Annotated in this window: 111 protein-coding genes and 2 pseudogenes (2 of these 113 running past the window's edge); 51 read left to right on the forward strand and 62 right to left on the reverse strand. The window is 69.6% G+C overall.

Going from position 1 to position 112,830, the window contains the following annotated elements:
- Both hrpA and BLW81_RS04910 read right to left on the reverse strand, forming a co-directional pair.
- Window positions 1–2,970 carry the 5' portion of an ATP-dependent RNA helicase HrpA gene (gene hrpA / locus BLW81_RS04905; RefSeq protein WP_083406238.1) on the reverse strand. It extends 939 nt beyond the left edge of the window, so 2,970 of the gene's 3,909 nt are visible here — the first part of the coding sequence; the start codon lies at window positions 2,968–2,970; the stop codon falls past the left edge of the window.
- A 22-nt stretch (window positions 2,971–2,992) separates the two neighbouring features.
- A complete protein-coding gene (locus tag BLW81_RS04910) occupies window positions 2,993–3,895 on the reverse strand; it encodes a helix-turn-helix domain-containing protein (RefSeq protein ID WP_083406239.1) in 903 nt (300 codons plus the stop codon).
- A 178-nt stretch (window positions 3,896–4,073) separates the two neighbouring features.
- Between BLW81_RS04910 and BLW81_RS04915 the strand changes: the two genes are divergently transcribed.
- Window positions 4,074–4,853, forward strand: coding sequence for an SDR family oxidoreductase (locus BLW81_RS04915; protein WP_083406240.1), 780 nt, complete (start codon window positions 4,074–4,076; stop codon window positions 4,851–4,853).
- Here the strand turns inward: BLW81_RS04915 and BLW81_RS04920 are convergent.
- Both BLW81_RS04920 and BLW81_RS04925 read right to left on the reverse strand, forming a co-directional pair.
- Entirely contained in the window at window positions 4,828–5,982 is a 1,155-nt protein-coding gene (locus BLW81_RS04920; protein ID WP_083406241.1) for an FUSC family protein, read from the reverse strand. The genes BLW81_RS04915 and BLW81_RS04920 overlap by 26 nt on opposite strands.
- Before the next feature lie 36 nt (window positions 5,983–6,018).
- Window positions 6,019–6,912, reverse strand: a complete 894-nt coding sequence (locus BLW81_RS04925) for a mycobacterial-type methylenetetrahydrofolate reductase (RefSeq protein ID WP_083406242.1) — start codon at window positions 6,910–6,912, stop codon at window positions 6,019–6,021.
- 183 nt (window positions 6,913–7,095) lie between these two features.
- Here BLW81_RS04925 and BLW81_RS04930 point away from each other — a divergent pair, with 183 nt between their 5' ends.
- Genes BLW81_RS04930 through BLW81_RS04940 form a run of 3 tightly spaced genes read left to right on the forward strand, consistent with a single transcriptional unit; the run spans window position 7,096 to window position 9,031 of the window.
- Window positions 7,096–7,359: an ANTAR domain-containing protein gene (locus BLW81_RS04930; RefSeq protein ID WP_083406243.1), complete on the forward strand. Its 264-nt coding sequence runs from the start codon at window positions 7,096–7,098 to the stop codon at window positions 7,357–7,359.
- Window positions 7,360–7,389: 30 nt separating this feature from the next.
- Entirely contained in the window at window positions 7,390–8,850 is a 1,461-nt protein-coding gene (locus BLW81_RS04935) for a protein adenylyltransferase SelO (protein ID WP_083406244.1), read from the forward strand.
- A 22-nt stretch (window positions 8,851–8,872) separates the two neighbouring features.
- A complete protein-coding gene (locus BLW81_RS04940; RefSeq protein WP_235632178.1) occupies window positions 8,873–9,031 on the forward strand; it encodes a hypothetical protein in 159 nt (52 codons plus the stop codon).
- A 66-nt stretch (window positions 9,032–9,097) separates the two neighbouring features.
- Here the strand turns inward: BLW81_RS04940 and BLW81_RS04945 are convergent, their stop codons facing one another.
- Window positions 9,098–9,892 (reverse strand): hypothetical protein, encoded by a 795-nt coding sequence (locus BLW81_RS04945; RefSeq protein WP_083406245.1) that lies wholly within the window; start codon window positions 9,890–9,892, stop codon window positions 9,098–9,100.
- 216 nt (window positions 9,893–10,108) lie between these two features.
- Here BLW81_RS04945 and BLW81_RS04950 point away from each other — a divergent pair, with 216 nt between their 5' ends.
- Together BLW81_RS04950 and BLW81_RS04955 are read left to right on the forward strand one after the other, a co-directional pair.
- Window positions 10,109–10,675 (forward strand): forkhead-associated protein, encoded by a 567-nt coding sequence (locus BLW81_RS04950; protein ID WP_083406246.1) that lies wholly within the window; start codon window positions 10,109–10,111, stop codon window positions 10,673–10,675.
- A 29-nt stretch (window positions 10,676–10,704) separates the two neighbouring features.
- Window positions 10,705–11,775, forward strand: coding sequence for a M42 family metallopeptidase (locus BLW81_RS04955; RefSeq protein WP_083406247.1), 1,071 nt, complete (start codon window positions 10,705–10,707; stop codon window positions 11,773–11,775).
- Between the two features lies 1 nt (window position 11,776).
- Here BLW81_RS04955 and BLW81_RS04960 read toward each other — a convergent pair whose 3' ends face one another.
- From BLW81_RS04960 to BLW81_RS29590, 3 genes are all read right to left on the reverse strand, one after another.
- Entirely contained in the window at window positions 11,777–12,430 is a 654-nt protein-coding gene (locus tag BLW81_RS04960; RefSeq protein WP_083406248.1) for a hypothetical protein, read from the reverse strand.
- A gap of 46 nt (window positions 12,431–12,476) precedes the next feature.
- Window positions 12,477–13,175, reverse strand: a complete 699-nt coding sequence (locus BLW81_RS04965) for a DUF899 domain-containing protein (RefSeq protein ID WP_083406249.1) — start codon at window positions 13,173–13,175, stop codon at window positions 12,477–12,479.
- Between the two features lie 65 nt (window positions 13,176–13,240).
- On the reverse strand, window positions 13,241–13,414 hold the full coding sequence (locus BLW81_RS29590) for a DUF7218 family protein (RefSeq protein ID WP_173839576.1): 174 nt from the start codon (window positions 13,412–13,414) through the stop codon (window positions 13,241–13,243).
- 65 nt (window positions 13,415–13,479) lie between these two features.
- On the opposite strand from BLW81_RS29590, the pseudogene BLW81_RS04970 reads away from it, so the two are divergent.
- A pseudogene (locus BLW81_RS04970) lies at window positions 13,480–14,144 on the forward strand (nitroreductase family protein).
- Window positions 14,145–14,147: 3 nt separating this feature from the next.
- On the opposite strand, the gene BLW81_RS04975 reads toward BLW81_RS04970, so the two are convergent.
- From BLW81_RS04975 to BLW81_RS05000, 6 genes are all read right to left on the reverse strand, one after another.
- The gene (locus BLW81_RS04975; RefSeq protein WP_083406250.1) at window positions 14,148–15,011 is read right to left on the reverse strand and encodes a hypothetical protein; all 864 of its coding nucleotides are present in this window, start codon (window positions 15,009–15,011) and stop codon (window positions 14,148–14,150) included.
- A 4-nt stretch (window positions 15,012–15,015) separates the two neighbouring features.
- The gene (locus tag BLW81_RS04980; protein WP_083406251.1) at window positions 15,016–15,435 is read right to left on the reverse strand and encodes a cupin domain-containing protein; all 420 of its coding nucleotides are present in this window, start codon (window positions 15,433–15,435) and stop codon (window positions 15,016–15,018) included.
- Between the two features lie 24 nt (window positions 15,436–15,459).
- Window positions 15,460–16,182: an SDR family NAD(P)-dependent oxidoreductase gene (locus BLW81_RS04985; protein ID WP_083406252.1), complete on the reverse strand. Its 723-nt coding sequence runs from the start codon at window positions 16,180–16,182 to the stop codon at window positions 15,460–15,462.
- Window positions 16,183–16,196: 14 nt separating this feature from the next.
- A complete protein-coding gene (locus BLW81_RS04990) occupies window positions 16,197–16,799 on the reverse strand; it encodes a sigma-70 family RNA polymerase sigma factor (protein WP_083406253.1) in 603 nt (200 codons plus the stop codon).
- Window positions 16,800–16,827: 28 nt separating this feature from the next.
- Window positions 16,828–17,589, reverse strand: coding sequence for an SDR family oxidoreductase (locus tag BLW81_RS04995; protein ID WP_083406254.1), 762 nt, complete (start codon window positions 17,587–17,589; stop codon window positions 16,828–16,830).
- Window positions 17,590–17,739: 150 nt separating this feature from the next.
- Entirely contained in the window at window positions 17,740–18,405 is a 666-nt protein-coding gene (locus BLW81_RS05000; protein ID WP_083406255.1) for a nitroreductase, read from the reverse strand.
- A 148-nt stretch (window positions 18,406–18,553) separates the two neighbouring features.
- Between BLW81_RS05000 and BLW81_RS05005 the strand changes: the two genes are divergently transcribed.
- Entirely contained in the window at window positions 18,554–20,284 is a 1,731-nt protein-coding gene (locus BLW81_RS05005; RefSeq protein ID WP_083406256.1) for an L-aspartate oxidase, read from the forward strand.
- Window positions 20,285–20,290: 6 nt separating this feature from the next.
- Here BLW81_RS05005 and BLW81_RS05010 read toward each other — a convergent pair whose 3' ends face one another.
- The 6 genes from BLW81_RS05010 to BLW81_RS05035 all read right to left on the reverse strand — a co-directional run bounded on the left by BLW81_RS05010 (window position 20,291) and on the right by BLW81_RS05035 (window position 28,684).
- The gene (locus BLW81_RS05010; RefSeq protein ID WP_083406257.1) at window positions 20,291–23,089 is read right to left on the reverse strand and encodes a helix-turn-helix transcriptional regulator; all 2,799 of its coding nucleotides are present in this window, start codon (window positions 23,087–23,089) and stop codon (window positions 20,291–20,293) included.
- 104 nt (window positions 23,090–23,193) lie between these two features.
- Entirely contained in the window at window positions 23,194–23,949 is a 756-nt protein-coding gene (locus BLW81_RS05015) for an SDR family oxidoreductase (RefSeq protein ID WP_083406258.1), read from the reverse strand.
- A gap of 86 nt (window positions 23,950–24,035) precedes the next feature.
- Window positions 24,036–25,139, reverse strand: coding sequence for a spore photoproduct lyase family protein (locus BLW81_RS05020; RefSeq protein WP_083406259.1), 1,104 nt, complete (start codon window positions 25,137–25,139; stop codon window positions 24,036–24,038).
- Window positions 25,140–25,270: 131 nt separating this feature from the next.
- Window positions 25,271–26,320 (reverse strand): flavin-containing monooxygenase, encoded by a 1,050-nt coding sequence (locus tag BLW81_RS05025; protein ID WP_235632179.1) that lies wholly within the window; start codon window positions 26,318–26,320, stop codon window positions 25,271–25,273.
- Window positions 26,321–27,391, reverse strand: coding sequence for an NAD-dependent epimerase/dehydratase family protein (locus BLW81_RS05030; protein WP_083406260.1), 1,071 nt, complete (start codon window positions 27,389–27,391; stop codon window positions 26,321–26,323). It abuts the gene before it with no gap.
- A gap of 177 nt (window positions 27,392–27,568) precedes the next feature.
- Window positions 27,569–28,684, reverse strand: coding sequence for an alpha/beta hydrolase (locus tag BLW81_RS05035; RefSeq protein WP_083406261.1), 1,116 nt, complete (start codon window positions 28,682–28,684; stop codon window positions 27,569–27,571).
- 219 nt (window positions 28,685–28,903) lie between these two features.
- Between BLW81_RS05035 and BLW81_RS05040 the strand changes: the two genes are divergently transcribed.
- Window positions 28,904–29,875: an aldo/keto reductase gene (locus BLW81_RS05040; RefSeq protein WP_083406262.1), complete on the forward strand. Its 972-nt coding sequence runs from the start codon at window positions 28,904–28,906 to the stop codon at window positions 29,873–29,875.
- A gap of 1 nt (window position 29,876) precedes the next feature.
- On the opposite strand, the gene BLW81_RS05045 is transcribed toward BLW81_RS05040, so the two are convergent.
- From BLW81_RS05045 to BLW81_RS05060, 4 genes are all read right to left on the reverse strand, one after another.
- Window positions 29,877–31,700 carry a fatty acyl-AMP ligase gene (locus BLW81_RS05045; RefSeq protein WP_083406263.1) on the reverse strand — a complete coding sequence of 608 codons (1,824 nt, stop codon included), beginning with the start codon at window positions 31,698–31,700 and terminating at the stop codon, window positions 29,877–29,879.
- 29 nt (window positions 31,701–31,729) lie between these two features.
- A complete protein-coding gene (locus BLW81_RS05050) occupies window positions 31,730–32,884 on the reverse strand; it encodes a metallophosphoesterase (protein WP_083406264.1) in 1,155 nt (384 codons plus the stop codon).
- 100 nt (window positions 32,885–32,984) lie between these two features.
- A complete protein-coding gene (locus tag BLW81_RS05055; protein ID WP_083406265.1) occupies window positions 32,985–34,079 on the reverse strand; it encodes an acyl-CoA dehydrogenase family protein in 1,095 nt (364 codons plus the stop codon).
- 7 nt (window positions 34,080–34,086) lie between these two features.
- The gene (locus BLW81_RS05060) at window positions 34,087–35,268 is read right to left on the reverse strand and encodes an acyl-CoA dehydrogenase family protein (protein WP_083406266.1); all 1,182 of its coding nucleotides are present in this window, start codon (window positions 35,266–35,268) and stop codon (window positions 34,087–34,089) included.
- 163 nt (window positions 35,269–35,431) lie between these two features.
- Here BLW81_RS05060 and mdcA point away from each other — a divergent pair, with 163 nt between their 5' ends.
- The 6 genes from mdcA to BLW81_RS05090 are packed head-to-tail and all read left to right on the forward strand — an operon-like array spanning window position 35,432 to window position 41,381.
- Window positions 35,432–37,063, forward strand: a complete 1,632-nt coding sequence (mdcA, locus tag BLW81_RS05065; RefSeq protein WP_083406267.1) for a malonate decarboxylase subunit alpha — start codon at window positions 35,432–35,434, stop codon at window positions 37,061–37,063.
- Between the two features lie 2 nt (window positions 37,064–37,065).
- A complete protein-coding gene (locus BLW81_RS05070; RefSeq protein WP_235632180.1) occupies window positions 37,066–37,911 on the forward strand; it encodes a triphosphoribosyl-dephospho-CoA synthase in 846 nt (281 codons plus the stop codon).
- A complete protein-coding gene (gene mdcC, locus BLW81_RS05075) occupies window positions 37,899–38,192 on the forward strand; it encodes a malonate decarboxylase acyl carrier protein (protein ID WP_083406268.1) in 294 nt (97 codons plus the stop codon). The genes BLW81_RS05070 and mdcC overlap by 13 nt, the downstream gene beginning before the upstream one ends.
- Window positions 38,189–39,838, forward strand: a complete 1,650-nt coding sequence (locus tag BLW81_RS05080) for a biotin-independent malonate decarboxylase subunit beta (RefSeq protein ID WP_083406269.1) — start codon at window positions 38,189–38,191, stop codon at window positions 39,836–39,838. The genes mdcC and BLW81_RS05080 overlap by 4 nt, the downstream gene beginning before the upstream one ends.
- Window positions 39,835–40,449, forward strand: coding sequence for a malonate decarboxylase holo-ACP synthase (locus BLW81_RS05085; protein ID WP_157897592.1), 615 nt, complete (start codon window positions 39,835–39,837; stop codon window positions 40,447–40,449). The genes BLW81_RS05080 and BLW81_RS05085 overlap by 4 nt, the downstream gene beginning before the upstream one ends.
- Window positions 40,446–41,381, forward strand: a complete 936-nt coding sequence (locus BLW81_RS05090) for an ACP S-malonyltransferase (RefSeq protein ID WP_235632182.1) — start codon at window positions 40,446–40,448, stop codon at window positions 41,379–41,381. Before BLW81_RS05085 ends, BLW81_RS05090 begins: the two co-directional genes overlap by 4 nt.
- A 5-nt stretch (window positions 41,382–41,386) precedes the next feature.
- Here the strand turns inward: BLW81_RS05090 and BLW81_RS05095 are convergent, their stop codons facing one another.
- The gene (locus tag BLW81_RS05095) at window positions 41,387–42,106 is read right to left on the reverse strand and encodes an NUDIX hydrolase (protein WP_083406271.1); all 720 of its coding nucleotides are present in this window, start codon (window positions 42,104–42,106) and stop codon (window positions 41,387–41,389) included.
- An 89-nt stretch (window positions 42,107–42,195) separates the two neighbouring features.
- Between BLW81_RS05095 and BLW81_RS05100 the strand changes: the two genes are divergently transcribed.
- Genes BLW81_RS05100 through BLW81_RS05110 form a run of 3 tightly spaced genes read left to right on the forward strand, consistent with a single transcriptional unit; the run spans window position 42,196 to window position 44,556 of the window.
- Window positions 42,196–42,444 carry a BatC protein gene (locus tag BLW81_RS05100; RefSeq protein ID WP_083406272.1) on the forward strand — a complete coding sequence of 83 codons (249 nt, stop codon included), beginning with the start codon at window positions 42,196–42,198 and terminating at the stop codon, window positions 42,442–42,444.
- A gap of 10 nt (window positions 42,445–42,454) precedes the next feature.
- Window positions 42,455–43,672 carry a cupin domain-containing protein gene (locus BLW81_RS05105; RefSeq protein ID WP_083410338.1) on the forward strand — a complete coding sequence of 406 codons (1,218 nt, stop codon included), beginning with the start codon at window positions 42,455–42,457 and terminating at the stop codon, window positions 43,670–43,672.
- Window positions 43,669–44,556, forward strand: coding sequence for a ferredoxin family protein (locus BLW81_RS05110; protein WP_083406273.1), 888 nt, complete (start codon window positions 43,669–43,671; stop codon window positions 44,554–44,556). Before BLW81_RS05105 ends, BLW81_RS05110 begins: the two co-directional genes overlap by 4 nt.
- On the opposite strand, the gene BLW81_RS05115 is transcribed toward BLW81_RS05110, so the two are convergent.
- Genes BLW81_RS05115 through BLW81_RS05125 form a run of 3 tightly spaced genes read right to left on the reverse strand, consistent with a single transcriptional unit; the run spans window position 44,528 to window position 48,447 of the window.
- The gene (locus tag BLW81_RS05115; protein ID WP_083406274.1) at window positions 44,528–45,157 is read right to left on the reverse strand and encodes a TetR/AcrR family transcriptional regulator; all 630 of its coding nucleotides are present in this window, start codon (window positions 45,155–45,157) and stop codon (window positions 44,528–44,530) included. The two genes, BLW81_RS05110 and BLW81_RS05115, sit on opposite strands and share 29 nt — an antisense overlap.
- A gap of 18 nt (window positions 45,158–45,175) precedes the next feature.
- The gene (locus BLW81_RS05120) at window positions 45,176–48,043 is read right to left on the reverse strand and encodes an MMPL/RND family transporter (RefSeq protein WP_083406275.1); all 2,868 of its coding nucleotides are present in this window, start codon (window positions 48,041–48,043) and stop codon (window positions 45,176–45,178) included.
- Window positions 48,040–48,447, reverse strand: a complete 408-nt coding sequence (locus tag BLW81_RS05125) for an MmpS family transport accessory protein (protein ID WP_083410339.1) — start codon at window positions 48,445–48,447, stop codon at window positions 48,040–48,042. The genes BLW81_RS05120 and BLW81_RS05125 overlap by 4 nt, the downstream gene beginning before the upstream one ends.
- A 304-nt stretch (window positions 48,448–48,751) precedes the next feature.
- Between BLW81_RS05125 and BLW81_RS05130 the strand changes: the two genes are divergently transcribed.
- Window positions 48,752–49,441 carry a cutinase family protein gene (locus tag BLW81_RS05130; protein ID WP_235632183.1) on the forward strand — a complete coding sequence of 230 codons (690 nt, stop codon included), beginning with the start codon at window positions 48,752–48,754 and terminating at the stop codon, window positions 49,439–49,441.
- Between the two features lie 5 nt (window positions 49,442–49,446).
- Here BLW81_RS05130 and BLW81_RS05135 read toward each other — a convergent pair whose 3' ends face one another.
- Window positions 49,447–50,091 carry a dihydrofolate reductase family protein gene (locus tag BLW81_RS05135; RefSeq protein ID WP_083406277.1) on the reverse strand — a complete coding sequence of 215 codons (645 nt, stop codon included), beginning with the start codon at window positions 50,089–50,091 and terminating at the stop codon, window positions 49,447–49,449.
- Window positions 50,092–50,147: 56 nt separating this feature from the next.
- Window positions 50,148–50,600 carry a winged helix-turn-helix transcriptional regulator gene (locus BLW81_RS05140; RefSeq protein ID WP_083406278.1) on the reverse strand — a complete coding sequence of 151 codons (453 nt, stop codon included), beginning with the start codon at window positions 50,598–50,600 and terminating at the stop codon, window positions 50,148–50,150.
- 75 nt (window positions 50,601–50,675) lie between these two features.
- Between BLW81_RS05140 and BLW81_RS05145 the strand changes: the two genes are divergently transcribed.
- Both BLW81_RS05145 and BLW81_RS05150 read left to right on the forward strand, forming a co-directional pair.
- Window positions 50,676–51,347, forward strand: a complete 672-nt coding sequence (locus tag BLW81_RS05145) for an SDR family oxidoreductase (protein WP_083406279.1) — start codon at window positions 50,676–50,678, stop codon at window positions 51,345–51,347.
- A gap of 13 nt (window positions 51,348–51,360) precedes the next feature.
- Window positions 51,361–51,885, forward strand: coding sequence for a DUF302 domain-containing protein (locus tag BLW81_RS05150; protein ID WP_157897593.1), 525 nt, complete (start codon window positions 51,361–51,363; stop codon window positions 51,883–51,885).
- Here BLW81_RS05150 and BLW81_RS05155 read toward each other — a convergent pair.
- Genes BLW81_RS05155 through BLW81_RS05165 form a run of 3 tightly spaced genes read right to left on the reverse strand, consistent with a single transcriptional unit; the run spans window position 51,861 to window position 54,669 of the window.
- Window positions 51,861–52,718: an acyl-CoA thioesterase gene (locus BLW81_RS05155; protein ID WP_083406281.1), complete on the reverse strand. Its 858-nt coding sequence runs from the start codon at window positions 52,716–52,718 to the stop codon at window positions 51,861–51,863. The two genes, BLW81_RS05150 and BLW81_RS05155, sit on opposite strands and share 25 nt — an antisense overlap.
- A 22-nt stretch (window positions 52,719–52,740) precedes the next feature.
- Window positions 52,741–53,814 carry a threonine aldolase family protein gene (locus tag BLW81_RS05160; protein ID WP_083406282.1) on the reverse strand — a complete coding sequence of 358 codons (1,074 nt, stop codon included), beginning with the start codon at window positions 53,812–53,814 and terminating at the stop codon, window positions 52,741–52,743.
- A gap of 45 nt (window positions 53,815–53,859) precedes the next feature.
- A complete protein-coding gene (locus tag BLW81_RS05165; protein ID WP_083406283.1) occupies window positions 53,860–54,669 on the reverse strand; it encodes an alpha/beta fold hydrolase in 810 nt (269 codons plus the stop codon).
- A 102-nt stretch (window positions 54,670–54,771) separates the two neighbouring features.
- Between BLW81_RS05165 and BLW81_RS05170 the strand changes: the two genes are divergently transcribed.
- Window positions 54,772–55,245: a MarR family winged helix-turn-helix transcriptional regulator gene (locus BLW81_RS05170; protein WP_083406284.1), complete on the forward strand. Its 474-nt coding sequence runs from the start codon at window positions 54,772–54,774 to the stop codon at window positions 55,243–55,245.
- Window positions 55,242–56,489: an MFS transporter gene (locus BLW81_RS05175; protein ID WP_083406285.1), complete on the forward strand. Its 1,248-nt coding sequence runs from the start codon at window positions 55,242–55,244 to the stop codon at window positions 56,487–56,489. The genes BLW81_RS05170 and BLW81_RS05175 overlap by 4 nt, the downstream gene beginning before the upstream one ends.
- A 9-nt stretch (window positions 56,490–56,498) precedes the next feature.
- Here BLW81_RS05175 and BLW81_RS05180 read toward each other — a convergent pair whose 3' ends face one another.
- From BLW81_RS05180 to BLW81_RS05190, 3 genes are read right to left on the reverse strand one after another with little or no spacing between them, the layout of a single operon-like run.
- Window positions 56,499–57,332: an SDR family oxidoreductase gene (locus BLW81_RS05180; RefSeq protein WP_083406286.1), complete on the reverse strand. Its 834-nt coding sequence runs from the start codon at window positions 57,330–57,332 to the stop codon at window positions 56,499–56,501.
- 50 nt (window positions 57,333–57,382) lie between these two features.
- Entirely contained in the window at window positions 57,383–58,138 is a 756-nt protein-coding gene (locus tag BLW81_RS05185; RefSeq protein WP_157897594.1) for a class I SAM-dependent methyltransferase, read from the reverse strand.
- Window positions 58,135–59,082: a methylenetetrahydrofolate reductase gene (locus BLW81_RS05190; protein ID WP_083406287.1), complete on the reverse strand. Its 948-nt coding sequence runs from the start codon at window positions 59,080–59,082 to the stop codon at window positions 58,135–58,137. The genes BLW81_RS05185 and BLW81_RS05190 overlap by 4 nt, the downstream gene beginning before the upstream one ends.
- A gap of 144 nt (window positions 59,083–59,226) precedes the next feature.
- Here BLW81_RS05190 and BLW81_RS05195 point away from each other — a divergent pair, with 144 nt between their 5' ends.
- Window positions 59,227–62,424, forward strand: coding sequence for a BTAD domain-containing putative transcriptional regulator (locus BLW81_RS05195; protein WP_235632184.1), 3,198 nt, complete (start codon window positions 59,227–59,229; stop codon window positions 62,422–62,424).
- A 26-nt stretch (window positions 62,425–62,450) separates the two neighbouring features.
- Here the strand turns inward: BLW81_RS05195 and BLW81_RS05200 are convergent, their stop codons facing one another.
- On the reverse strand, window positions 62,451–63,812 hold the full coding sequence (locus BLW81_RS05200) for a WS/DGAT/MGAT family O-acyltransferase (RefSeq protein WP_083406288.1): 1,362 nt from the start codon (window positions 63,810–63,812) through the stop codon (window positions 62,451–62,453).
- A 75-nt stretch (window positions 63,813–63,887) separates the two neighbouring features.
- Complete coding sequence (locus BLW81_RS05205; RefSeq protein WP_083406289.1) at window positions 63,888–64,490, reverse strand: TetR family transcriptional regulator; 603 nt, start codon at window positions 64,488–64,490, stop codon at window positions 63,888–63,890.
- A gap of 203 nt (window positions 64,491–64,693) precedes the next feature.
- On the opposite strand from BLW81_RS05205, the gene BLW81_RS05210 reads away from it, so the two are divergent.
- The 5 genes from BLW81_RS05210 (at window position 64,694) to BLW81_RS05230 (ending at window position 67,914) form a co-directional block, all read left to right on the forward strand.
- A complete protein-coding gene (locus BLW81_RS05210) occupies window positions 64,694–65,437 on the forward strand; it encodes a hypothetical protein (RefSeq protein WP_083406290.1) in 744 nt (247 codons plus the stop codon).
- Entirely contained in the window at window positions 65,434–66,183 is a 750-nt protein-coding gene (locus BLW81_RS05215) for a hypothetical protein (RefSeq protein WP_083406291.1), read from the forward strand. Before BLW81_RS05210 ends, BLW81_RS05215 begins: the two co-directional genes overlap by 4 nt.
- A gap of 71 nt (window positions 66,184–66,254) precedes the next feature.
- Window positions 66,255–66,773 carry a cytochrome c oxidase subunit 3 family protein gene (locus BLW81_RS05220; RefSeq protein WP_157897889.1) on the forward strand — a complete coding sequence of 173 codons (519 nt, stop codon included), beginning with the start codon at window positions 66,255–66,257 and terminating at the stop codon, window positions 66,771–66,773.
- Between the two features lie 2 nt (window positions 66,774–66,775).
- Window positions 66,776–67,069, forward strand: a complete 294-nt coding sequence (locus tag BLW81_RS05225; protein WP_083410342.1) for a cytochrome C oxidase subunit IV family protein — start codon at window positions 66,776–66,778, stop codon at window positions 67,067–67,069.
- On the forward strand, window positions 67,066–67,914 hold the full coding sequence (locus tag BLW81_RS05230; RefSeq protein WP_407662314.1) for a class I SAM-dependent methyltransferase: 849 nt from the start codon (window positions 67,066–67,068) through the stop codon (window positions 67,912–67,914). Before BLW81_RS05225 ends, BLW81_RS05230 begins: the two co-directional genes overlap by 4 nt.
- A 5-nt stretch (window positions 67,915–67,919) precedes the next feature.
- Here BLW81_RS05230 and BLW81_RS05235 read toward each other — a convergent pair.
- From BLW81_RS05235 to BLW81_RS05245, 3 genes and pseudogenes are all read right to left on the reverse strand, one after another.
- A pseudogene (locus BLW81_RS05235) lies at window positions 67,920–68,963 on the reverse strand (phosphotransferase); the annotation flags it as partial.
- Entirely contained in the window at window positions 68,950–70,539 is a 1,590-nt protein-coding gene (locus tag BLW81_RS05240; RefSeq protein WP_083406295.1) for a GMC family oxidoreductase, read from the reverse strand. The gene BLW81_RS05240 and the pseudogene BLW81_RS05235, both read right to left, overlap by 14 nt.
- Before the next feature lie 61 nt (window positions 70,540–70,600).
- Window positions 70,601–71,791, reverse strand: a complete 1,191-nt coding sequence (locus tag BLW81_RS05245; RefSeq protein WP_083406296.1) for a metallophosphoesterase — start codon at window positions 71,789–71,791, stop codon at window positions 70,601–70,603.
- A gap of 177 nt (window positions 71,792–71,968) precedes the next feature.
- On the opposite strand from BLW81_RS05245, the gene BLW81_RS05250 reads away from it, so the two are divergent.
- The 3 genes from BLW81_RS05250 (at window position 71,969) to BLW81_RS05260 (ending at window position 74,469) form a co-directional block, all read left to right on the forward strand.
- Window positions 71,969–72,376, forward strand: a complete 408-nt coding sequence (locus BLW81_RS05250; RefSeq protein WP_235632185.1) for a hypothetical protein — start codon at window positions 71,969–71,971, stop codon at window positions 72,374–72,376.
- Window positions 72,377–72,521: 145 nt separating this feature from the next.
- The gene (locus tag BLW81_RS05255) at window positions 72,522–72,983 is read left to right on the forward strand and encodes a hypothetical protein (RefSeq protein ID WP_083406297.1); all 462 of its coding nucleotides are present in this window, start codon (window positions 72,522–72,524) and stop codon (window positions 72,981–72,983) included.
- A gap of 16 nt (window positions 72,984–72,999) precedes the next feature.
- Complete coding sequence (locus tag BLW81_RS05260) at window positions 73,000–74,469, forward strand: amidase (protein ID WP_083406298.1); 1,470 nt, start codon at window positions 73,000–73,002, stop codon at window positions 74,467–74,469.
- On the opposite strand, the gene BLW81_RS05265 is transcribed toward BLW81_RS05260, so the two are convergent.
- Window positions 74,470–75,609: an RNA polymerase sigma factor gene (locus BLW81_RS05265; RefSeq protein WP_083406299.1), complete on the reverse strand. Its 1,140-nt coding sequence runs from the start codon at window positions 75,607–75,609 to the stop codon at window positions 74,470–74,472.
- A 13-nt stretch (window positions 75,610–75,622) separates the two neighbouring features.
- Window positions 75,623–76,030 carry a YciI family protein gene (locus BLW81_RS05270; RefSeq protein WP_083406300.1) on the reverse strand — a complete coding sequence of 136 codons (408 nt, stop codon included), beginning with the start codon at window positions 76,028–76,030 and terminating at the stop codon, window positions 75,623–75,625.
- A 107-nt stretch (window positions 76,031–76,137) separates the two neighbouring features.
- On the opposite strand from BLW81_RS05270, the gene BLW81_RS05275 reads away from it, so the two are divergent.
- Together BLW81_RS05275 and BLW81_RS05280 are read left to right on the forward strand one after the other, a co-directional pair.
- Complete coding sequence (locus BLW81_RS05275; protein ID WP_083406301.1) at window positions 76,138–76,911, forward strand: enoyl-CoA hydratase/isomerase family protein; 774 nt, start codon at window positions 76,138–76,140, stop codon at window positions 76,909–76,911.
- 131 nt (window positions 76,912–77,042) lie between these two features.
- The gene (locus tag BLW81_RS05280) at window positions 77,043–78,896 is read left to right on the forward strand and encodes an FAD-linked oxidase C-terminal domain-containing protein (protein ID WP_083406302.1); all 1,854 of its coding nucleotides are present in this window, start codon (window positions 77,043–77,045) and stop codon (window positions 78,894–78,896) included.
- A 65-nt stretch (window positions 78,897–78,961) separates the two neighbouring features.
- Here the strand turns inward: BLW81_RS05280 and BLW81_RS05285 are convergent, their stop codons facing one another.
- A complete protein-coding gene (locus BLW81_RS05285; protein WP_083406303.1) occupies window positions 78,962–79,357 on the reverse strand; it encodes a Zn-ribbon domain-containing OB-fold protein in 396 nt (131 codons plus the stop codon).
- Window positions 79,358–79,372: 15 nt separating this feature from the next.
- A complete protein-coding gene (locus BLW81_RS05290; RefSeq protein WP_083406304.1) occupies window positions 79,373–80,539 on the reverse strand; it encodes a thiolase family protein in 1,167 nt (388 codons plus the stop codon).
- A gap of 149 nt (window positions 80,540–80,688) precedes the next feature.
- Between BLW81_RS05290 and BLW81_RS05295 the strand changes: the two genes are divergently transcribed.
- From BLW81_RS05295 to BLW81_RS05315, 5 genes are read left to right on the forward strand one after another with little or no spacing between them, the layout of a single operon-like run.
- A complete protein-coding gene (locus tag BLW81_RS05295) occupies window positions 80,689–81,783 on the forward strand; it encodes an acyl-CoA dehydrogenase family protein (RefSeq protein ID WP_083406305.1) in 1,095 nt (364 codons plus the stop codon).
- A gap of 1 nt (window position 81,784) precedes the next feature.
- Window positions 81,785–82,978: an acyl-CoA dehydrogenase family protein gene (locus BLW81_RS05300; protein WP_083406306.1), complete on the forward strand. Its 1,194-nt coding sequence runs from the start codon at window positions 81,785–81,787 to the stop codon at window positions 82,976–82,978.
- 5 nt (window positions 82,979–82,983) lie between these two features.
- Window positions 82,984–85,320, forward strand: a complete 2,337-nt coding sequence (locus BLW81_RS05305) for a CaiB/BaiF CoA-transferase family protein (protein WP_083406307.1) — start codon at window positions 82,984–82,986, stop codon at window positions 85,318–85,320.
- Between the two features lie 47 nt (window positions 85,321–85,367).
- Window positions 85,368–86,300, forward strand: a complete 933-nt coding sequence (locus BLW81_RS05310) for a LysR family transcriptional regulator (RefSeq protein WP_083406308.1) — start codon at window positions 85,368–85,370, stop codon at window positions 86,298–86,300.
- Between the two features lie 49 nt (window positions 86,301–86,349).
- A complete protein-coding gene (locus BLW81_RS05315) occupies window positions 86,350–88,806 on the forward strand; it encodes a DEAD/DEAH box helicase (RefSeq protein ID WP_235632287.1) in 2,457 nt (818 codons plus the stop codon).
- Here the strand turns inward: BLW81_RS05315 and BLW81_RS05320 are convergent.
- From BLW81_RS05320 to BLW81_RS05330, 3 genes are read right to left on the reverse strand one after another with little or no spacing between them, the layout of a single operon-like run.
- The gene (locus tag BLW81_RS05320) at window positions 88,781–89,251 is read right to left on the reverse strand and encodes a YkgB family protein (RefSeq protein ID WP_083406310.1); all 471 of its coding nucleotides are present in this window, start codon (window positions 89,249–89,251) and stop codon (window positions 88,781–88,783) included. The two genes, BLW81_RS05315 and BLW81_RS05320, sit on opposite strands and share 26 nt — an antisense overlap.
- Window positions 89,252–89,265: 14 nt before the next feature.
- The gene (locus BLW81_RS05325) at window positions 89,266–89,499 is read right to left on the reverse strand and encodes a hypothetical protein (protein WP_083406311.1); all 234 of its coding nucleotides are present in this window, start codon (window positions 89,497–89,499) and stop codon (window positions 89,266–89,268) included.
- Complete coding sequence (locus tag BLW81_RS05330) at window positions 89,496–90,113, reverse strand: sigma-70 family RNA polymerase sigma factor (protein WP_083406312.1); 618 nt, start codon at window positions 90,111–90,113, stop codon at window positions 89,496–89,498. Before BLW81_RS05330 ends, BLW81_RS05325 begins: the two co-directional genes overlap by 4 nt.
- A 151-nt stretch (window positions 90,114–90,264) precedes the next feature.
- Here BLW81_RS05330 and BLW81_RS05335 point away from each other — a divergent pair, with 151 nt between their 5' ends.
- From BLW81_RS05335 to BLW81_RS05350, 4 genes are all read left to right on the forward strand, one after another.
- Window positions 90,265–90,738 carry a peroxiredoxin family protein gene (locus tag BLW81_RS05335; RefSeq protein ID WP_083406313.1) on the forward strand — a complete coding sequence of 158 codons (474 nt, stop codon included), beginning with the start codon at window positions 90,265–90,267 and terminating at the stop codon, window positions 90,736–90,738.
- The gene (locus BLW81_RS05340) at window positions 90,739–91,818 is read left to right on the forward strand and encodes a glycoside hydrolase 5 family protein (RefSeq protein ID WP_083406314.1); all 1,080 of its coding nucleotides are present in this window, start codon (window positions 90,739–90,741) and stop codon (window positions 91,816–91,818) included.
- A 71-nt stretch (window positions 91,819–91,889) separates the two neighbouring features.
- Window positions 91,890–92,558 carry an HD domain-containing protein gene (locus BLW81_RS05345; protein ID WP_083406315.1) on the forward strand — a complete coding sequence of 223 codons (669 nt, stop codon included), beginning with the start codon at window positions 91,890–91,892 and terminating at the stop codon, window positions 92,556–92,558.
- 62 nt (window positions 92,559–92,620) lie between these two features.
- Window positions 92,621–92,863, forward strand: coding sequence for a hypothetical protein (locus tag BLW81_RS05350; RefSeq protein WP_083406316.1), 243 nt, complete (start codon window positions 92,621–92,623; stop codon window positions 92,861–92,863).
- Window positions 92,864–92,909: 46 nt separating this feature from the next.
- Here the strand turns inward: BLW81_RS05350 and BLW81_RS05355 are convergent, their stop codons facing one another.
- The 7 genes from BLW81_RS05355 to BLW81_RS05385 all read right to left on the reverse strand — a co-directional run bounded on the left by BLW81_RS05355 (window position 92,910) and on the right by BLW81_RS05385 (window position 99,627).
- Window positions 92,910–93,959, reverse strand: a complete 1,050-nt coding sequence (locus BLW81_RS05355) for an OmpA family protein (protein ID WP_157897595.1) — start codon at window positions 93,957–93,959, stop codon at window positions 92,910–92,912.
- 181 nt (window positions 93,960–94,140) lie between these two features.
- A complete protein-coding gene (locus tag BLW81_RS05360) occupies window positions 94,141–94,749 on the reverse strand; it encodes a Pr6Pr family membrane protein (RefSeq protein WP_157897596.1) in 609 nt (202 codons plus the stop codon).
- A gap of 5 nt (window positions 94,750–94,754) precedes the next feature.
- Window positions 94,755–95,609, reverse strand: a complete 855-nt coding sequence (locus tag BLW81_RS05365) for an alpha/beta fold hydrolase (protein WP_083406319.1) — start codon at window positions 95,607–95,609, stop codon at window positions 94,755–94,757.
- On the reverse strand, window positions 95,606–96,583 hold the full coding sequence (locus tag BLW81_RS05370; protein ID WP_083406320.1) for a hypothetical protein: 978 nt from the start codon (window positions 96,581–96,583) through the stop codon (window positions 95,606–95,608). Before BLW81_RS05370 ends, BLW81_RS05365 begins: the two co-directional genes overlap by 4 nt.
- Complete coding sequence (locus BLW81_RS05375) at window positions 96,580–98,061, reverse strand: hypothetical protein (protein ID WP_083406321.1); 1,482 nt, start codon at window positions 98,059–98,061, stop codon at window positions 96,580–96,582. Before BLW81_RS05375 ends, BLW81_RS05370 begins: the two co-directional genes overlap by 4 nt.
- A gap of 13 nt (window positions 98,062–98,074) precedes the next feature.
- The gene (locus BLW81_RS05380) at window positions 98,075–98,896 is read right to left on the reverse strand and encodes a hypothetical protein (RefSeq protein ID WP_083406322.1); all 822 of its coding nucleotides are present in this window, start codon (window positions 98,894–98,896) and stop codon (window positions 98,075–98,077) included.
- Complete coding sequence (locus tag BLW81_RS05385) at window positions 98,893–99,627, reverse strand: hypothetical protein (RefSeq protein WP_157897597.1); 735 nt, start codon at window positions 99,625–99,627, stop codon at window positions 98,893–98,895. Before BLW81_RS05385 ends, BLW81_RS05380 begins: the two co-directional genes overlap by 4 nt.
- Between BLW81_RS05385 and BLW81_RS05390 the strand changes: the two genes are divergently transcribed.
- Window positions 99,596–100,282, forward strand: coding sequence for a hypothetical protein (locus tag BLW81_RS05390; RefSeq protein ID WP_083406324.1), 687 nt, complete (start codon window positions 99,596–99,598; stop codon window positions 100,280–100,282). The genes BLW81_RS05385 and BLW81_RS05390 overlap by 32 nt on opposite strands.
- Window positions 100,279–100,566 carry a LuxR C-terminal-related transcriptional regulator gene (locus BLW81_RS05395; RefSeq protein ID WP_083406325.1) on the forward strand — a complete coding sequence of 96 codons (288 nt, stop codon included), beginning with the start codon at window positions 100,279–100,281 and terminating at the stop codon, window positions 100,564–100,566. The genes BLW81_RS05390 and BLW81_RS05395 overlap by 4 nt, the downstream gene beginning before the upstream one ends.
- 23 nt (window positions 100,567–100,589) lie before the next feature.
- On the opposite strand, the gene BLW81_RS05400 is transcribed toward BLW81_RS05395, so the two are convergent.
- The 6 genes from BLW81_RS05400 to BLW81_RS05425 form a co-directional block, all read right to left on the reverse strand.
- Window positions 100,590–101,600, reverse strand: coding sequence for a zinc-binding dehydrogenase (locus BLW81_RS05400; protein WP_083406326.1), 1,011 nt, complete (start codon window positions 101,598–101,600; stop codon window positions 100,590–100,592).
- A complete protein-coding gene (gene phnE, locus BLW81_RS05405; protein ID WP_083406327.1) occupies window positions 101,576–103,153 on the reverse strand; it encodes a phosphonate ABC transporter, permease protein PhnE in 1,578 nt (525 codons plus the stop codon). The genes BLW81_RS05400 and phnE overlap by 25 nt, the downstream gene beginning before the upstream one ends.
- Entirely contained in the window at window positions 103,150–103,974 is an 825-nt protein-coding gene (gene phnC, locus BLW81_RS05410; protein WP_407662334.1) for a phosphonate ABC transporter ATP-binding protein, read from the reverse strand. The genes phnE and phnC overlap by 4 nt, the downstream gene beginning before the upstream one ends.
- On the reverse strand, window positions 103,971–104,945 hold the full coding sequence (locus BLW81_RS05415) for a phosphate/phosphite/phosphonate ABC transporter substrate-binding protein (protein WP_083406328.1): 975 nt from the start codon (window positions 104,943–104,945) through the stop codon (window positions 103,971–103,973). Before BLW81_RS05415 ends, phnC begins: the two co-directional genes overlap by 4 nt.
- 25 nt (window positions 104,946–104,970) lie before the next feature.
- The gene (locus tag BLW81_RS05420) at window positions 104,971–105,636 is read right to left on the reverse strand and encodes a phosphonatase-like hydrolase (protein WP_083406329.1); all 666 of its coding nucleotides are present in this window, start codon (window positions 105,634–105,636) and stop codon (window positions 104,971–104,973) included.
- 92 nt (window positions 105,637–105,728) lie between these two features.
- Window positions 105,729–106,844 (reverse strand): TIGR03364 family FAD-dependent oxidoreductase, encoded by a 1,116-nt coding sequence (locus BLW81_RS05425; RefSeq protein WP_083406330.1) that lies wholly within the window; start codon window positions 106,842–106,844, stop codon window positions 105,729–105,731.
- A 122-nt stretch (window positions 106,845–106,966) separates the two neighbouring features.
- Here BLW81_RS05425 and BLW81_RS05430 point away from each other — a divergent pair, with 122 nt between their 5' ends.
- The 4 genes from BLW81_RS05430 to BLW81_RS05445 all read left to right on the forward strand — a co-directional run bounded on the left by BLW81_RS05430 (window position 106,967) and on the right by BLW81_RS05445 (window position 110,308).
- Complete coding sequence (locus tag BLW81_RS05430; protein ID WP_083406331.1) at window positions 106,967–107,470, forward strand: HD domain-containing protein; 504 nt, start codon at window positions 106,967–106,969, stop codon at window positions 107,468–107,470.
- The gene (locus BLW81_RS05435; RefSeq protein WP_083406332.1) at window positions 107,467–108,177 is read left to right on the forward strand and encodes a GntR family transcriptional regulator; all 711 of its coding nucleotides are present in this window, start codon (window positions 107,467–107,469) and stop codon (window positions 108,175–108,177) included. Before BLW81_RS05430 ends, BLW81_RS05435 begins: the two co-directional genes overlap by 4 nt.
- A gap of 133 nt (window positions 108,178–108,310) precedes the next feature.
- Window positions 108,311–109,402 carry an NADH:flavin oxidoreductase gene (locus tag BLW81_RS05440; protein WP_083406333.1) on the forward strand — a complete coding sequence of 364 codons (1,092 nt, stop codon included), beginning with the start codon at window positions 108,311–108,313 and terminating at the stop codon, window positions 109,400–109,402.
- 72 nt (window positions 109,403–109,474) lie between these two features.
- Entirely contained in the window at window positions 109,475–110,308 is an 834-nt protein-coding gene (locus BLW81_RS05445) for a TspO-related membrane protein (protein WP_083406334.1), read from the forward strand.
- On the opposite strand, the gene BLW81_RS05450 is transcribed toward BLW81_RS05445, so the two are convergent.
- Window positions 110,223–110,429, reverse strand: a complete 207-nt coding sequence (locus tag BLW81_RS05450) for a zinc-ribbon domain-containing protein (protein ID WP_157897890.1) — start codon at window positions 110,427–110,429, stop codon at window positions 110,223–110,225. The genes BLW81_RS05445 and BLW81_RS05450 overlap by 86 nt on opposite strands.
- A 43-nt stretch (window positions 110,430–110,472) precedes the next feature.
- Here BLW81_RS05450 and BLW81_RS05455 point away from each other — a divergent pair, with 43 nt between their 5' ends.
- Together BLW81_RS05455 and BLW81_RS05460 are read left to right on the forward strand one after the other, a co-directional pair.
- Window positions 110,473–111,708 (forward strand): oxygenase MpaB family protein, encoded by a 1,236-nt coding sequence (locus BLW81_RS05455; RefSeq protein ID WP_083406335.1) that lies wholly within the window; start codon window positions 110,473–110,475, stop codon window positions 111,706–111,708.
- A 25-nt stretch (window positions 111,709–111,733) separates the two neighbouring features.
- Window positions 111,734–112,830: the beginning of a Tex family protein gene (locus BLW81_RS05460; protein WP_083406336.1), read on the forward strand. The gene runs 1,228 nt beyond the window's last position; only the first 1,097 of its 2,325 coding nucleotides appear in the window; the start codon lies at window positions 111,734–111,736; the stop codon falls past the right edge of the window.

Below are 112,830 nucleotides of genomic sequence, written 5' to 3' on the forward strand. Positions count from 1 at the left end.
CTTGCCGCGCGCGATCTCGGTGCCGTCGGTGTTCTCGACGGCGAACGTGACCCGCAGGTGTGCCGGCAGCTTGTCCAGGTCGAACGCGTCGATCGGTACCAATATCCCGTTGCGCCGGTGTAATTCGCGCTGCACCGCCTCCAGCAACGGCGCGTCGCCGGGGGTGATCGCGGCGAGTACCGCCCGCGCGGTGTCCGGCGCGGGCACGAAGTTGCGCCGCAGCTCCTTGGGCAGCGACTTGATCAGCGCGGTGACCAGTTCCTCACGCAGTGCCGGGACCTGCCAGGCGAACTCGTCGCCGCCGAGCCGGGCCAGCACCTCGACCGGCACGTGCACGGTGACACCGTCGTCCTCGGCGCCGGGCTCGAACCGGTAGCTCAGCGGAAGCGACAAATCCCCCGCCTGCCAGGCGTCGGGTTGCCCGTCGGCGCCGTCGTCGGCGCGCAGCAGGTCGTCGCGGGTGAACGTCAGCAGCTCCGGCGTGCGGTGCCGCTGCTTCTTCCACCACGCGTCGAAGTGCCGCGCGGACACCACCTCGGCGGGCACCCGCGCGTCGTAGAAGGCGAAGATCTCGTCGTCGCCGACCAGCAGGTCGCGTCGGCGCGCCTTCTCCTCGAGCTCCTCCAGTTCTGTTCGTAGCCGGGCGTTGTCGCGGAAGAAGTGGTGCCGGGTCTGCCAGTCGCCCTCGACCAGCGCGTGTCGGATGAACAGCTCCCGCGACACCTCGGGGTCGACCTGCGCGTATCCGACGCGGCGGCGCGGCACCAGCGGCAGCCCGTAGAGCGTGACCCGCTCGTAGGCCATCACCGCCCCGCGTTGCGCATCCCAGTGCGGCTCGCTGTACGTGCGCTGCACGACTTCGCCCGCGATGCGCTCGACGATCTCGGGCCGGATCCGCGCCGCGGTCCGCCCGTACAGCCGGCTGGTCTCGACGAGGTCGGCCACCACGATCCAGCGCGGCGGGCGCTTGGTCAGCACCGAACCGGGCGCCAGCACGAATTTCGAGTTGCGGGCGCCCTGGAATTCGCGGGACTCGCCCTCGCGCAGCCCGATGTGCGACAGCAGCCCGGCCAGCAGCGCGGCGTGCACACTGTCCGGGTCGGCGTGCTCGTGCGGATCGCCGGACTCCCGGATCCCGAGGTCCCTGGCGATACTGCGCAGCTGCCCGGTGAGGTCCTGCCATTCGCGGATCCGCAGATAGTGCAGGAACTCGTCGCGGCACATCCGTCGAAAAGCGTTGCCGGACAACTCCGCTCGCTGCTCGCGCAGATAGCGCCACAGGTTGAGGTAGGAGATGAAGTCGGAGTGCTCGTCGGCGAACCGGGCGTGCTTCTGCCGGGCTGCCTCTTCGCGGTCGACGGGCCGCTCGCGCGGGTCGGGGATCGACAGCGCGGCAGCCAGCACGAGGATCTCGCGCACGCACCCTTCGGCGTCGGCCTGCAGGATCATGCGGCCCAGTCGCGGGTCGACCGGCAGCTGGGCCAGCCGGCGCCCCACCGCGGTGATGGCGCCCTGGGCGTCGAACGCCCCGAGCTCCTGCAGCAGCTGCACACCGTCGCGGATGCTGCGGCGCTCCGGCGGGTCGAGGAACGGAAAGGTCTCGATCTCACCGAGATTGAGCGCCGCCATCTGCAGGATCACCGCGGCGAGGTTGGTGCGCAGGATCTCCGGGTCGGTGTAGCGCGGCCGCGCCGCGAAGTCCTCTTCGGAGTACAGCCGGATGCACACGCCGGGCGCCGTGCGGCCGGACCGGCCGGCCCGCTGCGCGGCCGACGCCTGCGAGATCGGCTCGATCGGCAGCCGCTGCACCTTGGTCCGGCGGCTGTAGCGCGAGATGCGGGCGGTGCCGGGATCGACGACGTAGCGGATCCCGGGCACCGTCAGCGACGTCTCGGCGACGTTGGTGGCCAACACGATTCGGCGACGCGCCCGGCTGGGCGTGAACACCCGCTGCTGTTCGGCGGTCGGCAGCCGGGCGTACAGCGGCAGCACCTCGGTGCCGGCGTCGACCAGCCCGCTCAACGCCTGTGCGGTGTCGCGGATCTCGCGCTCGCCCGACAGGAACACCAGCACGTCGCCGGGCGGTTCGGCTTCGAGTTCGCCGATCGCGTCGATGATCGCCTCGGTCTGGTCGCGCATCTCGGTGCGTACCACGTCATGGTCGGGGTCGTCGGGGTCGTCGGCCTCGGCGCTACGCACCTCGACTTCCAGCGGCCGATAACGGATCTCGACGGGGTAGGTGCGGCCCGACACTTCGACGATCGGGGCACCACCGAAATGCTCAGCGAACCGCCCCGGCTCGATCGTCGCGGACGTCACGATCACCTTGAGATCCGGCCGTCGGGGCAGCAACTCGCGCAGGTACCCGAGCAGGAAGTCGACGTTGAGGCTGCGCTCGTGGGCCTCGTCGATGATCAGCGTGTCGTAGCGCAGCAGTCGGCGGTCCCGCTGGATCTCGGCGAGCAGGATGCCGTCGGTCATCAGCTTGACCAGCGTGCGGTCGCTGACCTGATCAGTGAATCGCACTGTGTAGCCGATGGTTTCGCCCAGCGGGCTGCCCAGCTCGTCGGCGATGCGCTGCGCGACAGTGCGCGCGGCCAGCCGGCGCGGCTGGGTGTGGCCGATCGTGCCGCGCACCCCGCGGCCGAGTTCGAGGCAGATCTTGGGCAGCTGGGTGGTCTTGCCGGAGCCGGTCTCGCCCGCGACGATGACGACCTGGTGCGCCCGGATCGCCGCGGCGATCTCGTCACGACGCTCGCTGACCGGCAGGTCGGGGTAGGTGATCTGCGGGACGGCGGCTGCCCTGGTCGCCACCAGCCCCTGCGCGGCGGCGATCTGCTCGCCGAGCGCGGCCACCTTGTCGGGACTCGCGCCGCGCAGTTGGCGCAGGCGCCGACCGAACCGGGCCGCGTCGCGGAGCGTCAGGTCGTCGAGGCGGCTGCGGAGCTCGGCGACGGACGGGTCGGACACCGGTGCCAGGATAGGCGGCCGGTCACGGGGCCTGCAGGTCAGCGTCGGCCGACGAGACTTCGGGCGGCGAGGCGTCGGCTGCGGTGCCGGTCCAATTCGCCAGCAGCCGCAGCGCGGTCTCCGACGGTGAGCCCGCCTCGGCGGTGTAGATGCACAACGTCTGGTCGGCGTCGCCGAGGACCGCGACGCTCTCGTAGTTGACCGTCACCTCCCCGACCAGCGGGTGGCGATAGCGCTTGACGCCGTGAGTGCGTTCCCGCACGTTGTGGTCGGCCCACCACCGCCGGAACTCGTCACTCTTGACGGCCAGTTCGCCGACGAGCTCGGTCAGCAGCGGATCGTCGGGATGCCTGCCTGCGTCGAGGCGCAGGATCGCGACGTTGTCGCGGGCCACGTCCTCCCAGTCGGCGTAGAGCTCGCGGGCCGACTCGTCGAGGAAGGTGAAGCGCAACAGGTTCCGCTCGCGCGGCGGCAACACCTCGAAGTCCCCGATGAGCGCACGCGCCAACCGGTTCGCGGCCAGCATGTCCATCCGCCTGCCGAACACGAACGCCGGTGCCACGTCATCGAGCGTCTCCAGCACCCGGCGCACCCCCGGACGCACCCGCTGCACCGGCGCGGGCGCGCGGCGCTTGGTGCGCCGGTTGTTGGCGCGGGCGATCTCGAACAGATACGACCGCTCGACGTCGTCGAGCCGCAACGCCCGCGCGACCGCGTCGAGCACCTCGTCGGAGACGTTGAGGTGCCTGCCCTGCTCGAGCCGGCTGTAGTAGTCGACGCTCACGCCGGCGAGCTGGGCGACCTCTTCCCTGCGCAGCCCGGGCACCCGCCGGACCCAACCGGTGCCGCCGATCTCGACGTCCTCGACGCGCAGCCGCGCCCGCCGTGTCCGCAGGAACTCCTTGAGCTCGGCGTTGTGGTCCATGCGTTTCAGTGTGCGGCCATCCGGACGCGCGCACCGCCCCAAACGTGGGTCTGCCAGACCTAGGTGGGGCAGACCAAGGCCGAGCGGGGCGCGCTATGACCGCCGCAACGGGCCCCGCGCGCTGTTGTCTCGGATACGCGGCACCACCGCCGCGGCGCAACAACGAAGGAGAATCCTCATGACAAGCTCGATCAGAAACGCAGCCCCGCTGGCCGGACGTGTCGCCGTGGTGACCGGCGCCTCCAGCGGCATCGGCGCCGCCACCGCCAAGCGGCTCGCCGCCTCTGGCGCCAAGGTCGCGGTGCTCGCCCGCCGCGCCGACCGCCTCGATGACCTGGTCGACGAGATCCGGCGAGATGGCGGCACCGCGCTGGCGCTGGCCGTCGACGTGACCGACGCCGCCGCCGTGCACGCCGCCGCGGAGCGGGTGGCCGAGGAGTTGGGCACCGTGGACGTGCTGTTCAACAACGCCGGCGTGATGTTGCCCGGGCCCGTCGACGACGTGCCCGCCGACCAGTGGCAGCAGCAGATCGACCTGAACATCACCGGTCTGATGACCACGATCGGGGCGTTCGTGCCGCAACTGGTCAAGTCGGCCGCCGACAAGGGCGTCGCCGATCTGGTCAACACGTCGTCGATCGCCGCGCAGAACATCTTCCCGAACTTCGCGGTGTACTCCGGGACCAAGGCGTTCGTCACCCACATGTCGCGCACGCTGCGCGCCGAACTCGGCGCCAAGGACGTGCGGGTCTCGGCCATCGAGCCGGGGATCGTCGAGACCGAGCTGCAGGGCCACGTCACCGACGCCGGCGTGCAGGAATGGCTCGACGGCACCCGCGCCCAGATGGACTGGCTGGCCCCTGCCGATGTCGCCGAGGCGGTCAACTTCCTGGTGTCTCAGCCGGCGCGGGTGAACCTGCAGCAGCTGACGATCATGCCGACCCGTCAGGCGTCGTGATCGAGGCGCCCGAATGAGCGAAGGCGTCGCGGGCGGACTCGACCTCCTCGCAGAGGCGTTCGGCGTCGGTGTACAGCGCGCCGTAGATGCCCCACTGGGTCGGTCGGTCCAGCCTGCGGCCCTCGACATGTGCGGTCAGGTCGTCGAGGGCGGCCCGGCAGCGCCGGCCCTCCTCGGCGAGCGGCGCGTCGGCGTGCTCGGCGTCGGGCAGGGCGCCCAGCTCCATGACCGCGTCGCGCACCGCCGACAGCAGCACGCCGTACCGGCGCAGAAACTCGTCCTGTCCCGGCCGCGGACCGCCGGTGAACTCGACCGCCCTGGCCAGCCCGACGGCCACCCACTGCAGCTGTCCGGCGATCCGCTCGAGCGCCTGGATCGTCCAGCGTTCGCCCGCGACGCCCGGCTGGCGCCGCACCAGCAACCGGCGCGGATTGAACCGCGTACTGCGCTCGGCGTCGTCGACGGTGTGCCGGGCCTGGGCGCCCTTCTTCGGCAGCAGGTCGGCGCGCCACCGCCAATCACGGCCGGCGTCGGCGCTGGGGGTGTCCTCGCCGCAGAGCCCGTCGGCGATTTCCGACAGCAGATCGACCAGCGACCCGGACAACGAGTCGACGGCGTAGCGCGCGCTGCGGTACCGCAGCGGCGGTGCGATCAGCAGCGTCACCGCCAACGCCACCGCGGCGCCCAGCAGCACCATGCCGGCGATCTCGGGCAGCGGACCGCCCGGGGGGCCACCGCCGCTCGGCAACGCGAACGCGCCGTAGGCGAAGATCGCCGCGACGGCCACGTTGACACCCTGGCTGCCGAGCCGGTGCCAGCGGCCGATCAGCAGCGCGAGGGCGAGCGTCAGCGGGAGCAGCCACAGCTGCACACCCCACATCCACACCGCCGCACCGGCCAGGCCGATGCCCGCCAACATCGCCGCCGTGTAGCGCACCGCCTTGGCGACCGAGTCGGCGACGGTCATCTCGACGAGCATCAGCGCGGAGAACGCCGCGAACGTGGCGTGCCGGGCGTCGAACACCCGGGTGGCCAGGATCCAGGCGGTCGTGCACGCGACGGCCGCCTTACCCAGGGTCAGCGCGGCCTCGCGGTCCATCCGCAAGCGGGTGAGAAGACTGCCGGCCATCTGATCCGGCCTTCCCGATTCGGCGGGAACTAACCGTCAGCGCGTGTCGGGTGCCCAGTAGTCGAGCATCTGGGCGAACGTCTCGAACGCCGGCGTGGACACCCCGTAGGTGGCCTCGAGGTGGATGCTCAGCGGGAAGCCCAGGTCGCCGACGCCGTCGACGACGCGCTTGTACAAGTCGAGCATCAACTTGCGTTTCTCGGCCGGATCGGTGCCCGCCAGCCGCTTGACGAACTCCTGCTCCTCGGCGACCGCCGCGTTGCCGGGGTCCTGGATCAGCCAGTTGATCAAACCGACGTTGGCTTCCATCTTCGGCACGAAGCCGAACGACAGCAGGATCTCCGGGCGGTGGTCGCAGGACCGGGCGAAGTCGCGCAGGAACCCGACGATCGCATCGGAGTACAGCAGCTGCGTCATGCCGTAGGTGGCGCCCTGGTCGCACTTGAACCGGAACCGGCCCTGCTCGCCGTCGCGGGTCGGGATCAGGATCGCGCCGCGGTTGGGCACCAGATCGGAGTAGATCGACAGCGCATCGGTCGGCGCCACGCCGGAACCCTCGCCGTCGCTCATGGTGCGCGGCACGCCGACGAACGCGATCCCGTCGAAACCTGCCCCGGACAGCTCCGTCAGCCGCTGCCGCAGCGCGTTCTCGTCGAGGAACGCCGTGACCTGGGTGCACAACCCGTTCGTGCCGTCCAGCTCGGGCCGGATGATGTTCCAGAACTCGAGAACATCCATCTTCGGCTTCATCTCGATGGGCCGGTCGTCGTCCTCTTCGATCATGCCGGGGATCATCACGTGCCTGATGCGCCCGGTCAGGCCGGTCTCGGCCGAGCAGCGCACCACCTTGTGCGCATCCTCCAGCGCCTGCTCGTGGCCGCGTTCGACGTTGGGCGGCACGAGTTCGAGCGCGATGGTGTTCAGCGTCACCGTGCGGCTCCTCAATAAGCGATCAATTCCCGCGCGCGCGGCAGGTCCGTTCCTGCGGTCCGCGCTGCTCCCCCTCGGGAGCCTCACGATACAGACCGGCACTGTGCCCGTCGCGGTCGCGCTCAGCGATCTCCCAGCGTCTGGGCACCGGTCTCCCGACTGCCGTTGGTACCAACGAGTCTCATGACATGCCGACAATCACCCGGACGACAGAACCTCGACACCGCCGAAGGTGTCCTCATCGCGCTGCGCCACTACACGGTCGACGAGGCGTTCCGCGAGATGGTCCGGGCCGCACAACAGCATCGGGTGCCGCTGTTCGCACTGGCCGACGCCTTGGTCAGCGCCGCGGGCGGGCGGCCGGCAGCGAGGGACGGCGCCGCCCGCACGGCCGTCATCGCCGAGTGGGGTGCGCTGTTGGCGGGACCGGCCGTGAGCCGGGGCTGACCGCCTGGACGCGCTCGTACTGTGGATGGAGTGAGCGCTGCACCCACCACCGTCGCCTTCGGCGACCTGTTCGCGTCCGAGCTGCCCGAGCTGGCGGTTCGCTGGCAGGCCGAAGCCGCGCCCGGCCCGACCCTGCTCGTCCTCAACGAGGCACTGGCAGGTGACCTCGGACTGGACCCGGACTGGTTGCGCGGGCCCTACGGCGTGCAACTGCTGCTCGGCGCGCGCGTCCCCGCGGATGCGACGCCGGTCGCGCAGGCCTACGCCGGACATCAGTTCGGCGGCTACGTGCCGCGTCTCGGTGACGGCCGCGCGCTGCTGCTGGGCGAGCTGACCGCGGCCGACGGCACACTGCGCGATCTGCACCTGAAGGGTTCGGGCGCGACCCCGTTCGCCCGCGGCGGCGACGGGCTGGCCGCGGTCGGCCCGATGCTGCGCGAGTACATCGTCAGCGAGGCGATGCACGCGCTCGGCGTGCCGACCACCCGGTCACTCGCGGTGGTCGCGACCGGTCGCCAGGTGCAGCGCGAGACACCGCTGCCGGGCGCCGTGCTGGCGCGGGTGGCCAGCAGTCACCTGCGGGTCGGGACGTTCCAGTACGCCGCCAACACCGGTGACGTGCACCTGCTCAAGCGGCTGGCCGACCATGCGATCGCGCGGCACCACCCCGGCGCCGCGTCGTCGGGCAACCCGTACGTCGCGCTGTTTGAGGCCGTCGTCGGCGTGCAGGCGGAGCTGATCGCGAAGTGGATGCTGGTCGGGTTCGTGCACGGCGTGATGAACACCGACAACATGACGATCTCCGGCGAGACCATCGACTACGGCCCGTGCGCGTTCATGGAGGCCTACGACCCGGAGACGGTGTTCAGCTCCATCGACTCGTGGGGCCGCTACGCCTACGGCAACCAGCCGTCGATCGCGGTCTGGAACCTGGCCCGGCTGGCCGAGGCGCTGCTGCCGCTGTTCGCCGACGACCAGCAGCAGGCGATCGCGATCGCCGAGGGCAGCCTGGGCGGATTCGCGCCGAAGTTTCAGGACGCGCTGGCCGCCGGGATGCGCGCCAAACTCGGGTTGGCCGCCGACACCCCGGACGAGATCGCGGTGCCGTTGATGAACGACCTGATCGCGCAGCTGCACCAGAGCCACGTGGACTTCACGTCGTTCTTCCGGACGCTGGCCCACGCCGCTCGGGGCGACGACGAGCCCGCGCGCGGGTTGTTCGTCGACCTCGCCGCGTTCGACGGCTGGCTGGCCCGCTGGCACGGGCTGAACCCGGATGCCGCGGTGATGGACCGGTCCAATCCGGTCTACATCCCGCGCAACCACCTGGTCGAGGAGGCGCTGACCGCCGCGACCGACGGCGATCTGCAACCGCTGCACCGGCTGCTCGACGCGGTGACCGCCCCGTATGACGAGCGGCCGGGTCTCGAACGCTACGCCGAACCGGCACCCGAGGACTTCGGGAAGTACCGAACCTTCTGTGGCACCTGAGGCGCCCCCATACACTGCGGTCATGAGTTTGCGACGGTCACTGATCGCCGGGCTGTTCGCGGCTGCGCTGACGGCCGCACCGCTGCCGGCCGTCATCGCCTCGGCCCAGCCCGGCAACTGCTGCTGCCCGCCGGGGCAGACCGGCGCCATCTACGGCTGCGCGTCGTTCTGTCGACGGTAAGGCCCTCGACACCAGCACCGGGTTGTGCGTCGCGGCGCCACCGCCGTATCCGCACCCGTCGGTGTCCTAGTCGAGGCTGGCGCGCAGCAACTCCCAGGCCAGGCGACGGGCCTCGGCGGCGCGTTCGTAGAGCAGCCGCTGCGCGGCGGGCACCGGATTCGGGTCGGGAGCCTGCCCGTCGAGCACCGCGACGTGGACGTCCTCGGCCACCTGCAGCGCCGCCAGCACCGCCTCGTTGACCCTGATCAGCGCGCGGTGCAGCCGGTCGTCGGCGATCAGCACCTGCGCGTTGGCCAGTTCGACCGCGAAGTCCTTCACCACCTGAGCGATCTGCTCGAAGATCGGTGACATGGCGGCCTCGCGGTCGTCGCGGTCGGGCATCCGCAGTATCCGCGCGCCCTCGTTCCACAGCGCCGCGAGTAGCTGGGTGTGGGTCCCGACCGCCCGCGACACCTCGGTGATCGCCAGCTTCTGCTGCTGGGCCAGCAGCTGTTCGCGCTCGGCGCGGAACACGTTGCGGTGCGCCTCGAGTTCGGCGCGGGCCAACTCCCGTTGGGCTTCCCGCTCGGTCTCGTGCAGCGACCGCATCAGCGCGAGCTGGCGCGCGGCGCGCAGGTCCGCGGCCGCCAGTTCGGCACGCAGCCGCTCGTCGGCGTCGGCGGCGGTGCGCGCGGCCTGACGTGTGATGACCTGGGTCTGCCACAGGGTCATCAGCACCATCGCGAAGACGGCGGCGCCGAAGAACCACTGTGCGCGCGAGCCGCTTTCGCCCGGGCTGAACAGGATCAGCCAACCCAGCAGCAGCGCCGCGACCGCCGCGCCGGCCAGCCACGCGTAGGTTTGCTGACGGTTCCGCGGCACGCGATCCGGCGCAGAGCTCGTCCTCTGTGCGAATTCTGCCGTGGCGCTTACCGTTTCGTCACTTTGCGCGGGCGAATCGGACTCGGTCATCTCGGCCTCCCCGTTTTCTGCCACCACACCCCGCTCCGATGTACCCGGCCCCTTGTGACGCTAACCTCGAAGCAGTACCGCGTCGAGCCGTGCCCACGAAAAGCCTTGCGACAGAATCGAGAGCCGATGGAAAGCGCGCCAGAAGGTGAGTCCTCTGTCATCGTCAGCCTGTCGGAGGCGGCGATGCACATGTACACCGCGGCCATCGACGCCCTGCCCGCACCCGAGGACGACGCGTTCCACCAGCGCGCCGATGTCGTGCTGTCCGGGCTGCGCAAACTGCGGTCCGGGTTGACCGAGGCCGCCGGGCGCAGCCGCTCGACGGCGAACGTGATCGTCGCGCTGAGCGACGTGCGCCGGCGCTACGACACGCTGATGGCACGCGCCGCAGCTGCGCCGGGCGCCGGCCTCGGCCAGCAGCTGTACGCGGCGCGGATCGACGCCCGGCTGTCGGCGCAGGAGGTCGCCAACGGGGCGGGGCTGCGCCCGGATCTGATCGACGATCTCGAGGCCGGCGAGATCCCCACCGAGGACGAGGCCGCGAAGGTCAGGGAGCTGATCGTCGCGCTCGGCGGGGTGCCCGCCCCGGAGCTGCCCGTCCGTGACGACCCGGTCCCCGACGACCCGGTCCCCGACGACCAGCCCTCCGAGGAGGCCGAGGCGGAGATCCCCGCGGAGATCCACCAGGGTTGAGCGGGCGCGCAGGGGGCAACTCAAGATCAGTGACCGCCGAGAACGCTTTCCCTGACGACCTGCTGCAGGAGCTGCTGCACGCGTACGGACCCTGCGGGCAGGAGGACGCCGTGCGCGAGGTCTGCCGCCGCGAACTGGCACCGCACACCGATGAGCTGTGGACCGACGAGGCCGGCAACCTGGTCGGGTTGATCCGCGGCGACGACGGCGATGCGCCGCCGACCCGGGTGCTCGCCCACATGGACGAGCTGTCGATGCTGGTCAAGCGCGTCGAACCGGACGGCACCCTGCACATGACGCCGCTGGGCACGATGTATCCGGGCAACTTCGGCCTCGGGCCGGTCGCGATCCTCGGCGATCAGCGCACGGTGTGCGGGGTGCTGACGCTGGGTTCCGAGCACACCACCAAGGAGACCCGGCAGATCTGGGAGACCAAACCAGATCAGGGCGACATGGCGCTGGACTGGCTGCACGTCTACGTGTTCACCGGCCACACCCCCGAGGAGTTGGCCGACGCGGGCGTCGGGCCCGGCACCCGCGCGTGTGTGCACCGCAGCAAGCGCACGCTGGTCGACGTCGGCGCCGACTATCTGGGCTGCTACTTCATGGACGACCGCGCGGCGCTCGTCGCGCTGCTGGAGACGGCGCGCGTGCTCAGCGAGGGCGCCCGCCCGGCGCGCGACACCTACGTGGTGTGCACGACGAGCGAGGAGGTCGGCGGTGTCGGCGGGTCCTACGCCAGCCGCATGCTGCCCGGCGACCTGACCCTGGCGTTGGAAGTGGGGCCCGCCGAGCAGGAGTACGGCACCAGCTGCAGCGGCGGCCCGATCGTCGCGTACAGCGACGCCGAGAGCGTCTACGACAAGGCGGTGGCCGACCGGCTGATCGGCGTCGGCACCGAACTGGGACTGTCGCCGCAGCGGGCCGTGCTCGGCGCGTTCGAGTCCGACGCCTCACACGCCAAGGCCAGCGGGCTGACCCCGCGGGCCGGACTGCTGTGCCTGCCGACGCTGAGCACACACGGCTACGAAGTCATTGCGCGACACGCGATTCCGGATATGACGAGGGTGTTGGTCGAGTTCTTGCGCCGCGCGGCGTAGGTCAGCCGTCGAGCTCGCCGGCGATGCCCCGCTCGACTGCGGCGCGGACCCGTTCGGGCAGCACGATCAGCCCGTCGAGTTCGCGCTGCGCCAGCGCGTAGCCGCGTTCACGTTCCTGCGGGGTGGCGGCGGCGTCGGTGGCGACCCGCAGCATGCTCTGTGCGCGGGCGATCCGCTGTTGGTCCTGCGCCGTGAAGTCGTTGCGGCGCCGCCGGACCGCCTCGCTTTCGGCGGCGTCGAACGCGGTGACGTACTCTGTGACGGCGTCGATGTACTCGCGCGCGGCCTCGGGGTCGTCGACGAGCGCTTCGGCCTTCACGGGCCGCAGCAGGTCGGCGCGCACCCTGCTGCGGTGGAACCGCTCGGTGAGCGGGTCGCGCATGTCGGTCATCAGCGGGAAGTCGAGCAGCTTGGCGACGTCGAGTTCGTACTCCAGCCACCGGGTGTCGGTGTGGTCGTGGGCCTTGACCGCCCGCGCGATCGCCTGCCACTGCACGCCGGGGCTCGGCCGCGGCTGTTGTTCGACGGCGGGCTGATCGGGGGTGGTGTCGTGGCGCGCGCGGGCCGCCGACACCGCGCGCCACCCGCCGTACAGCACACCGGCGAGCGGGACGAGCAGGATCAGCAGCTCGACCAGCCGGATGATCAGCCCCATACAGCCAGCATGCCACCGGCTCGGACCGACGACCGGGAGGGCCGAATCAGGCTGGCGGCCCGTAGGCCCGCGCGATGTCGGGTGAGTCCAGCCAGCCCGCGTACGTCGGCCCCTGCGGCCAGCCGTCGGGCGAGTCCTGCCATTCCTCCTGACGACCGAAGGGCAGCAGGTCGATCAGCGCGAACGAGTGGCTGAGTTGTTCGGTGCCACGGCCGTTGGTGTGCCAGGTCCGGTAGACGACGTCACCGTCCCGCAGGAACACGTTGACCGCGAATCCCTCACCGGGCGCGGCGTCGACGTCGGCGCCGAACGAACTCTGCGACGACGAGTACCAGTCCATCTTGTTGCCGACCTTGGTGCGATAGGCCAGGGCCTCCTCGATCGGACCGTTGGTCACGATCACGAACCGCGCGTCGTAGTTGTCCAGGAACTCCAGCCGGGTGAACTGCGAGGTGAAGCCGGTGCAACCGCCGCACTGCCAGTCGGCGCCGTCGGTCCACATGTGGTGGTAGGTGATGAGCTGCTTGCGGCCGTCGAACACGTCGGCCAGCCGCACCGGGCCCTGCTCGCCGATCAGCGTGTAGTCGGGTAGCCGGACCATGGGCAGGCGCCGGCGCTGGGCGGCGATCGCGTCCAGTTCACGCGTGGCGGCCTTCTCCCGCACGCGCAGTTCGTCGAGCGCCGCGCGCCAGGCCTGCTGGTCGACGATCGGCGGCAGTGCGGTGGGTTCGGTGGTGACGGACATCGGGGTTCCTCCTGCGGTGGGATGCGCTCCCAGGAGTAGACCCGCTCAGCCCGCCGAACTCATCGCTAACTGCTCTTTTTGCCGCCGGATTTCTTGCCGCCGCCGGAGTTCTTGCCGCCCCGGCTCGACGAGCCCGGCGAGTTCGCGATGGCCGCCGCGCGCGACTTGCTCATGCCCTTGTCGCGCAAGCCCTCGTATTGCTTGTCGTTCTTGACGCTCGATCCATGATCCTTGGTCATGCCTGATCGGATACCCGCGAACGTGCGGGTCTGCACACGACAAACCGCATGACATCCTGGTCCGCATGCGGCAGCCGACCGACGACGTGTGGGAGACGCTGGCCACGGCGCGGGCCATCCGCCGGTTCACCGACGAACCGGTCGATGCGGCCACGCTGGACCGTTGCCTGGAGGCCGCCACGTGGGCGCCGAACGGGGCCAACGCGCAGCTGTGGCGCTTCGTCGTGCTGGACTCACCGGAGCTGCGGGCGGTGGTGGCACAGGCGGCGCAGCTGGCGCTGCGAACCATCGAGTCCATCTACGGCATGCGCCCCCCGCTGCCGCCGACGACAGCCGGGCCGCACGCAACAACCGCGCCACCTACGAATTGCACGACCGCGCCGGTGACCTCACCTCGGTGCTGTTCGCCGCGTTCCGCAACGAGTTCTCCTCGGAGTTCCTGCAGGGCGGGTCGATCTTTCCGGCCATGCAGAACTTCTATCTGGCCGCCCGCGCGCAGGGCCTCGGTGCGTGCTTCACCAGCTGGGCGTCCTACGACGGGGAGAAGTTGATCCGCGACGCCGTCGGTGTGCCCGACGAGTGGGCGCTGGCCGGGCACGTCGTCGTCGGCTGGCCCCGCGGCAGGCACGGCCCGGTGCGCCGACGCCCGATCGCCGATGTGGTGTTCCGCAACCACTGGGACGCCGGGCGCAGCGACATCATCTACGGTGCAGGCGCCCGCAAGCGCTGACGCTCAGACCGCGATCGGCAACCGGGCAGCCGGGTGCAGCCACGCGGCGACGTTGCGGACGTAGCCCTTGAACACCTCGAGCCGAGCCGGGTCGTCCTTGATCTGCGAGCCCGGCGGCTCCGTCACGAATGACGGTGCGCCGCAATCGATGTCCCAGTTGTAGTCGGCGAAGTGGTGGAAGGTGGACTCGGCCACCGCGCGGCCCATCGGCTGTCCGGCCGGTCCGCGTTCACCGTCGAGCAGCACCGCGAGGTTGAACACCCTGCCGGTGGTGGCACTGCGCCCCTGGGCCAGCACGCCGGCGTCGGGCACGTCGTCCGCCGACACCAGGCCTTCGTGCGGATGGGCGGGGAACCACTCGATCCGTCCACTGGCGGTGCGGTCGGTGCGCAACAGGTCGTGCACCCGGTCCGGGGCCAGCACCGGCTGGTAGTCGCCGTTGGCGCCGGAGTGGTAGTTCGGCCACGAGATGGTCGGGGTGTCGAGGTCGTCGCACATGGTGGCGGGATCGACTGTGACATCGTGGAACTCGTTGACCGCACCGAGTGAGCCGAGCAGGTTCAGGCAGCACCCGAGGTCTTGGTGGTCCCGTGCGGTGAGCACACCGCCGCCCGCGCAGCGGAATCGCGCGATCGCGGCGGCGTCCGCGGCCGTCAGCCCGTCTCCGACGTCGACGGCCATCAGCCACAGCTGGTCGAAACCCAGCTCGTCGACGCGGCTGAGCACCGGGTCGTGACCGGCGACCCGGTTGCGGGCGACGACATCGTGCCCGGCGGCGCGCAGCTCGTCGGCCAGCATCGAGAACCGGGACACGTCCCAGTCGTCGGGGTTGGCCTCAATGGTGGTTTGCAGCAATATCTTTGACATCAGATCACTCCTGTTCGGTAGCCGGAATCCGGAGGTGCTTGCGCGCCTCGAGTTCGTCGTCGTCGACCAGGACCAGCATCGGCCGGCCTGGCTCGCAGAGCATCGTCACCGTGAACCGGCACCACATGTCGTCGCGGTTGTTGCCGTCCGAGTAGTGGATGACGTCACCGCCCGGTTCCCAGAACGCCTCGCCGGCGCGCACGACGCGCGGCGGCTGGCCCTCGAGCTCGAACAGCATCTCGCCTTCCAGCACATAACCGAACGCGGGACCACCCGGATGGCGGTGCGGCGGTGCGCCTGCGCTGCCGGGCGGATAGTCGATGACGACGGTCATCGCGTGCGCGCCTGCGGGAATGAACGGCGGCTGCACCTCCTGCAGGACGCTGAACGCGTTCTCCCATGACGGGTCATAGCTTTTCGTCATTGTCGATCTCCTTTCCCGAACGACTCAGACCGCGGCGCCGCCGCCGTCGGCGTGCAGCACGGATCCGGTGATGAAGCTGGCCCGCGGCGACGCCAGGAACAGCACCGCCTCGGCGATCTCCTGGGGCCGTGCGGTGCGCCCGAGGGGCAGCGAGCGGCCGAGCTCTTCGTTGGTCTCGCCCCACTCCGCCTCCACGCCTTCGGTTTTGGTGGGTCCGGGCGCCACACTGTTGACGCGGATGCCGGCTGCGCCGAACTCGGCGGCCCAGGTGCGGGTGAGCGATTCGACCGCGGCCTTGGACGCGCTGTACACGCCCGCGCCCGGCACACCCTTGCCGGCAACCATCGTCGTGACGTTGATGATCGAGCCGTGGCCGCGCGCCAGCATTGCCGGCACCAGACCCGCAGTCAGGAAGTACAGCCCGCGCACGTTGGTGTCGAAGGTGCGCTCGAACGCGCCGACGCCCTGCTCGACGGTCAGCGCGGCCGGGAAGCTGGCGGCGTTGTTGACCAGGATGTCGACCTCACCGGCCGCGTCGAGCAGCGCCCGCACCGAGTCCATATCCGACAGGTCCGCCTGAACGAAGCGGACACTGCCGTCGATGCTCGCGGCGGCCTGCTTGCCGCGCTCGGCGTCGCGGCCGGTGATGACGACCGCGGCGCCCTCCCGCGCGAACAACCGGGCGCAGGCCAACCCGATGCCGGCCGTACCGCCGGTGATCAGTGCGTTCTTGTATGCCAATTCCATTCCTGTGTCCTTCGTTATGCGATTGCTGGTTGGGAGTCGGTGCACGAATGTGCGAGGTGGGCCAGGGCGATGCGTAACCGCTTGCGGCCGCGCGACACCCGGGACATCACGGTGCCGATCGGGATGTCGAGGATGACCGCGGTCTCGGCGTAGGTGTAGCCCTCGATGTCGGCGTAGAACAGCACCTCGCGGAAGCCGTCGGGCATCGCGGCCAGTGCGGCCTTGACGTCGTCGTCGGGCAGGATGTCGAGCACCTCGGCCTCGGCCGAGCGCATCCCGCCCGGCGTCCGGGCGGCGTCACCGACCAGATCGCGCTCGGTCAGCGCGTCGGCCGAAACCTCGGTGACCCGACGCTGTTTGGCGCGGTGCCCGCTGACCCAGCGGTTGTAGAGGATGCGGAACAGCCACGCCTTGAGGTTGCTGCCCTCCTGGAACGAGTGGAAACCGGCGTAGGCGTGCAGCAGGGCGTCCTGGAGTAGGTCCTCGGCGTCGGCGTCGTTGCGGGTCAGCCGGCGCGCTCCCCGGGCCAGCACGTCGAACAGCGGTTCTGCCTCGCGGGTGAACCGGGCGGCCAGTTCACGGTCCGGACTTCTGGTCGGAAGGGTTGTGATGGTCATGATCAAATCTCCTCAATGTCGTTGCGACTCAGCGGGTAGGCGCCGGCGCGTGGTCGATGAGCCAGTCGGTGAACGAGGTGTCGTAGGTGTCGGCGGTGGTGGCGGGGATCAGGGTGTGCTCGTCGAGCAAGACACCGAAATAGGCGGCGTCGCGGTCGGTGACGACCTGCCGGGGGTCGGCCTGCGCGCGCAGCCGGGTGCGAACCAGGTCGTCGAGCGGGTAGCGGTCCGGCCCGGCCACCTCGCGGATCGCGTTGGCCGGCCTGCCGACCGCGGCGCGCGCGACGGCGGCGGCGACGTCATCGGCGGCCATCGGTTGCGCCAGCGCCGAGGTCACCCGCACGGTGTCGCCGTCGGTGGCCGAATCGGCGATGCGGCCGACGAATTCGTAGAACTGCGTGGCGCGCACGATCGAGAACGGGACCGCCGCCTCCCTGATCAGCCGTTCCTGGGCGGCCTTGGCGCGGAAGTATCCGCTGGCGACGAGCCGGTCGGTGCCGACGACCGACAGCGCGACGAGGTGCGCCACCCCGGCCTCTTCGGCGGCGGTGAGCAGGTTGCCGGTTCCGGTGGTGAAGAAATCCCACGCGGGGCCGTCCTCGAACGACGGTGAGTTCGAGACGTCGACGACGACCTGTGCGCCGGTGAGCACCTCGGCCAGACCCGCACCGGAGAGGGTGTTGACGCCCGTTTCCGGGGAGGCGGCGATCGCCTCGTGTCCGTGCTCGCTGAGCGTGGTGACGACCTTGCTGCCGATGAGCCCGGTTCCACCGATGACGACTACCTTCATGACGTTCCTCCGTTGCCGCTGGTGAGAGCCCGTCCGGGCTGCCACCACCTACATTTGTGGGCGGGCAGGAAAAGCGGACCCTTGAAAACCCCTAGTCCGTGGTCCCTGGTGCGTAGTCCGTAGTGCGGTCCCCGCCCCGTGGTCCCCGGGTCATGCGTCGATGAACGTCACCGTCTCCTCGACCGGCGCGCGGCCGGTACGCACATAGCTGACGTCGGGGTCCTCGTAGCCGATCGACAGACCGCAGAACAGCATCAGATCGTCGGGCGGTTGCACGGTCTCGTCGACCGTCTTGCGGACCTGCGACCAGGCCATCTGCGGGCAGCTGTGCAGGCCCTCGGCGCGCAGCAGCAGCATCACGGTCTGCAGGTACATGCCGACGTCGGACCACTGCGGCCTGCCGAGCGCCCGGTCGATATAGCAGAACAGGACGGCGGGCGCGCCGAAGCACTCCCAGTTCGCGATGGCCGCGCGCTGCCGGGCCTCCCAGTCCTCGCGCTCGATGCCCAGCGCGCTGTAGCGCTCCTTGCCGAACGCGGAGCGGCGTTCGGCGTAGGGCGATTTCAGCTCACGCGGGTACATCTCGTACTCGCGTTCGTCCCACGGGTCGCCGGCGGCGACGCGTTCGGTCGCCAGCTTCTTGAGCCGCTCCAGCGGCGCACCGGTGACCACATAGATCCGCCACGGCTGCAGGTTGGAGCCCGACGGCGCCCAGGCCGCCCCGGCCAGCACCCGCTCGAGCGCGTCCATCGGGACGGGTTCGTCGGTGAAGCCGCGCACCGCGCGCCTGCTTGTCACCGCGTCGTAAACGTCCATCGTCGCCTGCCTTTCGTGTTCGCAGCCGTATCGGCTGTTGCTTCCAGCCTCGCGACCGGCGCCGTGGTGCGAACCCTTGAAAGTTCGTGGTGTCGGGAGATCACGAATTCCGGGATGATCGCGTCGGCGCCCATCCGTTCTGGTCAGCATGAGCAGCCCCGAACAGCAGATCGCGACGTCCGTCCTCGTCATCGGCACCGGTGGATCGGGCCTGCGCGCCGCGATCGAACTCGCCGAGCGCGGCGTCGCTGTGCTGCTCGTCGGCAAGCGGCCTCGCAGCGACGCCCACACCACGCTGGCGGCCGGCGGCATCAACGCGGCGCTGGGCACCATGGACGCCGAGGACTCCTGGCAGCAGCACGCCGCCGACACCCTCACCGAGAGCTACCTGCTCGCCGACCCGGTGACGGTTCAGATCGTCACCGAGGGCGCCGCGGAGTCGATCCGCGACCTCGAGCGCTACGGCATGGCCTTCGCCCGCGAGCAGGACGGGCGGATCTCGCAGCGGTTCTTCGGCGCCCACACGTTCCGCCGCACCGCGTTCGCCGGTGACTACACGGGGCTGGAGCTGCAGCGCACCCTGGTCAAACAGGTTGCCCGACTGTACATCCCGATCCTCGACTCGGTGTACGTGACGAAGCTGCTGGTGCGCGACAACGTCATCTTCGGCGCCTACGGCTTCGATTTGACCGACGGCACCCGCTGCACCATCCACGCCGACGCGGTGATCCTGGCGACCGGCGGGCACACCCGGATCTGGCGCCGGACCTCCTCGCGCCGCGACGAGAACACCGGCGACTCGTTCCGGTTGGCGGTGGAGGCGGGCGGGCGCATCCGCGACCCGGAACTCGTGCAGTTCCATCCGTCCGGCCTGATCGAGCCCGAGGACTCGGCGGGCACGCTGGTCTCGGAGGCCGCCCGCGGCGAAGGCGGCATCCTGCGCAACGATCTCGGCGAGCGCTTCATGAAGCGCTACGACCCCGAGCGGATGGAGCTGTCCACCCGCGACCGGGTCGCGCTCGCCGCCTACACCGAGATCAAGGAGGGTCGCGGCACCGCGCGCGGCGGGGTGTGGCTCGACGTCTCACACCTGCCGCGCGAACAGATCATGAGCCGGCTGCCGCGCGTCTATCAGACCCTGATGGATCTGCAGCTCAAGGACATCACCGCCGATCCGATCGAAATCGCGCCGACCGCACACTATTCGATGGGCGGGGTGTGGGTGCGGCCCGAGGACCACCGCACCGACGTCGAAGGCCTCTACGCGATCGGCGAGGCCTCCAGCGGGTTGCACGGCGCCAACCGGCTCGGCGGCAACTCGCTGATCGAACTGCTGGTGTACGGTCGCATCACCGGCCGGGCGGCCGCCGCGTACTCGATCGGACTGGGTGCGCAGATGCGCTGTCGGGCAGCCGTTTCCGCCGCGCGCGACGAGATCGACGAGGTGCTGTCGATCAACGGCCCGGAGAACGTCCGCTATCTGCAACGCTCCCTGCGCAACGCGATGACCGAGCACGCGGGCGTCGTGCGCGACGAGGCCGGCCTGCTCGCGGGGCTGCGCGAGGTCACCGAGATCGAGCAGCGGGTCGCCGGTCTGGGCGTGCACCCGGACATCGCCGGATTCCACGACCTGGCGCACGCATTCGATCTCAAGTCCAGTCTGGTCGCGGCGCGCGCGACGCTGGAAGCCGCGCTGGAACGTCGCGAAACACGCGGCTGCCACAACCGTTCCGACCACCCGCGCACCGACGACCGGCTCGCGGTGAACCTGGTGTGGTCGGGCCCGGGCCGCATCGAGCGCGAACCGATCGCAAACATTCCCCCCGACATCGCCGGGTTGATGCGTGAGGTGTCCAGCCACGGCAAGCTGGTCGAGTGAACCGCCTCAACTGGCCCAGGAGACGGTGCGCAGCTGTCTGCGCGAGGTGATCCCGAGTTTGACGAACACCTTGCGCAGGTGCCACTCGACGGTGTGGGTGCTGATGAACAGCTGGGCGCCGATCTCCTGATTCGTCAAGCCGTCCGCGGCCAGCCGGGCGATCTGCGCCTCCTGCGCGGTCAGGTCACTGTTGGTGCCGGCCTGCTGCTTGCGCACCTTCTCGCCGGTGGCGACCAGTTCGCGCCGTGCGCGTTCGGCGAACGCCTGCGCCCCGATCCGGGTGAACATCTCGTTGGCTTCGGTGAGCTGGCTGCGCGCGTCGGTGCGCCGGTTGACCCGCCGCAGCCATTCGCCGTACAGCAGCCGCGTCCGCGCCAGATGCACGACGATGCGGGTGCGGCCGAGCCGCTCGATCGCCTCGGTGAACAGCGCCTCGGCCGCGTCGTCGTCGGCCATCATCGCGCGCGCGTTGGCCAATGCGCCCAGCCCCCAATCGGTTCCGCTGGCCCCGGCGCGTTCGGCGAGCATGTCGAGGGCGTGCGCGGCCGTCTCGCCGTCGCCCGTGCGCGTGGCGGCCTCGACGAGTTCGAATGCGCACCAGCCGTAGATTCCGAAGTCCTCGTACTCGCATGCGGTGCTGGCGGCGGTGAACGCCTCCTGGTAGCGCCCGAGCCCGTTGTAGAGGATGGCGGCGGCGTAACCGGTCAGCCCCAGCAGCCGCCCCTCCCCTCTGGCGACACCGTCGGCCGCCGCCCCGTCGAGCAGGCGGCCGGCTTCGGCCGCGTCACCCCGCCACGCGGCCAGCAGTAGCGCGTGGTACCGCACCGGCGACAGGTGTCCGGTGGCGGCCGTGATCGAATCGGCCTCCTCGAGAAGCTGTGCAGCACTGGCGAACTCACCGGAAACCAGATGCACACCCGCCCGGTAGACGAGCGCGCGGGGCAGGCCGGCCAGGGCGCCGGCGGCGCGGGCGTGGCGCACCGCGGCGCTCGACAGCTTGAAAAGGCTCACCTCGTCCCACAGTTCGTGGGCGCACGTCTCCTGCATGATCGGGAATCCGGGCACCTTGAGCCAGCGCCCGACCGCACTCTCGTCGGTCTCGGCCTGATCGCACATCGCCTGCAGCGCGGTCCGCATGCCGGCGGCGCCCTCGTGCACCCCGCCCGCGATGCGTTCGGCGATGCCCCGCAGCAGGTAGTCGACGGGGCGGGGCAGTTCGGTCACGTCGCGCAGCGCGGCGCGCGCGGCGTCGGCGGCCAGGGTGAGCGCATCGGGTTCGGCGAGCCGCCCGGCGTACATCAGCGCGGCGATGGCCTCGAGAAAGCTCTCTCGCGACGAGTAGTCGTCGACCCCGTCGAGTTGGCGCGCCGCATCGAGCAACGGCGTTGCGGTGTCGGCCAGTTGCGGGGCGCCCGGTTCCCCGGCGCGGCTGCGCACGAAGCTCATCTGGGCGCGCAGCCGGGTGATCACGGCCCGCTGGAAGTCCGACGGTCGGCCGAGTTCGGCGACGGCCAGCAGCTCGTGTGCGGCGTCGGAAGCGGCGACGTCGCGTTTGGCCTGCGCGGCGGCCAGCGCCCGGGACACCCGCCGCGCCGGGTCGGCCGTCAGCGCCGTCGCGCGCTCCAGAAACGTTGCGGCCGCCGCGATCCCGCCGCGTGTCTGGGCGCGCGCGGCCGAGCGCTCGAGTTCGTCGGCGACCGAATCGTCGGGACCGACCGCGGCGTTGGCGGCGTGCCAGGCCCGCCGGTCGGGATCGGCCTGCGGGTCGGTGGCGTCGGCCAGCGCCCGGTGCGCCGCCCGGCGGTCGCCGAGTTCGGCGGCGCGGTACGCCGCCGACCGGATCAGCGGGTGGTGGAAGCGCATCCGGGGGCCGAACTCGATGAGCCCGTCGTCCTCTGCGGGCGTGAGCTCGTCGACGGGCACACCCAGATGTGCTGCGGCGCGCATGAACAACGCGGCGTCGCCGATCGGTTCGGCGGCGGCCAGGAGCAGCAGCTGCCGGGTGGGCGCGGGCAGGGCCTGGATGCGGCGGACGAAGCCGTGCTCGACGGCGGCCGACGACGACCGCTTCCCGGAGATCCAGAACCCGCCGGCGAGTTCGGTGGCCGACACGCTGCGCGGCACCTCGAGGATCGCCAGCGGGATGCCGCGGGTCTCGGCGACGATCCGGTCGCGGACCCGGGGGTCGATGGCGCCGACCATGACCGAATCCAGCAACTCGCGGGCGTCGGTGTCCGACAGGCCCTCGACCGCCAGCTCGGGCAGACCCGCGAGTACCTCGGGATGCTCGCGGACCGCGAACACCAGCGCGACGGGTTCGGCCAGCAGCCGGCGCGCGATGAACCCGAGCGTCTGCTGGGTGACCTGATCGAGCCACTGTGCGTCGTCGACGATGCACAGCAGCGGCTGCTCGTCGGCCGCGGCGGCCAGCAGGCTCAGCCCGGCCAGGCCGACCAGGAACCGGTCTGGGGTGTCCCCGATGCCGCGGCCGAAGGCGACGTTGAGCGCTTCCCGCTGGGGCTCGGGAAGTTCCTCGAGGTGGTTCATCAGCGGCGCGCACAGCTGCTGCAGCCCGGCGAAGGCGAGTTCCATGTCGGACTCCACCCCCGACACGGCCACCACTCGGAAGCCGGTGGCCTGCGCGTGCACCTCGTCGAGCAGCGCGGTCTTGCCGACCCCGGCCTCGCCACGCAGCACCAGCACCCGGCTGCCGTCACCGGAACGGACGTCGGCGATCAGGCTGTGCAGGACCTGGCATTCGGGGGCTCGGCCCCGAAGGCGTTGTTCTGCACCCTGGCCTGACATACCCACCACCGCGTGTTCGCATTGAACCCCGCGTGCTCCGGAGCCGATCTTGACTGTAGCGACCGCCGCGGCGGTGGGTCTACGCCGTTATGGGGTGTGGCCCGTCACGCCTTGGCGGCGCTCTCCAGGATCCAGTCCTCGAACCGCGTGTCGAACAATGTGGCGCCCTCGCCGGGCACCAAGGTGCGCTCGTCGAGGTCGATGCCCCAGTACTGGGCGCTCGGATCCGACACCACGGTGCGCTCGTCGCCGCGCGCGGCCAGAGCGGTGCGGATCATGTCGGGCAGCAGTACCGCGGTCAACCCGCCGATCTCGGTGATCCCGTTCACCGGCGGGTTGACCGCGGCGATCGCCAGCCCCTCGGCGACGTCGGCCGCGGCCATGGGCTGGAAGTACGCCGGTGGCATCCGCACGGTGTCGCCGTCGGTGGCCGAGTCGGCGAGCGTCTTGAGGAACTCGAAGAACTGCGTCGCATGCACGATCGTGTACGGGACCGGACCCTGGCCGATGAGCTGTTCCTGGGCCAGCTTGGCCTGGAAGTAACCGCTCTGCGGCGCCAGTTGCGCGGTGCCGACGACCGACAGCGCGACGTGGTGGCCGACCCCGGCGGCCTGCTCGGCGGCCAGCAGATTCGTTGTGGCCGTTCGGAAGAACTCCTTGGCCGAGTCGTCGAGGTTCGGCGAGTTCGACACGTCCACCACGACGTCGGCGCCGGCGAGCACCTCGGACAGGCCCTCGCCGGTGATCGTGTCGACCCCGGTCGACGGTGCCGCGGCGATCGCGTCGTGGCCGCGTTCGCTCAGTTTGTGGACGAGCTTCGAACCGATCAGGCCGGTCCCGCCGATGACGACGATCTTCATGATGAGCCTTCCGTGTGGTGTGACAGCTTTCTGCCCGCCAGAACGGATGGCGTCACCCGGACTCATCCCGGCTCTGCGCCGACGCGCTAGAACGCGTAACGGACCCGGCAGGTCGGCAGCTTGGCGGCGATGAGGTCGGTGAGCTCGCCGACCCAGCGGCCCTTCCACGGGCTCTTGTAACGCACGTTCCACTGCCCGCTCTGGCTGCGCTTGAGTTGCTGCAGGTCCGGGCGCCACAGCAGCTCCTCGCCTTTGGGGTGCCAGCCGAGGTTGACGTCGTGCAGCCCCTCGTTGTGGGTCAGGAAAATGATCTCGGCGGCCAGCTGTGCTTTGGTGCGCTCGTTGGTGCCGTCGGCGATCTGCTCGAGCAGTTCGGCCCAGTCGGCCAGCCAGTTCTCGTGCACGACGACGGGGCTGAAGTTCAGGTGCACCTCGTAACCCGCCTCGACGAAATCGTCGATGGCGGCGATCCGCTCGGCGATCTTCGAGGTGCGGACGTCGACGACCCGCGATGTCTGCGCGGGCATCAGGCTGAACCGCACCCGGGTACCGGCGCGGGGGTCGTAGTCGAGCAGCCGGCGGTTGACCAGTTTGGTCGCAAAGCTGGCCTTGGCGTTGGGCAGGCGGGCGAACAGCTCGACGAGGTCGCGCACGTTGTCGGAGACCATCGCATCGACCGAACAGTCGCTGTTCTCGCCGATGTCGTACACCCAGTCGACGGGGTCGCACTGGTTCGGCTCGGGTTTGACGCCTTGGCGCGCCGCGTGCCGCTCCAGGTAGCCGGTGATCTTCTCGATGTTGGTGAACACCGTGATCGGGTTGGCGTAGCCCTTGCGTCGCGGGACGTAACAGTACGAGCAGGCCATCGCGCACCCGTTGGCCGTCGACGGCGCGATCCAGTCGCTGGAGCGCTCGTTGCGCCGCGCGGACAGGCTCTTCTTCTCGCCGAGCACCAGCACCTCGCGCTTGTTGCGCACCCAGTCCTCGACGTTGCCTTCGTTGCCGTACAGCCCCGGGATGGCTTGATGGGACAGCACCTCGATGCGCTCGGCGGACGGGAACCGCTCGAACACCTGCTGCGCCCGCGGGAACCGGTCGATGTCGCGTTCGTGGTAGATCCGTTTGACGTCGAGCAGCCGGTCGGCGAGTTCGGCGGGCACCCGGCGGGCGTCCTCAGCCATCGTGGTCATACCTGCTCAACGTTCGACGGTTCCTGATCTTGATCCTGTTGGCGGGCAATGAGATTCGTCACACGTCAGGAAGCGCGCGATCGCTGCGGCCATCGGCGCGGCCTGCAACCGAAACGCTTGCAACGGCCCGATCAGCGGCTCCTCGTAGCCGGCGAACCACAGGCCGGGCGCCGCGCCGGACGGCCCGTTGATCCGCGGCCGACCGTCGTCGAGGACCCGAGGTGGCCCACCAGCGGTTCGAGGCCACGCCGGTAGCCCGTCGCCGCGATCACCACATCGGGGGTCAGCACGGTGCCGTCGGCCAGCGTCACCCGGTCCCCCTCGAAGGACGCGACCGGCGCCACGATCTCGATGGCACCGGCCTTCACACGCGGCACCAACTGGTCGCCCAGTGTGGGGATCTGCTCGTCGGACAGCAGGGCCGTGTAGATCCCGCTCCGTGGTGCGGGCAGGCCGAGCCGGGTCAGGTTCCCGAACCACACACGCTGGAACGCCGCCGCCGCGTGGTCGAGCACCGGCACCGGCAGGCGGTCGAAGGCCGCGCCGAACGCGTCGATCGGGACCCCCGCGGCGGCCCGGGGCACCAGGTGCGGCGGGGTCCGCACCGCCATCCGGACCGGGCCCGCCGCGGTGTCGCTGAGCTGCACCGCGATGTCGGTCGCCGAGTTGCCCGCGCCGACGACCAGCACGTCGCGGCCGGCGAACGGTGCCGGGTTGCGGTAGTCCTGCGAGTGCAGCACGGTGCCGGTGAACGCGTCGCGTCCGGGCCAGGCGGGCAGGGTCGGGGTGTGATAGTTGCCGGTGGCGACGACGACGGCGTGCGCGGAGAGCGCTGCGGCGCCGGTGTCCACCAACCACCCGTCATCACCGCGGTACAGCCGAGAGACGTTGGCGCCGAATCGGATCCGCAACCGTTGCCGTCGCGCGTAGTCGTCGAAGTAGGCCACCATGTCGTCGCGTCCTGGCCAGCGGCCGTACCGCAGCGGGATGCGCTGGCCGGGCAGATGCGACCACAGCCCGCAGGTGTTGAGCCGGAATCCGTCATAGCGGTTGCGCCACGACGACGCCGGCGCATCGGCCCGGTCGAGCACCAACGCATCGATGCCCCGCTGGTGCCGCAGCTGCCGGGCGATCGCCAGCCCGCACGGCCCGGCGCCGATGATGACGACGCGCTCGGTCATCTAGGGCAGGTGCCTGGTCGTCAGCAGCCCCTTGGTGAGGTCGCGCTGGAGCTGTTCGAGCAGCGAACGCCTGCGCAGCGGCGGGCTCTCGGTGTGCGCCTGCTCGGCGACCCCGGCGATGACGTCGCGCAGCGCGTCGACCGACGACCACCGCGGCCGCCAGTCCAGTTCCGCGGCGGCCCGTCCGCAGTCCAAAAGCGGCACGCTGAACGCCATGTCGAGCCAACCCCGGTCGATGGGCTGCAGCCGGGCCCGCCAGCTCAGGTCGACCAGCGGGCCGAGCACACCCGAGGGCAGGTGAACGGCCTTGGCGCCCAGCACGTCGGCGACGTCGTCGCGGCCCAGGGGCGGCTCACCGGCGAGGTTGAACGGGCCCTGCGCGCGTCGCTCGACCACCCTGACCATGGCGTCGGCCACATCGGAGGCGTGGATCAGCGGGATGCACAGCTGCCGGTCCAGCGGCAGCACCGGCAGCAGCGGCACCACGAGCATCGGGACGTATCCGGGCAACGCGTAGCGCATCAGCCCGCTGGCCGCGGCGCGCTGGACGATGAAGCCGGGCCGCATCCGCGCGATCGTCACCCCGTCGGACCCGTGCCGCTGCTCGTACTCGTCGAGCAGTTCCTCGGCGGCCGACTTGTCGCGGCTGTACGGCGAGGTGCGCACCCCGGTGGTGGGCCACGACTCGTCGACCCGCTCCCCGTACCGGCCGGGAGCATACGTGCCCACCGAGGACATGTGCACGAGGTGCCCGACACTGGCGGCGTGCGCGGCGGTCAGTACCGCCGAGGTGCCGCCCACGCCGACGCGGGTCAGGTACTCGGTGTTGCGGGTCGGCTGGAACCCCCAGGCGAGGTGGATGACGGCATCGGCACCGTCGAACACCTGGCGCAGCGCCGCACCGGCGTTCGGTGCGGCCAAATCCTGTTCGTGCCAGCGCACCCGGGCGTACACCCCGACCGGGTCGGGCGGTCGGCGCACGACGCCGACGAGCTCGTGCCCGGATTCCGACAACCGGCCCAATAGGGCGGTGCCGACGTTGCCGGACGCGCCGGTGATCACGATGCGCATACCTGAGGTTTCCCGCGCCGCACCGGGTTGACACGGGTTCGCGCCAGGAATCGCGGCCGCGGTCACCGCGTTGCACTACGCGACCATGACCAGTGCCGTGGCCGAGTTGCGGTCGTGGTTCGAGGCCGAACTGGCCGCGACGCTGCCGCACGCGCGCCTGCTGTACTGGACGTGACCTCAGACTGCGGCGGCCGTGTCGGCCTGCAGCTGCCGGTCGCGGACGCTCCCGAGGAACCGGCCCACCTCCACGGCCAGGCGCCGCGCGTGCGAGCTGTCCACCAGGTCGAAGGCGTGACCGGCACGCGGAATCTCGCTGTACTGCACCGGGTTTCGGGATACCGCGGCGAGTGCGTCACCGAACGCGCGCGCTTCGCCGACCGGGATGATGGTGTCCTGCTCGCCGTGGATGAGGAAGAACGGCGGCGCGTCCTGATGGATCCGTGCCAGCGGTGACGCGGCCTCGAAGAGCTCCGGCCGACGGGACTGCCGATGGCCGACCACGACTCGCTCCAGGAAGCTCTGGAAGTTCCTGCGCGTCGGGGTCGAGCGGTCCTGCCAGTCGTAGCGGCCGTAGATACCGACCACCGCGTCGACCGAGGTGTCGGCGTCCTCGGTGAGCTCACCGCGGAACGCGGGGTCGCCGGGCGTCAGGCCGGCCAGCGCCGCGAGGTGCCCGCCCGCCGAGCAGCCCGCGACGGCGACGAAGTTGCGGTCCCCGCCGAACTTGTCGACGTTGGCGCGCGCCCACGCGATCGCCGCGTTGACGTCGGCGATGTGCCGGGGCCAGCGGTTCACCGGTGACACCCGGTAGTCCATCGTCAGGCACACCCAGCCCTGCTTGACCAGATGGTGCAGCAAGGTGTGGCCCTGCAACACGCGCGAGCCCTGCACCCACGCGCCGCCGGGCACGAACAGCAGCACCGGCGCATCGGGCGGCAGGTCGGGCAGGCGCCACACGTCGAGCAGCTGCGCCGGGTGGTCGCCGTAGCGGACCGAACTGCGGTACAGGCAACGTTGACGCTGCGCGCGGAAGCTCAGGTACGGCGGCACCCGGCGGCGGCCGGTGCTCTGCTCCCCGGTCACGACGACGGGCGCGGCAGCCACCTCCCGACCACCGATGCGACGGGTGACCATCCCGCGCACCGCGGCGGGTGCGTAGTGGTGGCCGTACATCGCCATCGCGGTGAGACCGGCGAACGGTTCGAGGTGCCTGCCGACGACCGGCAGCGACGAGTACACCCTCGTCGACGCCATCACCAGGTCGAACGGATGCAGGGAGCGCGGCAGGGACATGCCGTTACCCGGCCATCGCGATGTCGTGGCTGGCGTCGCCGACGCTGCATGACTGGCAGCTCGCCTCTTCCAAGCTGAAATGCCCGCACGAGGGGCAGATGAACTCGAGCATGCGTTACGCCTTTCGAGATGGTGTAGACGCCGACTGTCTGCAGCCCGCCTCACATACCCCGGCCTCTCCGGGACAAAACCCCTCGATCTCTCCGTACTGTGGGCCCGGTGAAGTACATCGACGTCGACGGGGTGGGCCGGGTCAGCCGGATCGGCCTCGGGACCTGGCAGTTCGGCTCCCGCGAATGGGGTTACGGCGACGACTACGCGTCCGGGCCGGCCCGCGAGATCGTGCAGCGTTCGCTGGCCCTGGGCGTGACACTGTTCGACACCGCCGAGGTGTACGAGTTCGGCAAGAGCGAACGCATCCTCGGTGAGGCGCTGGGCGAACAGCGGGCGAAGGTGGCCGTGGCCAGCAAGGTCTTCCCGGTGGCCCCGTTCCCGGCGGTGGTCAAGCAGCGCGCCAGGGCCAGCGCGCAGCGGTTGGGCCTGCAGAGAATCCCGCTCTACCAGGTGCACCAGGCCAACCCGGTGGTGCCGGACTCGGTGATCATGCCCGGGCTGCGTGACCTGCTCGACACCGGCGTCATCGGCGCGGCGGGCGTCTCGAACTATTCGCTGGACCGCTGGCGCAAGGCCGACGCGGCGCTCGGGCGCCCGGTGATCAGCAACCAGGTGCACTTCTCGCTGGCCCACCCGCAGGCACTGGCCGACCTCGTGCCGTTCGCCGAGCGCGAGAACCGCATCGTGATCGCCTACAGCCCGCTCGCTCAGGGGCTGCTCGGCGGCAAATACGGGCCCGACCATCGGCCCGGCGGCGTGCGGGCGGCCAACCCGCTGTTCGGCACGGAGAATCTGCGCCGCGCCGAACCACTGCTGCAGACGCTGCGCGACGTCGCGGCCGAGGTGGGCGCCAAACCCGCGCAGGTCGCGCTGGCATGGCTGATCGGCTTGCCGAACGTCGTGGCGATCCCGGGTGCCTCGAGCGTCGAACAACTCGAGTTCAACGTCGCCGCCGCCGATATCGAACTCAACCCCGAGCAGCAGGAGGCGCTGACTTCGGCCGCGCGACAGTTCCGGCCGGTCTCGACGGTCCGCTTCCTCACCGATACGGTGCGCGAGCGCCTCGGCGTCGGCTGAGTCAGCGGCGCAGTTTCCCGTCGAGGTAGTCGGCTCGGCATGCGCCGCGGGCCAGCTTGCCACTGGTCGTGCGCGGGATCGCTCCCGCCGCGACGAACCGGACGTCGGCCACCGAAAGACCGTGGCGCGCTTGCACAGCAGCGTGAATCGCGGCGATCTGCGGTGCCGGTTCGGTGCGCGCCGTGCCGCTGGCGCGTTCGGCCACGATCACCAGGCCCGGTTCGCCTTCGCCAGGCACACTGAACGCGGTGACGTGGCCGGGCCGCACCATCGTCGACGCATGCTCGGCGGTGGCCTCGATGTCCTGCGGATAGTGTTGGGATCCGGCGATGACGATCATGTCGGCGCGGCGGCCGGTCACATAGAGTTCGCCGTCGAGGTAGCAGCCGAGGTCGTCGGTGCGCAACCAATACGCATCCGCCGCAACACCTTCGGCGTGGCTGCCGGACCCCAGTCGTGAGGTCAGCGTGGCGGCGAACACGCGACGCGTCTCGTCGGGCCTGCCCCAGTAGCCGCGGCCGATGTTGTCGCCGTGCAGCCAGATCTCGCCGATGTGACCGTCGGGCAACTCGGTTCCGGTGTCGGGGTCGACGATGACGGCCCACTGGCTGCGCGCGACCTGCCCGCACGACACGTGGGCCACAGCGTCGGCGGCGCCGGCGGGCACCGCGACGGCCCGCCCGTCCCGCAGCGCGTCGCGGTCGAGGTACACGGCGGCGGCCCGCGCGTGCGGGGCGATGGTCGACACGAACAACGTCGCCTCCGCGATGCCGTAAGACGGCCGGAAAGCGTTGGGCGGCAGTCCATATCGGGTGAAGGCCGCGTTGAACGCGGTGATCGCGTCGATGCTGACCGGTTCGGAGCCCAGGATCAGCACCGCCTTGCTGAGGTCGACGTGCTCGCCGGGTCCGGGGAGCCCGCGCTGGGCGGCGTACTCGTAGGCGAAGTTCGGTGCCGCGGTCACGACGCGGCCCTCGCGGGCACCGTCGGACAGCGCCTTGATCCAGCGGTGCGGGCGGCGCAGGAACGCCGTCGGCGACATCAGCGTCGAGTGCCCGCCGTAGACGGCGGGGAACCCGATCATCGACAGGCCCATGTCGTGGAACAGCGGTAACCAGCTCACGCCGTGGACTTTTCGGTCGAGCAGGTCGATGGCCAGGATCATCTGGATGAGGTTCGTCCCGACGGCGCGGTGGGTGATCTCGACGCCCGCGGGCGCCCGGGTGGCGCCCGAGGTGTACTGCAGGTGCGACACGTCGTCCAGTGACAACTCGACGGGTTCGAATTCGTCGGTCTCGGCGATCTCGTCGAGGATCACGACGCGCGGCGTGGGCACACCGTGGAGGTCGGCCAGAAATCCGGCCACCCCCGCGGCGGCGGACGCCGTGGTCACCACGACCGAGGGCTGCGAGTCGCGGAGCGCGATGTCCAGGCGCTGGGCATGCCCCTGGAGTTCGGGGGCGAACAGCGGCACCGCGATGGTGCCTGCCTTGATGACAGCGAAGAACGCGGTGACGTAGTCGAGCCCCTGCGGCGCGAGAATCGCCACCCGGTCGCCCCGCTCGGCGACCTGCTGGATCCGGGCCGCCACGGCGCGCATCCGGTCACCGAGTTGCCTCCAGGTCAGCTCGGTGACCGCACCGTCGTTGGCGCCGCTGTAGTCGAGAAACCGGTAGGCCGGCGCGTCGCCGACGTTGGCGATGTTGCGGTCGATCAACGAGATCAGGTTCACGCCCGCGGGTACGACGACCCGGCCGTCGGCATCGAGGCAGTCCTCGATCCGCAACAACCCGTCGTGGGGCACCGATCGCGCGGGGGTGACCATGCCCGCAGTTTAGGGACGCCCGGCACGTGTCAGGGCTCACGCTCCAGCGTGAGCACGGTGATGTCCGGCGGTGCCCCGATCCGCATGGGCGGGCCCCAGAAGCCGGCGCCGCGGGTGACATAGAGCTGCGTGCCGTCGACGGTGGACAGACCCGCGAGCGACGGCTGCACCGCACGCACCACGTAGTGGAACGGCCACATCTGCCCGCCGTGGGTGTGTCCGGACAGCTGCAGGTCGACTCCGCGCGCCGCGGCCTGCTCGACCTGCACCGGCTGGTGCGCCAGCAGCACGGTCGGCGCGTTCGGGCTCCGCGCCGCCAGCGCGCGGTCGAAGTCGGGACCGTCGTCGACCCGTTCGCCGGCCAGATCGTTGACGCCCGCCACGTTGAGCACCGCCCCGTTCCGGCGGATGAGCGTGTTCTCGTTGCGCAGCGGCTGCACGCCGAGCCGCTCCAGCTCGCGCAGCCACGACAGGGTGTCGTCGACGAAGTACTCGTGGTTGCCCGTGACGAAGAATGCGCCCTCGCGCGACACCAAGTCAGCCAAAGGGGATACGGCCGAACCGAGTTCGTCGACGGTCCCGTCCACCACGTCGCCGACGACCGCGACGAGGTCGGGGGTGGTCTCGTTGATCATCGTCACCAGCCGCTCGGTGTGCGCGCGGCCGGCCAGCGGGCCGAGGTGGATATCGGAGACCACCGCGATGCGGAACCCGCGCAGCGCCGGGTCCAGGCCGCGCAGCCGCACCGGCACCTGCAGCACGTCGGGCGGTCCGAGCGCACGCAGGGTTCCCGCGCCGACCAGCGCCACCGACGTGACGCCCGCGACCGCGGCGCCCGTGCGAGCGAGGAACAGCCGGCGGCTCACATCCGTTGTGGCGCTTGAGCTTTTCCGGTCGAGGCGGCGGCGCAGGATGAACCTCAGCGGCTCCAGCACCAGCAGCACCAGGAACAGGTACGCGGCCAACCCGAACCACAGGTATCCCGGCCACGCGAACCATCCGGCGTCGGCGAGCCCGATCACCCGCGGCAGCATCAGCGCGGCGACCAACACGAGCGCCAGCGCGACCAGTGAGCCGGTCAGCGCCCAGCGCACCCGACCCGGGCGGGTGGTGTCGCGGACCAGCCGCAGCCACAGGAACAGGTGCATGACCGCCAGCACCGACCCGAGAACGACGATGAACATGGGCGCCTCTTCCTGCGCTTCTCATCGCCGAGCGCTCACTCTTGTACGGAAGTCAGGCCGCAAACTGTACAAGGGTGAGCGCTCGCGAAGGAATCGTGCGCTACAGGGAGACGGTCCCGTAGTCGCCGATGTGCGGGATCAGCACGCGCACCTGGTCGTCGGCGGTGCCGAACGTGTTGTCGATCGCCGTCAGCCGCGCGGCGTAGTGCCCGACCGGATACTCGGCGGTCATGCCGATGCCGCCGTGCATCTGGATCGCCTCCTGGGCGATGTGCCGCCCGGAGCGCCCGATCTGCAGTTTGGCCCGCGCGGCGATCACCGGGTCGTACCGGCCGTCGGCGATCGACATGGCCGCGTAGAAGTTCATGCTGCGCGCCAACTCCAGCGACACGTACATGTCGGCGGCGCGTTGGGCCAGCGTCTGAAAGGTCGCCAGCGGAACGCCGAACTGCTTGCGGCTGCTGAGGTATTCGGTGGTCAGCCGCAGCGCCTCCTCCATCGCGCCGACCGCCTCCGCGCACAGCGCCGACTGGTACCGGATCACCGCGCGGGCGATCTGTTCGGTGGCGTCACCGCCGTCGCCGAGCGGTTCGGCTGTCGCGTTGTCGAGGTCGATCTGCGCGCCGCGCCTGCCGTCGAACGTGCGGTACGCCCGCCGGGACACGGCCGCGGCGTCGACCAGGAACAGGCCTGCCCCACCGTCGGGCAGCGCGGCGGTGACCACCACCGCGTCGGCCGAGTCCCCCGCCAGCACCGGCCCTTTGCGACCGCTGAGAGTCCACCCGCCACCGGCACGTTCGGCGCGCGTCTGGAGCGGTGCGGCCGGCGAACGCATCCCGGGCTCGGTGTGCGCGAAGGCTGACAACGTCGCACCCGATGCGACGGCGGCGGCGATCTCCTTCTGCTCGTCGGTGCCGAGTTCGGCGATCAGCCCGCCCGGCACCAGCGCGGCCTGCGCCACCGGTTCGGGCGCCAGCCGCCTGCCCAGTTCGGTGAGCACCACCATGATCTCGATCTGGCCCGCCTCGGTGGGGTCGAAACCCAGTCCCAGGATGCCGATTTCGGCCAGCTGACCCCACACGTCGCGGCGCCAGCCCGGTTCACCCTCGGTCATCTCGGTGATGTCGCCCGCCACGAACACGTCGCGGGCGACGTCGCGCAGCAGCTGCTGTTCTTCGGTCAGGTCGAAGTCCACGGTCGGCTCACAATCCCAGGATGGTCGAGGCGATGATGCTGCGTTGAATCTCGTTGGTACCGCCGTAGATCGACGTCTTGCGGTAGTTGAGGTAGCGCGGCGCGGCGTCCTGCGCCCACTGCGGGGCGTCGATGTCGGCATCGCAACCGACACCGAACGGCAGCGCGTCCTCCCCTGCCACCTCCACGAACAGCTCGGTGGCGGCCTGCTGCAGCTGGCTGCCCCGCAACTTGAGGATCGACGACGCCGGGTTGGGTTTACCGTCGGCCTCCGATCCGCTCACCCGCATCTGGGTCAATTCCAGTGCCAGCAGCCCGTTTTCGATTTCTGCGACCCGGGCTGCGAACAACGGGTCAGCCAGCAGCGGCCGTCCGTCAATGGTGACCTTGGCGGCGCGCTCCTTGATCTGCGCCATCCACAGCTTGGTCAACCCGATCCGGGCGATACCGGTGCGTTCGTTGCCGAGCAGGAACTTGGCGTAGGTCCAACCCTGGTTCTCCTCGCCGACGAGCTGGTCGGCCGGGATGCGGACGTCTTCGAAGAACACCTCGTTGACCTCGTAGCCGCCGTCGATCAGCTTGATCGGGCGCAGTGTGATGCCCGGGGTGGACATCTCGGCGAGCAGGAACGAGATGCCGGCCTGCTTCTTGGGCGCTTCGGGGTTGGTGCGCGCCAGCAGGAAGATCCAGTCGGCGTGCTGCCCCAGCGTCGTCCAGGTCTTCTGGCCGTTGACCACGTAACTGTCGCCGTCGCGCACCGCGGTGGTGCGCAGCGACGCCAGATCAGAGCCCGCCTCGGGTTCGGAGAACCCCTGGCACCACCAGATGTCGAGGTTGGCGGTGGGTGGCAGGAACCGCTCCTTGATGGCCTGCGAGCCGAACTGCGCGATCACCGGGCCGACCATCTTCGCGTTGAACGCCAGTGGCTCGGGCACGCCGGCCAGTTGCATCTCGTCGAGCCAGATCTGCCGCTGCAGCGGCGTCCAATCCTTGCCGCCCCACTCGACCGGCCAGTTCGGCACGGCCAGGCCGTTGGCGTTGAGGATCCGCTGGCTGGTGACCATGTCATCGGGAAAGTTCGGGTGCCCGGCCTGCATCCGCTCGCGCAGATCGGCGGGGATCTCCGTGGTGAAGAACCGCCGCATCTCGTCGCGGAACGCGGCGTCGGCATCGCTCAACGCCAGTTTCATCGCATCACCTCGTTCTCGGAAAGCGCCAGTATGGCGCGGGACCCTCGACGCGCGGCAGTCGGCATGCTCAGCAACTACCCACATCGTGCCCCGCCACACCTGACAATCGCCTGGCAACCCTGCACGCCGGGCGCTGCGCCGCTATGGTTACCGCGGAGGTGCGATGCGTCGTTGGGACACCCGCCGTGCCGCCAAGGCGGAGCGGATCGCCGCGGCACAGCCGTACGCCACCGGCAAGGTCGTCGACCAGCAGCGGCTGATCGATCTGCTGCACAACGTCATTCGCCCTGGCGACCGGGTCGCACTGGAGGGCGACAACCAGAAGCAGGCCGACTTCCTGTCGCGCACGCTGGTCGACTGCGATCCGGCGCGGCTGCACGACCTGCACATGCTCATCTCGTCGGTCTCGCGGACCGAACACCTCGACCTGTTCGAGCGGGGCATCGCGACGATCCTCGACCTCGCCTACGCGGGTCCGCAGAGCGTGCGCATCGCCCAGCTGGTCGAGGACGGCGTTGTGCGCATCGGTGCCATCCACACCTACGTCGAGCTGTACGCCAGGATGTTCACCGACCTCGCGCCCGATGTCGCGCTGCTGTGCGCCGAACTCGCCGACGCCGACGGCAACCTCTACACCGGCGCCAACACCGAGGACACGCCGACCATCGCCGAGGCGGTCGCCTTCCACGACGGCGTGGTGATCGTGCAGGCCAACGAGATCGTGCCGACCGATCAACTGCCCCGCGTGGACATTCCCGGCAGCTGGGTCGACCTGGTCGTCACCGCCGACCGCCCGTTCGCGCTGGAGCCGCTGTTCACCAGGGATCCGCGCCACATCGGCGACGTCGAGATCCTCAAGGCGATGATCGCGCTGCGCGGCGTCTACGAACGCCATCAGGTGGTGTCACTGAACCACGGCGTCGGATTCGACACCGCGGCAATCGAATTGATCCTGCCCACCTACGGTGAACAGCTCGGACTCAAGGGCAGGGTGGCACGACACTGGGTGCTCAATCCGCATCCGACGCTGATTCCCGCCATCGAGTCCGGGTGGGTGGAGTCGATCCACAGCTTCGGCGGTGAACCCGGCATGGAGCGCTACACGGCCGCGCGGCCCGACGTCTTCTACACCGGCGCCGACGGGTCGCTGCGGTCCAACCGGGTGCTCGCGCAGCTGGTGGGCCAGTACGCCGTCGACATGTTCATCGGGTCGTCGCTGCAGATCGACGGCAATGCCAACTCGTCGACCGTCACCGACGGGCGGCTCTCCGGATTCGGCGGCGCCCCCAACATGGGCCACGATCCGCACGGGCGCCGGCACGCGTCGGTGACCTGGCTCGACCTGGCGCACGGTGAGGGCGCCGACCGCCGCGGCCGCAAGCTCGTCGTCCAGATCGCGCAGACGTTCCGGGCGGGCGGGGTGCCGACCTTCGTCGAGACGCTGGACGCCGTCGCGGCGGGCGAGCAGGCACAGATGCCGCTGGCGCCGGTGATGATCTACGGCGACGACGTCTCACATGTGGTCACCGAGGAAGGCGTCGCGTACCTGTACAAGGCGCACTCGTTGGCCGACCGGCGGGCCGCGCTGGCCGCGGTCGCCGGTGTGACGCCGGTGGGCCGCGGCGCGCGTGACGTCGAAAAACTGCGCAGCGACGGCCTGGTCGCCTTCCCGGAGGATCTCGGGGTGCCGACCCGGCTGGCCACCCGGTCACTGCTCGCGGCCCGCAGCATCGCCGACCTCGTGGCGTGGTCCGGCGGGCTCTACGACCCGCCCGCCCAGTTCCGGGACTGGTGACCGTGACCTCCGTCGAAACCCCCACGCTGACACCGGCCGAGATCGCCGAGCTGGCCGTCACCGCGCTGCACGACGAGGCCGACCTCACCCCCAAGCCCGGGCTCGTCGACCGCCGCGGTCCCGGCGCCCACCGCGACATGTCGGTCGACCTGTTGCACACCTCCGCCGAGGAGCTACGCCGGCCGCTAGTCCAATGCGCGGAAGTGACAACACAATTGGCAATCGGTCCGGAGTTGCGCGCGCGCATCGGCGTGATCGGCCGCGACGGGGAGACCGCGATGCTGGACGCCACCGGTGGCGTCAACACCCACCGGGGAGCGCTGTGGGCGCTCGGCCTGCTGTGCGCCGCTGCCGGTGCGGGCGCCGTCACACCCGACCGCGCCGCCGGGTTCGCGGCCGAGCTCGCCGGCATCCCCGACCCCGGACTGGCGGGCCGGGAACCGATGTCACACGGCAGCCGGGCACGCCAGATGTTCCACGTCGCCGGTGCGAAAGGCGAAGCACAGCAGGGGTTTCCCACCGTTATCCGGCATGCGTTGCCCACGTTGCGTTGCACGCTCGATCCCCGCGCCGCGCGACTCGACGCCCTGATCAGCGTGATCGCCCACCTCGACGACACCTGTCTTCTGCACCGCGGCGGCGCCCACGGGCTGGCCGACGTCCAGGCGGCGGCGCGCGCCGTGATCGCGGCCGGTGGTGTCCGCACGCCGGCCGGGTGGGACGGCTTCGGGCGGCTCGACCGGCTGTGCGCCCGGCGGCGGCTGTCCCCCGGCGGCGCCGGCGACCTGCTGGCCGCCGCGATCTACCTCGACGCGCTCGACAGCGGGTCCCGCGCATGCAGACCTTGACCTACCGGTTCCCCGCCACCCGACAACCCAGCGCGCCGGTGCATGTCGGGGTGGTCGGCTCCGGCGATCTGGAGATCCTGCTCGAACCGGCGCCCGACACCGACACCGCCACCGTGCGGGTACGCACCAGCGTCGACGGATTCGACACCGTATGGCGTGAGGTGCTGCAACGGTTCTTCACCCGAACGCCGCTCGCCGGGCGGTGGGAGCTCAACGATTTCGGCGCCACGCCGGGCGTCGTCACCCTGCGGTTGCGCCAGGTCGCCGAGGCTGCGTCGTGAGCGTCGAGGCGACGTTCGCCGAGGGCGACTGGGAGCAGTTACTCGCCAGGACCAGCTTCATCGAACTCGACGCGCTGCAGCGCTGCGCGGCGCTGCTCGACGACGGCACACTGCGGGTGCTCGCCGGGCCGTTCGCGCGGATCGAGTCGCCCTGGCTCGAACCACAGGGCATCACACCGCAATCCGACGACGGTGTGGTGATCGCCCGCGGCACGATCGACGCCGGGCAGGTGGTGATCGCCGGCATCGAGCAGGGTTTTCAGGGCGGCGGGATCGGCGAGGTGTCCGGCGCCAAGATCGCCACCGCGCTGGCGCTGGCCGCCGAGCAGTCCCGCGCCGGCGACCCGGTCGCCGCGATCATCCTCTTCGAGACCGGCGGCGTCCGGCTGCAGGAAGCCAACCTGGGGCTCAACGCCGTCGCCGAAATCTGTTCTGCCCTACTCGATCTGCGACCGCACGCACCGGTGCTCGGGGTGGTCGCCGGAACGGTCGGCTCCTTCGGCGGCACCAGCATCGCGGCCGGTCTGTGCACCCGGTTGATCGTCACCCCGCAGGCGCGTATCGGGCTCAACGGTCCCGCGGTGATCGAACAGGAACACGGCACCGACGAGTTCGACAGCAGTGACCACGCGTTGATCTGGGCGGTGGACGGTGGCCGGGCCCGGCACGCCGCCGGCCTGGCCGATGATCTCGTGCCCGACGACGCCGACCGGATCCGCGCGGCCGTCATCGCGGCGTTGCGTGCGGGCCCGCGCGGCGCGGGTGAGCACCGCAGTGAGCGCCTCGACGTGCTGGCCGACCGCCTCCCGCAGTTCGATGCCCGAGCCGCAGCCGCGCCGCCCCCCTCGCGTGGCCGTACCTGGTTGGCCGCGTTGACCGTCGGGCACTCCGCGCAGCCCGTCGTCCCGTCGGTGCTGCGGGTGCTGACGGACACCGCTGTGTTCCTGGCCGTCGTGCCCGACCCGGCCAATCCGTACCACTGCGCGCGCAACGGTGAGGTGGGGCTGACGGAGTCGCTGGCGCTGGCGCAGGCGGTTCGCGACGTCGTCGCCGCGGATCGTGATGTCGCGGTCAAACGCCCGATCATCGCCGTCGTCGACCTGCCGAGCCAGGCCTACGGGCGCATCGAGGAGACGGTCGGCCTGCACCAGACGATGGCGGCCGCCACCGACGCCTACCACGCCGCCCGCACCGGGGGCCACCCCGTCGTCGCGGTCGTGGTGGGCCGCGCGCTGTCGGGCGGCTTCCTCACCCACGGGCTGCAGGCGGGCCAGATCCTCGCCCTCGACGACCCGGGCGTCGAGATCCACGCCATGCACCGCGAGGCGGCTGCCCGCATCACGCAGCGCACCGTCGAACAACTCGATGCGCTCGCTGCTCACATCCCGCCGTTGAGCTACCGCGTGTCCGATTGCGCCACACTGGGTTTCTGTGACGGACTGTTGTCCGTGTCCGATGCCGATGTGCCGTCTGATGAGGACATCACCACGGTGACCGCCGCGATCCAGGCCGCCGTGCAGCGTGCTCGGCGAGGGCCGACGGATCTGTCCGGCAGGCTCGACTCCGAGGGCGCGATCACGACCCGCGCGGCGTCGCGCGCCGTGCGGGACCGGCTGCGCAGCGACTGGGATGCCCCGCCGTCGTGAACGCCCCTCGTCCGCACGATCTTCTGCGCCTACACGACGTGCACACCGTGATCCCAAGCGATGCGCCGCGGTGGGTCGCCGACTCGCTGCACGAGACGCCGTGGGTGGTGGTGCGGCGCGCACGGTGCGCACACGGGGTCGTGCCGGTCGGGGTCCGCGGCGCGACCCGGGCGCAACGCCATGCGCTCACCGTCGCGCTCACCACGATCGCCGAGGTGGTCACGCCGGAGGACCTCAGCCGGCGAGAACCGCCGGCCCGTGCACCCGCATTCGAGGCGCTGCGCATGGTGCGAAACCACCTGTCCGCATCGCTGTTCCGGTGGGGACCCACCGGGTCCGTCGGGTTCGAACTCGCGACCGGAACGCCCACGGTCCACCCCGACAGCGACCTCGACCTGCTGATCCGGGCACCGGTCGTCGACCCGACAACCATGCGACTACTCCGGGAGACGCACGGCATACTGGCCGATCAGAACATTCGGGTCGACTGCCAGGTCGAGACGGACGGCGGTGCCGTTGCGCTCAGCGAATTGTGTTCCGGATCAGTGGAACTGATGATCCGTACCGCGGACGGACCGGCTCTCGTCGACGCGGCGGCGCTGAGCCGGTGAGCGTCGCGCTGCTGTTCCCCGGCCAGGGCGCGCAGCGCCAGGGCATGCTCGCCGATCTGCCGGACTCCCCCGCCGCCAGCGCAGCGCTCGGCGAGTGTCTTGTGGTCTGCGCGGAGTCCGGTCTCGAGGACCTCGACTCGACCGCCCACCTGTCCGACACGGAGGGCGCCCAGCTGAGCCTGCTCATCGCGGGCATCGTCTGCGCACGCGCCATCATCGAAGATGGCGGTGTCACACCGGCTTTCGTCGCGGGTCACTCGGTCGGCGCGTTCGCTGCTGCGGTTGCGGCCGGTGTGCTGACCACCGGTGAGGCAATCGCCGCGGTGCGGCGGCGGGCGGACTCCATGCGCGCGGTCTGCGCCGGCCGCGACTGGGGTATGGCCGCGGTCGACGGCCTTCCGGCGGCGGCCGCGAGCCGCGTCGCCGACGCCGCATCGAGTCCCGACCAGCCGCTGTGGGTGGCCAACGTCAACAGCGCCACCCAGACCGTCGTGGCGGGCACCGCAGCCGCGCTTGCCACCGCGGAAGAACTGGCCGACCGGGCCGGCGCGCGGTCCTTCCGCCGACTCGACGTCGCGATCGCGTCACACGGAACCCTGCAGCGGCCCACCGCCGATGCGCTGCGGGACGCACTCGCCGGAACTCCGCGACGAACGCCGACCGCCCGGTACGTCACCAACGTCGGCGGGCGCACGGTGGCGACGGCCGACGCGGTGCTCGGCGACCTGGCCGCGGCGGTCGCGCACCCGGTCCGCTGGTACGACGGCGTGCGGCTGATGGCAGAGCTGGGTGTCACCTGCGCGGTGGAGACCGAACCCGGCCACGTGCTGAGTCGCCTGGTCGCCTCGGCCGCCCCGCGCGTCACGACCGTCGCCCTGAGCGAGACACCATGGCGCGACGCGGTCGCCAGGGCGCGCCGCCACACCACGTAGCCGCGCTACTTCCAGGCGAACACCGGCTGCTCGAGTTCGTCGACCGGGTCGTGGCGGCCTTCCAGGCACAGCCACCGCACCTGCAGCAACACCGCGCCGGTCGGCGCGTGGATCAGGTCGTTACCCAACGGGATCTGCACCACCGGTCGCGGGCTCTCCGGAATCTCGATGAACCGCGGCGAGTCCTCGCGCTGCAACTGGTGCAGCCCGACCCGATACACCGCGACCACCTCGTCAGGCGCCGGGTCGGGGTCGAGCCGTCCGCCGCCCCAGATCACCACCGGGGTGATGACGTAGCCGGACCGGGTCGGATAGTCGTCGAGCAGGCCCAGCACCGACGACGCCGGCAGCTCGACCCGCACCTCCTCGTGGAGTTCGCGCAGCGCCGCGTCCACCGCGGTCTCGCCGGGATCGAGGCGGCCACCCGGCAGCGCCCACTGCGCGGCATGCGACGTCAACCGCGACGCGCGGCGGCACAGCAGAAACGCCGCCCCGCCGGAGACGTCGACCATCCGCCCGTCGAGGCCCTCTTCCGGCATCGGCCGCCCGTCGATCCAGTCGTCGACATTCGCGGGGTCGACCCGGTCCTCGCCGACCTCGGAGTCGACCAGCACGACGGCCACCGCCGCGTGCCGCTTACTCGGATCGGTGACGGCTCGGCGCTCGTGGCCGGCCAGGTTCGCCCGGATCCGCTCGCGCAGCGCCTCGTCGTAGGAGATCGTCACCGCTCGACCATAGTGAGCGGTTGTTTCGTCGCGTCTTTCCGGGGCAACTCCTCCTGGACCCTGCGGTATTCGCAACAGAAGGGATCACCATGGCACTCGACGATGACGACATGACCACCTCGGGCGGGGGCGGCGAAGGCCCGGCCGACGGTGGCTCCAACCCCGGAGGCCACGACGGCGGAGCTGACGGCACCGCGGGCGGCGAAGGCCCGGCCGACGGCGGCTCCAACCCCGGAGGCCACGACGGCGGCGCTGACGGCACCGCGGGCGGCGAAGGCCCGGCCGACGGCGGCTCCAACCCCGAAGGCCACGACGGCGGTGCCGACGGCACCGCGTGACACCTGCTCGGTGCTGAGGCGCTGCGTCGCCGTCGACCCTCGACGGTTCGCCGACGACTACTGGGGGCGCACGCCGCTCCTCAGCCGGGCCGACGCGTTGCCCCGCGATTTCGGCGATCTGCTCAGTCCCGATGCAGTGGATGAGTTGATCGCCGAACGCGGGGTGCGTTCGCCGTTCATCCGGCTGGCCAAGGAAGGCGGCCTGCTCGCCAAGGACTGCTACCTGGGTCCGGCCGGCTTCGGCGCGGAGGTTGCCGATCAGGTCGACTCGGCCAAGGTTCTCAGTGAGTTCGCCGCAGGCGCGACGATCGTGCTGCAGGGACTGCACCGGTTGTGGCCCCCGCTGATCGACTTCGTGCGGGGCGCCGTCGACGACCTCGGCCACCCGGTCCAGGTCAACGCCTACATCACCCCGCCGGTCAACCGTGGCTTCGATCCGCACTACGACGTGCACGACGTGTTCGTGCTGCAGGTGTCGGGGCAGAAGCGCTGGGTCGTGCACGAACCGGTGCACGCGCACCCGCTGCCGTCGCAGCCGTGGACGCAGCACCGCGCCGCGATCGAGAAGCGCGTCGCCGAGGCGCCGGTCATCGACGCTGTGCTCAACGAAGGCGACGCGCTGTATCTGCCACGCGGGTGGGTGCACTCGGCGCAGGCGCTCGACACCGCGTCGATCCACCTCACCGTCGGGGTGTCGCCGGTGACCGCGCTGGACGTGGCGCGTGCGGTGGTGGACCAACTGGCCGATGTCGACGCCTTCCGCCGGCCGCTGCCGCTGGGCGCCGACCCGACGGACCCGGATGAGACGATGGCGGCGGTGAGCAAGGTGATGGCGGAAATGGTCGGGGCGCTGCGCGACGACGCGACCCCGCTGAGCGCCGCGGCCGCCGCGCAGCTCCAACGCCGCCACGCCGACCGGACCCGACCGGTGGCGGTCCGGCCGCTGGCGTCGCTGGCCGCGACCGACCGCGCGGCGACGACCACCGTGCGGTGGCGGCACGGGCTCATCGCCACCCTCGAGGACTCCGGCGAGCGGGTCGTGCTGAGGCTGCCCGACAAGACCATCACCTTCCCGCGCAGCTGCGGCGATGCGCTCGCCGCACTACACGGCGGCCTCACCGCCGACGCCGCGAGTCTTCCCGGGCTCGACACGGCCGACGGGACCGTGCTGATCCGGCGGCTGCTCCGGGAAGCCGTCCTGCTCCCGGTGTCCGACCGCGACGGATGAGCACGCCGAAGCGGATTCCCTGCAGCGACCAGTCGCTTGCCAGGGCCGACCCGATGTACGGCACCGCGTCCGCCGGCTCGAAGTGGGTGCTGCTCGAACTGTCCGGGCCGTGGGGACCGTCGGCCTTCCTGCAGTCACCCACGTGCATCGACCCGCAACTCGGTCGCGAGGTCGTGCGCCGGATCGAGAAGGCCGGGATGCGGATCGCCGCCATCCGCAGACACGGCCGCAGGCCGGAAACCCCGCGGTGGCGCTGGTTCATCGCCCACTGCGACATCGGCCAGGAAGCGCTCTACCGCGGCGAGGTCGACGACCCGCGCGCATTCCTCGAGCTGGCCCTCGACGGCAGCGACGGCGAACCGAGCACCGGCCCCCTGGTGGCGATCTGCTCACACGGCAAGCACGACCAGTGCTGTGCGGTCCGCGGCCGCAGCGCGTGCCGGGCGATCGCGGCCGAGTATCCCGAATTCACCTGGGAGTGTTCCCATCTGGGGGGTGACCGGTTCGCGGCGACGATGCTCGTGCTGCCCGAGGGGCTCTGCTACGGCCGGGTCGATTCGGCGAACTCGGCCGAGCTGGTCCGGCTGTACCTCGAGAGGCGGCTCGACCACCGCTACCTGCGCGGTCGCACGTCGCTGCCGCATGCGGTGCAGGCTGCGCAGCACTTCGTGCGAGAACGATTCGGCGACAACCGGATCGACGCGTTGCACCCGATCGATGTCGAGCGCTCGGAACACCGCGTCCGCGTTGTGCTCGCCGGCGACACGGGGCCGATCGAGGTGATCCTGCACGAGGAGCTGTCCGACCCGCTGCTGTCGCAGTGCCATGCGCAGGTGCCCGGCCGGGTGCGGATCTTCACCCTCGCGTCGCTGAGTCCGGCTTGAAGCCGACGGCGGGCAGCACCAGCGTATCGACCACGGCGCGCACGAACGTCGCGTCGACGCGTTGACCGTTGACGACCCGCATCAAGCTCATCGCGGTCACCACATCAGCCACCAGCGACCAGTCGCGGTCGCTCGCGATCTCACCTCGGTCGACCGCCCGCTGCAGGATCACCGACATCTTCCGGCGCCCGCGCAGCACCATCAGGTCGTCGAGCGCCGAGCCCAGTTCGCCGTCGTGCACCGCCGCCAGGGCCACGCGCAGGATGAGGTCGTAGGTGATGATCTCGTCCTCGTTCCGCCGGGCCCGGTCGACGAGCGCGTCGAGATCCCCCGCGAGACTTCCGGTGTCTGGGGTGTCATCACTGAGCAGCTCGGGGCGCCAGTACACCAGCGCGTCGGTGATCAACGCGGCCTTCGAAGACCATCGGCGGTAGATCGCCGCCTTGCCGACACCGGCACGCGCCGCGATGTCATTCATGTTGGTGGCGTCGTAGCCGTGTTCTCCGAGCGCGGCCAGCGCCGCGTCGAGGATCGCGGGATCCCGCGACCGATCCAGCCGCCCGTCGGTGCGCTGGCGCAGTTTCGGCTCTGACGCTGCCATCCCCGACGAGCCTAGGCGTCAGCCGCCGGGCTGGGGAATCGGTGCTGTGTCGGCCCGGTCGGACGACGTCGGCGTCCGCCGAACGATCTTGAACGTGTTCAGCGGCCACCAGAACCACCTGCCGAGTGCCGCCGCTATCGACGGGGTCATGAAGGACCGCACTATCAATGTGTCGACCAGCAGGCCGATGCCGATCGTCGTGCCGAGCTGGCCCACCACGCGCAGGTCGCTGACGATCATCGACAGCATGGTGAAGGCGAACACCAGGCCGGCCGCCGTCACCACCCGTCCGGTGGCTCCCATGGCGCGGATGATTCCGGTGTTCAGACCTGCGTGGATTTCTTCCTTGAGCCGCGACACCAACAACAAGTTGTAGTCCGAGCCCACCGCAAGCAGGATCACGATCGACAGCGGAATCACGATCCACTGCACGCCGAGACCCAAGATGTCCTGCCACAGCAGCACGGACAACCCGCACGCCGTCCCGAGCGAGGCGGCGACGGTCCCGACAATGACCAGTGCAGCCACCACACTGCGGGTGATCAGCAACATGATCGCGAAGATCAGGATCATCGAGGCGATCACCGCGATCAGGAGGTCGGCTTTCACACCGTTCTGCATATCGCTGTAGAGCGAAGCCGTTCCGGCCAACGACACCTTCGCGTTCTCCAACGGTGTCCCCTTGACCGCGTCCGCGACGGTGTCCCGGATCCCGGCGACATGCTCGATGCCGTCCACGGACGCCGGATCGCCCTGGTGGGTGATGATGAACCGCACCGCCTTGCCGTCCGGTGAGACGAACATCTTCAAGCCGCGCTCGAAGTCGGGGTTCTTGAAGACCTCGGGCGGCAGGTAGAACGAGTCGTCGTTCTTGGCCTGGTCGAAGTAGAGGCCCATCTCGGTGGCGCCCTGTGCGAGTTCCTGTGAGTGGGCCTGGATTCCGGCCATCGTGCTGTGGGTGGACAGCATGAAGTCGCGCATCGTCTTCATCGACTGGATTGTCGGTGGGAGGGTCGCAAGCATCTGCGGCATCAGCACGTCCAACTGGTCGAGATCGCCGGTGACACCCTGGATCTGGTCGGCGAGTCGGTCGATGCCGTCAAGCGAGTCGAAGATCGAGCGCAGCGACCAGCAGATGGGAATGTCGTAGCAGTGCGGCTCCCAGTAGAAGTAGTTGCGCATCGGCCGGAAGAAATCGTCGAAATTCGCGATGCTGTCGCGTAGCTCGTTGGTGGTGTCGACCATGTCGTGGGTCTTGCCGACCATGTCGTGCGTGGTCGCGGTGACCTTCTGCATGATGCTGTACATCCGCTCCATGTTGGCGATGGTCCTGCTCAACTCATCAGCCTGTTCGAGCATCTGAGCGGTGTTGTCGTTCATCACCTTCGCCGTCTGCAGCGTGCCCGAGTTCTGCATGGCGATCTGGAACGGGATCGAACTGTGCTCGATCGGCGCACCGAGCGGGCGGGTGATGGTCTGGACCCGCTCGACACCGCGGGTGTGGAAGACGTTCTTGGCGACGCGGTCGATGACCAGCATGTCGGCCGGATTGCGCAGGTCGTGGTCGGCTTCGAGCATCAACAGCTCGGGGTTCATCCTGGCCTGGGAGAAGTGCCGTTGTGCGGCAGCCATCGACACGTTCGCCGGCATCTCCGCCGGAGTGAACTTGTCGTCGTTGTACTGCGGCACGTAGGTCAGCAGGCTGACGAACCCGATGATGGCGACCACCGACGTGGCCACGATGATCGGCACGGGCCAGCGGACCACAGCCGTACCGACCTTGCGCCACCCACGGGTGGACAGCTCGCGTTTCGGGTCGAGCAGACCGAACCGCGAGGCGACGACCAGGATCGCAGGTGCCAGCGTGAGCGCGGCGGCGACGATCGCGAGCATCGACAGCGCGCACGGCAACGCCATCGTGTGGAAGTACGGCAACGTCGTGAATGACAGACACATGCAGGCACCGGCGATGGTCAGCCCGGAGCCCAGAATGACGTGTGCCACACCGTGATACGCGGTGTAGTAAGCCTCCTCCCTGCTCTGGCCGGTCGCTCGCGCCTCGTGGTAGCGGCCCAGCAGAAAGATCACATAGTCCGTCCCCGCCGCGATGGACAGCATCGTCACCATGCTCACCGCGTACGGGGTCAGGCCGATGATGTCGAGGTTGCCCGCGGTCGCCGTGATGCCCTGACCCGCGAACAGTTCGATTCCGACGATCAGCAGCGCGATGACGGTGGTGACGATCGAGCGGTAGACCACCAGCAGCATCACCAGGATGACGCCGATGGACACCAACGCCATCACCGCCATGCTCTCGTGCCCGGCGATACTGGTGTCGGCGTTGAGGACGGTGTTGCCTGCCACGTAGGCCTTCACACCCGGCGGCGGGGGCACGGACTCGACGATGTCGCGCACGGCAGCGACCGAGTCGTGGCTCGGGGTGGTGCCCTGGGCGCCGACCAGGAAAACCTGGACATACGCGGATTTGCCGTCGGGGCTTTGCGAACCCGCAGCGGTCAGGGGGTCGCTCCAGAAGTCCTGGGCGAACTGCACGTGCTCGTGGTCGGCCTTCAGTTTGGCGACGATCTGGTTGTAGAACTGGTGCGCCTCGTCGCCCAGCTTGTCCTGGCCTTCGAGAACGACCATGGCCGTGGAGTCGGAGTCGAACTCCTTGAACACCTCGCCGATGTTCATCATCGACGAGTAGGCCTGTGAGTTCTCCGGCGCCAGCGAGACCGCGTGCTGGTCCGCCACCTCGTCGAGCGAGGGAGCAAGCATGCCCAGGCCGACGGCGAGAGCAATCCAGAACAGGATGACCGGTATCGCCAACATCCGAACCGCTCGGGCGACGATCGGGCGGCGGGGCACGGAATGTCCGGCGCTCATACGGATTTCACCAAGCAGTAGATGAACGGCTGGTATTCGTCGGTGCTGCGCTCGTCGCGGACCTGGCCGTCGACGACGACTCGGCAACGCAGCCCTTCGACACCGGCGTCACCCTGGGCGACGATGTTGGCCGACATCGACGGCAGCGTTGTCACGATGGTGAACGACCACGGCAACGCCGCCGCGTCGACGCGATGGGGTTGACCGTTCTCGTCGAGGTAGTCGACGTCGACGGACCCGCCCGTCCCGGTCACCTCATAGGTGATGTGTTTGGGGTTGAATGGGTCGGTGATACCGGAATTCGCGTCAGCGCCGGCCGACGGCGGCGGCTGGACCGCAGACTCGCGGATACGCACCACCGCATATGCGCCGAGCGCCACCACGGCCACCAACAGCAGTGGCATCCAGAACCTCTTGAACACCCCGAGCACCTGACCTCCTGACCCGACCGACCCGGAACGGCGCAACGGAACTCGGGTTCCGTGTCGCGTGCCGATCGGACACTACCCCACCGCCCGGTGGCCGTTCCTGTCAGTGGGTCTGACGACGGCAACCTGCACGCTCGTACACGTTTTGGTAGAACCGATCTTGGGTACGCCGGCGCAGTCCGCTGGGTCAACGGAGCCGGTCGCGGGGTCACTCTGATAGAGGCGGGTCGAGATGAAATATGTTGGTTACTTGGCGGGTGCGGCTTCTGCGGTTGCGGTGATGGCTGGTTCCGTCATCGCCGCGACACCGAGCCAGGCGGCGCCCTGTCCAGATGTCGAGGTGGTTTTCGCGCGCGGCACCTTCGAGGCGCCCGGCGTCGGCGCCACCGGTCAGGCGTTCGTCGATGCGCTGCGGGCCAAGACGCCCGGCAAGTCGGTCGACGTGTACGCGGTGAATTACCCTGCGTCGCTTGACTTTGCCACGGCGGCCGACGGCGTGATCGATGCGAGCAACAAGGTCATCGCCACGGCGGCCAACTGTCCGGACACCAAGGTGGTGCTGGGCGGTTACTCGCAGGGCGCGGCCGTCGCGGCTTACATCACCGAGGACGCCATTCCGGAGGGTTACGTCCCGCCTCCGGGGATGACCGGGCCGATGCCGCCGTCGGTGGCCGATCATGTTGCCGCAGTTGCGCTTTTCGGCAAGCCGTCGAGCGGTTTCCTGCAGATGATCTACACCGGCGCACCGCCGATCACGGTCGGCTCGCACTACACGGGCAAGACGCTCGACCTGTGCATCCCGGCGGATCCGGTTTGCTCACCCACCGGTAACGACAACGGCGCGCACGGTGCGTATCTCGTCAACGGCATGGTCGATCAGGCGGCGCAGTACGCCGCGGACCGGTTGCCACACGGCACGGGCACCGGGTCCGGCACCGACAGCGTGCGGCAGGCTGCCGGTCAGGGCTGAGCGCTTCAGCGCCGCCAGAACAGGTGGTGCGTCACCCCACTCGGGCTGGGGACGACGTCGTGGTGGTACCGGTCGTCGAGTTCGCTCGGTGACGTCCACAGCCGTGATCCGGCGCCCAACTCGACCGGGGATTCCGCGACGTGCAGCGTGTCGACCAGACCGGCGTCGAGGAACTGCCGGATCGTGGCGGCTCCGCCGCCGAGGCGGACGTCACGCCCGTCGGCGGCGTCCCTGGCCTGCGCGAGCACCGTGCGCGGGTCGGCGTCGACGAAGTGGAACGTCGTGTCCGACAGGGTGAACGACGGCCGCGGATGGTGGGTCATCACGAAGACCGGCGTGTGGAACGGCGGCTCGTCGTCCCACCACCCCTGCCAGTCGAGGTTCTGCCACGGTCCGCGGTGGGGGCTGAACTTGTTGCGGCCCATGATCTCGGCCCCGATGTTGTGGCTGAAGTCGCGGGTGAAGTAGTCGTCGAGCCCGCGGCTGCCACCGGGTTCGGTCCGGTTCGGCCAGCTCGCGGTCGCGCCGCACCACGCGAACATCACGCCCGGGTCGGCATGGCCGAACGGCCGCTCGATGCTCTGGCCCTCGCCGGCACCGAAGCCGTCCCGGGACACGTTGAAGTTCTGCACCCGCAGCAACTGCTCCACCCGTACCGCCTGTAGCGGTTCTGATCACCCGAACAGACCGCGGCAGGCGGCGAAACTCATCGCGGCTCGCCGGCCACCAGGGCGACAGCGTCCGGCGACACCTGACGACCGTCCCGGCCGCGGAATCCGACCGCGACGGGCTTGCCGGTCGCCGTATCGATGAAGCGGTAGTCGCTGCTGTCGGGGCGGGCGAGATGCGCGTGCCCCCACTGGCCGATCGCGGCAACGACCGGCGCCAGATCGCGTCCGGCCTCGGTGAGCACGTAGCGGCGACGGGTCCGATCCCCCGGTTGCTGATAGTCGGCCACCTCGAGAATGCCCGCCGCGACGAGTTCGGACAACCGCGCGCTCAGCACGTCGGACGCGATGCCCAGCTGCTCGCGGAACTCCGAGAACTTCGACCGGCCCAACAGTGCCTCGCGGACGATCAGCACCGCCCATCGCTGGCCCAGCACCGCCATGGTGCGCGCGATCGGACACACCGCATCTGCCCATGGATCGTGTCGCATCCGCCTATCATAGCTGAGTTGGCAGTACCAACTCAGCCCTGGTAGCGTCTCGGCCAGTCATCGAACGGAGGAATCATGGGAATCGACGTGAACGGCGCGACGGCGGTGGTGACCGGTGGCCGGCGCGGCCTGGGCAAGGCCGTCGTCACCGAACTGCTCGCCCGCGGAGCGGACCGGGTCTACGCTACGAGCCGCTCGCCCGAGGAGGGCGGTGACCCACGGATCACCGGCGTCGAACTCGACATCACCGATGACGCCGGGGTCACCCGGTTGGCCGACACCGCCGCAGGCGCCACGATCGTGGTGAACAACGCCGGACTGCTCGGCGGCCAGTCGCTGCTGCTCAGCGATCTCGGCGAGATCCGCTCGGTATTCGAGGCCAATTTGTTCGGAAGTCTGCGTGTGACAAGGGCATTCGCGCCGAAGCTGGCCGCCGCCGGCGGCGGGACGATTGTCAACATCGCTTCGGTGCTGTCCTGGTTGCCCGGTTCCGGGGCGTACGGTTCGTCGAAAGCCGCCCTGTGGTCGGCGACCAACTCACTTCGCGACGAGCTGCGCGACCTCGGCATCCACGTGATCGGGGTGTACCTCGGCTACACCGACACCTCGATGATCGCCGATCTGGACGTGCCGAAGAACGATCCCGCCGACGTCGCGCGCCAGATCGTCAACGGCATCGAGAGCGGCGCCGACGAGGTGCTGGCCGACGAGCTGACACGGCGTGTGCGCGTGTCTGTCTTCAGTTGATCGGGTCCGGCCGGTGACCGATATAACGGTGCCGATCCGCCGCGTCACCGTGACGAGCCGACGGTCCTTCGACGATGTGGCCGCGGCTGTTTACGCGGGCTTGGGCCGGCTGCCTGACTTCCGTTCTGCCGCAGCAGATTTAGCCACCCGCGGGGACCGCGCGTCGTTCGACGCGGCGGTGCAGTCACAGGCGGGGCGCAGCGGTCTGATCGAGTTCCTGAGCCTTGACCTCGGCGGCCCGGTGACGCTGCGCTATCCGGACCGGGGCCGCCGGCTGCTGCGGATCATCGCGGGCAACCCGGTGACGATGAGCCGGATGGCCGTGCATGTCCCCGACGCCGGTTCCTATGCCCCGGTCACCATCCTCATCGCCGAACGCGACGACGGCGTCACGCTGTCCTATGACAGCGTTGCGAGCGCGATCGCACCGTACGGCAGCGCGGACGCGTCGGCGGTCGCCGAAGAACTCGACGCAGCCGTGCTCGATCTGCTGCAGGAGGCCGCCGGTCCGCGTCAGCGGCCGCCCCTGCCGAAGTAGAGCTCCTGGGTGGCGATGCAGACCAACTCACCCGAGCGGTTGTACATCGTCGATGTGGTCAGACCGCGGCCCGCGATGCCGCTCGGCGAAAGCTGGTCGGAGAGCACCCAATCCGACAGGTCGACCGGCCGGTGGAACCACAGTGCGTGGTCGATGAGCGCGTTGAACGTGCCGATCGGGGTGGCTCGCCGCATCGCCAGCGCCGTCTCCACCATCGTCGTACCCGACAGGTAGGCCAGCAGACCGCACGCCAGCACCTCGTCGGCAGGCACCGGCTCGGCGGGTTTCCACCACATCCGCATCCGCGGCGAAGGCTCGGGCAGGTCGACCGCAAGGCGGGGTGGCGTGTCGATGTAGCGCAGATCGAATGGTTGCCGCCGCACCCAGTGCCCGCCCAGCTCGTCGGCGAACGCCGCCAACTGCTCCTGGACCGGTGGTAGCGAATCCGGTTGCGGCACATCGGGTATCGCCTGCTGGTAATCGAGCGCGTCGACGGGTCCGCTGAGTGACACCAGCGCCTCGAGCAGGATCTGGCCGTCCTGGCGTGCGGTGACCTGCCGTGTCGACAGCGTGCCGCCGTCGCGCGCCACGTCGACGTGCAGGTCGACCAGGTAGCGTGCGTCGCCGGCCCGCACGTAATAGACGTGGGCGCTGTGCGGGGTACGGCCGGGCGCCGTCCGGTTCGCCGCCACCAGCGCCTGACCGGCGATGTGACCGCCGACGATGTGGTGCGCCGGGTTGTCCAGTTGCGTGGCGACGAAGTGGTCGTCGCTGTGCTGGTCCACGTCGAGGGTGGCGATGATGTCGGCGAGCGCGGGCGGGCGGAACGTCACCCCGGCATCATGCCAGTGCCCCTCAGCGGGCCAATTCCTCGGCGATCACCGCGACGAACCGGTCGACGTCGTCGGTGGTGGTGTCCCACGCCGTCATCCACCGCACCTCGCCGCGGGCCCGGTCCCAGTCGTAGAACCGGACCCGCTCGCGGATGCGGTCGGCCGCCTCGATCGGCAGCGTCGCGAAGATCGCATTGGCCGGGCTGCGCTGGGTGAACGCCAACCCGGGCAGCGTGCCGTCGGCGATCCGGGCTTCCAGCGCCGCGCGCAGCCGCGCCGTCATCGCGTTCGCGTGCCCGGCGTTGCGCAGTCCGAGGTCATCGTCGAACAGCGCCAGCAGTTGCGCCGACGCGAAGCGCATCTTGCTGGCCAACTGCATGGTGAGTTTGCGCAGATACGTCAGGCCGCTGGCCCGGCCGGGATCGAGGAGCACCACCGCCTCGGCGCCGAGCACACCGTTCTTGGTGCCGCCGAGGCTGAGCACGTCGACGCCCACGTCGCTGGTGATCGCGCGCAACGGCACGCCGAGCGACGCCGCGGCGTTCCACAACCGCGATCCGTCCATGTGCACGGCCATCCCGCGAGCGTGGGCGTACTCGGTGACCGCGCGGATCTCGTCGGGGGTGTACACGGTGCCCATCTCGGTGGTCTGGGTGATGCTGACGGCCAGCGGTTGCGCGCGGTGCTCGTCGCCCCAGCCCCACGCCTCCTGCGCGACGAGTTCGGGGGTCAGCTTGCCGTCGGGGGTCGCGACCGTGAGCAGTTTGATCCCCGTCATCCGTTCGGGGGCGCCTGCCTCGTCGGTGTGGATATGCGCGGTGGCGGCGGTGACGACGGCGCCCCAGCGTGGCAGAACACTGGTCAGCGCAACAACATTCGCGCCGGTCCCGTTGAACACCGGATACACCTCGGCGCCGTCGCCGAACTGCTCGGCGATCACCTCCTGCAGGCGCGCGGTGTAGACGTCCTGCCCGTAGGCGGGCTGATGGCCGCCGTTCGCGGCGCCGATCGCGGCCAGCACCTCGGGGTGGACGCCGGCGTAGTTGTCGCTGGCGAAGCCGCGCCAGCCGGAATCGTGCAGGGGCCGGTAGGTCACCCGGCCATCCTTCCACCGCCACCCGACGATCTGCTGTGCGCGCCGTCAGCCGCCCGGCACGCCGGCGGCGGCCAGGATCAGCTGCGCGACCCGGCCCGGTTCGGTGATCAACGACAGGTGCGACGTGTCCAGTTCGATGGTGTGCGCGCCCATCCGGTGGGCCAGGAACCGCTCCAGGTCGGGGTCGATCGTGCGGTCCTGCGCGGAAACCTGGTACCACGAGGGTTTTTCGCGCCAGGCCGCGACCGTGGTGCGCTCGGACGGCAGCGTGACCCTGTTGCGGCCCTGCACGGCGTAGAGCGCCCGGGCGCGCTCGGGCGGAACGAAGCCGGCGAAATCGGTGAGGAAGGCCGGTTCGCTCAGCTGCGCATAACCGTCGGGCGTGACCACGACGCCCGCCGATGCGGGCGGTGTCGGGTACCGCTTGGCCAGCGCGGGAAAGTCCTCGCCCGCGTCGGGGGCGCGGGCTGCGATGTAGACCAGCGCGCTGACGGCCGGGTCGACGCCCACCTCGCTGATCAACGTGCCCGACCAAGAGTGGCCGGCCAGCACCGTCGGCCCGGGCTGCAGCGCCAGCACCCGACGTGTCTCGGCCACCGCGTCGGCCAGCGTTGTCAACGGGTTCTGCACGACGGCCACGCTCAGCCCGGCGTTCTGCAGGTGCGGCACAACGTCGATCCACGACGACCCGTCCGCGTACAGGCCGTGCACGAGCACCACGCTGCGGGCGCGGGTCTGCGCCAGCGGGATGTCGTCGACCGGGGTCTCCGCCCGCGCGGGCGCGCGACCCGCCACCGCGGCGGCGACCGCCGTACCGACCGCCAGGCCGGCGAACGTCCTGCGGGAAAGCTCCATCTGATGTCCCTCGGTCGGCTGCCGGTGTCGTCGTCAAGATCATGACAGCCGGCGGCCCCAGTCGTCGGTTCGACGATTTCACCCGGGATATATGCATGTGCTATGCATGCTTTTGTGTCCGTGTCCCGCTACGACCGTCTCGACGATCTGCTGACCCGCATCGCGGTGGCCCGGCAGCGGCCGAGCTGGCGGGACCGGATCCTGGACCGCACCGGCCCGGTCGCCAATGCGTCGACGCTGCGGGTGCTGCGCGCGGTCGAACAGAGCCATCCCGCCGGCGGCGCCTCGATCGGCGACGTCGCCGAGTTCATGGCCGTCGAGCATTCGACCGCCAGCCGGTCGGTCGGCGCCGTGGTGGCCGCCGGCCTGGTGGAGAAGGCGTTCGCCGCCGAGGACCAGCGCCGCTGCACACTGGTGCTCACCGACGCCGGGCGCCGCGCATTGGAGACGGTGACGGAGCGACGCCGCGAACTGGTCGCCGAGACCATCGCCGACTGGCCCGACGCGAACGTCGACACCCTCGTCGACCTGCTCGACCGGCTGGCCGAACGCTTCGAACGCGCGGCAGCCCGGTGACCGCCGACGCCACGGCCCGCCCGGCCGCGCGCGGCGCGTTCGGGTTGATCGTCGACCCGGTCTTCGGCGGCCTGTTCTGGGGCAAGATCTTCTCGGTCGTCGCGGTGTGGACGCACGGCATCGTCGCGGCGATCGTGATGTACGACGCGACCCGCTCGGCGCTCATGGTCGGCATGGTCGGCGTCGTCCAGTTCGCGCCGCAACTCATCCTGAGCCCGACCAGCGGTAAATGGGCCGACACCGGCGATCCCGCCCGGCAAATCCTGCTCGGCAGGGTGCTGTGCGTCCTCGGGTCCGGGGCCACCGCGGCGTGGCTGTTCACCGAGCCGACGCAGCAGGGCATGTCGGCCGCGATCGCCGTGCTCGCCGGGACGCTGCTGGTCGGTTTCGGTTTCGTGGTCGGCGGTCCGGCGATGCAGTCGATCGTGCCGAACCTGATCCGCGACGGTGAACTGTCAACGGCGATGGCGCTGAACAGCTTTCCGATGACGGTCGGCCGCATCGTGGGCCCCGCCGCGGGCGCCTACATCGCCGCGCACGTGGGCCCGGCGTCCGCGTTCGCGGTCAGCGCCGCCCTGCACCTGGTGTTCGCGCTCGTCATCGTCGCGGTGCGGTTCCCCGCCCCGCCGGCCCGCAACGCCGACGCCGACTACCGCGTCCGGGTCGCGGTGCGCTACGTATGGCGCGACCGGCCGCTGCTGATCGCCCTGCTGGCGGTGGCGATGGTCGGTCTGGCCTCGGACTCGTCGATCACGTTGACGCCGTCGATCGTCGACGAACTCGGCGGCGACGCGCGCCTGGTGGGCACGCTGTCCGCGGTGTTCGGGGTGGGTGCGGCGCTCGGGATGGCGATGCTGGCGCTGATGCGCGGTCGGATGGCGTCGCCGAAGGTGTCGTCCATCGGACTGGCCGGCCTCGGGTTGGGCTGCGCGGTGCTGGCGACCGCGATGTCACCGGTGGTGGCCGTCGCGGGTTTCGCGCTGGCCGGGTTGGGCTTCGGCTGGGCGATGACCGGGCTCGGCACCGTGGTGCAGGAGCGTGCGCCCGAGGAGTTGCGCGGCCGCATCATGGCGCTGTGGCTCGTCGGCTTCCTGGGTTCGCGGCCGATCGCCGCCGCCCTGCTCGGTGGCACCGCCGACGTCTTCAACGTCTATGTCGCGTTCGCGGTGGCCGCGGCGCTGTGCCTGGTGATGGTGATCTGGGCGCGGCCCGCCAGGCTCGCCGGACCGGTGCCCGCCGCGTAATCTCGCGCGCTACGCGGACGCCTTGCGAGCGCGTTCGGTCATCGAGGCGATCACGCCGCCGTCGTTGAGAATGTCGGTGCCGGTGAGGTATCCGGCCTTCTCGCTCGCGCAGAACGCGAGCAGTTCGGCCATCTCCTCGGGCCGTCCCCACCGCGGCACGGCCGCGTCGGCGACCATGGCGCCCGCGCCGGCGTTCTCCTCGAGGCGGCCCATCTCGGTGTCGATCGATCCGGGCGAGACCGACACGATCCGCAGCCCCCTGGTGTTGAACCGTTCCGCCTGCGCGGTGCTGTACCAGCGCACGAAGCTCTTGCTCAACGCGTAGGAGATGCCGGACTGCAACTCCTCGGGCACGACCGCGCACGCCGCGAGCATGTCGGTCATGAACGCGTCCGGATCCGAAAGCGCCTGCGGGAACTTGTCCTTCGGGATCATCTCGTCGGGCAGCATGTGCGCCGCCATGGATGCGACGTTGACGATCGCCGCGCCTCCCCCGGCCGTCGCGAAGAACGCCTCGTTGACGTTGACCGTGCCGAGCGCGTTCGTGCGCATGACGTACTCGGCGTCGCCCATGCTCGGGCTCACCCCGGCGGTGTGGATGACCGAGACGAGGTCACCGAGCCCGGTCGCGGTGTCGAACAGCCGGTCCACCGCGGCGCGATCGGTGACGTCGGCGTTGACCACCGTGGCGCTGATCCCGAGCCCGCCGAGCGTCTGCGCCGCGCCCTCGAGCCGGTCCCCGCGGACGTCGCACAGCACGACCGTGTGGTCGCGACCGACCACCGTGGCCGTCGCTACGCCCATACCGCCCGCACCGCCGGTGATCACCGAGACTCGATTCATACCGGCACCGTATACCGTTGCCCTTACCGCAGAGGTGTTGGCAGGGTGATTCAGGCTGCGCGCAGCACGAACAGTTCGCCGGTGAGCGTGCCGTCCTCGAGGAGCTTGCCGATCTCGCCGCTCTGCTGTTCGGCCAGCTGCCACGCCTCGGTGTGGCCGTACCGCTGCGCCAACGCGTCCTCGACCGCCTGCGCCCGCTCACTCCAGTCCGCCGGGATCGCCGGCAGGTCGGCCGTCGTGACCTGGTGCTCGACCTGCAGGCGGGCGTCCCGGATCAGGTCGGTGAGGCGCCCTGTCGTCGGGAAATGGTTGTCGGGCAGCACGTCGCCGGGTACCTCGCGGTGGGCGACGAACGCCAGCAGGCCGATCGGGCCGCCGGCGCGCACGACGCGCCGCTGCTCGGCGAGCAGGGCGAGTTGATCGGGCATCGTGCACAACACGCCCAGCGACCAGGCGGCGTCGAACACCGCGTCGGCCACCGGAAGCGCCGACCCCGACCCACACAGGACCGGATGGTCGAACAGTCGCCGCGCCGCGTGGCACGCACCGGTTTCCGGCTCGACGAGCACCGGCCGCACGGACCGGCTGCGCGCGGCGTAGGCGGCCGGCCCGCCGACGCCCGCACCGCAGTCCAGCAGTGCGTCGCCAGAACGCAACCCCATGTGTTCGACCAGCCAGTCCAACGCGGCCGGGCTGCCACTGCCGCGGCACCCGGCGGGCACGTGGTACTCGGCGCCTAGCGCGGTGGCCACCGTGGCGGTCCATTCCGCGACGGTGTCGAACTCGGCCTCCATCGCCTCGCTCATGCCACCAGTTCCTTGATGCGACGGCCGACTTCGGCCTTGATCTCCGCGCCCACCCGAGTGCCGGACGCCGATGCGAGACCGGACACGTTCACCCCCTCGACTCCATCGATCGACAACAATTGCCGGGCTTCCTCGACCGCGGCGTCGATGCCGGCAGCCACCGGATCATCCGCTCCCAGAACAGCTTCGGTGACCACCGGATCGAGTTCGAGCCCTGGAAGGCCTTGCAGGACGGCGGCGGACACGTCGTCGGTGAAGACCGCGACGGCGGCGATCACCGGGATCGTGAGCCCTTGCGCCCGTGCCGCGGTCATGAAGTCGGCGACCATGGCCGGAAACGGCACGTGGTTCAGCACCGCGGCCCCGGCACCGGCACGCTGCTTTTCCACCAGCCGGGCGGGCCTGGCGTGCACGGGCGGCGCGGTGGGTGTTTCCGGCACCGCCGCCGCCATCCCTAGTGCCGCCGCGAGCGAAACCAGCCGAGGCCCATCCAGATCGAAGGTCTGCGTGACGTCCGGCCGCACGTCGTAGCCGCGGCCGTCGCCGGTCACACACATCGCGGCCGGCACACCGATCAGCTGCAGACCGCGCAGCTCCTGCTCGAGCACGACCCGGTTACGGTCCCGGCAGGACAGCGTGATCCACGGCGACACACCGGCGTCGAGCAGCAGAGCACCCATCAATGTGGGCGGGAAGTCGGGCCGATTCTGGTGTTCCCCGACCAGGACGGCATCGCAGGACGGCGCCAGAACGGCGGCGGTCTCGGCGACGTCCTTCTCGTCGAAGGGCAGGCAGCTGAAGTCGGTCAGCACCCGCGGGGCGGTGGTCTGTACCGGCGTGACCGGCGGTCCGGACCACGGGACCACCTCACCGAATGCACAGGCGCCGGGACGCATCTCGCACTGACCGTCCGGCCGTACCCCGCCGCACGGTCCGAACGTCATGCGTTTGGGACACTCCGGCGCCCTGTTCCCGTCCACCACCTGCTGCCCTATACCCCGCCCTTTTCCTGCGCAAGCATGCCAGTCCGGTAGCCCGCGTAACCGGTGTTATCACAGTAAGCTCCCGGTTCTGTCTTCTATTTGGGAGTGACGGACGTGGCGCTGCCTACGGGTCCGGTCGATGCTCGAGGCGAGTCGCGTGTCGCCTCGGACGACACTTTGCGCCTTCAGATCCTCGGACCACTGCGGATCTGGCGGGACGGGGCCGAAGTGGACCCGGGCCCCCGCCAGCAGGCTGCCCTGCTGGGTCTCCTGCTGGCCAGGGAGAGCCGACCGATCAGCACAGCCGAGCTCATCGATCTGATCTGGGACGAGAACGCACCGGCCAGCGCGATGAACGTGCTGCACAAATACGTCGGCATGCTGCGACGGCTGCTCGAGCCCGGGTTGCAGCCACGTGAAAGCGGCTCATACCTGCTCCGGCGGAACAACGGCTACCTGTTCACAGCTGGCCTGGCCAGACTGGATCTGGCACTGTTCCGGCGATACACCGCCGCCGGTGCGGCCGCCGTGACGGAGCACCGACGAGACGCCGCACTCGACGATTACGCGCAGGCGTTGGACCTGTGGACCGGCGCCGCCGGTGATGGACTCGTCCAGACCCGGGCGGCGACGGCCGTCTTCGCCTCCCTGAACGAGGACTTCTTCGATGCCTGTGTCGCCGCATCCGAACTCGCGATAGAGCTCGGGCGCCCGGAGCGGGTTCTGACGGCGCTGCGGCTGGCGGCCGAGATCGGCCCACTGCACGAGCCCGTACAAGCCGGCCTCATCGCGACCCTGGGTGCGGCGGGGCGACAGGGCGAGGCGCTGGCGGTCTACCAGGAGGTGCGCACCCGGCTCGTGGAGGACCTCGGCATCGATCCGGGGCCGACCCTCGAGGCCGCGCAACGCGCTGTCCTGACTCAGGCGTCGGCTCCCGTTGCCGCGCAATCGAACTCAGAACAGCCGACCAGACTCGTCGGCCACGCGGAAGAACTGGCCGTGCTGCGGCAGATGGTCGATGTCGCAGGGGAGGGCGGCTCCTGTCTCGCGATCGTCGAAGGGCAACCCGGCTCGGGTAAGACCACCGTCCTGCAGGAGGCCGCCGCGGACGCCGATTCGCGCGGCCTGTTCGTGGTGTGGGGGAACTCGCTGGAAGGTGAGGGCACACCGTCGATGTGGCCGTGGGTCCAAGCCGTCGGCGCGGTCTTGGCGACCCTGCCACCCGCCGCGCAGGAGAAGTGGCTTGCCAGCGACGTGGGCCGGCTCATCAGGCCGCACGAGGGCATACTCGCCGGCTCGTTCCTTCCGGACAGCGGCACGCAGTTCCGCCTGTTCGAGGGTGTCGTCGGCGTCCTGGCGGAGGCGGCGGCCCAGCGGCCGATCCTGCTGGTGCTCGACGACCTGCACTGGGCGGACGACACGTCGCTGCAGATGCTCACTCATCTGGCGGCTCGGTTGCCCAGCGCCACAGTCGTCTTCGGGGCGCTGCGTGACCGCGCCCCGGCGCCCGGTACGGCGTTGGCGCGCACGCTCGCCGCGACCAGCCGAGTGGCAGGGCACCGGCGGATCAGGGTCCGCCCGTTGTCGGTTGCCGAAGCCGCCGAGGTCGTCCGCCGTGAGACCGGGAGCGTGCCCGACGAGGCGCTGACGCGCAGCGTCTACGCGCGCACCTCAGGCAACCCGTTCTTCGTGCGCGAACTTGCGCGCTTTCTCGCCGACAACGGAGCACTCGACTCGACGGCCGCGGTCAGTGCCGGAGTGCCGGCCACCGTGCGTGACCTCGTGCGGGATCGGTTGGCCCGACTGGACGACGCCACCAGGGATCTGCTCATGGCAGCGTCTCTGGTCGGTCGCATCGTCCGGGTTGACGTACTCGCCGAAGCCGCCGGTATCGACCTGCCGACATGCCTCGACCGGCTCGAGGCCCTCGTATCGTCGGGCACGGTCGAGCCGACTCCCGGCGACCCGTACACGTTCCGGTTCGCGCATGACCTGGTTCGCGAGTCCGTCGTCGGCATCATTCCGCCACGACGCGCCGGCCAGCTGCACATGCAGATCGCCGATGCGCTCGAACGGGTCTCCTCTGCAGAGGAAGCGGTCGCCGAACAACTCGCCTACCACCTGTGGTCGGCCGGCCCGCTCGCCGACCCGAAACGCACCGCGGCGGCGTTGGTGCGAGCAGGCAGCTGTGCGGCGACGAAGTCCGCACTCGAGGCCGCCGAGCGGCACCTGCGGTCTGCCGTCGAAATCTCACACAACGCTCGCCTGCCCGAACTGGAGCTGGCGGCCCTGTCCCAGTTGACCGCGGTCGTCGGTATGCGATCCATGTACGGTGCCGCGTCGGTCGACCTGATGACCCGTGCCGAGGTGCTGGCACGCGAACTCGGCCACGAGTTGGAAGCCACCGGGTTTCTGTACTCGAGGTGGGCTGCCCATGCGCAAGGCATCGAACTCGATCGCAGCGGACCGCTGGCGCGCCGCCTGCTCGAACAAGGCTATGCCTCCGCTGACCCGATCGTGAAGGCATACGGCCTGCAGGCGTGGGGGATTCATCAGTGGGACATCGGCAATATCGGCGAGGCGTTCCGCTATCTGAGCCAGTCTGAGCGGACCCTGCTCGCCAACCTTGCACGTCACGACGAGGATCCTGTTCGCCGCGATCTGAAGTTGCTGATGACCGGGATGCTTGCAGAAGTGACCGCGCTGCACGGGGATATCGAGGGCGCCCGAGGCCTCCTGGATACCCTGGAAGCGACCGCGGGCGACAGCCCCTATCGAATTACGGTGTGGGCCAGCATGACTGCGAGGATAGCGTCGATAGTCGGCGATCCGGACTGGGCACTTCCCGTTGTCGGACGGGGCATCGCGGTGGATCCGAGTTTTTCGTTCGTCTTCCTCGGCACCTATCAGCGCCTCGCTCGCTGCTGGGCCTTGGTGATGGTCGGGAAGGGCACTGATGCAACGATTTCGGAGGCGCAGAAGCTGATCGCCGCCAACCTGCTCGATCCGCCCCGTTCGTGCGTTGCCACCTGGTACGGCCTGCTCGGTGAAATGCACCTGGCCGTCGGGGCGACTGAGGCGGCGGCCGGTGCCCTCGATCGGGCAGATTTCTATCTCAATGCTTACGGGCAGCGCAATCCCGAGGGTCTGTTGTTGCTGCTTCGCGCGCGCCTTCTGCATGCCCGAGGTGAACCTACCGGGGTTGTCCGCAGGGCCGCCGAGAGGGCGCGCGCACTGTCCCTCGAACGCGAGGCACGTCTCTACGCCGACCGCGCGGAGCTGTTTCTGTCCGAACTCGACTGAGCCTCGCGCCTTCGCGGGAGATGCGGTCAGGAACCGACGGCGCGCTCGAGGTCCTTCAGCGCCGTCTCGAGGTGCCCGAGCAACCGCTGCAGATGCGGGACGTTGCGGCGGTCGCCGACCAAGCCAAAGTCCAGGAACTCGGCGCGGTTGGCCAGCGTGATGTTGAGAGCCTGCCCGTCGAGCGGAATGGAGAACGGGTAGTTGCCGTCGAGCCGAGCACCGTTCCAGTACAGGGGTTCCCGCGCACCCGGCACATTGGAGATGACCAGATTGAACGGCGGCGGCGCGGTGCGCACGAAGCCGGGCAGCAGACCGAACGCCAGGCCGCTGATCAGAAACGCCGACACCGCGAGTTGCTGCGTACGCGGCAGCTCCGAGTACACCTTCTTGTTGTCGCGCATCGACGCGGCGATGGTCGCCAGCCGCCGGGCGGGGTCCTCGACATCGGTGGCCAGGTTGCACAGGATCGCACCGACCAGGTTGCCGCCGCCCTCGACGTCCTGTTCGGTGCGCAGGTTGACCGGCACCATCGCCACCAGCGGTGTGTCGGGTAGCGCGTTCTGATCGGCCAGATAGAGCCGCAGCGCGCCCGCGCACATCGCCAGCACGACGTCGTTGACGGTCACACCGGCCTCGGCCTTGACCTTCTTGATGCGGTCCAACGCCCACGACTGCGCCGCCACCCGGCGGGCGCCGCCGATGCGCACGTTCAGCATCGTCTTCGGCGCCCGGAACGGCAGCGTCAGCTGCTGCTCGAGCAGCGCCGCACGCGCCAGCGACACCGTGGTCGGCGCGACCCCGGCCACCGAACCCGCGACCTGCCCGAGGGTCTGCAGCAACGACGGACCGGAGGTGTCGCGCGGTGCGCTGCGCCGGGGCGGCAGGCTCCACGGTGCGCGCACCTCGGTTTCGGTGGCGTCAGGCGACAGCACCCGCTGCATCACCTTCATCGCCGACACCCCGTCGATCAGCGAGTGGTGGAACTTGGTGTACACCGCGAACCGGCCGTCGCTGAGACCTTCGATCAGGTGCGCCTCCCACAGCGGGCGGTGCCGGTCGAGCAGCGTGCCGTGCAGCCGGGAGATCAGCTCCAGCAGGTCACGGACGCGGCCGGGCGACGGCAGCGCCGAGCGGCGCAGGTGGTAGTCCAGTTCGACATCCCGATCGGCGGACCACACGACGTTGGTCAGCCCGCCGAAGAACGCCGGATGCTTGCGGAACGTGGGCTGCACGTCGGTCTGGGACAGCAGCTCGTCGGCCAGCCCGCGGAGGTATTCGGGGCCGGCGCCCTCGGGCGGTTCGAACAGTTGCAGCCCCCCGACATGCATTGGATGCTCGCGTGATTCGCCGAGCAGGAAGATCGCGTCGGTCGGCGATATCGGCTGCATGGGACCTCCACTGTCCGTGCTTCGTGTCGTCACAAACGTGGTGGATACATCCCCCACCGTGGCGTTCGACAAACGTCACACCGCTCGCAACCCATACAAGTATGTCGTCAGATACTCCTCGATGACAGGGCGCCGGACCTCGCGGGAACCGGGCATCGTGATGAGCAGTGCGTAGAGCCCGACCAGGAACGACACCCCGTTGAGCATCACGTCGACCTCGCCCGGGATCTCGCCGCGTTGCTGCGCACGCTGCAGTTCCTCGACCACGGCGACGATCACGGGATGGGTCGTCCACTCCTCCGACGGCGGCCGGGTCGTCGAGAAGTGCAGAGCCAGAAAGTCTTTGAACAGCCGCGCCCCGAGGCGGCGCTCGAGTGCTTCGAGCGCCTCGACGGCCTTGGCGAGGGTGGCGCGGACGTCATGCCCACGGCGGTAGTAGTGGCTGAGCTCGGCGGCCATCCGCTCCTGCTCCCGGCGCTCGAGTTCGAGCAGGACGTGCTCCTTGGTCGGGAAGTGGAAGAAGAACGTGGCATGCGCGACACCGGCGGCGTCGACGATGGCGCCGACGTCGGCCGCGGCGATCCCGCCGCGCTTGAACTCGGCGATGGCCGCACCCAGGAGCCGCTCGCGGGTCTGCACGCCCTTTCGGGCGCGCTCCGACTTCTCCGTCTTCGGCACTATCGGCTCCGTCTTCCGGCTACTCCTGCGCGCAGCCTAGCGGGTCAATTACTGACTTGAATCAGAAATAAGTCTTCCGTTCCAGCGCCGAAGCCGATACCGTTCAGCCGACAGTATCGGTTGTGACAGGCGATTCAATCGCGCCGAGCGAGCCGCACCGGCCGGCTATTTCTGACTTGAGTCATAACGGGAGGGCACCACACGTGCAGATCCTCGAGCAGGTTCAGGACCTGCCGAAGGCAGGCAACATCAAAGCCCAGTGGGTGAGCCTGTGGACCGGCCCCGCGGTGGGCGCCGTCCTGCTGGTCGCGCTGATCGCCTTCCCGGGATTCTGGCCGCCGATGTCGCCGCTGCTGAGCGCCGAGCAGGTGGCGGCGTTCTACGCCGAGAACACCGCATGGATCCGGTTCAGCCAGGTGACGTTCAACCTGTGCGGGATCATGATCCTGCCGTTCTTCATGGTGATCGTCGCGCAGATGAAGCGGATGAAGACCCAGAGCCACGTCTTCGCGTACTGCTATCTCACCGCAATTGTCAGCAGCGCAACGATTTTCGCGTTGTCGAACATCTTCTTCCTGGTCGCGGCGTTCCGGCCGGAGCGCAACCCGGAGTTGGTGATGGTACTCAACGATCTTGCCTGGATCGTGTTCATCGCGCCCGTCGGGATGGCCGTCACCCAGTTCGTCCTGCTCGCCGTCGCGGTCTACTTCGACGACGGTCCCGACCCAGTGTTTCCCCGGTGGGTCGGGCACTACTCGCTGGCCACCGGGATCGCGATGATCCCCGCCGCAGGCGCCGCCGTGTTTCAGAGCGGCCCGCTGGCCTGGGACGGCTTGCTGTCGTTCTGGTTGCGCAACGGCGCCTTCGCGCTGTTCGTGATCGTGATGTTCTTCGTGCTGCGGCGGGCGGTGTTGCGTCAAGCCCGCGAAGACCAGGTCATCCGGTGAGCATCCTGACCGCGCGCCGGTTCGCCGCGCCGACCGGAGAGGACCCCGGCGGTAAGCGCGACGTCCGGTGGGTGTGCTGGTTCTTCCCGGCGTGGTACGCGGTGTTCGGCGTGATCATCTGCGTGCTGGCGCGGGTGACGCCGCCACCGCGGCCCGACGTGACCGCCGCCGACAAGGTCAACTTCTTCGCCGAGAACGGGTTGACCATCCAGATCGGGTTCTGCCTGCTGCTGATCCTGCTCGGCGGAGCGGCGGTGACCAACGGCCTGGTCGCCTATCACATGATGCGGATGTCGGTGGGCTCGGTGTTCGCCTACGGCTACATCGGCGGCATGGGGGTCGGGGCGCTGCCAGGCTTCCTGCTGGTGGCGGTGTGCTTCCTGACCGCCACCTTCCGGGCCGACCGGGATCCCGAGATCGTCAGCCTGCTCTACGACCTCGGCATGCTGTCCTACAACGGGTCACTGGGCTGCTTCTCGGTGGCGTACCTGGTGTTCGCGATCGCCATCCTCTACGACAAGAACGACATCTTCCCGAAATGGTTCGCGTACGTGACCATCTGGCAGATCATCACGGAGGTCATCGCGACGCAGATGTTCGTCGCCCACTCGGGGCCGTTCGCGTGGAACGGTTCCCTGGCGTTCTGGTGGTCGGTCGTGGTCTTCAGCATCTGGCTGGGAGCGCTGATCCTGCTGCTGCGCCGGGCGACCATGCGCGAACCCGCCGATTCGCCTGGACTGCACTGACGGGAACGACTGTGACGCAGACTGATTCACATCCGAAGCCGACGAACGGCCGCCTGCCCGGCGATGTCGACATGTGGGTGATGGTCCTCGGTGACCTGATCATCTTCGGGGGCTACTTCATCGTCTTCATGGTCTACCGCGCCATGAACCCCGCGGAGTTCCTGGCCGCGCAGCAGCACCTCGACATCAACCTCGGTGTGCTCAACACCGTGATCCTGCTGACGAGTTCGTGGTTCGTCGCCCGCAGCGTACTGGCCGCCAGGTCCGGCAACCCCGCCCAGGCGATCCGCCTCGTCTACGCCGGCGGCGGGTGCGGGCTGCTGTTCATGGCGGTCAAGGGTTACGAGTGGTTCGCCAAAATCACGGCGGGTCACACGAACTCCGACATGTTCTACGCGTTTTACTACGTGCTGACCGGGGTGCATCTGATCCACGTGTTGATCGGGCTGATCGTGCTCGGGGTGGTGGTGCGGGAGTTGCGCAATCCCGGCCGGCGGCGCGCCTCGCTGGTCGAGTCCGGCGCGGTGTACTGGCACATGGTCGACCTGCTGTGGGTCGTCATCTTCGGCCTGCTCTACGTGATGAGGTGATCATGACCGAGACGACCGGCGCCGCGCACACAACCGCGCGCACCATGACCTGGACGTGGGTTGCGCTCACCGCAATCACGGTCGGGTCGTGGTGGTTGGCGCCCGCCCACTTCACCGACACCGTGCACCCCAGCACCCCGATCACCGCACTGGTGTTGATGCTCACCGCGATCAAGGCCCGCCTGATCATCCGCAACTTCATGGAGGTCGGAACCGCGCCGCGCTGGCTGAAGCACTCGACCGACGCCTGGCTGATCGTGCTGCTGGTCGCGGTGTTCGTGATCTACCTGGTGTGACGACGGGTAGCTTCGATGTGGTGACCGACCGCATCGACGCCAGCGCGCTGCAGGGTGTGTCCGAGACCGCACTGCTGACCCTCAACGGCCGCGCGCACCAAGCCCGTCACCCGCGCGCCATCATCGACGACCCGATGGCGATCCGGCTGGTCGACGCCATCGACTTCGACTTCGACAAGTTCGGCCGCAAGGGCCAGGAGATGGCGCTGCGCTCGTTGGCGTTCGACAAAGCCACCGCGGACTATCTCGCCCAGCATCCGCGCGCCACCGTCGTCGCGCTCGCCGAGGGATTGCAGACCACGTTCTGGCGGCTGGACGCACGCATCCCCGATGCCCAGTTCCGTTGGCTCACTGTGGACCTCGAGCCGATCATTGAACTACGGCGCAGGCTGTTGCCGGGGTCGCCGCGGATCACCACCCTCGCCCAGTCCGCGCTGGACTACACCTGGACGGACCGGGTGGACACCGCCGAGGGCGTGTTCATCACCGCCGAAGGCCTGCTGATGTATCTGCCACCCGACGACGCGATGGGGCTGATCACCAACTGCGCCAAGCGGTTTCCAGGCGCTCGGATGCTCTTCGACCTGCCGCCGGTACTGGTGAAGCGGTTCGCCCCCAAGGGGCTGCGGTCCTCGCGGAGCTACCGGGTCCCGCCGATGCCGTTCAGCCTGTCGGCCGCAGAGCTGGCCAACCTGGCCGGCACGGTGCCCGGGATCCGGGCCGTGCACGACCTGCCGATGCCGCGGGGCCGAGGGTTCTTCTTCGAGAAGGTGTTTCCGGCCGTCTGGCGTTCGAAGGCGGTCATGAACTACCGCGGGGCGTACACGCTGCTCGAGTTCGGCTGAAGTTGGGGCAGAATTGCGAGCGCGTCGACGTCGAGCACGTGCTCGCAGTGCCTTTGCAGCATCGTCATGAACATCGTGTCGCCGCGTTCGGTCTGCTCGATGAGCATGGGCGAGATGATCGTCATCATCACCCCGAAGAAGGTCTGCCTGCGCACCCCGTCGCGCACCTCGTCGAGCGTGAGCTTTGCACCCAGCGCCCGGTGATACGACTCCAGCAGCGCGTCGTAGTGCGCGCGGCGCACCTCGGCCGGCAGCGCGCACCCCAGGAAATAGGCGACGTCGGTCAGCGCCGGTCCCCACGCGACCGTCTGCCAGTCCACGACCGTCAAGGGCCGGTCCGCGCCCTGTTGACCGAACAGCATGTTGTCCAGCCGGTAGTCGCCGTGCACCAGACCCTTGACCCGGTCTTCGGCGGCCTCCGCCGCGAGATACGCGTCGAACCCGGCGACCAGCCGCTCGCACACCACCCGATGCTCGGGCGCGATCTGATCGGCATACCGCTCGGCGAACCCCGCGTAAAGCTGCGTGATCAACGCCTGGTCGACGGGAGACTCGCGGTTGAGCCAGTCCGCACTGGCCGCCGCCGGATCATCGAGCAGCGGGCCGTGCAGCCGACCCAGCTCCGCCAGCGCCAGCATCGCCTGCTCGGCGGTGGCTCCGCGGATCTCATCGCCGACCACCGCGGGCCCGGCGTCGCCGAGCAGCAGGTGAAACGCCCCCGACTCCGCGTCGAACGCCGACGAATAGCACGGCGCCACCGGCCCGCCGATGCGCGGCGCGATGTCGGTGTAGAACCGCACCTCCCGCTCATACAGGCCCAGCGCCAGGCCGGTCTGCCTGCTCACCGCATCGGTGGCCGCGACCTTGAGCACCACCGACCCGGGCCCCTGCCCGCTCTCGCCGTAACCCAACGTGATCCGGTAGCACTCGCTCATCTGACCGGTGCCGATGCGCTCGAACGAGAACCGCTCGACCGGCACCCCCAGCACCGAGACCAGCCACTCGACACTCAGATCGGCCGGACGCTCCACAACGTCAGTGCTGGGCACTGGTCACCTCCAGTGCGTGTGCGTCGCCGATCAGTTCAGCGGCGCGCTCCGCGATCACGACCGACGGCGCCATCGTGTTACCGGTGGTGACCCGGGGCATGATCGACGCATCGGCGATGCGTAAGCCGTCGATGCCGTACACCCGCAATTCGCCGTCGACAACCGACATCTCGTCGCGTCCCATTTTGGCGGTGCAGCTCTGGTGCCAGTAGGTGCACACGGAGTCGCGGACGAACCGAAGGAGCTCGGCGCCCGTCAGAGTGCCCGGCATCACTTCACGTTTCGTGAAGGCAACCAGTGGCCCCGCGTTGCCGACCTCGCGGGCCAACTCCACTGCGGCCAGCGCAGCCGTCACGTCGTCGGGATGCGACAGCATGTTGGCGTCGATGCGGACCGGGTCGTCGGCGCTCGGCCCGGTCAGCCGCACCGAGCCCCGGCTCGCCGGGCGGACCACGCCGGCGAACATCGTCCAGCCGGCCTCCGGCACGCCGAAGCGGCGCGCGGCCTCCTCGCTCACGAACGGCGCCTCGATCTGACAGGTCTGCAGATCGGGGGTGGCCAGCCGCGGATCGCTGGTCCAGAAGTAGGTGGCTTCGGATCCGGTGTTGCGGGGCGCGATCGGCGCGCGGTACTCCCACACGCATCCGATCGCCGGATGGTCCTGCAGGTTCTGCCCGACGCCCGGAAGGTGCTGCACGACAGGGATACCCACAGCGTCCAGTTGCCCGGCATCGCCGATACCGGAGAGCATCAACACCTTCGGCGTGTGGATCGCCCCGAGGCTGAGCACCACCTCGGACGTGGCACCGATCCGGTGGGTCCGGCCCCGGTGGACGAACTCCACGCCGGTCGCCCGCCCGCCGTCCACGGTCACCTTGGTCACCAGCGACCCGGTCAGCACGGTCAAGTTCGGCCGGCCCACGTAGGGGTAGGTGTAGGAGCGGAACACCGACTGCCGCACGCCGTCGCGCACCCGGATGTCGCTGATCGCCGCGCCCCCTTCGCTTTCCATCATCTTGCCGTTGGGATGATCGAAGGTCGGGATGCCGGCTTCCGAGGCGGCGGCGACGAACGCCGGGGCGATCGGATTCGGGTCGGGCGCGGGTGCGACGAACACCTCGCCGCCGGTCCCGCGGTAATCCGGATCCGGCACGCCGTGCCAGTCCTCGATGCGGCGGTAGATGTCGAGCACGGCCTCGTATCCCCACCGGGGGTCGTCGGCCTCGGAGGCGAAGTGGTCCCAGTCGCTTCGGTGGCCGCGCGACCACATCATCACGTTGATGCTGGAACCGCCACCGAGGACCTTGCCCATGTTCATCGGGATGGACCGGCCGTTGAGGTGCGGATTGGGCGCGGCGACGAACTGCCAGTCCCGCTCGGTGCCGAGGTTCAGCGGCCACTGATCGGCGTTGCGGACGGTGGGGACGTCGTCGTCACCGCCGGCTTCGAGCAACAGCACTCGCACCGACGGGTTCTCGGCCAGGCGACGGGCCACGACCGATCCCGACGAGCCCGATCCGCACACGATGAAGTCGTAGTGCGGGCTCAGCCCGGCACCGTCGTCGGCTCCGCCCATGACCACTGCTCCGTTTCTGCTCGGGTTGCAGTTGTCTAGACGTCGGCGGCGCCGAAAGCGTTCACTCCTGCCGGCGCAGCCTCAGCACCGTGATCTCGCTCGGCGCGAACACCCGGAACGGAGGTCCCCAGAAACCGGTGCCCCGGCTGGTGTACAGCTGAGTGCGCTCGCCATGCCGGCTCAGTCCGTGCACGACCGGTTGTTCCAGCCGCACAAGGAAATTGAACGGCCAGATCTGACCGCCGTGAGTGTGCCCGGACACCTGCAGGTCGACGCGCGCGCGGACGGCCTCGGCGACCTGCTTGGGCTGGTGCGCGAGCAGCAGCACCGGCAGCGACCGGTCGGCGCCCTCGAGTGCCGCGTCGAGATCCGCGCCGTGCCCGCCCACCCCGGAGGAGCGCGCGGTGGCGTCGTCGACGCCGGCGACGACCATCGCATCGCCCCCGCGCTCGATGACGATGTGCCGGTTGTGCAGCACCGTCCAGCCGATGCGGTCCATGTACTCCAGCCAGCCCTGCGCCTCACTGAAGTACTCGTGGTTGCCGGTCACGTAGACGCGGGCGCAGGTCGCGGTCACCGACGCCAGCGGTTGTGCCTGCGGTTCGCGGACGCCGACCGTCCCGTCGGCGATGTCGCCGACATGGCACACGACGTCGGCGTCCAGTTCGTTGACGCGGGCGACCACCCCGGCCGACCACCGCGCGCGGTCGAGGGGGCCGTAGTGCGTGTCGGTGATCAGCACCACGCGCAGACCGTCGAGCCCGCGGCCGAGGCCGGGGATCGCGACGTCGACGTCCTTGACGCGCGGCACCCGCATCGCCTCGGCGTAGCCCCAGACGAGCAGGACGGCCACGACGGCCACCACGGCCGCGGCGGTGACCCGCGCCGCCGTCGGTTCGGCGACACCCGCCAACCGGAGCACCAGCCGCAGCGCCAGACCGAGCACCGACCACACGAACAGCACCCAGCCGGCGCCCAGCAGCGCATCGCCGGCGGCGGCGGCTGTGTCGATGTGGCGGCGGCCGTGGCCGAACACCATCAGCGACGGCATCGCGACCAGCGCCGCGGCGAACAGCACCGTACCGGTGATGAACACCGCGGGCGGCCAGGCCGCACCCGACGCCAGCAGCGTCCACCAGGGCACCCCGAACAACAGCAGCAGGATGGCGGCGACGATCAGGAACCGCCGCCAGTGCCGGCGTCGGCGCGGCGGGGTGGCGGACTCGACCACTTCGGCTGGCGTGTCTGCCATGGCACCTCGGTTTCTGCTCGTCAAGGGACTGTCAACGACGGTACCGACGCCCGCGCGTGTTGTCGGCGGACCACAACGGGGGTCCACGATGTTGTCCGGGTTCGGCAACCGCAGCAGCCGATTTCGGGCTCATCATGGAAATGTCCGCATACGACTCCGCGACGGAAGGGGAACTCCGTGTACCGCCACGACGCCGACGACGGGCGTCCGACCACCATCGAAGAGCTGACGACCTTTCGCCTCGGCGTGCCGACGTGGCCGGCTTTCATGTATCTGCGCGGAGGAGATCCGTTGGTGCGCAGGACCGATCGCATCGAAGCCGTGGTCCTGCTGTTGGCCGCGTTGGTGTCGGTCATGACGATCCCCGTCGCGTTGGCCGTCACGACCGCGGTCCACGACGGCCGCGGCACCGTGGCCGTGGGGGTGATCGCGGGGGCGGTGCTGTGGATCGGTGTCAGCGGTGCCGCGGCGGCGGCGTTCCTGGCGACCAGGTCGGTGTGTGAGCGCATCCGGTCCGCCAGCTGGCAGCGCGGTCTCGACGCTCTGGTCGACCACGGCGACGGGCAAGCCCGCAGCCATCCCTGAAGCCCGACTCGATCCCCGGGAACAAACGCCGTTGCCGAACGGTTATCGAGGTTTGTCCCTTCTGTCACATGGGTAACTTCAGTAACAGGTCGGCCACATCGCGCCGGTCATGGGAACCGAAGAAAGAGTCGAATGGAACAAGGCTATGAACACAGTTCTGTACTTCAGCGCCGCCGGCGCCGTTTATGAGACCCGCGCGTACACCTCGGCCGACATCGATCGGCTCATCCAGGACCACGGGCTTCAGAGCCTGACCAGCGCCGACCGGCAGTTCGACTTCTGGTTCAGCCCGTCGACGCCCGGCTGCCAGCGCCGCATCAACCGTCGGGCCACCGAGCTCCTGCTGGCCACGACGGCGTTCACCCCCAAGACCGTGCCGCTGCTGCGCGGCTGCGTCGTGATCGCCACCCACGACCACGACGGCGACCTCGACGGCCTGAGCTGGATGCAACTCGACCAGCTCGCCGCGAAGAGTCGCGCACTGACCAAGCGCCAGGCGCGCGCCCTCGACCGGCGAATCGCCCGCGAGGACCGTCGCCGACGCGAACCGGCCCGCCGCCCGGCCCCGGCCGTGGCTGCGCGCCCGCGCACCCCCGTACACGGCTGACCGCTACCGTCGAGTCGTGGACTTCGACGAATACCGCTCATACGACGCCGTGGGGCTGGCCAAGCTCGTCGCCGACAAGGAGGTGACGGCGGCCGAACTGCTCGACGCCGCGAAAGCGCGCTCGGCAGTGGTGAACCCGCGGATCAATGCGATCGTCAAGGACATCGCGGTCAACCCGTCCGAGCAGCGGGACGGACCCTTCGCCGGGGTGCCGTTCCTCATCAAGGACCTCGCTCAGGACTACGCGAGTCTGCCGACGTCCCGCGGCTCGCGCGCGCTGATGTCCACGCCGGCGAAGGAGCACGCCACGGTGGTGCAGAGGTGGCTCGACGCGGGCCTGGTCATATTCGGCAAGACCAACACCCCGGAGTTCGGTGCCAAGGGCATCACCGAACCCGAGGCCTGGGGGCCCGCCCGCAACCCGTGGGATCTCACCCGCACCCCCGGAGGGTCGTCGGGCGGGTCGGCGGCCGCCGTGGCGGCGGGCATCGTGCCCTGTGCGGGCGCCAACGACGGTGGCGGTTCGATCCGCATCCCGGCGGGCTGCTGCGGGCTGGTCGGGCTCAAACCCGGCCGCGGCCTCACCCCGTCGGGACCCGACGTCGGCGAATCCATGCACGGCGCGGCCGTGCAGGGCGTCGTGTCGCGGACCGTGCGGGACACTGCCGCGATGCTCGACGTGATCGCCGGCGGGGAACCCAGCGGACCATATACGCCGGTACTGCCGGACGCGTCGTTCGCCTCCGCTGTCGGCACGGACCCCGGCCGATTGCGGATCGGCGTACGGGTGCCCTCCGCGATCAATCCTCAGCCGCACGCCGAGGCGGCCGCCGCCGTCGAGCGGACCGTGCGCGCGCTGACCGATCTCGGCCACCACGTCGACGAACTGCCCCAGGCACCGTTCGACGACGCCGCGTTGGCCCGCGACTTCCTGCTCACCTGGTTCGTCTACGCCGCGTGGGAAGTGGCCGAGGTGAAGCGGTTGACCGGCGCCGGCGACGACGTCTTCGAGCGAGACACGTTGATAATGGCCGCGATCGGACGCGCGACGAGCAGCGTCGACTACGTGGAGGCGGTGCACCGGCGTCACGAGCACACCCGCCGGCTCACGACGTTCTTCGAGTCCTACGACCTGCTGCTGACCCCGACGATGGCGACGCCACCGGCGAAGATCGGCGAGTTCGACCTGCCGCCGCTGCTGCAGCGCGGGTCCGACCTGCTGCTCAAGACCCGCACCGCCGCATTGTTGCGCCACACCGGGATCGTCGACGACATGGTGGACAAGAACCTCAACTGGGTGCCGTACACGCAGTTGGCGAATCTCACTGGGCGACCGGCGATTTCACTGCCGTTGCACTGGACCGCCGACGGGCTGCCGCTGGGCGTGCAGTTCGTCGCACCGCTGGACGGTGAGACGCTACTGCTCCAGCTGGCCGCCCAGCTCGAGCAGGCGGTGCCGTGGGCGGACCGGGTACCGCCGATCTAGTCAGGACCGCCGGCGCAGGGCGGCCGCCCGCAGCGTCAGGTGGTCGCGCTCGGCGGTGGTCTGTGCCGTCGCCGCCGCCTCGACGTAAAGCGCTGTGGCCGTGTCGATGTCGCCTGCCCGCTCGTGCAGGTATGCGGCGGCGGCGGTGTGGCGCGGCAGCGCCGGGTCGAGCCCCGCCAGCAGGGCCAGCCCGGCCCGGGGTCCGTCGGCCTCACCGACTGCGACCGCCCGGTTGAGCCGCACCACCGGGCTGTCGGTGAGGCGGACGAGTTCGTCGTACCACTCGACGATCTGCACCCAGTCGGTCTCCTCGGTAGTCTGCGCGTCGGCGTGCAGCGCGGCGATCGCGGCCTGCGCCTGATACTCACCGAGCCGGTCGCGGGCCAGCGCGGCCTGCAGCACCGCGATGCCCTCCGCGATCAGGTCGCGACGCCACAAGGTGCGGTCCTGCTCGGCCAGCGGCACGATGCCGCCGTCGGCGCGCAGCCGGGCCGGGCGTCGCGCGTGATGCAGCAGGAACAGGGCGAGCAGTCCCGCGGACTCGGGGTCGTCGGTGACCGTGACGAGTTGACGCGCCAGCCGGATCGCCTCCGCGGCAAGGTCGATGTCACCGGTGTAGCCCTCGTTGAACACGAGGTACAGCACGCGGTGCACGGTGCCCAGGTCGCCGGGCCGGTCGAACCGGGCTCCGCTGACGGTGCGTTTGGCCCTGCTGATCCGTTGCGCCATCGTCGCTTCGGGGACGAGGTACGCCTGCGCGATCTGGCGGGTGGTCAGGCCGCCGACGGCGCGCAGCGTCAGCGCGACCGCCGATGCGGGGCTGAGGCTGGGATGCGCGCACAGGAAGTACAGCTGCAACGTGTCATCGACATCGGCGGCGGGCCCCGGTTCCGGTTCGTCGGCCGACTGCAGCTCACGCCGCCGCCGGGCCGTCTCGGAGCGGGTCAGATCGAGGAAGCGCCGCCAGGCCGTGGTGATCAGCCAACCGGTCGGATCCGACGGCGGCCGTCCGGGCCAGGTCTCGATCGCGCGGATCAGCGCCTCCTGCACGGCGTCCTCGGCGGTCGCGAAGTCCGCGCCGCGGCGGACGAGCGCGGCCAGCACCGCAGGGATCAAATCCCGCAGTTCGGCCTCGTCCACCGCGGCGCCCCGATCAGTCGGTGACCGTCGGCGAGTGGGACATGAACGGCCGCAGCTCCAGCCATTCGTGGATCGGCTTGCCGCCCGCGCCGGGTGCCGCGGACAGCTCGCCGGCCAACTCGATCGCGCGGTCGTAGCTGTCGACGTCGACGATCATCCAGCCGGCGACCAGGTCCTTGGTTTCGGCGAAGGGGCCGTCGACCACCGGCGGTTTACCTTCGCCGCCGAACCGGACCCAGGCCCCGTCCGGCCGCAGGGCCTGGCTGTCGACGTACTCGCCGCTGTCCTTGAGCCGGTCGGCGAAATCGTTCATGTACGTGATGTGGGTGTCGATCTCCTCGGGCGTCCACTGGTCCATCGGCACATCGTTGACCGACGCCGGCGCACCCCGGTAGTGCTTGAGCATCAGATACTTGGCCATGCGCGCTTCCCTTTCGGTGGTGGCGATCGCGACCCTAGTTGGTCGCGTACCCAGGGGACGGAGCCATTGCGCGGTTCTCGACATCGGCCGCCTTCTACTGTTCAGCCATGAGCCTTGTGACCTATGCGCTGGAGGACCACGTCGCCACCATCACGCTCAACCGGCCGGAGGCGCGCAACGCGATCAACGGCGCGCTGCGCGCTGAGCTCAACGCGGCGTGGGAGCGGTTCCGCGACGACGAGGACGCCTGGGTCGCGATCCTGACCGCCAACGGCGACGTGTTCTGCGCCGGCGGCGACCTCAAGGACGGCGAGGGATCGGTCGGCACCTTCGCAGGCACGTTCTGGGAGAAACCGACCATCAACTCGTTCGAGAGCGGCATGGAGTTGTTCAAGCCGACGATCGCCGCGGTGAACGGGCCGTGCATCGGCTACGGGGTGACCGGGGTGTTGTTCTGCGACTTCGTGATCGCGTCGACGACGGCGACGTTCGCGTTCCCGGAGGTGTCGCTGGGGGTGCCGACGATTGTCGGGGCGATCCGCCTGCCCGAACGGGTGCGCTGGGCCGACGCGATGGAACTGCTGCTGACGGGCAAACCCATCACCGCCGAACGCGCCAAGGAGATCGGCCTGGTGTGGCGCCTGGTCGAACCCGACGAGCTGCAGGAGCAGGCCCGCGCGTGGGCGCGCACGCTGACCGAGGCTGCGCCGCTCGCGCAGCGCGCCACCAAGGAGGTCGCGTGGCGCACCGCGAACATGGGCTGGATCGAGTCGGTGCGGTTCGGCGAGACGATGCGCAAGGTCGCCGCCGCGACCGAGGACGTCGCCGAGGGCCTCCAGGCGTGGCGGGAGAAACGCGCGCCCCGCTGGCGCGGCCGCTGACGTCTTACCGGTAGCCCCCAGCCCCGGCGGCGGTCAACGGGACCCCGGGTTGGTGGGCAGCGTGGGCGACAGCGGTCGCCGCTGCGAGGAATCTGTTCGACAGACCCGCAGCCCGACTCCAAGGAGACGAAATGTCTACGCCCACCGCCGCACCCATGACCGGACTCGACGCCCCGGTGATCGAGAAGTTCACCGCCGCCGCCGAGGTTGTCACCGACACCGCCGCGCTGACCGATGCCGGCCACGACTTCTGGGGCGTCGGCGGCGTCGCCGAACTGATGCTGCGCCCGCACAGCCGCGACGAGGTCGCGACGATCATGCGCATCGCCTCGGAGCACGGCGTGCCGATCGTGCCCCGCGGTGGGGCGTCGAACTGCTCGGGCGGCATGATGCCGGCTGGCGGGCGCGTCCTGCTGGATCTGTCGGGACTCGACCAGATCCTGGAGGTCGACCCGCAGGCGCGCCGCGCGCGGGTGGAGCCCGGAGTGGTCAATTCCGATCTGCAGGACCGGCTCGCTCCCCACGGACTGTGCTTCTCCCCCGACCCGGTGTCGTCGCACCTGGCGACGGTCGGCGGCAACCTGATCGAAAATGCCGGCGGCCCACACGCTTTGAAGTACGGCGTGACCTACAACCACATCCTGGCCGCAGAGGTCGTGCTGCCCGACGGGTCGACCGTCACGCTGCGCGCCGACGACGACGGTCCCGATCTGCTCGGGATCATCATCGGCTCCGAGGGCACCCTGGGTGTCGTCACGGAGGTGACGGTCGCGCTGCGCCCGATCGCCGAGGTCACCCACAGCCTGCTGGGCGCGTTCGCCACCGCACGCGAGGCCGCCGACACGATCGCCGCGGTGATCGCCACCGGCGTCGTGCCCGCCGCCGTCGAGTGGCTCGACCGCGACGGCATCAACGGGCTGCAGCAGTTCTACGACACCGGCTATCCGCTCGACGCCGACTCGATCGTGCTCATCGACGTCGACGGCACCGCCGCCGAGGTGGCCCGCGACCAGGCGATCGTCGAGCGGGTGCTGCGCGAGCGGGCCACCGAGGTCCGCGTCGCCGAGACCGAAAAGGACCGCGCCGCACTGTGGTACGGCAGGCTGAACGCACCGAACTCCGTGATGCAGAGCGGCAAGGGCTTCTTCATCGGCGACGTCACCGTTCCCCGCGACCGGATTCCCGAGATGCAGGAGGCGATCCAGGCGACCGCGCACCGGCACAGCGACGGCCTGCTGTTCATCGCCGTGTGCGGACATGCCGGCGACGGCGACCTGCACCCCACCACGTTCTACGACAAGGACAACCCGAAAGCTGCCGAGGCACTGGCGGCGGCCAACAACGAGATCATCGAGGCCGCACTGGCTTTGGGCGGGACGATCACCGGTGAGCACGGCGTCGGCACCGAGAAGATCCAGTTCATGACCAAGCGGTTCACCCCGGTCGAGATCGCCGCTCAGCGTGCCATCAAGCGCACCTTCGATCCGGCCGGACTGCTCAATCCGGGCGTCATGCTGCCCGAGGAGTTGTCCGACGAGCCCGACGTCGGTGAGTTCGCCGCCGCGGTGCGCAACGGGATCGCGGGCACCCCCGCGTCCGCCGCACCGCTGACCGTCGGCGGGGACACCACGATCTCGGTCAACCTGGGCAACCTCGACATGGTCGTCGGCGCCGAGGCCACCCTCGACGACATCAACCGCTACCTCGACGACAACGGCATCACCTGCGTCGCGATCCCCCGCTCCGGCGGTCAGCGCACGATCGGTGAGCTCGTCGCCACCGCCACCGGTGAGGAGCGGATCGAGGTGCGCCACGCTCTGTTGGGTGCCGACGTCACCGTCGTCGACGGCCAGGCGCCGGCACGTTTCGGCGCCGAGACGATGAAGGATGTCGCCGGCTACGACACCAAGCGGCTCTACATCGGCGGCAACGGTGCCTTCGGCGCGCTGCGGTCGTTGATCTTCAAGATCGGCGTGCGGACTTAACCCGGCGAGCAGACGTGAAGTGACCTAAATTCCGGCGATTTCCGGTCACTTTGCGTCTGCTCGCGCTAAATGAGCTCGAAGTACGGAACCGCCTCGGCGGCGTCACCCTCGCCGAGGGTCTTGAACGCCACGCGCACCCGGGCACCGAACAGGTCGGCATCCGGGTCCGCCTTCGGGAACGACGTCCACCACCACGGGCCCTCGTCGAGTTCGACGATCCCGACGGGCAGCCGGTGCACTGTTCCGTTGCCGGCCTTCTGGTGGATGACCGACCAGCTGACCACCGTGCCGTTACCTGCGGCCGCGACGCGCTCGTAGCGCTGCGGGTCCGCCGAGACATCGAACTGCGGCGCCAGGATCTCACCGGTTTGCACGTCACGCACGAGCAGGAACTCGCCGCGCCTGGTGCCGTCGAGGAACTCCGCGGACAATGCGTCGCGCTGAACAGGAAAGAGTGGCATCGGAATTCGCGCTCCCTAGTTGTCGGTGCCCAGCACCAGCGTCGAGTGGTAGTCGAGGATGCCGCCGTTGCCGGAGACCAGCACGCGGTCGTGGTCGTCGACCTGGCGCTCACCGCCGTGGCCGCGGGCCTGCACCACCGCTTCGTGTAGCGGCGTCATCCCCCACATGTAGAACGCGCTGAGCTCGCCTCCGCCGGTGTTGAACTTGATCCTGCCGTTCGGGCCGATCATCCCGGGTTCGGCCATCGCGGGCCCGCCCTCCCCCTTCGGCACGAACCCGTAGTCCTCCAGCGTCAACAGCGCGGTGAACGTGTAGCAGTCGTAGATCTGGGCGACCCCGACCTCGTCGAGCGTCGTCTGCGCCATCTTCAGCGCCGCCGGCCCGGACTGGGCGGCGCCGCTGACCAGACCGAAGTCGTCGTTGCGCACCCCCGAGCGGCCAGGATGCGCCTGCGCCCAACCCATTACGCGCACCGGCGGCTGACGCAGGGTGCGTGCCCGCTCCAGCGACGTGACGATCAGCGCCACCCCGCCGTTGCTGACCAGGCAGCAGTCGTAGAGGTGGAACGGCTCGGCGATGTAGCGGCTGGCGTGGTACTCTTCGAGCGTCAACGGCGTCCCATAGAACTGGGCGATCGGGTTGCGTTGAGCCCATTCGCGTTGCGCCACCGCGATATGGCCCAGCTGATCGGACGTCGTGCCGAACTTCTTCATGTGCCGACGCGCGGCCAGCGCGTACATCGTCGTCGGCGACATGATGCCGTTCGACGCGGTGATGCCGTCGAACCCGCGGGGCAGCGACCGGCCACCCGAGTACGCCGCCGACGAGCTGCCTTTCTCTCTGAGCGGGGCGTCGGCCCACACGATCGCGACGGTCTCGGCCATGCCCGCCTGTACGGCCATCGCCGCGTACTGCACCATCTGACCGGCCGTCGACCCGTAGCCCTGCATCTGGGTGAGCAGTTTGAGATCGACCAGGCCCAGCGAATGCTGCAACTCGATGCCGACGCGGCCCTTGAGGCCGCCGGAGACCAGCAGCCCGTCGATGTCGGCCAGGCCCAGGCCGGCGTCGGCCGCGGCCAGCCGCACCGCCTGCGCGGCGAACTGTTGGGCAGTCTTGCCGTACACCTTGCCCTGCTCGGTGATGCCGAGGCCGGCGATGGCCGCCGTGGGTTCGCTCATGCGTCGATTGTTTCCGTGCCGGTCGGCGCCTGTAAACGACCGAACGGCTCACCGGGGCATGTCGCAATCGGAAACCCGCCGGTGTCGGAATTCGTGATTTACACAGCGCCCGCGAGGCCCAACGATGAGAGCAACGAGAGGCGGTTGGAATGACGATCAGCGTGGCCGAACGCGCCGAACTGCGATCGGCGGTCGGCGAGTTGCTCGCCGACAAGTGCACCGAGGCCGACGTGCGGCAGGTGATGGACACCGACGACGGGTTCGACCGCGCGCTGTGGCGGCAGCTGGCCGAGCAGGGCGTGCTGGGGATGCTCGTCGACGCCGACCACGGCGGGCTGGGTTTCGGCGCGCAGGAGCTCGAGGCCGTCGCCGAGGAGACCGGCGCGGCGCTGCTGCCCGCCCCGTTCATCTCCAGCGCGGTGCTGACCGTCGCGCTGGTCAACGCCGCCGGATCGGATGAGGACCGGCAGCGGCTGCTGCCCGGTCTGGCCGACGGCACGGCGATCGGCACCGTCGCGCTGACCGGCCCGGCCGGCTCGTGGACCGCCGAAGGCGTCGACGTGCGCACCGCCTCTGACGGGACGCTCACCGGCCAGGCCCACTACGTCACCTGGGGCCAGGTCGCCGACGTGATCCTCGTCGTCGCGCGCACCGGCGACACTGTCGGGGTGTTCCAGGTCGAACCGGACGCGGAAGGCTTCACCCGCACCGCCGCAACGGTTTTCGACCCGGCCGTGCGGCTGTCGGCGTACACGTTCGACAACACCCCCGCCCGCCGCATCGGATCGGCCGGCTGGGAGGCCGTGCAGCGGGCACTCGACTTCGCGGTGGTCGCGTCGGCCGGCGAGCAGGTCGGCGGGTCGCGCCGGCTGTTCGACATGACCGTCGAGTACCTCAAGACCCGCGTCCAGTTCGGCAGGCAGATCGGCAGCTTCCAGGCGCTCAAGCACATGGCGGCCGACCTGCTCCTCGAGGTCGAGAACGCCACGTCGGCCGCCCAGCACGCCGCCGCACAGCTGGACGGCGACGACGAATCCGCCGACGGCGCAGTCGCGTTGGCCGGCTTCGCCTGCGCGGAGGCTTACGAGACCATCGCGATGAACTCGATCCAGATGCACGGCGGTATCGGCTTCACCTGGGAGCACCCCGCGCACCTGTTCCTGCGCCGCGCCCGCACCGGTCTGCACCTGTTCGGCGGCACCCGGGCGCACCGCGAACGCTACCTCGTCTCGAAAGGCGCCTGACATGACCAACACCGAGCAGCCCAGCGCCGACGAACTGCGCGTCGAGGTGCGGGACTGGTTGCGCGACAACTGGGTTCCGCTGCCGAAGAACCCCGACCCGTGGGCGTCGTCGCCGGAACGGATCGCCTGGCTGGAGAAAGTACTCGAGGCCGGCTACGCGGTGCCGACCTATCCCGCCGAATGGTTCGGCCGCGGCTACTCCAACAAGCTGGCCAATGTCATCGGCCAGGAGTTCGCGGCGATCAAGGCGCCGGGCTCGCGGCAGGACAAGTACAACATCCCGGCCAACACCGTGCTCGCGCTCGGCACCGAGAAGATCAAGCACGACCTGTTGCGCGACTTCCTGATCGAACGCGCCCGCACCTGCCTGCTCTACAGCGAGCCGGGCGCCGGGTCAGACCTGGCGAGCGTGCGCACCACCGCGGTGCGCGACGGCGACCGGTGGATCGTCAACGGGCAGAAGGTGTGGACGTCGGGCGCGCTGACCGCCGACTACGCGCTGCTGCTGGCCCGCACGGACTGGGATGTGCCTAAGCACAAGGGCCTCAGCCTGTTCATCATGCCGATGAAGCAGCCCGGCATCGAGGTGCGCCCGCTGGTGCAGATCACCGGTGAGTCGCACTTCAACGAGGTGTTCATCAACGACGCCGTCGCCGTCGACGACTATCTGCTCGGCGGTGAGGGCAACGGCTGGCGGGCGCTGCAGACCGCGCTGGCCTACGAACGCTCGATCATGGGCGACAGCGGCCGCGGATCGCGAAACCGCAAGGCGGACAGCCTGATCGAGTTGGCCCGCGAGAACGGGGTCCTCGACGACCCGGCGGTGCGTTACCCGCTGGCCAAGGTGCTGGCGATGCGCGAGCTCAACAAACTCAACAACGCCCGCGCCAAGGCCTCGGCGAACCTGGGTACGTCGAGCTCGATCATGTCGCTCGGCAAGCTCGCGATGTCGAAGATCCTGCACACCGAAGCCGCGATGAAGACGCAGATCGTCGGTGCGCAGGCGCTGCTCGCCGGTCCGGACAACCCGGTCGCCGACGACGTCAACTTCCTCACCCTCAACGCGTTCTTCACCTCGATCGGCGGGGGCACCGACCAGATCCAGCGCAACATCATCGGCGAGCGCGTGCTCGGATTGCCCCGCGAACCCGACCCGGAGCGCGAGATCCCGTTCCGTCAGGCCCGCAGAAGCTGACCGCGGTGGCCGACGCACCCGCATACGACCCGCCGCTGCGCGGTGTCCGCATCCTGGACCTGACCTCGGGCCCGATGACGGCCGTCGGCCGCCTGTTCGCCGACCTCGGCGCGCACGTCACGGTGGCGAACCTGGCCGCGATCAGCCGCGACGACGTCGTCGGTCCGCATGTCGACGGCCTGGCGATCCAGACGGCGATCAACCGGCACGGGATGGCGTCGATCGACGTCGACCCGGCGTCCGCCGAGTTCGAGCAACTGTTGGCCGACAGCGACATCCTCATCGAGAACACCGCGCCCGGCTCGCTCGCCGAGGCCACCCTGGCGGTGCGCAACATCCGGCGCCAGCACCCGGCACTGGTGATCCTGTCGATCAGCGACTTCGGCCGCGACACCGACTACCGCACCTGGCAGGCCACCACCCCGGTGCTGCACGCGCTGACCAGCGAGCTGTCGCGGTCCGGGATTCCCGGCCGCGAGCCGGTGGTTCCGCCCGCCGAACTGCCCTATCTGGTGGCGGCGGCGCAGGCCGCGGTGCTGACCACCGCCATCTACCTGGACCGGCTGCGCACCGCAGAGGGCGACCTGATCGACTTCTCGGTCCTCGACGGCGCGATGCAGACGCTCGACCCGCCGTTCGGGTCGGCGGGCAGCGCGTCGGCGGGCGTGGCGGTCAGCGCGCAGCAGCGCGACTGGACCGCCGAACAGATGCGCTACCCGATCATCGCGTGCAAGGACGGCCATGTCCGGATCTGCATCCTGGCGAAACGGCAGTGGCGCGGCATGTTCGCCTGGCTGGGCAGCCCGGAGGAGTTCGCCGACCCGTCCTTCGACAAGCTCGGCAAGCGGTTCCACTCACCGGAACTGCTCGCGGCGATCACCCGGTTCTGCGCCGACAAGACCCGCGCGGAGCTGGAGGCGCAGGGACAGGCGCACGGCGTGCCGACCGCGGCGGTGCTCACCCTCGCCGAGGCGCTGGGCGCCGAACACTTCACCGCGCGCGGCTTCTTCCGCGATGTGGAGCTGGCTCCCGGTGTGGTGGCCCCGATCCCGGTGGGCGTCAGCGAGATCGACGGCCACCGGGCCAGCGCGCTGACCGAGGCGCAGACGCCCGCCGCGCGCCCCGCGGGTGCCCCGCTGCTGGGCACCCGCGCCCGCCGCGGCCAGGGCCTGCCGCTGGAGGGAATCCGCGTGCTCGACCTGGGCGTCATCGTGGTCGGCGCGGACACCGCCCGGCTGTTCGGCGACCTGGGCGCCGACGTCGTCAAGATCGAACACTCCGCGCACCCCGACGGGCTGCGGGTCGGCAAGCTCACGTCGATGACGCAGCCGTTCGCGGCCGGTCACCGCAACAAGCGCTCGATCGGCCTGGACCTGCGCACCGACGAGGGCCGTGCGCTCGCCCACCGGCTGGCCGCGAACTGCGACGTCGTGTTGTCCAACTACAAACCGGGCGTGGCCGAGGCGCTCGGCATGGACTACGCGACCCTGCGCCGGATCAACCCCGAGATCGTGGTCGTCGACAGCTCGGCGTTCGGTCCGACCGGGCCGTGGGCCAGGCGGCTGGGCTACGGTCCGCTGGTCCGCGCCGCCGTCGGGTTCACCCACCTGTGGGCGGATCCGCACGACCCCGAAACGTTCTGCGACACCGTCACGGTCTACCCCGACCACGTCGCGGCCCGGATCGGCGCGTTGTCGGCACTGGCGCTGCTGTTGCGCCGCGAGCGCACCGGCACCGGCGGGGCGGCAAGCATCTCGCAGGCCGAGGTGATGCTCAGCCACCTGGCCGCCGACATCGCCGCCGACGCGCTGGTGCGCGCCGGGCACACCCGCACCGATACGCCGACGCCCGACTATCCGTGGGAGCTGTTCCCCACCGCGGACGACGACGGCTGGATCGCGGTCACCGTCCGCGACGACGCCGACCTGCAGGCGCTGCGCTGGGTCATCGGGCTGCCCGGTGAGGACCGGGTGGACCCCGATGCGCTGCGCGCCTGGACGTCGCGGCGGTCCCGTTTCGAGGCGATGGAGCGCCTGCAGGCCGCCGGGGTGCCCGCCGGCGCGGTCATGCACGCCGACGAGCTGCCCGGTTTCGAGTACTACGAGCAGCGCCGCGGGTTCCGCGAGGAGCTGCACCCGTACGGGTCGGTGCCGTTCCGAATGGAGAACGTGCAGGTCCACTGCGATCATGTGGCCGACCCGCCGCTCGGCCAAGCACCGCTGCTGGGCGAGCAGACCACCGAGATCGCCGCCGAACTGCTCGGCCTGGACGCCGGCGAGATCGCCGACCTGTGCGCCCGAGGCATCCTGGAAATACCGGCGCTGGACGGCGCGCAGTCCTGACCTCGTAGCATTCGTGGGTAGCTCTACCACGCTCGAGTGCGGCAGGAATGGACATCGACTTCACCAGGCTCCGGTATTTCGTGGCCGTCGCAGACGAGCTGCACTTCAAGCGGGCCGCGGACAAGTTGATGATCACCCCGCCTCCGCTGAGCAAGCAGATCAAGCTTTTCGAAAAGGAGTTGGGCGGCCCGCTGTTCGAACGCGGCTACCACGAGGTGCGGCTGAGTCCGCTGGGTCAGCGGCTGATCGGACCGGCGCGCGAGATCCTGCGTCAGGTCGAGGAGTTCAAGACGACGGCCGTGCAGGGTGTGCGGGGCCTGGCGCCCATCCGGGTGAGCGCCACCGCGTACGCGCCGTCGGATCTGCTGACCCAGCTCGAGTCGGTGTTGGCGACGCTGCCGGAACCCACGCAGTTCGACGTGCCGGGGTCCGCGGCCGAGGTGACCGCGAAACTGATCGCCGGGCATGCCGAACTGGGGTTGATCCACCTGCCCGCCAGCGACAAACGCCTGCGGTACACGGTGCTGGCCAGCTATCAGGGCGCCATCGCGGTGCGGTTCGACGACCCGCTGGCCGAACGGGACCTGGTCACCATCGAGGAGTTACAGGACCGCGACGTGGCCATCGACGTCGCGCGGCCCAACCCGATGGTGCTGGCGGGCCTGACGCGCCAGCTGAACAACCGCGGCGTGCACAGCATCGTGCGCACGACCAACCAGCGCGGCGGCGAAGTCGAGATGGCCACCCAGGTGTTCAACCGTCACCTGGTCGCGATCGTGAGCTACGCACCGGAATCGTTCATCGGCAAGATGTTCTCACCGCCGGAGTTCAAGCTGATCCCCGTCGACGAAAGTACCTGGCCGCCAGCACGAATCGCGTTGGCGTGGGTGCCGGAGCGGCTGCAGGCCAGGCAGACCGAGGTCGAGTTCGCGGTCGAGCAGATCGCCGACCGGCTCGGACCGGTGCATCGCGGTGCCTGAAGCCTCGCTGACCGCCGCCCCCGAAGGGACCGACCCCGACGAACTGTTGATGTCGTTCGCCGGGTGGGCCGAGGCCAACGGCACCACGCTGTATCCCGCGCAGGAGGAGGCGCTGATCGAACTGGTCAGCGGCGCCAACGTCATCCTCGCCACGCCGACCGGTTCGGGGAAGTCGTTGGTGGCCACCGGGGCGCTGTTCGCGGCGCTGGCGGCGCGGCGGCGCAGCTACTACACCGCCCCGATCAAGGCTCTGGTCAGCGAGAAGTTCTTCGCGCTCTGCGACGTCTTCGGAGCGGCGAACGTCGGAATGCTGACCGGCGACGCCGCCGTCAACTCCGAGGCGCCGATCATCGCTTGCACCGCAGAGATTCTCGCCAACATCGCGCTGCGTGAAGGAGCCGACGCCGATATCGGCCTGGTGGTGATGGACGAGTTCCATTTCTACGGTGATCCCGACCGCGGCTGGGCCTGGCAGGTGCCGCTGCTGGAGTTGCCGAAGGCGCAGTTCCTGCTGATGTCGGCGACGCTCGGCGACGTCACGTTCCTGCGCGACGACCTCACGCGGCGCACCGGACGGCCCACGGCGCTCGTCGCCAACGCTGAACGTCCCGTGCCGCTGTTTTTTTCGTATGCGACGACGCCGATGCACGAGACGATCGGCGACCTGCTCGACACCCGGCAGGCACCGATCTACGTCGTGCACTTCACCCAGGCGTCGGCACTGGAACGCGCGCAGGCACTGATGAGCGTCAACGTGTGCACCCGGGAGGAGAAGGCCACCATCGCCGAGCACATCGGCGCGTTCCGGTTCTCCACCGCGTTCGGTTCGACGCTGTCGCGGCTGGTGCGACACGGCATCGGTGTGCACCACGCCGGGATGCTGCCGAAGTACCGGCGGCTGGTCGAACAGCTCGCCCAGGCCGGCCTGCTCAAGGTCATCTGCGGCACCGACACCCTCGGCGTCGGCATCAACGTGCCGATCCGCACCGTGGTCTTCTCGGCGCTGTCCAAGTACGACGGTGTGCGCACGCGGCTGCTCAACGCCCGCGAGTTCCACCAGATCGCGGGCCGGGCCGGCCGGGCCGGCTACGACACCGCGGGCACGGTCGTCGTGCAGGCACCCGACCACGAGGTGGAGAACCTCAAGCAGTTCGCCAAGGTTGCCGACGATCCGAAGAAGCGCCGAAAGCTGGTGCGTCGCAAGGCACCCGAGGGCATGGTCCCGTGGAGCGAGTCGACCATGACCCGGCTGGTCGACGCCACCCCGGAGGCGTTGACCAGCAATATGCGCGTGTCCACGGCGATGATCCTCGACGTAGTGGCCCGGCCCGGTGACCCGTTCGCGGCGATGCGGCGGCTGCTGACCGACAATCACGAACCACGCAGGCGACAGCTCCAACACATCCGCGAGGCCGTCGGCATCGCCCGCTCGCTGTTGCAGGCCGGCGTGCTCGAGCGGCTCGACGAACCGCAGCCCGACGGGCGCCGCTACCGGCTGACCGTCGACCTGCCACCGGACTTCGCGCTCAACCAGCCGCTGTCGACCTTCGCGCTGGCCGCTGTCGAGACGCTCGACCCGGAGTCGGAGACCTTCGCATTTAACGTCATCTCCGTGATCGAGGCGACGCTGGAAGATCCGCGGCAGATCCTGGCCGCGCAGCTGAACAAGGCCAGAGGCGAGGCGGTGGCCGCGATGAAAGCCGAGGGCATCGAGTACGACGAGCGCATCGAGCTTCTCGACGATGTCAGCTACCCCAAGCCGCTCGAGGAACTCCTCACCCACACCTTCGAGGTCTACCTGCGGAGCAATCCGTGGGCCGCCGACGGCCGGCTGTCGCCGAAGTCGGTGGTGCGCGAGATGTGGGAGCGCGCCATGACGTTTCGCGAGTATGTCAGCGAGTACGGGCTGACCCGCTCCGAGGGCGCGGTGCTGCGCTATCTGTCCGACGCTTACAAGGCCCTACGGTCGGGTGTGCCCGCCGCGGCCAGGACCGAGGAGTTCACCGACATCGTCGAGTGGCTCGGTGAGCTTGTCCGTCAGGTGGATTCGAGCCTGCTCGACGAGTGGGAACAGCTGACCAGCCCGGATCAGCCGCACGACGTGCCGGTCGCGATGTCCGCGAAGCCCCGACCACTGACCGGCAATCAGCGGGCCTTCACCGCGATGGTGCGCAACGCGTTGTTCCGGCGGGTGGAACTGTTCGCCCGGCGCCGGTGGTCCGAACTCGGCGAACTCGACCGGGGCTCCGGGTGGACGGCCGAACGCTGGGCCGAACTCGGCGACGAGTACTTCGCCGAGCACGACGACGTCGGCACGGGCCCCGACGCACGGGGCCCGGCCATGCTGATCATCGAGCGCGAACCCGACGTGTGGCGGGTCCGCCAGATCCTCGATGACCCTGCCGGAGACCACGATTGGGGATTCACGGTCGACGTGGATCTCGCGGAGTCCGACGAGGCCGGCGCGGCGGTCCTGCGGCTCACCGACGCGGGTCGGCTTGACTGAGCGCCTGCAGCGATTCGCCGAGGCTCCACACCGCCACACCGATCAGCACGAGGTCCTTGAGAAGAAACTGCCCCGGCAGCCCCGACAGCACCGGGATCGGGCCGGCGTGTGCGGACACCACGCCCGGCGTGGTGAACAGGAAACTCAACGTCCCGAGGAACAGCACGATCGCCATCGCACTGCCGACCGCCGAACTGCGCGCCGAAAACGGCCGCACCGCAATGAGAACCGCGGCGATGATCTCGGCGGATCCGAGCGCGACCGCCACCTGCTGCACGCTGAGGATGTCGTAGATCCAGCTCATCAGCGGGCTGTGCTCGATCAGCGTGCGGCTCTCCATCTTCACGTACTTGCCGACACCGATCCACGCGAGCACCACGACCAGGCCGTACCGGCAGATCACCTGTCCGGCCGCGGTGATGCGGGCCGGTGTCACGGGCGTCATGGCGGCTGTGCTGGTCAACGTTCCTCCTGCGTTTCGCCATTGTCTGCGCGGACGGCGGCCAGCAACCCGTCGAAGTCCTCGGCGCACGGGCCACACGCAAGCAGGTGCGCCAGCAGCCCCGGATACCGCTGTTCGCGTTCTCCGGCAGGCAAATCGACGTAGATGTGCAGAACCGCCACCGCCTCCTCACATCCGACGTCGCGTGGATCGGTGTCGAGGAACCGGTTCAGTCGGGTCCAGTCGGTCACGTCTTGTCCAATGCCACGCGGTTGGTCAGATACTCATTGGCGACGAGGAAGTCGCGGATCTTACGTCGCGCCTCGAAAACAGTTTTGTAGATGGCGTTCCGGTTGGTTCCGAGCCTGTCGACCAGTGCGTCGAGCGGGATGCCGCGCAGCACGATGTCGACGAACATCTGGCGTTGGCGTTCGGTGAGCGTGGTCTCCACGGCTTGGCGGATGGCGGCGGTCAGTTCGGCGGCTTCGGCGTGCTCGCTCGGGTCGACGCCGAACCGCTCCGGCAGCCGGTTCCAATCCTCGACATCGAGATCCGGCGGCGGGTTGCGCCAGTAGTGCCGCCCGATCTTGTTGGCCACCTCGAGGATCACGAACTTGTAGGCCCAGGTGGTGAAGCGGCTCTCGCCGCGAAACGTCGCCAGCTTGCCCAGGATCGCCATCGTCGCGTCCGACGCCGCCTGCGCGGCGATATCGTCGAGTTCGGTGCCGGTGATGGGGGTCTGGCGACGTCGGACCTCGCCGTGCGCGACCCGCAACGACTGCGCGTGCAGATCAGCGATGCCGGTATCCCGCTCGGTGCACGTGGCGTCGAGTATCCGCAGCCATTCGCGCGACTCGGCGTCCACCTCACACTCCCTTGCTGTCCGTCGCGGGCCTGTCGATTATTAGCGACGCGATCTGCCGGCGTCTTACCTGCCGAGCGGAATTTTCTTCTCCGCCGCCTCCCACAGCTGATCCGCAGGTAAGGCGAGCGTCGGCGCCCGGCGCTAATTCCATATGGCTGTTCTGCACCCCGGTAACCCGTTTCCCCCTCTGTCCATCACGCCGCCCGGCGCCGATCCGGTGCAGGTGCCGGACGTCTTCGACGGCTGGTTCGGTGTCGTGCTGTTCTACCGCGGCGCCTGGTGTCCGTACTGCGTGGCGCAGCTGCGCGCGTTCCAGCGCGCCACCGATGCGCTGCACGACGCCGAGGTGGCCGTGGTGGCGTTGTCCGTCGACGACGAGGCCACCACCGCGGACCTGATCGCCAAACACCGGCTCACGTTCCCGATCGGGCACAGCGCCGACGCCGCCGCGCTCGCCGAACTGACCGGAGCGTTCGTCAACGCCGACCCCGTGTTTTTGCAGTCGACCGGCTTCGTCTTGGATCCGCAGGGCAAAGTGGTGATCAGCGTGTACTCCAGCGGCGCGATCGGCCGGCTCGTTCCCGAGGACGTCGTCGCGCTGGTCCGCTACATCCGGCAGCACTGAATGTTCGCCGTAGCGCGGTCGGACCGGTGGCATTTCGTCAGTCCGGACGGTGCGTCGTTCCTGTCGATCGGTGTCGTGCACGCCGACGACACGAACCTGCGCTATCGGCACAACATCGGTATCTTCACGGCGCGCTACGGCGGCTCCCGGCAGCGGTGGCTGAGCGAGGGCCTGGTCCCGGAGATGACGTCGTGGGGGTTCAATACCCTCGGCTGGACCTCGGAGTACGTCAGCGGCTCAGGGCTGGCTACCGAAGCCGACGTCGTCGACCTCGGCCACTCTGCCGGTCTACCCGCCGACGACGTTGCCGCGCTGGGCATTCCGTACACCTTGTCGATGCGCATTGCCGAGATCGAACAGTGGAACGGTCACCCGGCCTACCGCGATCCACGGACGCCGGCCTTCGCACAGTGGTGCGACCATCTCGCCAGGACCGTGTGCCGTCCCGACGATCCGAATCTGCTGGGGTATTTCCTGGTCGACGTGCCGTGCTGGGATCGCCATCCCTCGGGCGCGGGTTGGCCACCGGACGAGCTCGCGTCCATCGCCGACGCCTACTACCGCACCGCGACCGGGGCCATCCGGCGCCACGATCCTCATCACCTGATCCTCGGGGACCGCTACGGCACCCGGCGCGGTGTACCGGACGCGGTGCTCGACGCGATGGCGCCCTACGTCGACGTGCTGTCGGTGCAGACGTTTCCCGGCCCCGACCCGCGCCGGTTGGACGCGGCCTTGAAGCTGATCGAGCGCTGGCATCACCGCACCCGGCTGCCCGTGCTGATCGCCGACACCGGGAACTGGTGTCCCACCACGATGAGCCCCGACCGGACCGGTTCGTTCCGCGACCAACGAGAGCGAGGCGCGGGTTACGTCGCATCCGCCGAGGAGTTCACCGCGCGGCCGTGGTGCCTGGGCTGGCACTGGTGCAGCTGGCTGGAGAATCCGCATCGCGGGTTCGGCCTCAAGGATCCGTGGGACGAGCCGTACCGGGAGTTGACCGACCTGGTCACCGAGACGAACCACCGGCTGAGGGGCGCCGCGTGCCGCACCAATGCCCGGCGGCGCGCGAGTCGATGATGACCAGATCCCGACGGTAGTTGGCCAGCCCGCCACTGTCGGACGGCGCAGCGAATCGGCACCGTGTGGTCATGACCACCAACACAAACGTCGCCGATCCCGCGGTGTGGAACCTGCCGGATTCGGAGATCTGCACTGCAGCACTGCAACTGGTGCACAATGTCTCGCCGGCGTTCCTCGCCAACCACTGCGTCCGCAGTTATCTGTTCGGGCGCGAACTGGCCACCGCACAGGGCCTCCGCGCCGGTGCCGACTACGACGAGGAATTGGTTTTCCTCGCCTGTGCGCTGCACGACCTCGGCATCACCGAGTACGGCGGCGGCAGCCAGCGATTCGAGGTCGATGGCGCCGACGCCGCGGTCCGCTTCCTGCGCGAGCACAACGTCACCGAAGACCGGCTCACCCCCGTGTGGCAGGCCATCGCCCTGCACACCAGTGTGGGGTTGGCGCATCGGTTCGGACCTGAGCAGTCCGTCACGCACTTCGGAATCAGCCTGGACATCAACGGTTTCGGCACGGAGCAGCTGCCGCCCGGTTTCGCTGAGCGAGTGCACGCGGCATTCCCGCGCCACGATCTGGGCTACGCGATCACCGACCTGATCGCCCAGGGCACCGCGGCCGACCCAACGAAGGCGCCGCCGTTCTCGTTTCCCGCACACGTGCACGAGCTGATCAACGGCGGCAGGCTGACCTTCCTCGACGTGGTCGCGGCCTCACCGTGGGGTGACCGACCCCGGTAGCGACATTCCCTGGTGTTGTCCGCGCGCAACACGATCCCGATCGCGGGCTCGACGATCGTCGCATGACGATGACACACCACACCCCCCAACCCCGTCGGCGCCGGCACGCCTGGCCGATCTGCGCGCGCACCGGCAAGCGCCGACTCGGTGAGCGCAAGGACGTCAAGCTGGTTCTCCAGGATGCCCGCCACACCCGGGCACACGCGCAGCTGCGCGACTCCACTTCCGCGTGGACAGTTGTCCGCGGCTACCGGTGCGAGCACTGCAGCGGTTGGCATCTCACCTCACAGCCCGCACGCACCTGATCGCGACCCAAGGAAAGGCCGCCCCCTGTGGGCGGCCTTCTCGTTGTCAGGAGTCGATCCTGATTCGCGTTGTCCGGTTGAGCGCCGCGGTCGCCGGATCCACCACCGGTGGATTCGCGGTGTAGCCCAGTCCCTCACAACGGACCTGCGCCGGGTCGACACCGAGCGTGTCGACGAGCAGACGTTCGACCCTCCGCGCACGCGCGGTCGCGAGCGCAACATGGTCGAGCCAGCCCGTCGGACCATTGGACGTCGTGCCCGACACGGTGACGCTCCGCGTACCGTCACCATTCAGATAGTCGGCCACCGGTCGCAGTGCGTCGGCGGCCGCGGCCGGGTCGGCGAGTTCGTCGGTGTCGAGCCCGAATCGCAGTTCGCTGTTTCCGATGAATCGGAGGGTCTTGCCCACCGGCGCCATCACCGCATCCGGCTCGGGCGTCACGGGGTTCACGGTGTGCCGGGTCTCGGGTCCCGGCTCCGTGCGCGGTGTCGGAACCAGGTCGAGTCGGCCCCCGCACGCGGCGATGACGGCCTGCCAGATCTTGCCCACCTGGTCGACCTGCCGAAGGGACAGCTTCTGCTGCGGTTCGACGCCGTATCCCGCGCCGTACATCGTCATGCTGGTGCCGGCGAGACTGGCCGGGCAGCCACCGTGTGCAGCCAGGAAGTCGGCGACCTCGCCGGGGTCTGCTGCGGTCATTCCGGGCCTGGTCATGTCGACGGCGCCACTGTCGCTCAGCCCGTTGTCGACGATGAGCACCCGCGTGGTCGAACCGGTCTGCCGTCCCTGGTCGGCGGCCATCGTGAGAGCGGCCAAGAGGTCATGGTGTTCGGAGGATGCCTCGGCGGTCTGCACCGCGGTCAGCACCGTCGAGTGGGCGACGGTGAGATCGTCCTGATATGCCTGCGGATTGGCCGACTCAGGCTGTCCGTCGTTCAGCGACCAGGTCGCCGATCGGAGCACCAGTCGCGGCCGCCCTTCGGCGGTCACCACGCTGATCGGTGTGGTCGACCTGATCGCCGATTCGACTTCGCACGCCGCGGCCACCGGCACCGACGGCGACGAGGCGCCCTGATGGACCGCGACAACGAGCACCAGCGCCGACGCAGCGGGAGGACTACATGGCGGACCCGCCGGGCCGAGCTCGGTTGGGGAGCAAGCTGTCAAAGAAGCGATCGCATACACCGCGAGGGCGCAGAACCGTGAAACATGCTGTGCTGTCATAGTTCCCACTGAACCACCAGGTACGCGCCCGCTGTTGTGCGAGCGCAACACCCTAGCGGGCGCGAAGCGCAACGACTCGGGCACCGTAGAGCGCGGCGGTGATCACCGAGATCAGAGCGGTGATCGCGGCGAGCGCGAGCACCACGTTCGGCCACCCCGATTCACTCGGGATCAGGAACGGGTACGGCACGGTGAACCTCGTCGTCGCCCCGGCGATGCTCACGGCCGCGAGATACAGCGCAGCCCAACCGTATGCCGACACCATCCAGGTTCCCAATCCTCGCTGCGGCGGCCGCACCAGCAGCTCGGCGACGACGAGCACCGGCGCCACACCGTGCAGGAGCACGGTGGCCGTTCTCACCCACCCGTCGTCCCAGGGCTGAAACCAGGTGCCCGTCGGCGTGGCGGGCGCGATCACCACTGCGAAGATCAGCGCGGACAGCACAACACCGACCGCACCGGCGATTCTGAGCCGGTTCACGGCGGCGCGCTCCGGCCACGCCAGAGAAGCGGCCGCGGCCGCGCCTGTGAGCAAGGCGGAACAGATTGTGAAGTACACCAGCGGAAACCGCGGATCTGTCGACTGTACGAACTGGCAGGCCACACCGAGCATCTCGGTGCCCACGACACCGACGGTCAGCCAGCGTGATCCCCTCGCCACTGTCCTCACGATGGGGCCGCGGTCCAGCGACTCATCGTGGCGCGGGCCAGATGGGCGACGTCGGGCAGCGAATGCCAGAGCGCGTGTCTGCCGTGGACGACGATGTCGTCGGTCGCAACGCCATCGTCACGGCACTGCTGTGCGAACCGGGCGACGTCGCAGCACCCCGCGAGCCTGCTGCGAGCGCCATGCACCAGCTGCATGGCGAATCGGTGTGTGCGGTGCGCGCGCTGCACATCGACCGCCAGATATCCCCGGCTGAGCGCGAACCCGAGGTGAGCGAGATCTGTACGGGACTGCTGTGGTGGCGTCTCGTCCCGCCTCTGCAACGGGATGACCACCTGCGGGATGTCGTTGTTGCGGTCGAGATACTCGTCGAGCACCTTGTCCTCGTTGCGGGTCGCATGCACCAGCCGTGGCAGGTTCCACCGCTTGACCGCGACGGGCTCGACCAACGTGAGGTTGTCGACCCGCAGGGCCTGCGAGCCGGCGGCCGCGGCGGCGATGCTTGAGCCCATCGAATATCCGACGATTGTGACCGGCCCGCGGCCCAGGTCCGGCTTCGCAGTCAGCGCCACCGCGACCATTCGGTCAGCGACCGCTGTGAAGTCGCCTCGGCGTAAGGCCCGCCGCTCCGAGCTGCGGAGCCGCCCGGAACCGTATCCGCAGCCCGGCGCGTCGACGACGGTGACACGGGCGTCCCAGATCTCCGACAGGAGCGTGAACCGCTGCAACTCGAACGCCTCGACACATGCCAGAAAACCCATGAACATCAGTACTTTTCGCGGAGCATCAGGTCGGCCGAGGGTGGCGAAACGCAGGCCGTCGACTTCACCGACGGTCACCGTGCCGCCGGTCACGGGCCGATCTCCGTGCCGGTGCGTTCGCGGTAATGCCGCAGGGCGGTCCGCACGTCGGCGGCGGTCAGGAACTGTCCGCACTCCGGTCGGGCACCGAGGAAATCAGTGAATGGGTTGAAATGGTCCCAGTGCGAGAGATCCTGCTTACGACGGTCCGCACGGATCTCCGCCTCGTCCACCATCGGCCAGTCGTCCCAGCTGATCACCTCGTCATCGATGGAGAATCCGTAGTACATCTCGGCCAGCAGCACCTGCCAGCCGGCCAGAAACGCGGCCAACCGGTGCCGGTGCACGGTGATTTCGCGTCCGGTGATCTGCTGCAACCGCTCACCCAGTCGGGCCGTGAAGCCGCCGGGACCGTAGTTGCGTCGAGTCAGTGTGGCCATCGCCCCGAGCCAGTCGAGGGTCTCGACGCCCTGGTGCGTCTTGTTCATCAGCTGATCGAACAGCGCGGTGGAATGCTTGACGACCGGCCACAGTGGATTCAGGTGCAGCGGGTCCCGCGGGTTGTCCAACTCGGCAACGAGGTTGGCGACGTGCTCATCGGTATCGCGAAACCTGTTGACGTCCATGGGTTTCGCGCCGAGCCACAGGCTCGCGGCGCTAGTGTACAGCGGCGCGTGGGTGGCGGACGTGTCGATCAGTGCCCAGGTGGCGACGCCCGGCAGGTTTCGGTGCACCCAGTCGAGGACGCCGAGTCCGGTGGACAGCATGTAACCACGCCCGCCCGAGTCCTCGACGCGGACCTGCTTGTCGGCGACGACGTCGGCGCGGGTGGCGTTGAGGTCACAGTCGGCGAGCACGCCGCTGAACTCGTCACCTCGTTCGCTCAGAATCTCGATCGCCCGGCTCGGCGCGTACGCGGGGGTGAACACGATGTCGGAACTCGACCCTCTGACCCGGGTGGCCACCGGTTTGTAGCGGCCGTCGAACCGGCCGAGGTCATCGTCGACGATCAGGTACCGCCGCGTCACAGTTCCTCCAACTCGAAGACCTCGCCCACCTTGACTTCTGGTGTTCGGTCCGACCAGGTCGCCACGATGGCCTTGGCGCCGTGCGGGCTGCCGGTCTGACGCAGATCACCGCCGTACTGATCGCGCAGCACCGCGCGCAACGACGTCAGCGATCGGCCCGGCTCGCAGAAGTGCTCGATGACGGGCAGGTGGTCATGCACGGCGACGGTGTACTCAATGTCCCGACCGGATCCGGTCGAGAACGCCTCGATCACGAGGTCGGTTGGTCTGTTCCGGAATTCGTTCTTGGACAACGCCTGCGCGACGTTGAGGCACAGCGCAGCGGTGACCTTCTCCGCGATTGCCTGGTGGCGGTCGTCGCCACCGGACCAGTCGATCGCGTACGTCACCGAAGCGTACTTGGTCGCGTCGTACTCACCGAGGATCTTCTTGGCAAGATCGTTGAGCGGCAGTGGTTTGCGCGAGGCATTGATCGGCGCGCGGGCGATCAGATGGGTGACGATCGCCGGTATGGCGCTGAGCTGCCCCTTGAGCGCGAGCGGCACCGCGTCGATGTTCTGCAGCTCGAATATCGGGCCTTTGACCTTGTTCATCTCGGTGTGCGTCAGGTCGGTCATGTCGAGACGACCGTCGGTGATGGCCTCGCGCGCGGTCGGCACCGCCGCGGCCAGCACGCGGTCGTGGTTGCGGATCGTCGAACCCAGCTGCAGGGTCAACAGCGAGCACAGGTAGGCGATGGGGACCATCGCGTCCTGCCAGCGGCCGTGGCGGACCGACAGTGCGACGAGGGTGGCCACCACGACAAGGGAAATCGCCGGCGCGTACGGCCGCACCCAGTGCATGAACGGCGGCATCGTGCTGTTCTCGGTGTAGTTGGGCGGGTCCAGGAAAGCGTTCGCCAGACCGGTGTTGAGGTAGACGATCGCGGCCGCCAGCGCGGCGATCTTCACCCAGCCGGCGTCGCCGCCGGCGGGAGCGAACGCCACCGCCGCGACATTGAGCGGGCATCCGACGGTGCCGAGCAGCCCGGTGACGTTGAGCAGCTTGTTCGGATGATTCTCCTGCACGATGCCGGTCATCATGTTGACCCACGACAACCTCGACCGCGATTGGACGTCGAGTGCATAGGGCTCGAGGTAGATCTCCAGTGACACCTGCGCGATGGCCGGCCACAGCATCAAGGCCATCACCCACCACGCGGTGTCGAGCCACAGCAAGGCGGCGATGATCACCACCAGCATCGCGGCACGCGTCACCGGTAGCCGCAGCCGGTCATACAACGCGACGCGGTCCTTGGTCACCTTGGCATGCCAGAGGCTGAACGTTGCGGGCGCGACCAGGTCGACGACCAACTGCCGCCACGCCGACGACCGTCGTGTCTCGTCGTCGGGCAACTTCCACCAGGCATCGCCCGCGGCCACGTCTCGACGCGACTGCGCGGTCACGAAGTGGCGTCTGAGCAACGTTGCGACCGGCATCGTCGCCCTCCCCTCAGTGCTCATCATCGGCTCCATCATGGCGCGCCCGCGGGTTGCGCGGGTGGTCGGTGCTGGCCACACCGAGCACCGCGGTGCTCGCCGTGGCGATGCCGAACCGGACCAACGCGAGCTGCTTGAGCCGATCCACCAGCGCCTGCTGCGTGACCTTGGCCAAGGCGCCCTCGCCGGTGATGGCGGCGAACGTGTGTGTCGCGTTGGTCAGATTCATTGCCAGCCGGTGCAGTAACGCCTCGTCGTCGATCAGCGCGGCACGTGCCGGCATGAGCTGGCGGTGCGCGGTCAGCTTCTGGTCGAAGACGTCGTTGCGTGCGCAGTAGAAGTCCACCATCGCCAGCAGTCCCGTCACGGCGTAGAGGCCGAGGAAGACGTAGGCGGCCATCTGCGCCGTGTCGACGGCCGGGTTCGCGGTGACGGCACTGCCGCCGTCGTAGCCGACGGCCGCGGGACCCGCCAGTCCCGCTGCGTGCCTGCGGGCGGCGGTGATCAACAACCCGACCGCGGCCCACACCGCGATCAGCACCGCCGCCGCGAACCCTTCACGCCTGCGCAGTCCGGGATCACACACGGCGCCGCGCAGCAGCCAACCCGCGCGCGCCATGGTCAGCGCGGTGAGGATTCCGATGACGTAGGAGATGAACGCCACGTGGTCGGCATGCCCACGCAGGATGTGGTTCAGCGCGGGTTGCATCACCTGTGCGTCCATCACGGCGCCGACGACGACGGCCGCCCCGAGCGCGACGATCAGTATCTTGTGACCGGCGCTGCGCTGCGTCAGGTACGCCAGGCGCGGTTCGGTCCAGCCGGTCGCGGTCATGCCACACCTTGTTCCGGGGTTGAGGGTACGACCATCAGGCCGGGCGTCCGGACCGGCGCCGAGAGGTCGGGGTGTCCGAAGGCCGCGGGATCGGGCAATGCCCCGGGTCCGGCGTCGACGGGCGGCGGTGCGCCGGTTCCGGACAGCACCGCATCGGCCCGGTCGACGACATCCTGCAGCGCGGCGACGCGGCGGCGTTGATGTACCAGGCGGACGTTGACCAGGGCGTAGTTCTGGGTGATCTCGGCGATCAGCACGCGTTGAAGATCCAGGCGGCGCAGCGTTTCGGCGTCGGTCCGGGCATGCCACCCGGGTAGGTGCTCGTCGAGCCAGCCGTTGAGTACGTCGGCGATGAATTCGTCGACCACCGGCGCGGCGGCCTCGACAAGGTTGAGGGTTTCGGTGGCGGTCGTCGCTTCGTCGGCCGCATCAACCGCCATCACCGGGTCGAGCGGGCGGTACTGGTCGGGCCGTTCGATCCGCATCGACAACGTGTCGTGGGACTGGCCGACATCACTGAGATTGACCTTGCGGGTGTCGAGCGGGACTTGGGGTTCGGGCGTTCGGCGACGAAACCAGGAAAATGACATGCGGTGATGGTGCCGTCTGCGTGCAGCGAGCTGTTGCGCGAAAACAACACCCTCTGTTGTGTTGTCCCGGCGCAACACCAGTCTGGCGGGAGGGGTTGTCATCGTCGGCATGACAACCAGCAACGAGCGGCCGATCCGCACACCACGCCGAGTCCCCCACACCCGCTCCTACGGCTTACTGCTGCGGCTCGCCGACCGCACGGCCGGCCGCACCGACCGCCGGACGCTGTCCACCGCGGCGCCCGGCAGCGGCACTGCGCTGATGTCCAGATTGCAGGCCACGTTCGACGAGAACGACCGCAGCCTGGTGGTCCGCTTGCGGGAGGTCTGTGAGCCTTCGGCGCGACGGCTGCGAGAGCTGCTCGACGAAGCGGATCGACTCAGCGCAGTGATCGACCGGCAGCGCAGCGCGCTCGCGGCCACCACCCCGCCCACCGCGGCGGACCTCGCGCACCGCAACGGCGGTGAACTCCACCTCGACGCCGAGGCGGTCAGCACTCGCCGACTCCGCGAGCACCGCGCCCGCGTCGACGCAACGAACGCTGCTCTCGAAAGCGCGCAGCGGCAGCGTAACGCCGTTCTCGTCGAAAGTGTCAGGCACACGGCCCGACTGGTCGAGCAGTTCGAGTTGGCCTGCACGGTATCCGAGCAGTTGCGTCACCACTACAACCGCCGGTTGGCGACTTACGCACGCGCTGCTCGCCTCGCGCCGGGCGCCACCCCGTCGATCACGGTGCCGGAGTGGACCACACGACCTTGCCCGTGGTTACCGCACAACGCGCAGGTGTCGAAATGACGTGCACCAGAGACGGACACGGCTTCATCACGGCGGTGTGCGCCCGGCCGGCGCTGTCCGAACGTGAGGTCGAAGTGCTGCTGAACTGGTTGCGCACCGGCAGCAAGGCATCTGTGGGCAGGGCGCTCTACATCTCGTCGAGCACCGTCAACACCCACCTGCAGCGGATCCGCGAGAAGTACGCCGCGGTGGGCCGGCCGGCCCGGTCGAAGGTCGCGCTGGCCATCCGCGCGATCCAAGACGAATTGCTGACCATCGACGACCTCGCCGACTTGCCGGCCTAGCCATCGGACGCGACGACTCGTCGTCAGGGCGCGATCGACGCGCGCAAGGCCCCCAGCGGCGCGGCGGTGAGAGCCGAATCGGCGGCGTCGAGGCCGACCGGATCAGACACCAACGATGCCCACGGGTAGGCGTCGCGGGTCCGCTGCAGGAAGTCGACGGCCAGTTCGAGGTGGTGCCGTTCGTAGTTGTGCACGCCGGTGATGGTCCACCAGCCCCGCACCACGGCCTCCGGGTCGACGGACAACGGCGGGCCCGGCAGTACGGCGCCGGCCAGCACCAGTATGCCGCCGACCTCGAGCCGGTTCAGCGCGGCGGCCGTTGCGGGCGCCGATCCCGAGAAGTCGATCGCGACGTCGACCGGGCCGCCCGAATCGGGGACAGCGCCGAATCGTTCGGCCAACAGCACCCGGGCCCGGTCGATGTCGGTGATCGCCACTTTGGCGCCCGATTCGGTGCACGCCGCCGCGGCGGTGACCCCGAGCATGCCGGCGCCGACGATGAGCACCCGCTGACCGGGCAGGGCGCCCGCCGCTTCCAGCGTGGCCATCACCGTGGCCGTCGCGCAGGCCGCGGGCGCCGCGACCTTGTCGTCGAGTGTGTCGGGGATCCGTTGTACCGCAACCCCTGCCGGGAGCGCGATGTGCTCGGCGTAACCGCCCGACAACGGCCAGTCACCATCGAACGGCTCGTGCCCGACTTTGCGCACCGCGTGGCATTTCGCGGTGCGCCCTGATCGGCAGCGTGCACAGGCGCCGCAGGTCGAGGTGACCGACCAGACCACCCGGTCGCCGACGCGGATGTCTCGCTGCGCTCCGGCGACGACCACCTCGCCCACCGCCTCGTGCCCGAGCACACTCGGGCAGGGGCCGCCCCGACGGCCGGCGACGGTGTGCAGGTCGCTGCCACAGACGGTCGCCAGCCGCACGCGCACCAGCGTCACGTCGGCCTCCTGCGGCAGCGCCACGTCGCGGACCTCGACACCGGTTCCCGTCCAGACGGCAGCCCTGCTCACACCAGTCGCGAGCGGATCCATCCCGACAACCTCTCGATGGTGTAGACGATGGCGAAGATCACCAGCACGATCGCGCCGGCGACGTCGAAGTTCAGGGTGCGGATCGACTCGAAGAGCAGATATCCGATACCGCCGGCACCGACGACGCCCAAGATCGTCGATGTGCGCACGTTGACGTCCAGCAGATACAGGCTCGAGCCGACCATCGCCGGAATCGCCTGCGGTATCACCGCTGCCGCCAACGTCTTCCACCACCCGCCGCCGACCGATCGGACCGCTTCCATCGGACCGGAGTCGATCTCCTCGACGGCGTCGGCCACCAGCTTGGCCAGGAACCCGACCGACCCGATCGCCAGGGCGCAGGTGCCCGCGATCGGACCCAGCCCCAGCGCCGCGACGAAGACGACCGCCAGGATCAGTTCCGGAACCGCCCGCACCGCCACGATCCAGGCCCGGGCGGTCCAGTAGCAGGCGCTGTTCGGGGTGACGTTGCGCGCCGCGAGGATTCCCACCGGAATGGACAGCACCACGCCGATGGCGGTCGACACCACGCCGATCGCGATGGTCTGCAGCGCGGCGTCGACGAGTCCGGCGCCCAGCGCGTCGAAGTTCGGTGGGATCATCCGGGTGAACACCTCGACCGAGGGACCCACCCAGGTGACCAGCGAGACCGGGTTGATCTTCAACACGATCAGCGCCGCGACGGTCGCACCGATCAGGCCGACAGACAACGCAAATCGAGCCAGCCGGTCGCGGACGGGATCGGAGACCGACGGGCTGAGCAGGATCCGCCGGATGCCGATCGCGACCAGTTCCATCGCGACGATGATCGCCAGGATCACCAGGACGATTCCCAGCGCCCGCGGATAGATCAGTCCGCGCAGTGCGTCCTGCAGGGCGAACCCGATACCGCCGGCGCCGACGAAGCCCAGCACCACCGACATCCGCAAATTGATGTCGATGCGGTAGACGAACGCGCCGATCCAGGCGGGCACCACCTGCGGCACGACGGCGTTCAACATCTCGCGCAGATAACCAACGCCGGTGCTGCGCAACGTTTCCCGCGGACCGGCGTCGCTGGCTTCGATGGCGTCGGCGAACAACTTGCCGAGCATCCCGATCGAGTGCAGGCCCAACGCGAGGATGCCCGGTAGGATGCCGATACCGAGCGCCCGCACGAACAGGACCGCGAACAGCAGGTCCGGCATCGCGCGGCAGAACGTGATCACGGCGCGTGCGACCGTGTACACCGCCGGGTGCGGAGTGGTGTTGCGGGCGGCGAGAAATGCCAGCGGTACTGAGGCGATCGCGGCCAGGACGGTGCCGAGCACCGCCATCAGGAGTGTCTGCACGGCCAGCACACCGATGCGGCCGGGATCGTCGAGCCGCGGCGGGACCATGCGCTCCAGCAGCGCCGCCACTTCGTCGATGCCGCCGAACAGAGCAGTGGGGACGAAGTCGATGTACCACGCCGACAGGAGCGCCACGACGACGGCACCGACGGCCACCGCGTGCAGCACACCGGGCAGTCCGGTACGGGACGTCGTGGCGCGCTCGGCCAGGGGCGTGCTCACGGTGTCCGGGTGACCGGGCGATCGACCTCGGGATCGACGCGTTGGTAGATGCCCATCACGTCGTCGCGGTTCAGTCCCACCGCGGGCCGGTCCAGGACCTTGCGCCCGTTGCGTAGCCCGACGAGCCGGTGCGCCCAGCCGAGCGCGAGGTCGACCTGGTGCAGCGTGCACACCACGGTCAGCTTCTCCTCGATGCAGATCCGGAACAGCAGATCCATGACGACGCCGGCGTTTTCGGGATCCAGCGACGCGACCGGTTCGTCGGCGAGCAGCAGCGCCGGACGCTGCATGAGCGTGCGGGCGACCGCGACCCGCTGCTGCTGTCCGCCGGAGAGCGTGTCAGCGCGCCGGGCGGCGAAGTCGGCAAGGCCGACCCGGTCGAGATGGGCCAGGGCCTCCGCGCGCATGCTGCGCGGATAGGTCAGCGCGCCGTACCGCGGCAGCGTCAACCGACCGAGACCTCCGATGAGGACGTTCTCCAGACAGCTCAGCCGGCCGACGAGGTTGAACTGCTGGAAGACGAATCCCACCCGACGGCGCAGCGCCCGCAGTTCGGCGCCGGACGCCTTGTCCACGCGGGTGCCGCCGACGTTGACCTGACCCGCGGTGACCGGGTGCAACCCGTTGAGGCAGCGCAACAACGTCGACTTCCCCGAGCCGGAGAGCCCGAGCAGCACCAGCAGTTCGCTGCGGTGCACGTCGAGCGAGACGCCGTCGAGTGCCACCGTGTCACCGAACCGCTTGGTGAGGTTACGCACCGCGACCACGACGTCGTCGCCGGCGACCGCGTGCCCGGGTTCGACGACGTCCACCTCGGTCAGCCCTTGCACTTCTCGGAGCCGGTGATCTCGCAGACCTTGCGTACGCCGTCGTAGGCGGAGTCGTCGACCGGCACCACACCCCAAGCACGTTCGTCGGTGATCAGGCAGTCGTCACCGGTGCAGTAGCCGGCCGCTTCGAAGGCTTTCGCGTTGGCGTTCTCGGTGAAGATCGATTTCAGCTTGCCGATGGCGTCGGGTCCCAGGGAGTCGTTGGCCGCGAACACCGAGCCGGCGATCATCTCCGACTTCCACACCGTCTTGAGGTCGCCGGGGGCCAGATCGCCCTTCGCGACCATGGTTTCGTCGACCATGCTGTCGAAGGCGAAGCCCGCGTCACAGTCCCCGTTCTTGATGGCCAGCGCCGAGGCGTCGTGACCGCCGGCGTAGATCGGGGTCATGGCCGCCGAGATGTCGGCTTCTGATCCCGATTTGATCACGCCCGCCTCGATGAGTCCGGCCGACGGGTAGAGGAAACCGGAGGTCGAGCCGGGGTCGACGAAACACACCTTCTTGCCGGCGAAGTCGGGCAAGCCGTTGATGGCGGCGTTGTCGGAGCGGGCCAGTCCGTAGGACTGGTACCCGGGGTCGGCTCCCTCCTCCTCGATCACGGCGCCCAGCGGGCTGATCTTGGCCCCGTTGATCTTTGCGACGACGTAGGCGAAGGGGCCGAAGAACGCGAGGTCGACGTTGTTGGCGATCATGCCCTCGACGACACCGGCGTAGTCGGAAGCCTGCACGAATTCGATCGTCGATCCGGTCTCCTTTTCCAGGAGCTTGATCAACGGTTCATAGCTGGCCCGCATGTCGGTGGAGTTCTCGGCGGGGATGGCGGCGAGCGTGATGGTGTCGGGGAACCCCGACGCATTCGAGCCGCCGGCGTCAGATTCGGACTCGTTACTCGAGCATCCGGCCAGGGCCAGCGCCATACAGGCGGTGGTGGCCATGACTCGGGCAGCGTGACGTAACAGCATGGGAAACAATCCTTTTCGGCTTCGGTTACTTGAGTATCTGGGGCAGTTCGGCGATGGAGCCGAGCACGTGCGTCGCGCCAGCGGCGTGCAGAGTCTGTGCGTCGTGGGCCCCGGTGAGTACGCCCGCGATTACACCGGCGCCCGCACGCAACCCGCTGGTGATGTCGTTGGCGGTGTCACCGGCGACGGCGACGTTGCGCACGTCGTCGACGCCCGTTCGCATCAGCGCGGTCAGCACGAGATCCGGACTCGGTCGGCCGCGCACGCCCGGTCCGGGGGCGAGCACGACGTCGGCCACGTCATTCCAGCCGAGAGTGTCCAGGACGCGCTGCTGGGTCGCCGGGCTGAACCCGGTGATCAGCGCGATCCGCAGCCCGGCGTCGCGCAGTGCCGAAATCGCCTCGGGGGCACCGGCGATCGGTTTGACTCCCCCTTCGATGAACCGCTCGTAGGCCTTCTCGAAGGCGGTGTTGGCTTGCTCGGCCAGTCCGTCGCTGCCGAACAGGCGGGTGAAGACATCGATCTTGGAGTAGCCCATGGTGTCGAGGACGTACTGGCGGGCCGCGTCGCGTTGCTCTCCTTCGGCCGGGACGCCGACGGCGGTGGCGGCCTCCTCGAAGGCGCGCATCACCAGCCCGTCGTCGCTCACCACGGTCCCTGCCATGTCCAGGACGACTAGTTCGATGTGCATGTCTTCACCTTCGGATGCGGGCCGGACGGGAGGGTTCCGAGGACCGGAACTTCGGGTGAACAGCGGGCGATCATTTGGTCTAGGCCAATCCTTCAGAGTCCGAGGAGGTCGGCGGTCTGCTCGGCGAGCGCGGGCCCCAGCGTCATCCCGCGCCCTCCGGGCCCGGTCACCAGGTGCACGCCCTCGGCCGGGGACCGACGGCAGACCACGGCGCCGTCGTCGGTGCACTGGCTGTAGACCCCCGCCCACCGCCGTTCCACCGGCGGCAGGGTGCGGCCGAGCAGCTCTTCGACGAGCCCGACGAGATAGTCGTAAGGCGCCTCGGTGACGTCGAAGGGGAACGGTTCGCTGTAGTCGTGGGTGTCCCCGATGGTCAGCCCGCCACCCAGCCGCTGCACGCACAGCATCTGCATGTGGTGCTGTTCGGCGACGAGATCCTGGGGCTGGCTGCGGATCAGGCCGTCGAGTGCTGCGCCGGCGTACCCGGGGTAGTACCGCAGACTGTCGCCGTCGGCGATCGAGGTGCTCAACTGCTCGCCGAGGGGAGCCGTCTGCATCATCTGCAGGCGGACCCGGCGCACCGGAAGATCCCCGGCGAGTTCGCGGACCAGCCCGCCGTGCGCAGCACCGGTGCAGACCACCACGAGATCGCCGTCGTGCTGCACGCCGCGGTCGTCGCGAACCCGGGTGCCAGTGATCGCGCGGGCTTCGACGCCGGGCAGGAACGTGTACCGGCCCGTCGCCGACAGGTGGTCACGCAGCGCGGGCATCGCCTGGCGTGACTCGACCGCGGCGTCGCGGGAGCAGTGCAGCGCGGCCAGGAACTTACCCCGCAGGGCGGCGTTGAGCGTGCGGGCCTCGTCGGCGTCGAGCAGGGTGAAGCCGCGCGCGTCGGCGTCGGACCGCCCGACGACCTCCTCGGCAACCGCCAGTTCGGCCGGGGTCCGCAGCAGCGTCAGAGATCCGTTGGCCCGGAAGCCCACGCCGGGCACCGCCGCACCGATCTCCTCCCAGAGTTGTCGCGCCCGCAGCGTGATCTCGAGTTCACCCGAGGACCGTCCCGACACCCAGACGAGGCCGAAGTTGCGCACGGTGGCGCCCCGGGCTTCGGTCTCGCGTTCGAGGTGGATCACCTGGTGGCCTCGGCGTACCGCCTCGAAAGCGTGCGCCGTGCCCAGGATTCCGCCACCGATGATGATGATCCGCACGGCCGGACTCTGACGCGGTCGCGCGACGCCGCGGCGACGGGACGGGGACAGCGACGCGAACGCCAGGTGAACGATTGGTATAGACCAATTTCTGGTACGTTCGGCGCGTGACGGCTGGCGAGATGGTTGCGGTTCTCGAGTCTCTGCGCGGTGTGTGGGACGAGGACGTCGTCGACGAGTTCGACCACGCATGTCAGTGTGCGGCAATAGCATTGGCTGACGGCGCCGACGACGAACTCGTCCTGGCCGCGGCCCTGCACGACATTGGACACAGTCCGCTGCTGGCGGACGGCTCGCGCGCCCACGACGCGATCGCCCGGGACTGGTTGACCCCGCGATTCGGCGCCCGGGTGGGATGGCTGGCCGGCGCACATGTGGCGGCCAAGCGCTTCCTGGTCGCGACGCGGCCGGGATACGGCGAGACCCTGTCCGCGGTGTCGGTGGCGTCGCTGGTCAACCAGGGCGGAGCCGCGGCTGACGTCGAGTTCGCCGGGCATCCGTGGTGGCCGGACGCCCTGCGGCTCAGGGCCTATGACGATGCGGCCAAGCAACCCGGTGCGGCGGGCGTCGAACTCGGGGTGCTCATCGCGATCGCCGAGCGGCTTGCCGAGGGTGGTCGGCGATGACCCGCGCGATACGCACGCCGAAGGTGCATCGTGTCCGCACGGAGCTGGACGCCTTGCTCGCCGAACTCGACGTCGGCGATCCGGTTCCCGCCGAACGCGAGTTGGCGGCCCGCTTCGACGTGGCGCGCGAAACGGTGCGCCAAGCTCTGCATGAGCTGCTGGTCGCCGGTCGCATCGAACGCCGCGGCCGAGGGACCGTCGTGTCGCGGCCAAAACTCGTGCAACCACTGTCGCTGCGGTCCTACACCGAGGGCGCCGAACGCATGGGTCGCGTTCCCGGCCGGCAACTGGTCGGCTGGGAAGACCTGCGCGCCGACGCCGACACCGCCCGCGCGCTCGGGCTCCGGCGCGGCGCCGCGGTGATGCGGCTCGAACGGGTGCTGCTTGCCGACGACGAGCGCATCGGGTTGGAGAGCACCTACCTCGCGGCGTCCCGGTTCGGTTGGCTGCGAGAGCAATTCGATCCCGCGACGTCGTTGTATGCGGCCATCCGGTCGTCGGGCGTCGTGTTCGGTGCGGCACTCGAGCGGATCGAGACCGCGCTGCCGTCCCCCCGCGAAGCCGAGCTGCTCGGCACCACCACCGCGATGCCGGTGCTGTTACTCAACCGGCGCACGGTCGACACGGCCGACGAGCCGATCGAACTCGTCCGCGCCCTGTACCGCGGGGACCGGGTGGCGTTCGAGGCCATGCTCGTCGACCGCTGATGCTTCCTCTTTTTCTATGCGCCGAGTGTGGCCTTGCGTCACCCCGCCCGCGATATTGCGTAGCACAAGTCCACGCTCGGCGAAGAGGGCCGGCGATGGAATCAGCCACGACGGCGTCGCGTTGAATCCCTTCATGGCGATCGACGACCTGTTCCGACCCTTCACGGTCCGCTCCCTGACGGTGCCCAACCGGTTCGCGATGGCGCCGATGACCCGTCAGGCCTCGCCGAACGGGGTTCCGGGTGCTGACGTGGCCGAGTACTACCGGCGCCGGGCCGCCGGCGGGGTGGGCCTGATCATCACCGAGGGGGTCCGGCTACCTGATCCGGCGGCCGGCTACCCGTTCAGCATCCCGACACTCGCCGGTGACGAGGTGCTCGCCGGCTGGCGGCGCGTCGTCGACGGTGTGCACCATGAGGGCGGCCGGATCGCCGCGCAGCTGTGGCATCAGGGCGCCGAGCGCGCCGACTCCGACGGTGTCCTCACAGTCAGCCCCTCCGGCGTCGACGGGCTCGGTAAGCTGAAGGGACGCGCGCTGGACACCGACGAACTTCCGCGGATCGTCGCGTTGTACGCCGAAACCGCCCGCACCGCACAGGAAGTCGGGTTCGACGCGGTCGAATTGCACGGTGCACACGGGTACCTGCTCGACGAGTTCTTCTGGGAGCGCACCAACCTGCGGACCGACGGCTACGGGGGCTCCCTGGCCGCGCGGACCCGGTTCCCCGCCGAGGTGGTGGCCGCCGTCCGCGCCGCGGTCGGCCCGGACTACCCGATCATCTTCCGGTTCTCGCAGTGGAAGGGCACCGACTACACCGCCACCATCGCCGAGGACCCGGCCCAGTTGCAGGAATTGCTGGCCCCGCTGGCCGACGCCGGCGTCGACGTCCTGCATCCCTCGACCCGCAGGCACTACGTGCCCGCGTTCCCCGAGCACGGCGAGCTGAGCCTGGCCGGGTGGACCAAGAAGGTGACCGGGCTGCCGGTGATCACGGTCGGTTCGGTCGGACTGGAGACGCAGTTCCGCAGCGAGAAGAAGGGGCAGGTGATCGCGCCCGCCCCGGTGGACCACCTGGTCGAGCAGTTCGACGCCGACGAGTTCGACATCGTGGCGATCGGACGCGCGCTGCTCGCCGACCCGGGCTGGGTCAATCGGCTGCGTCGCGGCGAACTGGGCGGGTTCGGCGGCTACGACCCGGCGACCGCGCTCGCGGCGCTCGCCTAGCCGGAGCCGGCCGAGGTTCGAAACCGCCGTCGATGGGCATGCTCGCGGTACCCCGTACGCGAAGGAGAGCCCATGGTCAGCACCGTCGACCGCCGAACGTCACTGCTGTGGCCGATCGCGGCCGCGGTCGCGACGGCGGCGACGCTGGTGGTCAACTACCTGGCCAACGGGCTACCGATCAACGGCCAGACCACCGGCGACGTCACCCGCCGCTTCGAGGTGTACTTCGTCCCGGCCGGCTACGTGTTCTCCATCTGGAGCCTCATCTACCTCGGGTTGATCGCCTACAGCGGCTACCTCGCCGTCGCGGCGACGAAGGGCTGGGCGGACAGCGGCACAGCGCGTGCGATCGCCCCCTGGTACCTGGTGACCGCGCTGGCCAACTGCTGCTGGCTGTTCGCCTGGCACCACAACCAGTTCCCGCTGAGCATGTTGTTGATGCTCGTACTGCTGGCCGCGCTGATCGTCATCTACCGGCTGCAGGCGGCGCACCCGCCGACTTCGACGCTGGAACGCTGGGCGGTGCACATCCCGTTCCGGGTGTATCTGGGCTGGATCTCGGTGGCCACCATCGCCAACGCGACGATCACTCTCGACAACGCCGGCTGGTCGGGGTTCGGCCTATCCGAGCCGACGTGGGGCGTCATCATGGTGGCGGTCGCGACCGCGCTCGGCGTCGCGATGAGCCTGCGCCACAACGACATTGCCTACGCTCTGGTCATCATCTGGGCCCTGGTCGGGATCGCCGTGCGGCTCAGCGAGACGACATCGGTGCTGACGGCCTCACTGGCCGGCGCCGCGCTCCTGGCGCTGTTGCAACTCATGCTGGGACTGCGGTCCCGCAGATCCCACACACCTCGAATTCGCGGCGCTGCCACCGCGCAACCGGAACGAAGAACAGCGTGAACTGTTTGAACTCGCGCATCCGGTTCCACTGCGTGGTGTTGTGGCAGCGCGGGCAGGTCCGGACCTGACCGGCGCCGAGATACTTCTGCTTGGCGCCGTAGCCGAACAGAAAGAAGAACACGACTCCCAGCGTACGGACCGCGCTCGGCGGCCACACTGAAGACATGTCCGCGCCGACCGCCTTCCGGTACCCGCAGCTGAGCCGCCGCCGGGCCCGGCTGCGCACGGCGGTGCACCGCGTCACCGGCGTCGACCCGCTGCCCTCCGACGACGTCGCGCAAGCCTTCATCGCCGGCCTCACCGCGGGAGATCCGGTCGCGGAGCGGTTCGTCGCCGAGACCTACCACGGTGAGCTCGGCGCCAGGAAAGCCCGCGAGCTGGTCGAGCGCGCGCAGCGCGACGGTATCGACGCCGTACCCGAGGCGCCCGAGTCGATGCGCGCGCTGTTCGAGGAGTTCGAGCAGCTGCCCGACTGGGTCGATCCCGACCTCGTCGAGCAGGGCGCGGCGGTGTGGCGGCGCTGGGCCTACGCGCTCGGCGCGCTGGGCAACGCCGGCACCAACGACACCTACACCGAAGGCTGGCTCGCCGTACCGCTGTCGCTGTCGGGCGGCTACGCCGGGCAGCGCGCCCTGCACCGCTACCTGGAGACGTCGCGCTGGTGGATCGAGGTATGCCGGCCCGGGGCGATCCTCACGCCCGGCTCGCTCGGGCGCAACATCTCGCTGCACGTGCGGATCATGCACGTCAGCGTGCGCGACCGGGTCAAGCAGCACCCGGAGTGGGACGCCGAACGATGGGGGTTGCCGATCAGCCAGTCGGCGATGCTGTTGACCCTGCTCGGCGGAAGCGTCGCCCCGGCGCTGGGGCTGTACCCGCTGGGGCACCTGACCTCACCGCAGGAGATGCGCGCGGTACTGCACTTCAACCGCTACTGCGGATACCTGGTCGGCGTGCGCTGCGACGGCTACTTCCCCGAGACCGTCGCCGATGCCTGGCGCATCCTGTTCATGGCCGATGCCGCTCGCAGCTACGACAGCGGCGGCAGCGGCACCGAACTGGTGGAGTCGTTCGTGCCCGCCTTCGAACCCGCCGTCCAGCACCGCGGCCTCGCCCGGCTGCGCGCGGAGTACCACTACCGCGTGCAGGCCGGCTATCTGGGCCTGTACATGCTGCCGTGGAACCGCAGGCGCTACCGGCTGCCCTCGGCGGTCCCGGGGATTGTCCTGCTGCTGGCGCGGTCCCCGGTGATCCTCGCGCTGGAACTGGCGCGCCGGATGTCGGCCACGGTCGACGAGCGCTGGCAGCGGGCCAACCTCCGGCGCTGGGAGGCCTGGCTGCGCTGGCAGTCCGACGGCAAGGCGGCGGCGTTCGAGGCCGCGGTCCCGCTGCGCCGTTGACGGTGGTGCCCTGTAGAGTCGCCGCGTGCCCGAGAGCTTGACCGTGAAGTCCGTAAATGCCCGCCTCGCTGAGGAATTGGAGGTCGGCGAGTCCCAGGTCGCGGCCGCGGTGCGGTTGCTCGACGAGGGGTCGACGGTGCCGTTCATCGCGCGCTACCGCAAGGAGGCCACCGGCAGCCTCGACGACGGTCAGCTGCGCACCCTCGAGGAGCGGCTGCAGTACCTGCGCGAGCTCGATGCGCGGCGGGCCGCGGTCCTCGCCTCGATCGAGGAGCAGGGCAAGCTCACCGACGAGTTGCGGGCCGCGCTGCTGGCGGCCGACACGAAGTCGCGGGTCGAGGACATCTACCTGCCCTACAAGCCGAAGCGCCGCACCAAGGCGCAGATCGCCCGCGAGGCCGGGCTGGAGCCGCTGGCCGACCGGCTGCTCGCCGATCCCACACCGGTGCCGCAGGACGTCGCCGCGGAGTTCGTCGGCGGTGAGGTGGCCAGCCCGGAGGCCGCGCTCGACGGCGCCCGGCACATCCTGACCGAGCGGGTGGCCGAGGATGCCGAGCTGGTCGGCGCCGTCCGCGAGAAGTTCTGGAGCAACGGTTCGCTGCGCACCGCACCCTGGAACGACGAGGTGGCGAAAAGCCCTGCCGCACAGAAGTTCCGGGACTACTTCGAGTTCAGCGAGCCGTTGGACGCGATGCCGTCGCACCGGGTGCTCGCGGTCATGCGCGGCGAGAAGGAGGAGGTGCTGGCGCTGACGTTCGACGGCGGCGACGACGCCGGCTACCACGCGATGATCGCCGCGACGCTCGGGGTGGACATGGCCGCGGCGTCCGCGGCGACGAAGTGGCTGGTCGGCACCGTCGAGTGGGCGTGGCGCACCAAGCTGATGATCTCGGCGCGGGTCGACGCGCGGGTCCGGCTACGCAAGCGCGCCGAGGAGGAGGCTGTCGCGGTCTTCGCCAGAAACCTCAAGGACCTGTTGCTCGCCGCGCCCGCAGGCAACCGCACCACCCTCGGCCTGGACCCGGGCTTCCGGACCGGGGTGAAGGTGGCCGTCGTCGACGGCACCGGCAAGGTCGTCGACACCGCCACGATCTACCCGCATCAGCCGCAGCGCCAATGGGA

Origin of the sequence: Mycolicibacterium rutilum, assembly GCF_900108565.1 — a bacterium.
In the GTDB taxonomy this organism is placed as follows: Bacteria; Actinomycetota; Actinomycetes; order Mycobacteriales; family Mycobacteriaceae; genus Mycobacterium; species Mycobacterium rutilum.

Excerpts from the sequence above, each read along its gene's own strand:
- BLW81_RS05415 (WP_083406328.1), bottom strand. The coding sequence starts at position 104,945 with ATGCTGTTACGTCACGCTGCCCGAGTCATGGCCACCACCGCCTGTATG.
- BLW81_RS05345 (WP_083406315.1), top strand. The coding sequence starts at position 91,890 with ATGACCACCAACACAAACGTCGCCGATCCCGCGGTGTGGAACCTGCCG.
- BLW81_RS05275 (WP_083406301.1), top strand. The coding sequence starts at position 76,138 with ATGAGCCTTGTGACCTATGCGCTGGAGGACCACGTCGCCACCATCACG.
- BLW81_RS05380 (WP_083406322.1), bottom strand. The coding sequence starts at position 98,896 with ATGACCGCGACCGGCTGGACCGAACCGCGCCTGGCGTACCTGACGCAG.
- BLW81_RS05390 (WP_083406324.1), top strand. The coding sequence starts at position 99,596 with ATGACAACCAGCAACGAGCGGCCGATCCGCACACCACGCCGAGTCCCC.
- BLW81_RS05285 (WP_083406303.1), bottom strand. The coding sequence starts at position 79,357 with ATGCCACTCTTTCCTGTTCAGCGCGACGCATTGTCCGCGGAGTTCCTC.
- BLW81_RS05435 (WP_083406332.1), top strand. The coding sequence starts at position 107,467 with ATGACCCGCGCGATACGCACGCCGAAGGTGCATCGTGTCCGCACGGAG.
- BLW81_RS05190 (WP_083406287.1), bottom strand. The coding sequence starts at position 59,082 with ATGACGTTCGGACCGTGCGGCGGGGTACGGCCGGACGGTCAGTGCGAG.
- BLW81_RS05200 (WP_083406288.1), bottom strand. The coding sequence starts at position 63,812 with ATGCAGCCGATATCGCCGACCGACGCGATCTTCCTGCTCGGCGAATCA.
- BLW81_RS05165 (WP_083406283.1), bottom strand. The coding sequence starts at position 54,669 with ATGGAGCTTTCCCGCAGGACGTTCGCCGGCCTGGCGGTCGGTACGGCG.
- BLW81_RS05115 (WP_083406274.1), bottom strand. The coding sequence starts at position 45,157 with ATGGCAGCGTCAGAGCCGAAACTGCGCCAGCGCACCGACGGGCGGCTG.
- BLW81_RS05335 (WP_083406313.1), top strand. The coding sequence starts at position 90,265 with ATGGCTGTTCTGCACCCCGGTAACCCGTTTCCCCCTCTGTCCATCACG.
- BLW81_RS05140 (WP_083406278.1), bottom strand. The coding sequence starts at position 50,600 with ATGCGACACGATCCATGGGCAGATGCGGTGTGTCCGATCGCGCGCACC.
- BLW81_RS05310 (WP_083406308.1), top strand. The coding sequence starts at position 85,368 with ATGGACATCGACTTCACCAGGCTCCGGTATTTCGTGGCCGTCGCAGAC.
- BLW81_RS04975 (WP_083406250.1), bottom strand. The coding sequence starts at position 15,011 with ATGTCAAAGATATTGCTGCAAACCACCATTGAGGCCAACCCCGACGAC.
- BLW81_RS05170 (WP_083406284.1), top strand. The coding sequence starts at position 54,772 with ATGCATGCTTTTGTGTCCGTGTCCCGCTACGACCGTCTCGACGATCTG.
- BLW81_RS05225 (WP_083410342.1), top strand. The coding sequence starts at position 66,776 with ATGACCGAGACGACCGGCGCCGCGCACACAACCGCGCGCACCATGACC.
- BLW81_RS05445 (WP_083406334.1), top strand. The coding sequence starts at position 109,475 with ATGGTCAGCACCGTCGACCGCCGAACGTCACTGCTGTGGCCGATCGCG.
- BLW81_RS04960 (WP_083406248.1), bottom strand. The coding sequence starts at position 12,430 with ATGGGGCTGATCATCCGGCTGGTCGAGCTGCTGATCCTGCTCGTCCCG.
- BLW81_RS05125 (WP_083410339.1), bottom strand. The coding sequence starts at position 48,447 with ATGCCACTGCTGTTGGTGGCCGTGGTGGCGCTCGGCGCATATGCGGTG.
- BLW81_RS05280 (WP_083406302.1), top strand. The coding sequence starts at position 77,043 with ATGTCTACGCCCACCGCCGCACCCATGACCGGACTCGACGCCCCGGTG.
- BLW81_RS05290 (WP_083406304.1), bottom strand. The coding sequence starts at position 80,539 with ATGAGCGAACCCACGGCGGCCATCGCCGGCCTCGGCATCACCGAGCAG.
- BLW81_RS05245 (WP_083406296.1), bottom strand. The coding sequence starts at position 71,791 with ATGGCAGACACGCCAGCCGAAGTGGTCGAGTCCGCCACCCCGCCGCGC.
- BLW81_RS29590 (WP_173839576.1), bottom strand. The coding sequence starts at position 13,414 with ATGACCAAGGATCATGGATCGAGCGTCAAGAACGACAAGCAATACGAG.
- BLW81_RS04995 (WP_083406254.1), bottom strand. The coding sequence starts at position 17,589 with ATGAAGGTAGTCGTCATCGGTGGAACCGGGCTCATCGGCAGCAAGGTC.
- BLW81_RS05180 (WP_083406286.1), bottom strand. The coding sequence starts at position 57,332 with ATGAATCGAGTCTCGGTGATCACCGGCGGTGCGGGCGGTATGGGCGTA.
- BLW81_RS04980 (WP_083406251.1), bottom strand. The coding sequence starts at position 15,435 with ATGACGAAAAGCTATGACCCGTCATGGGAGAACGCGTTCAGCGTCCTG.
- BLW81_RS05315 (WP_235632287.1), top strand. The coding sequence starts at position 86,350 with ATGTCGTTCGCCGGGTGGGCCGAGGCCAACGGCACCACGCTGTATCCC.
- BLW81_RS05375 (WP_083406321.1), bottom strand. The coding sequence starts at position 98,061 with ATGCCGGTCGCAACGTTGCTCAGACGCCACTTCGTGACCGCGCAGTCG.
- BLW81_RS05050 (WP_083406264.1), bottom strand. The coding sequence starts at position 32,884 with ATGTTCATCGTCGTTCTCGGGTCGGTGCTGGCGGTCATGCACCTGTTC.
- BLW81_RS05030 (WP_083406260.1), bottom strand. The coding sequence starts at position 27,391 with ATGCGCATCGTGATCACCGGCGCGTCCGGCAACGTCGGCACCGCCCTA.
- BLW81_RS05015 (WP_083406258.1), bottom strand. The coding sequence starts at position 23,949 with ATGAAGATCGTCGTCATCGGCGGGACCGGCCTGATCGGTTCGAAGCTC.
- BLW81_RS05255 (WP_083406297.1), top strand. The coding sequence starts at position 72,522 with ATGAACACAGTTCTGTACTTCAGCGCCGCCGGCGCCGTTTATGAGACC.
- BLW81_RS05185 (WP_157897594.1), bottom strand. The coding sequence starts at position 58,138 with ATGAGCGAGGCGATGGAGGCCGAGTTCGACACCGTCGCGGAATGGACC.
- BLW81_RS05220 (WP_157897889.1), top strand. The coding sequence starts at position 66,255 with ATGTGGGTGATGGTCCTCGGTGACCTGATCATCTTCGGGGGCTACTTC.
- BLW81_RS05395 (WP_083406325.1), top strand. The coding sequence starts at position 100,279 with ATGACGTGCACCAGAGACGGACACGGCTTCATCACGGCGGTGTGCGCC.
- BLW81_RS05005 (WP_083406256.1), top strand. The coding sequence starts at position 18,554 with ATGAGCAGCCCCGAACAGCAGATCGCGACGTCCGTCCTCGTCATCGGC.
- BLW81_RS04920 (WP_083406241.1), bottom strand. The coding sequence starts at position 5,982 with ATGGCCGGCAGTCTTCTCACCCGCTTGCGGATGGACCGCGAGGCCGCG.
- BLW81_RS04985 (WP_083406252.1), bottom strand. The coding sequence starts at position 16,182 with ATGGAATTGGCATACAAGAACGCACTGATCACCGGCGGTACGGCCGGC.
- BLW81_RS04950 (WP_083406246.1), top strand. The coding sequence starts at position 10,109 with ATGGAAAGCGCGCCAGAAGGTGAGTCCTCTGTCATCGTCAGCCTGTCG.
- BLW81_RS04915 (WP_083406240.1), top strand. The coding sequence starts at position 4,074 with ATGACAAGCTCGATCAGAAACGCAGCCCCGCTGGCCGGACGTGTCGCC.
- BLW81_RS05035 (WP_083406261.1), bottom strand. The coding sequence starts at position 28,684 with ATGTCCCTGCCGCGCTCCCTGCATCCGTTCGACCTGGTGATGGCGTCG.
- BLW81_RS05120 (WP_083406275.1), bottom strand. The coding sequence starts at position 48,043 with ATGAGCGCCGGACATTCCGTGCCCCGCCGCCCGATCGTCGCCCGAGCG.
- BLW81_RS05025 (WP_235632179.1), bottom strand. The coding sequence starts at position 26,320 with ATGACCGAGCGCGTCGTCATCATCGGCGCCGGGCCGTGCGGGCTGGCG.
- BLW81_RS05270 (WP_083406300.1), bottom strand. The coding sequence starts at position 76,030 with ATGGCCAAGTATCTGATGCTCAAGCACTACCGGGGTGCGCCGGCGTCG.
- BLW81_RS04990 (WP_083406253.1), bottom strand. The coding sequence starts at position 16,799 with ATGACCATCACAACCCTTCCGACCAGAAGTCCGGACCGTGAACTGGCC.
- BLW81_RS05320 (WP_083406310.1), bottom strand. The coding sequence starts at position 89,251 with ATGACGCCCGTGACACCGGCCCGCATCACCGCGGCCGGACAGGTGATC.
- BLW81_RS05240 (WP_083406295.1), bottom strand. The coding sequence starts at position 70,539 with ATGGGCGGAGCCGACGACGGTGCCGGGCTGAGCCCGCACTACGACTTC.
- BLW81_RS04940 (WP_235632178.1), top strand. The coding sequence starts at position 8,873 with ATGAGTTTGCGACGGTCACTGATCGCCGGGCTGTTCGCGGCTGCGCTG.
- BLW81_RS05020 (WP_083406259.1), bottom strand. The coding sequence starts at position 25,139 with ATGACCACGATGGCTGAGGACGCCCGCCGGGTGCCCGCCGAACTCGCC.
- BLW81_RS04930 (WP_083406243.1), top strand. The coding sequence starts at position 7,096 with ATGACATGCCGACAATCACCCGGACGACAGAACCTCGACACCGCCGAA.
- BLW81_RS05060 (WP_083406266.1), bottom strand. The coding sequence starts at position 35,268 with ATGAAACTGGCGTTGAGCGATGCCGACGCCGCGTTCCGCGACGAGATG.
- BLW81_RS05145 (WP_083406279.1), top strand. The coding sequence starts at position 50,676 with ATGGGAATCGACGTGAACGGCGCGACGGCGGTGGTGACCGGTGGCCGG.
- BLW81_RS05400 (WP_083406326.1), bottom strand. The coding sequence starts at position 101,600 with ATGGATCCGCTCGCGACTGGTGTGAGCAGGGCTGCCGTCTGGACGGGA.
- BLW81_RS05100 (WP_083406272.1), top strand. The coding sequence starts at position 42,196 with ATGGCACTCGACGATGACGACATGACCACCTCGGGCGGGGGCGGCGAA.
- BLW81_RS05350 (WP_083406316.1), top strand. The coding sequence starts at position 92,621 with ATGACGATGACACACCACACCCCCCAACCCCGTCGGCGCCGGCACGCC.
- BLW81_RS05000 (WP_083406255.1), bottom strand. The coding sequence starts at position 18,405 with ATGGACGTTTACGACGCGGTGACAAGCAGGCGCGCGGTGCGCGGCTTC.
- BLW81_RS04910 (WP_083406239.1), bottom strand. The coding sequence starts at position 3,895 with ATGGACCACAACGCCGAGCTCAAGGAGTTCCTGCGGACACGGCGGGCG.
- BLW81_RS05130 (WP_235632183.1), top strand. The coding sequence starts at position 48,752 with ATGGCTGGTTCCGTCATCGCCGCGACACCGAGCCAGGCGGCGCCCTGT.
- mdcA (WP_083406267.1), top strand. The coding sequence starts at position 35,432 with ATGCGTCGTTGGGACACCCGCCGTGCCGCCAAGGCGGAGCGGATCGCC.
- BLW81_RS05430 (WP_083406331.1), top strand. The coding sequence starts at position 106,967 with ATGGTTGCGGTTCTCGAGTCTCTGCGCGGTGTGTGGGACGAGGACGTC.
- BLW81_RS04965 (WP_083406249.1), bottom strand. The coding sequence starts at position 13,175 with ATGTCCGTCACCACCGAACCCACCGCACTGCCGCCGATCGTCGACCAG.
- BLW81_RS05340 (WP_083406314.1), top strand. The coding sequence starts at position 90,739 with ATGTTCGCCGTAGCGCGGTCGGACCGGTGGCATTTCGTCAGTCCGGAC.
- BLW81_RS05440 (WP_083406333.1), top strand. The coding sequence starts at position 108,311 with ATGGCGATCGACGACCTGTTCCGACCCTTCACGGTCCGCTCCCTGACG.
- BLW81_RS05010 (WP_083406257.1), bottom strand. The coding sequence starts at position 23,089 with ATGTCAGGCCAGGGTGCAGAACAACGCCTTCGGGGCCGAGCCCCCGAA.
- BLW81_RS05455 (WP_083406335.1), top strand. The coding sequence starts at position 110,473 with ATGTCCGCGCCGACCGCCTTCCGGTACCCGCAGCTGAGCCGCCGCCGG.
- BLW81_RS05295 (WP_083406305.1), top strand. The coding sequence starts at position 80,689 with ATGACGATCAGCGTGGCCGAACGCGCCGAACTGCGATCGGCGGTCGGC.
- mdcC (WP_083406268.1), top strand. The coding sequence starts at position 37,899 with ATGCAGACCTTGACCTACCGGTTCCCCGCCACCCGACAACCCAGCGCG.
- BLW81_RS05300 (WP_083406306.1), top strand. The coding sequence starts at position 81,785 with ATGACCAACACCGAGCAGCCCAGCGCCGACGAACTGCGCGTCGAGGTG.
- BLW81_RS05420 (WP_083406329.1), bottom strand. The coding sequence starts at position 105,636 with ATGCACATCGAACTAGTCGTCCTGGACATGGCAGGGACCGTGGTGAGC.
- BLW81_RS05110 (WP_083406273.1), top strand. The coding sequence starts at position 43,669 with ATGAGCACGCCGAAGCGGATTCCCTGCAGCGACCAGTCGCTTGCCAGG.
- BLW81_RS05045 (WP_083406263.1), bottom strand. The coding sequence starts at position 31,700 with ATGGTCACCCCCGCGCGATCGGTGCCCCACGACGGGTTGTTGCGGATC.